Origin of the sequence: Shewanella oncorhynchi, from assembly GCF_030848765.1 — a bacterium.
Taxonomy (GTDB): Bacteria; Pseudomonadota; Gammaproteobacteria; order Enterobacterales; family Shewanellaceae; genus Shewanella; species Shewanella oncorhynchi.
The window spans coordinates 1,730,140-1,845,482 of the sequence record NZ_CP132914.1 but is presented as its reverse complement, the minus strand read 5'-3'; the positions used below and the strand labels follow the sequence as shown (position 1 = coordinate 1,845,482).

Below are 115,343 nucleotides of genomic sequence, written 5' to 3'. Positions count from 1 at the left end.
TTGCAGTGCGGCTTTGATCCTAGGATAGGTGCCGCAGCGGCAGAGATTACCCGACATGGCAGAGTTGATTTGTTCTGCAGAAGGTTTCGGATGCTGCGCCACTAACGCCGCAGCCGACATCAGTTGTCCCGCTTGGCAATAGCCGCACTGGGGCACGTTATGTTCGGCCCAAGCATTTTTAAGCTTTTGATTATCTAGCCCTTCAATTGTTGTCAAACGTTTTCCCTGTGCCTGCCCCAAACTGGTTAAACAGGCGCGTACGGGTTGGCCGTCTAAATGCACAGTGCAAGCACCGCATAACCCGGCACCACAACCATATTTAGTGCCAGTGAGCCCTAAAATATCCCGTAACGCCCACAGGATTGGCATCTTAGGATCGGCATCTAAGGTAAATGATTTACCGTTGATGAAAAGTGTTTGGGTGGAAGCGGCGGTACTGGCTTCCTTGATAACTGCAGTGGTTGATAATACTTCTGCCATAACTCACTCCTTAAGTGCCAACCACGACGCAAGATCGGCTTGGGTATCAATATCAATTGCGGCGCGGGGTAGTGTTATAGCGACTAACGCTCCCCGCTGTGCTTGTTGTTTTAGAATCGATTTCGCCCCGCGATCACCACTCAAGTGAGTGAACTGCGGTAATGTAGAGGCATTAAAAATAGCAGGTACGCCTAAATCATCCAAATAATGGGCGGCAACGTCTTTACCGGTTTCATACCATGTCAAAATCAGTTGTCGATAATCGTCTGCACTCAAGGCCACTTGGTCTGCCAATGTCAGCAACATGGCATCAAAGCCCTGCTCCTTGGCATAGCTTGCCGCCAAACTCACTGAGGATGCCAAGCCTGTTTGCCACTGTGGATTAACTAAAATATCAAAGGGTTGGCTGGAATGAAGCTCGACTAATAATGGCTGCAATATGTGCTGGTGAGCACCGAGTATGATTAACAAAGGCGTATGCTGGAGCGAATGAGTGTCTTGGCGATCCAAACCTAAATCTTGGCAACTAAGCTGCTGTAAACGCTCAACATGGGTGCTAATGATGGTTTGTTCGCGAATTTTCGTAGCGCTATGTGATGGTAGAAGTTGCGCTAACTTAACCCCATCAAAGCGCTTACTCTCACCCGCCGCAAGTACCACAATCAGCAGGCGCTTGGATGAAAGTGGCGTTTGCTCTGTCAACGTTAACGCTGCCGGCTTTGGTGCTGAAGACATTAGTACAGAAGGCTTTTGTACTGGCGGCAACATCATCAACGCATTATCTCATCGAGATGTTTTAAAGTCGCACCATGGAGCACACCGTGGCACTGGGCCAAAATACTTAACGCCACGGCACTCGGTAACTCACCGCCAAGGGCAAGCCCTGCGGGAGCAGAAAATACCCCAGAAAAAGATTCTGTACTCAGCCCCGCCATCCCAAGCACTTTATCCCGTCGATGGGCAGGACCAAGCAAGGCGATATAGGCTAGCGGATGCGCTTGAATGACCTTTAATGCCGCAGCATCTAAGCCCAAGTTATGGTTCATCACCACGGCACAATCCAATTGAGCGATATGATTCGAGGTTAATTCCCCCGCGGTCAGTTTCACTATATGGGCATGGGGGAAATCCGCCGCTCTGGCATAAGCGGTACGACCATCAAAAACAGTCACTAGCCAACCTAAAGTGTGGGCCATGGCGGCAACGGGCTTAGCATCGATACCACCGCCAAAGATCCCAAGATGGAATCTTGGTCTCAAGGGAATAATCAGTGATTCTCCCGCGTCTTGGGTGAAGACGCCCGTGCGAACAAAATCGCTGGCGGGGAACGGCGTCAACTCCTCAGAATAAAACGCAGCGTGATACTGGCGCGCATCCGTCCCCGCTTTGACTAAAGGCAATTGGTAAAAACCCGACCGACCGTGGCGAAATGCCTGCACTAGCTCAACTAAGCCAAGATCATGATTCTCTTTTAGCAGAGGGATCAACATGATATCTACTATGCCACCACAACCGAGTCGATAGCTGGCATCGGACTCATCGCTTGCATCATAGGTGACACACATGACTTGCTTAGTCTGCATGGCATTTTGAGCATGGCGACGTAAATCGGCTTCTAAACAGCCGCCACTTAACATACCCACACCTTGACCAAACTCATGGAACAACATCATGGCACCGGGTTTACGATAGGCCGAACCTTGAATTTGGGTGATCACCGCAAGTACCCAAGCGTCATCCGCCAGTGGTAGCCAATGCTCTAGTAAATCTTCGATTTGGTGATCCATCCGCAAGGACTCCATTGGGTTAGGGAGATTTAAAAAATTTAATGCGCTTATCGCTATAGAAACTATCACAGTTAATAACGCAGCTATCGACGTCTATTTGTCATCAAAACTTGACGCAAGTTTTATCAGCAAATAAAACCGCTTCGTCAAACGCTCGCATTAAACATATGGACAACCAAGTTAGCAAAGGCGTGTGCGTATTGAAAGGAGTAATAGATTTCAAAAAGTGTTGAAGCATAAAATATGTTCAGGGGAAGTTAAAGAGGAAGAATTGACGTCCATGTCTGAGTGGCGTTTGTTCGCAAATCAACCACATTTCATCTAAAACTGGTATTCGCCCGCCTTAGTGCGCAGTATCTGTGATTGGTTGTCTAGACTAATGGATGTCGATTCAATCTGTTCGATAATCTGTGATACTTCGCGGGAATTATCGCGGATCACCATCATGCTCGAAGCGATTTCTTTAGAAACCAAGGATTGTTCTTCGGTTGAAGCGGCAACCTGAGTATTGATCCCATGAATTGCTTCCGTACTATGGCGAATATCCTCAAATACTGCCACGATACGTTGCAGTTCTACCCCCGCCTTTTGCATTAGCGTCGCCGCTTGAGTCACTGATGTACCCACTTGATTGGTACGGCTTTGAAGGCTTGCGACAATATCATCGATTTCCTTGGTGGAATCTTGAGTGCGCTGGGCTAATGATCGAACCTCATCAGCTACCACAGCGAAGCCTCGTCCTTGCTCACCGGCCCGTGCGGCTTCAATCGCGGCATTCAGTGCCAGCAAATTCGTCTGCTCAGCAATCGCCTTAATCACACTCAACACATTGCTGACTTGGGTACTTTCGTTCACTAGATGCGACATAGAGTCTTGAGTATTCCTAAACTCAGTTTCTAATACCGACATGGCTTTCAACGCTTCAGATACCGTCTGTTTACCTACAGTGACATGCGTTTCATTTTCGGCGGCGCGGCTTTCAGCATTCGAGGTGCTCTCACTCACATGCACTAAGGTCGTGGTCATTTCTTCCATCGCACTGGCGCTGGCGTCCAGTTCTCTCGCCACCCGATTTGAGCTTTCACGCGAAATTTGAATTGATGCTTTAGTTTGCTTAGCTAAATCAGCCACCTCTTTTGCAATGCCATCCGTCGTCGATAATGAACTGGCAAGGGAAGAGATAAACAAGTTGATTTGATTAACGATTTCGCCAATTTCCCCCTGAGTCGTAACAGAGATCCGCCGCGCAAGATTTTTAGAACGCTGAATATCGAGCAATTCAACACAGGTCTGCACTAAGGGAGTCACAATCCTGCTTTTAACGATAATAAATCCGCCAACGGCGGCTAAAATCACGATAAATAACACCAGTTGGGACCAGTTTAATGCAGCATGCAGGGAGTCGAGTCGGTTATTCACATCACCATCGGTACGTTTATCCAATGCTGTAAAAAACTCATCAATCGGCTGCATGATCTTAGCTTTTTCTCTGTGGTATTGGTCGCTATGTAATAACTCCCTCGCCATGGTTAAGTTAGGCTCACCTTTGATCGTGTAAGTTTGGGTGTTGGGGTCCATAAAAATACCTTTAACGGCATTCATGGCTTTCACTTCGAGGGCGACTAACGCATCTGAGTTTTGCTGGGCTTGTTCAAGGTAACGGAATTCTTCATCAGAAAAACCGAGGGACTTCATTTGCGTGTTTATCGCAATGCTAGCACCGTCGGGTTTTGGCTTATCGCCATAGCTCAGCACCAAATCCCAGTAAATCTGGTGATATTTTTCAGGTCTAGACTTCTCACCATTACGGATAGCCAAAATATCCATATACATTTTTTCGTATTTTTCATCACCCGTAACAGCGTAAGTTCGAGCGAGACGCGTTAGGTCATCGGAACTTTGTCTTAACTCATCGGCGACTTGATAGGACTGATATCGGACGCTAGCCGCATCATTAAAGAGATCGATTTTAGACTTAACATTGAAGCTCAATACCGCAGAAATCACGGCACTCGCGACTATGGTCGAAAAGACCACGCTCATCATTGTTTTTGTTTTCATACTTACCCCAGTAGACGGAAGAACTGCTTTAAGTCTAGAAGGAAAAACAGAAAACATAAAAAAGGTTGGTTTATTAGCTGAAATAATCATTTGATTTGCGAGTGATTATCGCTCACAAATCAAGCAATGCTGAATGGCGTCTCAATTACAGTAAAAGTTGGTCCGCGACAAAGGGGTTATGCTCGCGCTCTTCGCCAAAAGTCGACATAGGACCATGCCCAGGAATGAATTCAACCTCGGCGCCTAAGGGCCACAGTTTTTCGGTGATCGAGTGAATTAAATCCTGATGATTTGATTGGGGGAAATCGGTGCGGCCGATAGAACTTCGAAACAAAATATCCCCCACCCACGCCAACTTAGATTGGGCAGAGAAAAGTGCAATGTGTCCCGGCGTATGCCCAGGGCAATGCAGCACAGATAAACTTTGCTCGCCCACTTTAACAATATCGCCATCCTGCAGATATTGATCCGGTTCAAAGGCATCGCAATGGGGAAAACCAAAATTTTGGCTTTGCTTAGGTAAGTTATCAATCCAGAATTTATCAGCAATATGCGGGCCAATAATCGGCACATTGGCGGCTTTCGCTAGGTTTTTTGCACCACCGACATGATCGATATGCCCATGGGTAAGGAGGATTTTTTCGAGGACGAGTCCAAGTTTCGCCACTTCGTTTTGGATCCTATCAATATTCCCACCGGGATCCACGACTGCCGCACGCTTAGTTTTTTCACACCAGATCAAGCTGCAATTTTGCTGAAAAGGTGTCACTGGAATAATCTGATACTTCATAGCTTCAATCTCGTGTTATCCATAAGCGATAGATTACGCTAAGAAACTCATCATGGCTCAAATTTGTATCCAAAAAATTGATCTTCACCAAAAGCTAATCAAATAATCCTAGCTTACGACATAAACTATTTTGTCTATACCCAAGTTAGCTGAAGATACGCGTTTCAGGTAGCCTAGGTTGCTGCATCTTCAGCTTATTTGGGTATACAATCTGCCAATCACAATAACATGATCCTCTGCCATTAAGGTTGTTTGATGAAACCCGATATTATTCTCGCCGGAGTGCTGGCGAAGAAACACACTTTTACCTTGCCCCTCAACTATCAAAATCCAATTGCAGAGCAAATCCAAGTGTTTGCCAGAGAACTCTGTAGCCCAGAAAACAAAGATAAAAAACTACCTTATATCGTATTTTTTCAAGGCGGCCCAGGATTTGCGGCCATGCGTCCCGCCAGCAACAGCGGCTGGATCCGCCGCGCATTAAAAGAATATCGAGTGTTATTACTCGATCAACGTGGTACAGGCTTATCAACACCGATTAATTACCAAAGCTTGCAACACTTAGATCCCGCAGCTCAAGCGGATTACCTAAGCCATTTCAGGGCTGACAATATCATTCGTGATGCCGAAACGATTCGTGCCCAGCTTTGTCCCGCCGATAAGTGGGCGATTCTCGGCCAAAGTTTTGGGGGATTTTGCGTGTTACATTATTTAAGCGCCGCCCCTCAAGGCGTCAGTGAAGCCTATATCACGGGTGGCATACCATCATTAACCCGTAGCAGCGACGACGTCTATCTTGCGACTTATCAACGCGTACTGGCGAAGAATAAACAATTTTTCCAACGCTTCCACGATGCTCAACATCTCGTCACTCGGTTAGCAAAACATTTACTTGAAAATGAAGTGTATTTGGCAACGGGTGAACGCCTCACGGTTGAAATGCTGCAGTTGCTGGGTATTAATATCGGAATGGAGCAAGGACCTGAATCGGTTTATTATTTGCTTGAGCAAGCCTTGATCAACACAGCTTCAGGGACAGTCGTTAACCCGTTATTTTTAAATCATTTCGGTCAAATGCTCGATTACAACACTAACCCGATTTTTGCCCTGTTGCATGAAGCCATCTACTGTCAACACTCGGCTTCACAATGGTCGGCACACAGGGTTAGACAGCAATTCCCCGCCTTTAACTATCAACAAGGTAAACCGTTTTTATTCACAGGTGAGATGATATACCCATGGATGTTTGACCAATTTAGTCACTTAGTGCCGCTTAAAGCCGCGGCAGAAATCCTTGCCCATAAATCAGATTGGCCAACACTTTACAATCTAGAGCAACTGGCACAAAACCGAGTCCCTGTTGCAGCAGCCATTTACAGTGAAGATATGTTTGTAGAGATGCAATACAGTTTAGAAACCACAAAACAAGTTGGCAGGCTAAAGTATTGGTTAACATCAGAATATGAGCACAACGGCATCCGCATGGATGGAGAACGCATACTGGATAAGCTCATCAGCTTAAACCGAGGCGACACCCTAAGATAAATATGAGCTTTAAGGGCTAATTAAGTTAATGCTGAGATTATATGCCTGCTCCTCATCAATTGAGTGATTTTGGCAAGCTTTAACGACCCATTTCCGTATGAGTAAACCGTTTTGGTTTACTCTTTTTTTGCCCAAATTCAGTGCTATGAAAGCGTTATAGCTTAAGGTCGAATATCCCCTACAACAGAATCACAACGCACTCGTGACGATTAAACCTCTGTAGCCATTTTGCGTGTTCGACTCCTTGCGCCAGCACTAGCCACTGACTTCTTCACACTGCTTTTAGCTGTACTTGCAGTGCCTGCCCGTTTTGCCGAGCTCGAGGCTTTGCGGTAAGGCGACTTACGATAACCGAATTTATTACTTGCCGTTTTACGATAACCTTGGCCTTGTAAACCATTAAGTGCGGTTGGCAGTTGGGCGCCTGCATTCTGGATAAGCGTGGATAAGGTGCCGAGCAGTGGTTGCATAAAGGCTTGATAAGAGGTTTCTTTATGGCAAATGCCATTCAGACTCGCTTCCCAAAGCGCTGTCATATCCGGCGTAGTCGCACTCGCGGGCAAGCTGTTAATCAATCCTTTCCCCACGTCTGTCGAGACAATAGATTTACCTAAGCGTTGTAAAAAACCGCGTTTGAACAGCAATTCGATAATACCTGCACGGGTGGCCTCTGTACCTAATCCATCGGTTTCTTTAAGAATTTTACGGATCTCAGGATCGGTCACATAACGGCTAATACCCGTCATAGCACCGAGTAAAGTGGCATCGTTAAAGGCCTTTGGTGGTTGAGTATTTTTCTCCAACAATTCGCCTAGAGTACAATGCAAAGCCTGTCCCAATTTCAAAGGCGGTAATTGGCCGATAAACTCGTCATTCTCCTCATCGTCCTTACCTACGCTTTCTTCCGTCGACTTGTTGCCACTCGCCTTACTGCCATTAGGCTCTTGGCGGGCAAAGAGTTGCTTCCAGCCGAGGGATTTATCCTGACGCGCCTTGGTATTAAATAAGCCCCCCTCGATTGTCACTTGCACTGTGGTTTCACTGTAACAATAAGCCGGATAAAACTGGGCTAAGTACTGGCGAGCAACATGAAGATATAACTGCCTCTCACGCTGACTCAAGCTAGATAAGTTAGCCGTCTTCTCTGTGGGGACGATTGCGTGATGGGCGTCCACTTTTTTATCATCCCATGCTTTAGATTTAAGACGGGGATCGGGTGCATCAGCACCTTGCAATAACTCAGCAGCACCGTCACTTATCGCCTTAAGAACCGAAGGCGCAAGGTTATGTTGCTCAACGGGTAAATAACGACTGTCGGAGCGTGGGTAAGTAATGAGTTTATGGCGTTCATACAAACTCTGGCAGGTATCGAGCACATCCTTAGCACTCATGCCAAACCGTTTCGCCGCATCAATTTGCAACGCGGATAAGCTGTAGGGCAATGGTGGATTCTGTTTCTTGTCCTTAGCCACTAATTGAGTGACTAAGGCGGGTTTATCACTGATGCGACTCACCACATTTTGCGCTAACCCTCTCGCTAACACTCGTCCTTCTTCATCCATATAGGGCTGACAAGCTTCGCTAGGTTGCCACTTGGCGCTGAAGGTTTCTTGCTTCTCGGTCGCCAAATGCGCTAGTACTTCATAAAAAGGTTTAGATTGAAAGTGAGCAATCTCTTCATCACGGCGCACCACTAGCCCAAGCAATGGCGTTTGTACTCGGCCGACGGATAACACGCCTTGATAACCGACCTTTTTACCTTGGATGGTGTACGCACGCGTCATATTCATGCCATAGAGCCAATCGGCTCGACTGCGGGCTAAGGCCGATGTGGATAAAGGAATAAACTCGCGATTACTGCGTAGCTGCGTTAGAGCCCGTTTTACAGCTTGTGGGTTTAAGTCACTGATCAGTAAACGCTGGGTTTGATGTAGCTTGTCCCCCGTCACGCCAAGATAGGCAATCACTTCATCCACGAGTAACTGCCCTTCACGGTCGGGATCGCCCGCATTAACCAAGGTGTTGGCTTGTTTGACTAATCGTTTAAGCACTGTAAGTTGGCTGCGGGTTGCGGCCTTAGGTTTTAGTTGCCACTTGTCTGGCACTATTGGCAAATGCTCGAATTTCCAAGACTTAAATTCGGGATTATAGGCATCAGGTTCTGCTTGCTCGAGCAAGTGACCAACACACCAAGACACACAATCGCCATTGGCGGCTTCGATAAATCCATCGCCTTTTTTATGGGGTTTAGGCAATACATCGGCAATGGCCCGCCCTAGGCTAGGTTTTTCTGCGATATAGAGAATCATACAAACACCAAGCACTGGATATAATTACAGTATAATTTAGCCCAAACGCCAGTTGAGTGCAAATTTCTGTAGTAAACCGAGCTTAAGTGTAAATTCAATTGCGAATGATTCTCAACAAGGCATAGGATACACTAAATGACTAAGGAGTGACTATGAAACAGTTTGCAATAAATGCGCGACAGGCTATGACAATAACTCCAGCATTAATATTAAGATTCAATCAGTTATTGATATTCCATAGCTTAATGTTACTCGCAATAAGCATGCTCACCAGTACCTGGCTGGGACAAATGAAAATCATCGATATGCCGTTAGCATGGGGATTCATTCTCGTCATTCCTATTGCTGTGAGTTTATCTCTATTACTCAGCCATCAAATCACGCGCCATAGCTTAAGCAGCTTATTCAGCGTGTGGATGCTACTTTGGGTAATGGGATAACTGACATTCATAATAAATCACTACCGTATTTCGAGTTAACTCGCCCCTCTGCTCTATTTATCCATGCTAAAACTCAATTTCAAAACACATTGGTTTCAAATATTTAACACTTTAACTATGAAGCTCCCTAAAAAATAGTTATGTTGAGTATCTTGGATATTTACAAAAAATGTCTTAATCAAAAGTGAATGTCCTAACTCAACATCTGTTGAATAACCGTAAACCTAAAAACTCTGCTAAAACAACACAATAAAGGAATCGGAGTCTATGAATGAGATTGTCAACGCGATCAATAGTGTAATTTGGAGCCCTGCACTTATTTTTCTTTGCCTAGGTGTCGGGCTCTATTTCTCCCTTCGCACTCGATTTTTACAGCTGCGCCATCTGCCAGAAATGATCCGCCTGATGTTTGATGGTAAGAGTACTGATGCGGGAGTGTCGTCTTTTCAAGCTCTCGCGATGACATTAGCGGGTCGAGTCGGTACAGGTAACATTGCAGGGGTCGCCACAGCAATCACCTTTGGTGGTCCTGGCGCTTTATTTTGGATGTGGATGGTTGCCTTTCTCGGTGCCAGCTCCGCTTTCGTTGAATCTACCTTAGGTCAAGTCTATAAAGAAAAAATCAATGGTGAGTATCGCGGTGGACCTGCTTTTTATATTGAAAAAGGCTTAGGCATGAAATGGTATGCATGGGTATTTGCAATTGCGACCATATTTGCTTGTGGGATCCTGCTGCCGGGCGTACAAGCTAACTCGATTGGTTCAAGTTTAAAAACTGCTTTCAACATAGATCCTAATGTGACTGCAGCCATACTGGCTATGCTTCTTGGTTTTATTATTTTTGGCGGTGTAAAACGTATCGCTCACTTTGCCAGTGCCGTCGTCCCCTTTATGGCACTGGGTTACATCATAGTGGCTTGTGTCATCATAGCGCTAAATATTGGCCAGCTACCGGGTATTTTATGGTTAATTATCAAAAGTGCCTTTGGCTTTGATGCGGGTTTTGGTGCCATTTTAGGCTTAGCCATCATGTGGGGGGTAAAGCGGGGTATTTACTCCAACGAAGCGGGTCAAGGTACAGCGCCACATGCCTCATCTGCAGCGGCGGTAAGCCATCCTGCCAAACAAGGGTTAGTTCAAGCTTTTTCTGTGTATATCGACACCTTATTCGTTTGCTCTGCAACAGGTTTCATGCTGCTCATTACAGGACTGTATAATGTTCAGGGCCCAGACGGTGCGGCGCTCTATACCGGCATTGCCGGAGTCGCTGCAGGACCTGGCTACGTACAAACGGCAATGGAAAGTATGATGCCAGGATTTGGCAATATCTTTGTGGCTATCGCACTGTTCTTCTTCGCCTTTACGACCATAGTGGCTTATTACTACATTGCCGAGACCAACATTGCCTATATTAACCGTAAAGTAAATCATCCTTGGTTCATGGTCGTTCTCAAAGTCGTGATCATTGGCTCAACCGTATACGGCACAGTTAAAACGGCTGATATGGCTTGGGGAATGGGTGACATTGGTGTCGGACTGATGGCATGGCTCAATATTATTGCCATTATTCTATTAAGGAAAACCGCATTCACTTGCCTTAAAGATTATGAATCACAGCAGGCACTTGGCATAGAGCCACTCTTCGACCCAGTAAAACTGGGTATTAAAAATGCGGATTACTGGGTTGAACGTAAGCACGCTGAAGAAAATGTAATGACTGAAACAGCGCAACGCATAAATACGTAGACGTTACCACTATGATCCGTTAAGCAAATATAAACCATTAAAAAGCCAGTGATTTCTCACTGGCTTTTTTTGTATCGTTTAGAACAAAAAGGACACAAACTTTACGATACTGAATTACCCACAATCCTTATGGGTGACAGACGTTATGCAGCTCTAAGTTAGTGCCGATATCTTTATTTCGATCGGCTTTGGCATCGTCATTTCGCAGTTGCGTCAAGTGATCTAAATACGCTTGGTCAACGTCGTTCGTGATGTAGTGACCATCAAATACGGACGTTTCGAAACGTTTAATCGCAGGATTCTCCATTCTTACCGCTTCAATCAAATCGGGTAAGTCTTGGAAAATAATGCCATCAGCACCAATTAACTTGGCGATTTCATCGGCATCACGACCATGGGCAATAAGCTCATTCGACGTTGGCATGTCAATACCGTACACGTTCGGGAAACGAATTTCTGGTGCGGCAGAGGCAAAGTAAACTTTCTTGGCACCGGCTTCACGGGCCATTTCGATGATTTGCTCTGAGGTCGTACCGCGAACGATAGAGTCGTCCACCAACAGGACATTTTTGCCTTTGAACTCAGTGTTAATCGCATTCAACTTACGACGCACTGACTTCTTGCGCTCCTGTTGACCAGGCATGATGAAGGTACGGCCAATATAACGGTTTTTCACAAAACCTTGGCGGTACGGTAAGTCCATGCAACGGGCAATCTCCAGCGCGATATCGCAAGAGGTTTCAGGAATAGGAATAACCACGTCGATATCGTGATCGTACCATTCCTTCTTAATCTTCTCGCCAAGCTTAGCGCCCATGTTGACGCGACTTGCATATACAGACACTTTGTCGATCGTCGAATCTGGACGGGCAAAATAAACAAATTCGAAGATACAAGGTGCATAGCTAGGCTCGGCTGCACATTGACGGGTATACAGCTGGCCGTCAATTGAAACATAAATCGCTTCACCCGGTGCAACATCACGCATCACTTCAAAGCCAACGGCATCGAGTGCCACACTTTCAGAAGCCACCATGTATTCAGTGCCAGTGGCAGTTTCGTGCTTACCTAATACCAAAGGACGAATACCAAATGGGTCACGGAACGCAACTAAGCCTTGACCAATAATCATGGCAACAACCGCGTAAGCGCCACGAGCTTGTTGGTGTACGTTAGCGACCGCATCGAACACTTCTTCCGACGTCAGAGTCAAACTCGTGGTTTTTTGCAGTTCGTCGGCGAGCAGGTTTAACAAGACTTCAGAATCCGAAGTGGTGTTCACGTGGCGACGTTTTTTGATCAGCCCTTCGGCTAATTCGACTGTGTTGGTTAAGTTACCGTTATGGGCTAATGAGATCCCAAATGGCGAGTTAACATAGAAAGGCTGCGCTTCAGATGCGCTTGAACTGCCCGCAGTTGGATAACGCACATGGCCAATACCCGCATTACCTTGTAGGCGTTGCATATGTTTGACTTCAAAAACGTCTTTAACCAAACCATTGGCTTTACGTAGTCTGAAAGCACCACGATCAATGGTCACAATACCTGCCGCATCCTGACCTCTGTGCTGCAACACTGTCAGTGCATCATAAATGGTCTGATTAACCGATGATTGGCCAACTATTCCGACGATACCACACATGGGTAAGCTTCCTCATTGTAAGATGTTCTATCACTTAGGATTATTTTATTTTCTTTCTTATAGTTTGGGTACAAAGCTGGAGGTATTTTCCAAATAGTCAAAAAACCATTGAATAACAACGCCAAATTCGGGCACTAGCACAGAATCTTTCCACCATTGGGAGTTGGGAGAGCCTGTAAAAGCATCCATGAAAAACAACAAGGCGCTAACAATAAGCGCGCCTCGAATAGCACCGAAGCACAAGCCCAAAAGCCTGTCAGTGCCAGATAATCCGGTTTTGACAACAAGTTGTCCGAGAATATAGTTAACTAAGGCACCGAGTACCAAAGTGGTAATAAAGAGGATGGCAATAGAAACGCCATTACGCAGCATCTCATCGTTCATTTGTGTTAAGTGAACGGCAAGATCTTGGTAAAATTGGCTGGCAACAAAGAAAGCCGCAAACCATACCACTAAGGACATGGCTTCTTTGGCAAATCCACGGATCAGACTGATGAGAGTCGATAATCCGATGACGAATATGATAGCGTAATCAATCCAAACCATTGAGATGGCTTTCCGACATGGGCTTTAAGACGGCGCGATTCTACCAGAGACTGAAACGATTCTCACCCCTAGTGAGGTAAATAAATCATTTTCAGTCTCGTGTGTTGTATCACCATTAAGATTCTAAGGGATTAAAAGGAACAATCCAGCCCTTGAGACGTGTAAGGTTTTCCACCTCAACTTGTACTTTCTTCAGCTTTGCCTCAGACACATCGGGTCCGACAAACACTTTAGTTAATACGCCATCTTTAGGGTTTTCAGGAATAGTGTACGCTTTAAAACCACTCTTACGTAGCTGTGCAACCAAAGCTTTAACATTCGTTGCGTTGTTAAAACTGCCAAGCTGCAAGGTAAAGCCACTTTTCAAGCTGTCACGGCTGACCACTTTAACGGCATCCTCTTTGGCTGCACTGGCTTTGGGCATTTCTGCTTTCGGCTTTTCAGCCTTAGCCACAGTGGTCGCTTTAGCGTCCGCTTTTTTAGCCGGCTCAGTTTTTACAGTGGCTTTAGGAGGCTCTTTTTTAGCTTCAGGTTTCGTTTCAGGCTTAGGCTCTGCTTTTTTAACATCAGGCTTAACGTCTTTCTTAACATCTTGCTTTGCGACTTCGATTACTGGCGCGGCGACAGACTTTTCATTGTCAGCATTAACTGGCATTTCAGCTAGGGCGACCTCAGTCCCATTCAGCGCGGCAGCATCCTCGGCCGACAAGACTTCAAACATATCATCGTCGGCTTTTTGCTGCTCAATCACGGTCGGGCGCAAAGGAATTTCGGAAAACTGCTCTTCTTGGCGATCTTTTTTACCATCCAAAATATCCGGCAAAAAAATTACCCCAAGCGCAACCAGCACCACAGTGCCGACTAAACGATTATGAAACTGGCTAGACAAAACTGACTTCCTGCATAAATTGAGACTTAAAACCTGCCACAGTGTAAAAGGAGCCAAACACAATTACCACATCATCTGGGTTAATTTGCGCTTTTAATGCAGACCAAGCCTCAGATATGTCCTCAAACTCAAATGCAGCAGCCTCAGTGGCTAATGTTTTGCGTAGCATGGCCGAACTCGCGCCACGCTCACCGTGCAGACTGACCAAATACCAAGTGTCAATCAGTGGGTTGATCACAGGCAACACACCTGCGATATCTTTATCCTTCAACATGCCGCAAAGGGCGAACACGCGCTTACCCACAACGATTGGCGCTAACTGTTGTACCAAAAAACGCGCCGCATGGGGATTATGGGCAACATCGAGTAACACTAACGGCTGCTCACTCACCCGCTCTAATCGACCCGTTAACCGAGCCGTGCTAATACCCTCAGCAATAATTGAAGGCGTGATATCCGGCCAGCCCTGTTCAATCACTGCCAATACAGTCGCCGCATTAGGTAATGGCAAAGTTGGTAACGCTAAATCGTGCAGTTTGAGCACTTGACCTTGAAAATCCCACAGATTGCCATGGGCTTGATAACTGAATTCGTTACCGACGCGATACAAGATGGCGCCAACCTCATTGGCGACATCATTGACAGTGTGTGGCAAGTTGGGTTCACCTACAATGGCAGGTTTACCACGGCGGAAAATGCCCGCCTTTTCACGGCCCACAAGCTCACGGGTATTACCGAGATAACTTTCATGGTCTAAATCGACCGACGTCAGTACGCTAATGTCGGCATCGATAATATTGGTAGCATCTAACCGTCCACCTAAACCGACTTCTAAGATAACCACATCAAGCTGAGCGGCTTTAAAGAGTATCAAGCCTGCAAGCGTAGCGTATTCAAAAAAGGTCAGAGAAATATCGCCGCGCGCGGCTTCAATTTGCTCAAATGCCGTAACAAAATCGCTATCACTGACATCGCTACCATTGATACGCACTCGCTCATTGTACTTCAGCATGTGTGGCGAACTGTATACGCCCACCGTCAAACCTGATAAGCGCAGAATATTTTCGAGCATGGCGCAGGTGGTGCCTTTGCCGTTCGTCCCCGCCACTGTCACTATCTTGGTTTGACCTAAATCCAAAAGACCAAGGGTTTGCGCGACCTTAGAGACACGGGTTAACCCCATATCGATTTCGGTTGGATGTATAGATAGCAAATAATCCAACCACTGTTCCAATGCTGCATTTGACGCTGGTACTGTAAGCATGTCCGTATATCCTCGTATTCGATTATCTCTCAAATAAGATCTTTTCAATCCAACATGAATAATGGCCCAAGGGCGAGCTTAGGTAATTGATATTGTTCTGGATAAGTCACATCAACTAAATAGAGTCCATGGGGTTTAGCCGTTGCTGCGGCTTGGTTTCTGTCTTTTAATGCGAGCAAATCGCCCATCCAAGTCAGTGGCTGATTACCTAGACCGATTTCTAACAATGAACCGACAATATTGCGCACCATGTGATGCAAGAAAGCATTCGCGGCGATATCAACAATCACATACATACCTTGGCGCGTGACATTAACGCAATGCACATTACGAAACGGTGTTTTCGACTGACACTGGACAGCGCGAAAGCTAGTAAAATCCTGCTCACCCAAGAGTGCCTGTGCCGCTTGGTGCATTTTGTCAGCATCGATATTGCCGTGATAATGGCTTACACCATGGCGTAAAATCCCAGGGCGAAAAGTGTGATTATAAATCACATAGCGGTAGCGTCTGGCGGTCGCCGAAAAGCGCGCATGGAAGCTGTCGTCGACTTCTTTGACCCAACGTACGGCAATATTGTCGGGCAAATTAGCATTCACCCCTAAGGTCCATGCGCCTTCATTACGAATGGCATTGGTTTCAAAATGAACCACTTGGCCAGTGGCATGCACGCCCGCATCGGTACGGCCAGCGCAGAAGACGCCGATAGGCTCATTGGCCACTATCGATAACGCCCGTTCTAATTGCCCTTGTACTGAATCGACTTCGGCCTGACGTTGCCAGCCAAAATAACCATTACCGTCATATTCAATACCTAATGCAATCCGCATCCACTTATCCTCACAATTGATTTAGCGGCGCATTTTATCACAGCAGCCCATAAAAAAAACGGCGCTAAAGGCGCCGTTAGATTGAAACACTCTCAATCGGGATTAACTAATCTCTTTGAGCAAACGTCCTGCTTCATCCTGCTGGCGCTCGTTACCGTCAATTTGCACTTCTTTGAGCAGGGCTTTCGCACTGTCGCTGTCGTCAATTTCGATATAAGCACGCGCTAAATCCAGCTTAGCGTTGACTGAGTTTTCTTCATCATCAACATCGATCATCGCGGCATCACCGATTAAGGCACCGACATCACTCATCTCAACGTCAACTTCCGAATACAAATCGGTATCTGCGCCCTCTTCATCGGCATCATTCAGCAACTTGTCGATGTCGATAAAACCGTTTTCATTTTGAAAACTGGTTAAATCATGGTCAGGAACAAACTTTTTCTGCGCTTTTCGTGACTCCTGGGCATCGAGTGCAGCCAAGGCTTCATCGACGGTAAGATTATGATCATCGACCAGAGAGAAACTGTCTTCCGACGTCAACACATCTTCATCGTCATAATCTGTATTGGCTGTAAAAGCGGCGAGCACATTATCGTCACTTAAGTCTAGCCCTTGCTCAAGGTCCAAATCATCCGCGTCTTCTTTGATATCAAGTTTAAAATCTTCACTAAAATCAATATCGTTACGCGTAGCCTTAATGGGCTTCTCTTGAGAAGCATAATCCAGCGCGGTGGCATCTTTGTTAGGCTCAACATCATTAGCCGTTACATCTGCTTGCGTTGCCGCAGGCTTAGCCTTAGGCGCAAAATCTAGCTCTGAGTCCCAATCGAGTACATGGGGATCTTTGCTCTTATTGGCTTTTAAATCATTAAAGAAAGAAGATTCTTTTTCTTTAACACTGGCCGCGGCTGCAGCAGCGGCCAAAGTGACTGCGACCGTCGCTAATACATCAGCGTCGTTATCGTCACTCAGTTCCTCGACTAATGTAAAAGTATCATCGGTGCCGTCGATAGAGTGAGCCGCACCAATGCCTTTAAGTAAATTATCTTCGTCAACTGAATTGTCTTCTGAATCGAGCTGCGCCGTTTCCATATCGAAGTCGAATTCATCTTCATCGGCATCCAATTGCTCCGGCACATCAAACTCAGCTAAGAGTGAATCTAAATCATCATCACCTGACGCTTCACCTTTTATGTCTTCCGGTAATGAAGCTTCTAATTCTGCGGCGATTTCTGCACTGATATCATCATCTTCTGCATCGACTTTGAGTTCAGGCTCAGCATCAAAACTCGCCAGTAGTGAATCAATATCATCGGATTCTTCTACGCCTAATTCATTAAGCTCATCGTCTAACTCAGCGGCAATTTCAGCACGAATATCGGGCTCGATTTCAGGTTCAACCGCTGGCGTCGGTTTATCAAAATCCGCTAACAGGGCATCAATGTCGTCAGTATCTTCTACGCCCAGTTCATTAAGCTCAGCGTCTAGCTCTGCGGCAATTTCAGCGCCGAGGTCGGGTTCAACTTCAGGTTCTGCTGGTTTATCGAAATCGGCTAACAGGGCATCAATGTCGTCGGTATCTTCTACACCCAGTTCATTAAGCTCAGTGTCTAATTCAGCGGCAATTTCAGCGCCGAGATCAGGTTCAACTTCAGGTTCTGCTGGTTTATCGAAATCGGCTAACAGGGCATCGATGTCATCGGTGTCTTCTACACCCAGTTCATTAAGCTCCGCATCTAGTTCAGCAGCAATTTCAGCGCCAAGATCAGGCTCGACTTCAGGTTCAGCGGCTGGCGTTGGTTTATCGAAATCAGCTAATAAGGCATCGATATCATCAACGTCTTCTCCGCTAAGTTCATCATCTAGCTCATCACCGAGTTCTGCGGCTATGGCAGCACTGAGATTTTCATCATCAGACGCAACAACGTCTGGTGCAGGCGCTTGTGCAATCTCAGTATCTTCTGCAGGAACACTAAACTCGGCAAGTAATGCATCAAGATCATCGTCATCCGCGATGGCTTCATCGGCAGGTTTAGTGTCTGCGACTTCAACATCATTCAGCTTAGAAGTAACATCATTACTGTCATCTTCTTGAGCTAAATCGCTCGCAAAGTTACGCTCTAATTCACTTAAATCCTCTTCGGCTTCGGTGCTGTCTTCAGAAGTGCTGTCGTCAGAACCTAGGCCCGCTAATAGTGCATCAAGATCGGCTTCCTCAAGAATATTGCCAGATTTAGGTTTCTCTTCAGGAATATCATCCTCCTGATCGCCCATCGCTTCTGCCCACAGATCATCAAGAGATTGCCCTTCGTCTTCAACCTCAGGTTCGGCAGAGATCCCCGGATCGACAAACATTTCAGAAGCCATATCCATCTGATCGTGGGAGTCAGTCAAATCTTGCTCAGGTTGTAAATCGACACTGCCCATATCAAGAAGACTATCGATGGAGTCCGCATGGTCAGAATCTAAATGTACCGCCATATCGTCTAAATCGTCATCATCCATATCCATGATGGCGGTACCCGCAATCCCAGCGGCACCGGCGGCCATAACCGCTTCTTGTGTCTGCATTTCACGACGTTCTTTATTGCGTTTACGGCGCAGGAACCAGAACACAGCAAGCAGTAAGAACAAGGCAGGGATCACAGCCGCGGCAATCAATAACGCAGGACTGTTAAGGATATTGCGCCACAAGTCATCGGGCTCAATCGGTGCCTCTGCCTCTACTTCAGCTTCAACAGCTATCGTCTCTGGCACTTGCGCAGCTTCAACTTCGGCTTTCAAGGCTTGGTTTTGTAGTTTGCTGGCTTGAAGTGTTTCTTCCAGCACAGCAATCCGTTGATTTAATTCTTCAACTTTAACTTTTAGCGCTTCAACATCTGAAGTGCGCACTGAGAGTTGATCTTGCGTGCGGGCTAATTCATCGGTTAATGACAGATTTTTGCTTTCTGCCGCTTCTAACCGCGCCGTCACATCTGAACTCAGCATCTTGGGCTTTTCTGGAACAGGTGTTTCAACAACCGCTTTAGGTGGTGTCACTTTCGTTTCAACAATCACCGCAGGAGCCGTGACTGGCGCTTTTGCTGTCGTCACCTTAGCTGGCGGTTTAGACGCTGCTTTCGCCGGAGCCCGAGATTGTCTATCACTTTGCTCTGCTCTGGCTATCGCCATACGATTGGGGATCGACAGCATGACTTCTTTGGACGGAATGAGCAGGATCATACCGCGTTCTAAACTGTTATAACTGGCAGAGTTAAACGCATGAGGGTTAGCATCGTATAAGGCGGCCATCACCTGATAGACGCTAACACTGGCATCAGGACGGACTTTTTGCGCTATGCTCCAAAAAGTGTCTTTCGATGTCGTTGGACCATATTGATGGTTAACTTGACGGATCTGTCCGTCTGGCCCCATGATTTTTAAGGGTTTTAATCTTGGTGTATCTGCAGCAACGGCGGGATCAATAAAATAAGCGGTAGAAGAAACAGCTAAAACAGTGGCCATTAGACCCACAAGATACGAAGTGCGAAATTTCATCAATCCTTCCCTTTGAAGCGCTATAAAGTTATCTCACTGATAACAGGCTTTAGGCAATTGTATTTATTGAGATTACTATAAACCAGAAATCCCCGCCCTGCTACTGTTCACAATTGTAAAACAAAAAAAGCCTGCTGACAGCAGGCTTTTCAATGGGCATCAAATGCAATCTAATGCTTAGTAATAATCTCTCACTAAGATCTCGGCAATTTGCACACTGTTCAAGGCTGCGCCTTTACGAATATTGTCTGACACAACCCACAAGTTAATCCCGTGAGAATGAGAAATATCCTTACGAATGCGACCCACATAAACCGGATCGGTTCCTGCGGCATCTGTCACTGCTGTTGGATAATCATCATCGGATTCAAACAATACCACTCCTTCGGCATTACGCAGTAAAGCTTTAACGTCTTCGGCATCAACAGGCTGACGAGTTTCGATATTAATGGCTTCAGAGTGACCATAAAACACAGGCACACGTACGGCAGTCGCATTCACTAAAATCTCATCGTCACCGAAAATCTTCTGGGTTTCCCAGACCATTTTCATTTCTTCTTTGGTATAGCCGTTATCCATAAATTTATCGATTTGTGGCAATACGTTAAAAGCAATTTGTTTTGGATAGACTTCAGCGTCGGCAGGTAAACCTTGCAGTAATTTAGTGCACTGATGCGCTAATTCTTCAATGGCTTTTTTACCTGTGCCCGATACTGACTGGTACGTTGCCACATTAATGCGGCTGATACCATAGGCATCATAAATTGGCTTAAGTGCCACCAGCATTTGAATGGTTGAGCAATTTGGGTTAGCAATGATATTGCGATTGCGGAAATCAGCGATAGCATGCGGATTCACTTCAGGTACAACCAAAGGAATATCGATGTCGTATCTAAAGTGAGAGGTGTTATCAATCACAACACAGCCTGCTTCAGCGGCAATCGGTGCCCATTTGGCGGAAACATCACCACCTGCAGAGAAGAAACCAATTTGAGCTTGGGTCCAATCGAAGGTTTCTACGTCGAGAATGGTAATTTGTTTGCCATGAAAGCTGACCGTTTCACCGGCGCTGCGGCTACTGGCTAAAGGGTACAAATTGGCAACCGGGAAATTACGCTCTTCGAGGATCTCTATCATAGTTTGACCCACTGCGCCCGATGCACCTAAAACGACAACATTAAATTCCTGTGACATAGCTACTGACCGACTCCTGAAAAACCTAAATTGGACAACCAATCTACCTCAGATTGACCGTCATAAGCCAGCGCCAATGCACTAAATTCGCGTCTATGTTGGTGATTTTTTCTCATAGTGTCGAAGCCATTCTCATTTAAGAATGTATTTCTGAACATCTTGTCATCATCGCGCAAATCATAGACAAAACGCGCAAGCTGTAATAACGCTTTTTCATTCGGCGCAGTCGCAAGTTCGACCGCCTTAATGTTAAAGCTTGGCAAGAGATCCAGCAGACTTTTATCGGCAGTAATATTAAGTAACTGACACAGCTTTTGATAGAGCATAAAAGTGCCGCGCGCCTTACCTTCTAAGCTGTAACCTGCAATATGCGGAGTGGCAAATTCAGCCAGTGGCACGAGTTCAGGCATCGGTGTTGGCTCACCTTCCCACACATCAAGTACAAGTTTGAGATCATCACGCTGGCGTTTAACTCTGATAAGTGCTTTGTTATCTATCACATCGCCACGACAGCAATTAACTAACCAAGTATTGGGTTTGAGCGCCTTTAAGCGCGCCTCATCGAATAAATGTTTGGTTTTATGCTCGCCCGTTCGCGTGATGGGCACATGTAAACTGATGATATCGGCCTGCGCCATGATGGTCTCTAAACTCACAAAACTGCGTGGATCGCCCTCTGCAGCTTTAATGGGATCGTTAAGCAGTACTTTAATACCGTAGGCTTGCAAGCATTTAGCTGTTGCAGTACCGGTATTGCCCGCGCCCACTATGCCGACGACCTTACCCTTAAGCGGCGAATCAAACCGCTGTGCTAACTCCAGCATAGCGATAAAAGCAAACTCCCCAACCGCAGTCGCATTGCAACCTGGTGCATTAGAGAAGGGGATATTACGCTCGGCAAGGTAGGCTAAATCCACATGATCTGTGCCTATAGTGGCACTGCCGACAAACTTCAGTTGATGATTGCCCGAGAGCAACTCGGCATTCACTTTGGTGACTGAGCGCACTAATAACACATCGGCACCGCGCACTTGCGCTGCGGTTAACGTGCGGCCATTAACAGGAATAATTTCCCCGAGATAGCCAAATAACGGTTCAACAAAGGGCATATTTTCATCGACTAAAATCTTCATGGGCACCTGATCTAAAAAAAGTGGAAATGGAAGGCATCAAGATGCTCGGTATTCTAACAAGACTAATGGGATAAATCCTTGTCGATGCAACAGGTTTACAAAAAACGCCCATAAAAAAGGGAAGCCTAAGCTTCCCTTCTATCGTGTTTGATAAACAAACTTATTTGAATTTGCGCATCACTAGCGTGGCGTTTGTACCACCAAAACCAAAGCTGTTACTCATGACTGTAGTCAGCTCAGCATCACGATACTCACGCACGATAGGCATATCTTTCGCCGCTTCGTCCAGATTTTCGATATTGATGCTTGGGGCAATAAAGCTGTTTTCCATCATGATTAAGCTGTAAATCGCTTCATGTACGCCTGCGGCGCCTAATGCATGACCTGTCATAGACTTAGTCGATGCAATCGGTGGGCACTTGTCTTTGAAAACTTCACGTAGCGCTTCTAATTCACGCACGTCACCCACTGGCGTTGAAGTGCCGTGAGTATTGATGTAATCGATTGGGGTATCGACATCCATCATCGCCATTTGCATACAACGCACAGCGCCTTCACCCGATGGCGCCACCATGTCATAACCGTCTGAAGACGCGCCATAACCAATCACTTCAGCGTAAATTTTTGCGCCGCGAGCCAGAGCATGCTCTAACTCTTCAACCACTAAAATACCGCCGCCGCCAGAGATAACAAAACCATCACGGTCTGCATCATAGGTACGAGAGGCTTTTTCTGGTGTGGCATTGTACTTAGTTGACAGTGCGCCCATAGCGTCGAAGCCCATGGTCAGCGTCCAATCCACTTCTTCAGCACCACCGGCAAACACCATGTCTTGCTTACCCATTTGGATAAGTTCAACGGCATGACCAATACAGTGGGCGCTAGTTGCACAGGCTGAACTGATAGAATAATTCATGCCTTTAATTTTAAATGGCGTTGCTAAACAAGCGCTGGCCGTGCTCGACATGATGCGAGGCACAATATACGGACCTACGCGTTTAACGCCTTTTTCACGCAATGTATCGGCAGATTGTACTTGGTTAGACGATGATGCGCCGCCTGTACCCACAATCAAACCTACGCGCGGATCTGAATACTGTTCTTCAGTTAAATTGGCATCGGCAACCGCTTCTTGCATAGCAATGTAGGCATAAGCTGCCGCATCACCCATAAAACGCAATGCCTTACGATCGATATGCTCAGCAGGGTTTAACTTGATGTCACCCCATACATGGCTACGTAATTGCATCTCTTCAAACTGAGCTGAATGCGTAATACCACTGCGGCCCGCTTTCAGTGACTCGGTCACTTCTTGCTTGTTATTACCGATACTTGAAACAACACCCATTCCGGTGATCACGACTCTTTTCATTTTATTGCTATCCATTGTGTACATGTCAGTACCTACTTTTCGCTGAGCCAATAGTATCTGTTTTGACTCAATTAAGTGGTCAGCTTTCCATAAAGGCGAGTAAAATAATGCCAATTATGAGACCGAGAGTAAATTTCTTTGACTGCAGAGCCCAATAAACCTTGCCAAATTAAGCGCGATTACCCGCAATTAATCAACCTTTATCCCGCAACAGCTCACACTGATGCACACTATCTCAGCAAGTTGAGCATTTATCAGCAGCGGGTATTTGAGGCTCATTCACAGCAAAAACTCTTAGTATTAGGGCAAATAGGTTTAGGCAACGGGCTTGAACTCTTATCTTGGTGGCGCACTCAGACAAATCCTAACCAACGATTACTCCTTAACGTATTCGAACCCAATCCGATTAATGCGTACGAACTTAAATTACTTTGGGATCAATCCGCCTGTTTAACCAAAGTGCCTGAACTTGAGCCACTTGCCCAACGCTTACTTCATACAGAGCCGACGGCTATTATAGGTTGCCAGAGATTAATTTTTGATGACGGTCGTACCACAATCGACCTGCACTTTGGTGATATTCAATCCCAGCTCAGTTCGCTCATCCATTCTCCGCTTCACCCCGTTCAGCACTGGCTGGTATTGCCCCATCTACAAAATGGGTTAAATCAGCAGATCCATTGGCAGATGGCAAAACTCAGTGACGATGGCGCCACTGTGGCAACTATTGGATTAAACGAATCAAGCGTATTAAGCGAAACACCTGTGAGCCATTTCCAAGCCTGTGGCTTTGAGGTGAGGGATTTTACCTGCGCTGAAATACAGACAAACCATCAGCCTGATGCCATTTTGTTACACGAGCGCCACGTCTTACGCCAGCAAGATGCTAAAGCCTATGCCTTTAATCCTATGGCTGCAATCTTACCCTCGGACGCGCCCAGCTCGATTGCCATCATAGGCGGCGGGTTAGCCTCGGCGCATTTGGCACTGTCTTTGGCGGAACGCGGCCAAAGCACGCAGATCTTTTGTAAAGATGCCAAGCTTGGCCAAGGCGCCTCGGGCAACCGCCAAGGAGCGATTTATCCGCTGCTGACACCGGAAAATGATGAATTAAGCCGCTTCTTCCAGCAGGCATTTTTATTTAGCCGCCGTAGAGTACAGGCGCTGACATCTGTCCCCGCCCCACATCAAACGCCGATTTCCCATGATTTTTGCGGGGTATTGCAAACTGCCCACGATGAACGCAGCCAATTACGACTCGATAAAATTATTCAAAGCCAGAACTGGCCAAGTGAAATAGCCTATCGAGTCGATGCGAAACTGGCCAATTCTCTTGCGAACATTAATATTGACAAATCAGGCTTTTTCTATCCGCTGGCTGGCTGGGTTTGTCCGTACGAATATGCCGAAGCCGCAATACAAAAAGCGCAGCAGCTTACCGAGGTCAAACTCCATTTGGAGACTGAGATCCTTGAAATTGAGCATCAAAGTGAAGGTTGGTATTTAATCACCGCTAAGCATCGCTTTGGCCCCTTTGCACAACTTGTGCTCGCCAATGGCGCAGCGCTCACGCAATTTGATGCCAGCAACAAATTACAAATTAGCCCTTTTCGCGGCCAAGTCAGCCATGTGCCCGCTCAGTTTCAATTGAGTCAACTCGCGACTGTGCTGTGCGCCAACGGTTATTTAACCCCGAGTCACCAAGGACTCCACTGTCTTGGCGCGAGTTACGTTAAAGAACCTAAGCATTTAGATTTTTGCCCGCAGGAGCAGCAAGAAAATCTCACCAAAATGCATGAAAGTTATCCTGACCAAGGCTGGCTTGATGATATCGACATGAGTGGCAACAATGCTCGCGTTGGCGTGCGTATGGTCACGCGGGATCATTTCCCTATGATGGGCTGCGCGCCCGATGTGCCTAAAATCCTTGAGGATTATGAGCAACATCAACTCACTAAAGAGAGTCGCCACTACTGGCAAACCACGCCAGCGCCGGTGCATCAAGGGCTGTATATTCTTGGTGGGTTAGGCTCACGGGGGTTAAGTTCTGGGCCACTGGCCGCCGAATGTCTCGCGGCGCAGCTTTGCGGCGAACCAATACCACTCGATAAAGCGACTCTGTGTAAACTCAACCCCAATCGCATGTGGCTGCGAAAATTGCTCAAGGGCAAAGCGCTCTAGACAATCAATCGCTAGAAAAATAACGTTTTTGAGCGCTATAAAAAAGGGATTAAGCCATGGCTTAATCCCTTTTTAAAAATATTATTTTTAAACCAATTAAGCTGCTGTGATGGCTATCGCGTTATCAATGCTGCTAGGTTCAAGGCTGCTAGACCCGACACTACTGGATTCAACATATCGAGGTTTTCGCGGCGCTCTGGGCCCTTTCACCCGAGTACGATTGTTGTTATCACGACTCTGACGGATGAGCGCATCGCCGCTTAAGTTCGAAGGTAGACCAGATGCTAGGCTCGATGTCAGGCTTGCAGCCTCACGGTGGGATTTAGCCAATCTGTCGTATAGCAACACATTGACCGAAGCCGCAAGATTCATACACCCGACCGTAGGCACATACACTACGGCATCGGCTTTATCGATAATCTCTTGGCCAATGGTGCCATCTTCAGGACCAAACACATAAAAGGCTTTTGCGGGATGAACAAAATCCGGCAGCGGCGTCGCGCCCACCACCAAATCGACACAGATAAGCTGAGTGTCCGCCGGAACCGCGGCTAACAATGAAGTGACGCCCGTGAGCGGAATGCGCTCGCCAGCATCTTTAGTATCGACATGGTATTGCACAGCACCCGAACGCGCGGCTAACTCGTAGCGCCTGCCAGTGTAAAATACGCCATCGACGCCATAACAACCCGATGCGCGCATAATGCCACCGACGTTAACGGGTGTTTTAGGATTCACTAAGCCGATAAATACCGCGCTGGCATCGATAGCTTGCTCACTGGCTAATTCAGCACTAGGCATTTCTACACTCGTTACTTCGGTATTAGTCACGTGCTCGTTGTCAGTCATCGACTGGGAGCTAGGCAACATCCAATTCGCCTATAATCTTTGCCTGCAGCTGTGCCCATGCCTGTTCAACCAAGGCATAATCGGCATCATTTAATTCTTGACGCGCGAGTGCTAGACAGTCGGTCATTTTTAGCATTAAAGCATCAAGATCCGTTTCACCCTGCGCTTCCAATTGGGACAACACTACGGCCACATGGCCCTGTAAATAGCCACAGGCAAACAAGGCATCGTCATCACCATGGCTAACAACGCTGGCGATCCACTGTTCTAATGCGTCTTCGTAATGCTCTAACATGGGTCTAACTCTCCATTAATACTGGATTGGCCGACACATCTGCTGCGACCAATAAATCTGGATTGGCCACCTGATACATGACGTAATCATGGTAGCCCGTCGTCACTTTATAATAGCCGCCAAGCTCGCTATCTAATTTAGGGTCGCCACTATCCACAATTAGTGGTCGTCCATCAAGTGCTTTTAGCTTAGTTTTTGTGGCAAGGATAATAATATTGTCTTTTCCGATGCGCCGAATGAGCTCGGGCGACAACTGTTGATTACCGCGCCCTAAGATATGGCCTTGGCCACCAATTAAGGTAATCACCAACTTAGTCGGCTTATCTTGGGTCAGTTCGAGTAATTTATTCGCGGTTAAGTCACTGCCAACAAGGTTTTTATTTTGAATGAGATCAACACCGAGCAGGGTATTAGCGAGTCCTAACTCTTCCATCACAAAGGCAACCGTACTGCCAGAGCCCATGATGTACAGTTCATCTTCCATTTGATTGATCACATCGGCGGCGATATCGGCCAGCACGAGTTCATCGACTTCCTTGCCGCCCATCTTCACCGCTTGCACATAACGCGGCTCGGCGGGCACTAAGAGCTCACCAAATCGTTTAGCGCGCACTGTGCCTTGGCGAAAAGCCACTTCGTCAATATCCATCACATCGGCGGACATCAAACTGACAAGTTCGCCATCGAGTAACATCTTGACCACCATGCCAGACGCATGGGGCGTAATACCGTAAACGCCGGAATGAATTTTCACCCCAGCAGGCACGCCGAGCACAGGGAGTTTGTCGTCGATAGTGGCTTGTTCAAATACAGAGTAAACATCGCGGGCCGTGCCATCACCACCAGCAAAAAGCAGTAAATCCAGCGGTTCATCCAGCAGCGCACGCACAACGGCCTGCGTATCCAGCGCCTGGGTTTTATCCGGAGTTTGATACACCACTCGCGTGGTAAAACCGAGTGTTTTAGCGGCGTCTTCACCCATGATGCCTGAAGCGGTAATGACTTCAATGTCATCACTATAATCACGGATAACCTCGAGGGCCTGCATCATACGCAAGGCGGCTTTGGGTTCAGCGCCTAAGGCGAGCGCTTCTTCGGCAACGCCATCGCTGCCCTTAAGACCAACACTGCCACCTAAGCCAGCCAACGGATTGACAACTAACCCTAAACGAAACCGAATCACCCTTTACCTCACTTAACGCAATCTTTTGATTTTTTTTATATTTTTATCTTAATGGATATGACTAGGCCGTATGGGCTGCAACACTCGGTTTATCCTTAGGGATAAAGAATACCGCCAGCATAGCGGCAAAGGCGCATACTGCGGCAAATACCCAAGACCAAACCGCCCCACTACCATCGCCCCAAATATAGCCGCAAATCCAAGTACCGAGCGCGCCGCCAACCCCAAAACTTAAACTGGCGTATAGGGCTTGACCTTGGCTTCTGTGACTCGCATCGAAATGTTTATGCACAAATTGAATCGATGCCGCATGGGTTAAGCCAAAGGTAAAGGCATGTAATAATTGGCTAAAACCAAGCCACAACACACTATCTACCCCAAAAGCAACCAATAACCAACGTAGACAAGTCATGCCGATGCTGACAATCAATAAGGTATTCACGCCATAGCGGCCGAGTAAACGCGGCGCGAACATAAACATCACGATCTCGGCCATAGCGCCAAGGGCGACAAATATGCCCGCCGAGGATTCGGAGTAACCTGCTTGCTTTAAATATAAGACGAAGAAGCCGTAGAAAGGTCCCGCGCTCATTTGCAGCAACATGGCCGAGACTAAGAACCAAATAATCGCCCGATTCCATTGCAATGGCGGCCGCACTTGACTGGTGTCACGCACTAAACGATTTGCAGGTAATGGCAACGCACTGGCTAACATGCCAATAAATAATGACAAACCAATATAAGGCAGCACTTCTGTGCCCCACTGACCAATGGCAAAGCCCGCACCGACAACAAGACAAATATAACCGACACTGCCCCAACTGCGAATTTGACCGTAGCGGCTGGCATTCTCGCCTAAGGTTTCTAAGGTGATCACCTCAAGCTGGGCGAGGATCGCATTCCAAAAGAAAGTATAGAGAGCCAAACTCAGCGCCATATACACAAAACCACCATGGTAGAAGAAACTCAAATACGCCAGCGCGGCGGCTCCCGCACCCATTTTGATCAGCTCGGTGCGCATCCCAGTACGGTCAGCCACTTTAGCCCACACATTCGGCGCAACAATGCGCGTCGCCATCAGGATGGCGAGTAAAAAGCCAATTTCTTGAGGATTAAAACCGCGATTTTCGAAGAATACCCCAAGATAAGGGACCATAGTGCCGAGAATAGAAAAGAAGAAAAAATAGCAGGCACAAAGCCAGCGCAATTGCCGGCTTGTGCTAGAAGAAGTTGACATTAACGCATTCCATTTATCTCATGCCACTCATTGTATCGTTATCGCATACCAGCTATTTCATGCGACTTATCGCATACCAAGCACTGGCGTATGACTACGCACATCCTGATTTTGCGCTCTGTGTCTTAGCAAGTGATCCATCAACACAATGGCAAGCATAGCTTCGGCAATCGGTACTGCGCGGATCCCAACACAGGGATCGTGACGACCTTTAGTGACAACTTCGGCCATTTCACCCTGCGCCGTCATACTTTGGCCCGGCACACTGATGCTTGATGTGGGTTTTAAGGCAATATGGGCAATGATCGGCTGACCCGACGAAATCCCACCGAGTACACCGCCCGCATGATTAGATTCAAAGCCTTGCGGCGACATTAAGTCACGCCCTTCGGAGCCCTTTTGCGTCACGACACCAAAACCATCACCAATCTCAACACCTTTGACGGCATTAATACCCATCAGCGCGTGGGCGATATCGGCATCGAGTCTATCAAATACTGGCTCACCTAAACCCACTGGCACACCTGTCGCGATAACGGAGATTTTCGCGCCAATCGAGTCACCGGATTTTTTCAGCTCACGCATGTATTCATCAAGCGCTTCCAGCTTGCTAGCATCGGGGAAGAAAAAGGCATTTTGCTCGATTTGGTCAAGATCAATGGTCTGCGCACAAATAGGACCCAGCTGCGACATATAGCCGTAGATCTCGATACCGTGAACTTGCTTTAAATACTTTTTCGCCACAGCACCCGCCGCAACCCGCATCGCAGTTTCACGGGCTGATGAGCGGCCACCACCGCGGTAGTCACGCATACCGTACTTTTGCTGGTAGGTATAATCGGCGTGCCCAGGGCGAAATAAATCTTTGATATTAGAGTAATCTTGACTGCGTTGATCGGTATTTTCAATCAAGAGTCCAATCGAGGTGCCCGTGGTTTTACCTTCGAAAACGCCGGATAAAATCCGCACTTCATCGGGCTCACGGCGGGCCGTGGTATATCGGGATGTCCCTGGGCGACGGCGGTCAAGATCATGCTGCATATCGGCTTCGGTTAATTCAAGCCCTGGTGGGCAACCATCAATAATGCAACCCAGTGCAACACCGTGACTCTCACCAAACGTCGTCACTACAAAATTTTGACCAATACTGTTTCCAGACATCCGCTTTGTACACCTTAGGTTATTTGTTCATCGCTCCGCGCCCAGCGAGTACTGGACAATTTATTTTCCCGCTGCAAGCCTAACTGGCAGCGGGAAAAGTCTCAACCTAATTTGCTATCTTAGGCTATTGCGCGTCGCGATAAATACCAAATACCGACTGATTTTCAACCAGTTGATCGCGGGTCAATACGAATACGCCATCGCCACCATTTTCAAAGTTAATCCAAGTGAATGGCACTTCTGGAAACTGCTCAATCAAATGCACCATAGAATTACCGACTTCGACTACGAGTAAACCCGTTGGCGTGAGGTATTGCGCGGCATTGGCGAGTATACGCTTGGTTAAATCTAACCCGTCGCGACCTGAGGCTAAACCAATGGCTGGCTCATGGTGATATTCATCAGGCATGTCGCCAATGTCTTCAGCATCCACATAAGGTGGGTTTGAAACAATCAAATCATACTGAGGCCCTTCTGGGATGGCCGAAAACAGATCCGATTGCATCGGGAAAACTCTGTCCATCACACCTAAGGTTTCGATATTGATTTGCGCCACATCTAAGGCATCTTCGCTGATATCCAGCGCATCGACTTCGGCGTCTTCAAATTCATAGGCACAGGCAATCGCGATACAAGCGCTGCCAGTACATAAATCTAAAATACGTGTGACTGGCTTGTTATATAACCAAGGGCTAAAACGGTTAGCGATCATTTCGGCAATCGGTGAACGAGGCACTAACACGCGCTCATCGACGTAAAACTCAAGCCCAGCAAAACGCGCCTTGTTGGTCAAGTAAGGCACAGGTAAGCGCTCTCTCACTCGACGAATGATCAACTCGACAATTTTATGCTTTTCACTGCTGGTCAAGTTACTTAAAATCACTTGCTGACCGATTTCTTCGGGTAAGTGTAAAGCATGGAAAACTAAGGCGATGGCTTCATCCCACGCGTTGTCAGTACCATGACCATAATACACATTGGCATCGTTAAAACGGCTTACAGCCCAACGTAACATATCGCCAATAGTGCGTAATTCTGTCACAGCTTCATCTACAAAGATCTTATCCAAAACGTGCTCCCGCTAGTTTGTTCGCCAAACATTGTAACTGAACTCTATTCAGAAACCATAGGATTCAATAGAATACCCGCCATGAATAAAGACGATGACAAAGAAGGCTTAGCGATGTTTTCCGCGCTTATCGATGGGATAAAGCCCATCACTCAAGATAAGCGGCACTTTCGCACGCCGTTAAAAACCAAACAGGAAATAGAGCTCAAAGAGCAGCAACTGCATGCTAACAGTTATTTCTCAGATACTTATCAGCCACTACTGCCTGTACAAGGGCCGATGCGTTGGTTAGAAGAAGGTGTTGACAGTTTAGAACTCAAACGCCTCAGACGTGGGGATTACCAGCCAGATTTACTGCTGGATTTACACGGCTATCGCCAATCAGAAGCCAAACTTGAGTTAGCGGCACTGATCCAAGCCTGCGTTAAACAGCAAAGCCTGTGCTGCTGCATTATGCATGGTTACGGCAGTGGCATATTGAAACAACAAGTTCCCATGTGGTTAGTGCAGCATCCTATGGTGAAAGCTTTCCATCAGGCCCCTAAAGAATGGGGCGGCGATGCGGCGTTATTAGTGCTGATTGATATTGGTGAGCAGCCGCATAGACGTTAGCTCGCTATCGGCTTAGGCCTTAACATTTACTATTTAGCGAAAAAAACGGCCCATTTAATGTGGGCCGTTTGTTTTGTAAAAGAGATATAAACCTAGATTAGCTAATACTATGCGGGGCGTGCTGCCACACAATCGACGCTTGCTCGGCATGTTTATCAATGAGCGTAATGCCTGACGTCGCGAATAATGGCGGCTCAACGCCAGCCACTAACTCACTGACTAAGTAACCCAGTAACGGCATGTGAGCAATCACGAGTACTTTATCCGCCTTGTATAACTCAGCATAAGCCACAACCAAGGCGGCTACATTGGCGGGATCGCCAGAAGGCACAAGATCATCGGCGACTAACCACTTACGCGGCTCAGGAAAATGCTGACTCAGTTCCTGCCACGTTTGCTGTGCTCGTAAGTAAGGACTAACTAAAACAAGATCGAAATCAGCCACACTGCGAGCTAGCCAGTTGCTCATCAACACAGTATGGTGCCTTCCAACATCGGTCAGTGTTCTGTCTCTATCAGACTGAGCATTAAATCCGGCGTCACCATGTCTCATCAAAAATAGCTGCATATTCTCTCGCGACTCAAACTTGTTTTTATTTTATCCCAATTGTAGCCCTAAAATCCGTTTCAACAAACCTCACAAGACTTAATCTTTAGTCGATAAACACAAGAGATATTTGCTAAAAACCATTAAGACTATCAATATATAACAAGCTATCGTTACCGGAGTGTCTCTTTGCAAGCCTCTCAGTCCATATATAAAAGTCCAAATGATCACCGCCAGTATCGTTATCTTGTATTAGATAATGCGCTCAGGGTGTTATTGGTTGAAGATCAAGATGCTAGCCAAGCTGCCGCATCTATGGCTGTTGGCGTGGGTCATTTTGATGATCCCGCAGATAGACCCGGCATGGCGCACTTTTTAGAGCATATGCTCTTTCTAGGTACTGAGAAATTCCCAGACTCAGGCGAGTATCACGCCTTTATCAACCAACATGGCGGCAGCAATAACGCTTGGACGGGCACAGAGCACACTAACTTCTTTTTCACCATCAATGAAGAAGTGTTTGCCGACTCCTTAGACAGATTCAGCCAATTTTTTATCGCCCCCAAATTTGATTTAGATTTAGTCGATAGAGAACGCCAAGCTATTGAATCTGAATTTAGTTTAAAACTAAAAGATGATATCCGTCGAACCTATCAAGTACTCAAAGAGACAGTCAACCCACTGCATCCATTTTCGAAATTTTCCGTGGGTAACTTAGTCACCTTAGGCGGAGAACAAGCACAGGTACGTAGTGAATTACTCGATTTCTATCAAAGCCATTACAGCGCCAACTTAATGACCTTGTGTTTAGTCGCTCCGCTTTCCCTTGATGAATTACAAGATTTAGCCTGTCACTATTTTAGTGGGATCCGAAACTTGAACTTAGTGAAAAACTATCCTCAAGTACCACTATTTTCAGAAAAAGAACTGTTGAGGCAAATCGATATTGTGCCGCTTAAGGAGCAAAAACGCTTAAGCATCAGTTTTAATTTCCCAGGAATTGATCACTACTACAAACGTAAGCCTTTGACTTATATCAGCCATATTTTAGGCAATGAGAGTCATGGCAGTCTGTTGTCGTATCTGAAAGAACAAGGATTAGTGAACAACTTGTCTGCGGGCGGCGGTGTAAATGGTTATAACTTCAAGGATTACAGTATCGGTTTACAGTTAACCGATAAAGGGCTAGGCAATCTCGATGAAATTATCAGCTGCTGTTTTGAGTATATTGAACTTATCAAAACCCAAGGCTTAGATGAATGGCGTTATTTGGAGCGTGCAAACCTGCTCAAAATGGCGTTTCGTTATCAAGAGCAAGTTAAATCACTCGATTTAGCCAGCCATCTCAGTATCAATATGCATCACTATGAAGTCGAAGACTTGGTCTTTGGCGATTATCGGATGGATGGGCTGGATATCCCTGAAACCATTGAGCTACTTGAGCTCATGGTGCCACAGAATATGCGCCTGCAGCTTATCGCCCAATCGGTTAAAACGGATCGTAAAGCAAACTGGTATCACACGCCGTACAAAGTCCGCCCAATTGCGCCACAGTCCCTAGCTCGTTGGCAAGTGAACAATATTCGCCCTGAATTACAACTACCGGCTGCAAATCCTTTTATTGTCGCCGACTCGATTGCCCGTCCGGATAAGAGCGATGTTGACGTGCCAGTGATAGTTGCTGAATCAACTGGATACCGCATTTGGCATAAGAAAGATGATGAGTTTAATGTGCCAAAAGGTCACATGTATTTATCGCTAGATTCAGAGCAGGCAAGTAAAACGCCAAGGCATGCCGCCCTCACCCGCTTATATGTTGAAATGCTACTCGATTATCTCACCGAGCCAACCTATCAGGCCGAAGTTGCTGGATTAAGCTATAACATTTATCCGCATCAAGGCGGAATTACACTGCATTTATCGGGCTTTACCGGCAATCAAGAAACGTTATTAGCGCTATTAATCCATAAAGCCAGAGAGCGCAATTTTACCGAAGAGCGCTTTGCCCTCATAAAATCTCAGCTTTTGCGCAGTTGGCAGAATCAAACACAAGCTAAACCGATTTCACAATTATTTACTAGCCTAACTGTTACACTGCAAAAAAGCAGTTATGAACCAGCACGTATGGCTCAAATGTTGGAAGATATTAGCCTAGAAGATTTACATAACCATGTACGCGCCTTCTACGAAAAGATCTATCTTGAAGGGTTAGTCTATGGGGATTGGTTAGTCTCCGAAGCTCAAGCTCTCGGCAAACGTTTAGAGCACATTTTATCCTTAGTTTCGACGCCGAGCGCCGAGTCCACCAGAGAATTAGTGAATTTAACAGGCCAAGGCACGTTACTGAGGGAACTCGCGATAGATCATCAAGATAGCGCAATTATTGTGTATTACCAATCTGCCGTGGCAACACCCGAAAAAATGGCGCTATTTAGTTTACTGAATCACACTATGTCGTCCACCTTCTTCCATGAGCTGCGTACTGAAAAACAGTTGGGCTATATGGTAGGCACAGGTTACCTGCCGCTCAATCGTCATCCTGGACTTATTTTCTATATTCAGTCACCCACAACTGGGCCACTGCATTTATTAGAGGCCATCGACGAGTTTATTGCCGACTTTAATTATGCAGTGATGCAAATCACCAACGAAGAATGGGAAAGCACAAAGGTAGGTCTGATTAATCAAATCATGGAGCACGACGCGAACCTCAAAACTCGCAGTCAACGTTATTGGGTCAGTGTCGGCAATAGAGATTATCAATTTAACCAAAGAGAACTCGTCGTAGACGAAATCACTAAGCTCACCCGCACTGATTTACTCAAATTCATGATGCGTAAAATGCGTACTAAGCACAGCGATCGCTTAGTGTTATTTAGCACAGGTGAACAACACAGAACACAAGCGGCGTTACAGTCAGAAAAAATGATCACAGATCTCAAAACGTTTAAGCAAACGGCAGAGAAGTTTAATTTCTAAACAAAAAACACTTTTGCTCACACATTTGTGAGCAAAGTTAGGTAAACAAACAGAACCGCTACAAATCAGTCCAACTATAGTCGTATCTTTCAGTGTTGGGCGTAATCCTGATGTAAAACATGGCTAGCCCATGTTCTACCACTTCAGCACCGAACAATTTTACTGCATCTACATGCTGTTAAAAGGATTTTCTGCAGACTCTACTTTGACAAACCGCTCACTTTCTGGAAAAGTGATGTAACACAATTGTTTCATGGCATCCTCGGATAATAAGAACAAACACTATGCCTAAAGCACTCTTTAAAATCGTCTTGCTCGCTTTTTTTAGCTTGCATGCATTCGAAGACGTAAACGCATCTCCCTTTTCTGATAAATCTCCTATTATTCTCCAATCACAATCTTTTGGTGTCCCAGAAGGACTTTCCCAAAGTACTGTTACGTCTATCGTTCAAGACAATGATGGTTATATATGGATAGGAACATTTAATGGATTAAATCGATTTGATGGGAAAAACTTTAAGCATTTTTATGCTAATGATACCAGAACAGGCCTTCCCAGCTCTTTTATTAGAAGTTTACTTATTGATGATAAAGGCATTTTATATGTTGGAACAGATAGTGGCTTAGTCGTATATGATAAACTTCAAGAATCCTTTTCTCAGTATGGACTGTCGGTAAAAAGCTCTCCTGTTTGGAGCCTCAACTCAAGTGATAAGAGTTTAATTGTTGGAACTAACAAAGCAATTATAGATATAAATAACAAAGAAAAAACATACGAACTTTCAAATAAAGGCCTAAGTGAAATCAAAAAAACGATAAAAGTAGGCGACGATTATTACATAAGAGATTATGCAGGTACGTTATTTAAGTTCACCCAGAATGAATTAAAAGAGATAGCTAAAAAAACAATTGATTTCGAGCAAGAAGATCACTCAACACTACTCATATCATTAAGTGATGGACTATATAAGTATAAGGACAATAAAATAGTAAAAATTGATCCACGAGTATTTTCTCAACTCACGAAACACAAAAACACTATTTATGGTATCACTAATAAAAATATAGTTAATATTTCTAAAAATAGCATTGTAGGACTTCTAGCCACAGATAGCACAGATAAAACATCTTCATTTTTTGCAACAGAAGATATGTTTATACTTGGCAGTATTGATCAAGGTGTTATTTTTATAAAAAAAGTAAAAAATTTAGTACAACAAACTAATTTAATAAAAGATAACACTTGGCATCTTACAAAAAATCCACAGGGTTTTCTAGTATCATCTGAATCTGAAATGATAGAACTTTTTGACGAAAACTTTAATTTAATCGAAAGTTTCGACACTCAAAGCCAAGGATATAAATACGCTATATTGAATGATGACGGGCTCTATTTTGGCACTAGCACTGGGCTATTTCTGAAGACTGCTGGAACTGTAAAGTTGATTAGTGAAAAATCATTATCATCACTATCTAGTAATAAAGACAACTCGTTAATAGCTGCTGGAACATCAGATGGAAAGGTATTGATTATCAGTAAAGGAGAAGTAATCCGTAGTGTTGATACTAAAAAAAATGAGCCTATTTTTGACATTGAATTAGAGTCGACAGATGTTATCTATACTGCTGGTCAGGGAGGCCTTAAAGAATATAAAAATGGGCTATTAAAAAATTTAAGTGAAGAAATAACATACAGCATAGTAAAAGATGATCATGGAATTTATTTTGGAACATCTACATCATTAATGTTCTACAATAAAAATAACAATAAAACTTCTGAAGTATTTTCTAACAAAAAAGAAATTTACTCCATAGTTAATAGCAATAACTTTTTGACTGCTGCATCATTAAGCGAAGTGATTATATATGAAAAGAAAAATGAGAAATCATACACTTTAAAAACGTCAAATGGAAGTCAGTATGAATATAACTCGCCGAGTGGAATAGATGTTAATGGTTATGTTTTACTTGCAGGTATCAATGGAGTTAGCTTGGTATCTCCTATTAATGTAGTAAACTACATTAATAATAGAAAAATAAACAAAACGGAAATATCAGAGTTCTTAGTCTTTAATATCATACAAGAAAATGAAAGTAACTTTGTTAACAAAAAAAATCCAACTAAAAACGAAATAACCTTAAAGTATTCAGATTATCCATTCTCATTTAATTTTATATCTCCTATGTCAGACGACTCATCTACCAACTACCATTATAGGATGTATGGCCTTTCTGATACATGGATATCAGCAAATGGAACGAACTCTGCTACATATACAAACTTATCACCTGGAAAATATACTTTTCAAGTTTATGCCGTTGATTCACTTTCCGGTGAAAAATCTGTAACAAAAGAGCTTGATGTCATTATAACGCCTCCTTGGTGGTCATCATTTCAAGCAAAATCGATATATGTAGTAATTACAATATTTATTTCATTTATAATAGTAAAAGCCATTTTACGTCGTAGAGAAACGCAAAGACAAATTGTCCTCAGCGAAGAAAGATTAAAACTTTCCCTTTGGGGAAGTGGTGATGAAATGTGGGACTGGGACATAGAAACTGGCAATATTTTTCGCTCCAATATCTGGGGAGCTCTTGAATTTCCCCGTGATGGGCATCGTTCTGGAAAATCGGATGAAGAGAGTAATATACATCCTATGGATCAAGAACGTGTCCGTGAAGCGCTTAATAAGCATTTTTATGGTGAAACAGATCATTTTGAAGCCGCATATAGGGTAAAAGGCAAAGACGACAATTGGGTATGGATCTTAGACCGTGCCAAAATTGTAGAGAGGGATGACAAAGATAATGCCCTGCGAATGACTGGAACGATTAAAAATATTAGTCAGTTTAAACAAAAGGAAGAACAACTAAAACTCTTTGAAAAAGCAATTGAAAACATTTCGGAAGGTATGTTTATCCTCGACAACGAATACCGTTTTGTCGAAGTCAACGAAGCTTGCTGTAAAATTTCATTGCGTAACCGAACTGATTTTATTGGCAACTTACTCACATTTGATTTATATCCAGAAACCTTCTCCACCCAAATTAGAACTATGTTAAAACAGCAAGGTCGCTGGGCAAATGAAGTCGAAGCCGCCAGAGGAGATAACAGTCACTTCCATATGGAACTCACTATCGATGCTATCTATGATGAGTTAGGCGAATTATCACACTATGTTGGTGTTTTTTCTGATATATCAAGACGTAAGCAGCAAGAAGAAGAACTTAGAAAATTAACCAATAACGATCTCTTAACCGGACTACCTAATCGCTCCAACTTACAAGTGACCTTAAATAACCTAGTGAATCGAGAAATAGCTCATGCGCTTATGGTGCTTGATCTTGATAATTTTAAACGTATTAATGATTCCCTAGGCCATCAAATTGGGGATACTTTATTAAAGCTCGTTGCTACCCGCATTAAGTCCTTACTTCCTAAAAATACCAGTATTTATCGTCTAGGCGGAGATGAATTCGCCATTGTATTAGACAAGGGTTCAGATATAAGCGCCAGTGCAGCAATAGCTAACCGTATTATTGAAGGGCTAAAACCTGCATTTGACGTTAGCAATGAACAGCTAGTCCTAGGATTAAGTATTGGTATAGTGCTGTTCCCAGAAGATGAACAAAGCGAGCAAGCATTACTGAGAAAGGCTGACATTGCTATGTACCATGCTAAGTCTGCGGGAGGTAATTGCTACCAGTTTTATTCTGAGTCCTTGAACCAACATGCAATTAGGCAATTAGAAATAGAAAATCTTATCCGTGAAGGCTTAAAAGATGATCTATTTGAAGTTTATTATCAACCTAAGGTTGATCTTAAAAGCGGTAAAATTGCAGGTATGGAGGCTTTAGTCAGATTAAATCATCCAATACATGGTTTAATTCCCCCCAATGACTTTATTCCACTTGCTGAAGAAAACGGTTTGATTGTTGAAATTGGTGAAATTGTCTTACGCAAGGCCTGTTTCGCAGCGCAGAAATGGCGTGAACAAGGCATATTCAGCGGCAGAGTCGCCGTCAATTTATCGTCACGTCAATTTGCACTGCCTGATATTCAACAGCGAATAGAGTCAATATTAAGACTCACTAAACTCCCGGCATGTCATCTTGAATTAGAAATAACTGAGGGAACCGTCATTAAACAGCCGGAAACGGCGATTATCGTCATGCAGCAATTGGCTAAAATGGGCGTCAGTTTAGCACTCGATGATTTCGGCACAGGGTACTCGTCCCTTTCATACTTAAAACGCTTTCCTATTCATACTTTAAAAATTGACAAAGCCTTTGTTGACGATATAGATAAATCTGATCGCGATCTCAAAATGGTCGATTCTATTATCACCATCGCCCATAACATGGGGCTTTCTGTTGTGGGTGAAGGGGTAGAACAAACAGCACAATTGAACATTTTACGGGCACTAAACTGTGAAGAAATTCAAGGCTATATTTTTAGTAAGGCCATAAAGGAGACCGAATTTACCCTGCTACTCCAAGAAGACATGGCAAAGCCAAACACTAGGAGTAACATTACTTAATCATTTACTCTCAATTTTATTTGGATTTACAACATTGGCACAACAAGTGCAATAGCACTATCAGTGTCAATAATAAATCAATATCAACTACCCTGAGAGAATTAGAATGATTAAAGGAATCCTAGTAACAGTTACTCTATTATCTTCAATTGGCTTTGTAGCAAATTCTGCAGCACTTGAAGCGACTTCCAATTCTGGGCAAACATCGCTTGAAGCTACTGGTCATCCTGCGGTCAAATTCAAACAACTCGAAGTTGCTGGCCATCCTGCTGTGAAGTTCAAATCACTTGAGGTCGCTGGTCATCCTGCAGTCAAATTCAAACCATTCGAAGTTGCAGGTCATCCAGCTGTGAAGTTCAAATCACTTGAAGTTGCTGGCCATCCTGCTGTGAAGTTCAAATCACTTGAGGTTGCTGGTCATCCTGCTGTGAAGTTCAAATCACTTGAGGTTGCTGGTCATCCTGCAGTGAAATTCAAATCACTTGAAGTTGCAGGTCATCCATGCGTGAAGTTCATTAACTCTGAAGTTGCATAACATTAATCAGGTTAAGGAGAGTGACTATGTTAAATTCTATCAAAAAAGCACTCGGTTTATCCAAGCCAGCACGTAAAAAAGTTAAGTTGCCTGAAGGCTTGAATCACCTTGAAGTGATTTCAGCAAAAGGTTGGTGGAACTAATTTAAGTTCTGTAGCCATGAGTCTAACTCATGTACAGTGATAGTTAATTAAGTTAGCGCAGCTTAGAAACAATAAAGGGAGCATTGACTCCCTTTAGTTTTAAGTGAATATAAAAGTACTAAATAGTCATGTAGTCATGTAGTCATGTAGTCATGGAAATTACCTAACAAATTAATAAATTAGCTATTTAATATCCCTTCCTCACTACAACGGATTTTCCTCAAGGCTAAATGACTATGTGTCGTAAAGAGTGGATAAGCCAGAGGCCCGAGCACAAAACCCAGCAGCACCCAATGCTTAACAGTAAAACCTGCGGTAAATGCAGCTAAGCCGAAGTACCAAGCCGAGATTAATGCGATAAAGATAACCAGCAAAACCACAAACCACCTCTTTAAAAACAACTAAATAAATCATAAAGGTAGAGAAATTAATTCCTCATTAAAATGCGGATGCTACTCGCGTAGTCTTGGTGATTGATGCACATGTTAAATACGTCATTTTAACGGCAGGATAAAAAGTTTTCCGCACTATGCATAAACGAGCAACACTCATTCATCGCTACGCTCTCAGTACAGAACACGTAACACCGAACTCTCGATAAAGGGCTCGGGTTATACAAGATCCACATCCCCAACATGAACATTTTTTAGGCAAAAACATGCCTTATGGCAATAAAAAAGCGGCAACAACCTGCCGCTTTTTTGTTCAATTTTGATTAACTAAGACCTAGATTAACTTTGACTTAGATTCACTGAAACTTAGAAAAAGTGCGCGTTTTCTTGAGCCATGGTTTTTAAGCGCTCACAAGGTTCGAATCTGTTACCGAATTGACTTTGATAACCTTCAAGGATCTTCACTAAGTTCGCGGCGCCTAAAGTGTCAATATAATGGAATGGGCCACCGAGGAATGGCGGGAAGCCAATACCGAAAATAGCGCCAATATCACCGTCTCTTGGCGAGGCAATAATACCATCATCTAAACAACGCACCGCTTCATTGAGCATTTGTACGACACAACGCTCAGCAACCACTTTTACATCTTTATTGGTGCTAGGCTTAATGCCTAACACGCCATAAACACTCTCATCGACAGCTTTAGCTTTCTTGCTCGATGCGCCGTATTGATAGAAACCTTTGCCATTTTTGCGGCCTTTACGATCGTCACCTAAAAGCTTGTCGAATGCGGCTGGCGCTTTAAAACGTTCACCCAATTCTTTTTCGAGGATTGGTGAAATTTTTGCGCCCACGTCGATACCCACTTCGTCGAGTAAAGTAATAGGTCCCACAGGGAAGCCAAATTTCACTAAGGCTTTATCCAAATGCTCAACACTTTGGCCTTCGAGTAGTAATTGCGCGGCCTCGTTCATGTAGAGCGCAAGAATACGGTTCACGTAGAAACCCGCGCCATCCTGTACCACTATCGGTGTTTTACCTTGCTTACGGGCAAATGCGACAGTAGTCGCAATGGTTTCTGGCGACGTTTTAGCGTGAGCAATCACTTCCACCAGCGGCATTTTCTCTACTGGCGAGAAATAATGCAGACCAATCACATTTTCAGGACGCGTCGCCGCCTCGGCGATTTGGCTAATCGGCAAAGATGAGGTGTTTGACGCAAAAATCGTGTGCTCACCACACTCACGCTCAATGTCTTTCACCATTTGATGCTTAAGCGCTAAGTCTTCAAATACCGCTTCCACAACGATGTCGGCATCTTTAACGCCTTTATACTCAGTGGTTGTCGTCATCAACGCCATTAAGTTGTCACGGGCAGCAGGCGTCATATGGCGGCGCTTTACCCCTTTATCCAACAACTTATAAGCGTAGGCTAATGCATTGCTTAAACCTTTTTCACTGATGTCTTTGACGCGAACGGGGATTTTAGCCTTAGTGGTCGTCACAGAGGCGATGCCGCCGCCCATTAAACCACCACCTAAGATCACCGCTTTCTTCACTTTACGCGGCGTTGCACCCTCTGCGCCAGTTTCTTTCTTCATTTCAGTGGTGGCGAAAAAAATACTGCGCAGCGCTTCAGATTCTTTTGATACCACTAATTCGGCAAAGTGACTCGCTTCGACTTCTAGCCCTTTTTGCATCCCCTTCGCAATCCCTTGACGCACGCAGTCAATGATCTTGGCTGGTGCAGGATAATTACCTTGGGTTTTCTTTTCGACTTGTTTAGTCGCTTGATCGAAAATAATGTTACGGCCAAAGCTCGTGCCTTCAAGCACTTGATTAACGAGTGACTTTTTAACAGGTTTCGGTGCACGTTTACCAGCAAGCGCCATCTCAACTGCGGTTTGCAGCAAAATGGTCTGCGGTACAACATCATTAACTAAGCCCATTTTCAAGGCTTGTTTAGGACGGATTTGTTTACCGGTCAACATCATGTCTAAGGCGGTGGTAATGCCGACTAAACGAGGCAAACGTTGAGTCCCACCGCCGCCAGGTAATAAGCCAAGTTGAACTTCCGGTACGCCGAGCATGGTTTTACCATCGTCGCTACATACCCTTTGATGACAAGCCAAGGCTAACTCTAAGCCACCACCTAAACAGGCACCATGGATTGCCGCAACCACAGGAATTTTTAACGCTTCTAACTCATTAAAAACCACATGTCCTTGCTGGGATAAGGCTTTGGCATCGCCCGCCGTTTTACAGGCATCGAGCATAGAAATATCCGCGCCTGCGACGAAAGAGTCTTTTTTGCCAGAGATCAGCACAAGTCCACGAATATGAGGATCGCTTTTAATCTCAGCAAGGATCTCACTGATTTCAGGGCCAAACTGTGCTTTTAGGGTGTTCATGGTTTCGCCAGGAACATCCATAGTCAAAATGGCAATACCGTCGTCGCGGCGGGTCAAATTAAAGGTCTTTTCCATGCCAATTACTCCACTTCCACTATCATAGCCACGCCCAAACCACCGGCCGCACAGGCCGTCGTTAAGCCAGTTCCACCACCACGGCGCTTAAGCTCACGACACACTTGGGTGATTAAACGGGTTCCCGTTGCCGCAAAAGGATGACCATAAGCGAGCGAGCCACCGAGCACGTTAAACTTGCTCATGTCGATTTCGCCAATCGCGCGGTTGCGGCCGAGTTTTTCTTCGGCAAATTTTTTCGAAGCAAACATCTGCATATTCGCTAATGTCTGTGCCGCAAAGGCTTCGTGCATTTCAATCAGGGTAAGATCTTCTAATTCCATTCCGGCACGTTTTAACGCCAGTGGCGTCGCGTAGGATGGCCCCATCAGCATATCTTGCCACACATCAATGGCGCTAAAGGCGTAACTCTTAATGTAACCAATAGGTTGATAACCTAAGGCTTTGGCTCGACCTTCACTCATCAGGATAATCGCTGAGGCACCGTCAGTCAGTGGCGTACTATTGGCCGCCGTCACAGTACCATGTTGTTTGTCGAATGCAGGACGCAACTTAGCATATGACTCCAATACTGAGTTTTCGCGGATATTGTTATCACGATCGATAAACTGCTTATACGGCGGTATATGCGCGACCATAACTTCGTCACGCAAATGGCCGGAAGCCCAAGTTTCACTCGCTAAGGTATGTGAGCGATGTGCTAAGGCATCTTGATCGGCACGGCTAATATTGTAGGTTTTTGCCATCTGCTCGGCGGTTTGTCCCATAGACAAGCCCGTTGAGTACTCTGCCACCGCAGGCGGCACAGGTAATAAATCCTTTAAACCTAAACGGCGGAAAATTTGTAACTTTTGCCCAAAGCTACGGGCTTTATTCAGATCGACTAACGCATGGGCTAATTTTTTCGATACACCGATAGGCAATACAGAGGAAGAGTCGGCGCCGCCCGCAATACCGATTTCGATATTACCCGTCATGATAGATTCAGCCACGTTTACGGCAGATTGAAAGCTAGTTGCACAGGCGCGAGTGACACTATAGGCATCGGTCGACACATTCATGCCAGTACCGAGTACGATTTCACGGGCAATGTTAGGTGCAGCGGGCATTTGCACCACTTGTCCATATACTAATTGCTCAATCAGCTTAGGATCGAGTTCTGAGCGCGCCAATAATTCATTGACCACCATTTTGCCCATATCGAGCGCCGATACGCCGTGGAATGCCGTGGCTTGCTTTGCAAAGGGCGTTCTTAAACCCGCTACAATGGCGATACGTTCACCCTTGGCGTTCGTAACCTGTTGTCTATCACTCATTTGTCACCCTCTTTATGTGCGCAATCGCTGAGAGATTTCAGGCGGCGCTATCGATTTCCGTGTTTGACCCATTGTTTTACGGCGAAAAACGCCCAATAACAGGTCTGACCATTAAAGTGTGATCTGATTCTAACTTCTTGTCAGCAAGTTTTAAACACCTGTTTGTTTTTTTAACACTAGCCAAACCCTAAGGGAATTCTTTACCATAGCTGTTGTCTATAGCCCACACACGTATTTTCAACATAATAAAACGAGTAGCATCATGCCTTTGAGTCGCTTCCACGCATTACGCACTTACCTAAATAAGGTTGTTTTAGGGCAGCCAGTATTGACCGAAAATCTGCTCATTGCCTTAATTGCCAATGGCCACTTATTAGTTGAAGGACCACCGGGGCTGGCCAAGACCCGTGCAGTGAAAGCCTTATGTGACGGGGTTGAGGGCGATTTCCACCGCATTCAATTTACCCCAGATCTACTGCCCGCCGACTTAACCGGTACAGATATCTATCGCTCGCAAACTGGCACCTTCGAATTTGAAGCCGGACCGATTTTCCACAATTTAATCTTGGCGGACGAAATTAACCGTGCCCCAGCCAAAGTTCAGTCAGCCTTATTAGAAGCCATGGCCGAAGGCCAAGTCACAGTTGGTAAGCACAGCTATAAGCTACCGCCGCTGTTTTTAGTGATGGCCACCCAAAATCCATTAGAGAACGAAGGCACGTATCCGCTGCCCGAAGCACAGCTTGACCGTTTTCTGATGCACTTAAACCTTGATTACCCAAGCGGTGAGACTGAAATCGAAATTCTGCGTCAATCCCGCAAAGAAGCGCTGACCCACGAATTGCCAACCACTGAGCCGATTGCACAAGCAGATGTGTTTGCCGCCCGTGACGAAGCCATGGAAATCTATCTTGCCGAGCCGCTCGAAAAGTACATAGTCGAAATCGTGATGGCGACCCGTGAGCCTTTACGTTACAGCGAAGACTTAGCTAAGTGGCTTGAGTACGGCGTCAGCCCGCGCGCAACTATTTCATTAGAACGCTGTGCCCGCGCCCGCGCTTGGCTGCACGAGCGGGACTTTGTTTCACCGGAAGACATTCAAGCTGTTGCGCCAAATGTATTACGCCATAGACTCCTACTTAGCTACCAAGCACAGGCCGAAGGTGTCAGCCGCGATCACGTGATCAACCACATCTTAAGTCAAGTTGCAGTACCTTAACGGTGAAGATAAAGGTGAAATAAGATGAGTGACACAGCGCGACTCTCAGCCTCGGTCGATGGCTTGCCGCTTTTTGCCGATGGCTTGCATTTAACCGAGCAAGAGCTGCTGGCGTGCCAAAATATCGCCCGAGCTATGCCTGAGCGTTACAGCCGTGCTCGCGCTAATTTAGCGGGCCATCGCAGCAGCTTAATCAAAGGCCGCGGGATGGAGTTTGCCGAAGTGCGCCACTATCAACAGGGCGACGATGTGCGCACCATTGATTGGCGCGTTACCGCTCGCACGGGCAAAACCCATACGAAGTTATTTGTCGAAGAACGTGAGCGCCCTATTTTATTGTTAATCGACTTGAGCCAAAGCCTCTATTTTGGTTCGAGTTTATTGCTGCAATCGGTGCAAGCAGGACACCTTGCGGCCACCTTAGGTTGGAATGCGATTAACCATGGCGATCGGCTCGGCGCCTTGATCGCATGCGAGTCTGAGCATTTAGAGCTCAAACCCCGCAGCCGTCGTCAGGGCATATTGCAATTGATCTCAGGCCTGCGCCGTGTGCACGAAAATCAGCTCAATCATGTTGGCACTGGCCAGCGCGATCCTGACCATATCCTGCGTGCCTGTCAGCGATTACAACGTATCGCCAAACCCGGCTCCTTAGTTTGGATAGTGACAGATGGCAGCCATTTTAGTCCCCAATGTATCGCGCCTCTCACCGAGCTTAAGCGTCATTGCGATGTGGGTGCCTATCTTATTACCGATCCACTGCGTCAAGGCACACTGCCGTTACCGCACAACTTTAATTTGCCGGTACGGGATGGGGATGAGGACTTAGTGCTTACCCGCCACAGTTATCAGGCTTGGCTCGACATTCAGTTGCGTCAACAAAACAACTTTATCGCCATGATGCAGCAACTGCGCGTACGTACCCAGCTCATAGATGCGGGTGCTCCCCTAGCCCATCAATTGGAATTATTGCGTTAACTATGGATCCAGCAACAGTGAATTCAGAAATAGCAAATCCACAGGCAACAGTACCTATGCCTTCTACGGCGTCAAACCCAGCCCTTGCACAACTGCAGGATATTATTCATCCCGATCCGATCGGCGCTTGGCCTTGGGCAATCGGTTATTGGCTGGTTTTAGCACTTGTGATTGCCCTCATCACACTCTTAGTTATCTGGCTAAGAAAACGCGCCCGTGACTTAGCGCCAAAAAAAGCCGCTAAACAGTTACTCAATCAGCTCGATAGACAAGCGACTTCCTATGCCTCTGACGTCAACAGCCTATTAAAGCGCACCGCCATGACTTACCTCAGCAGAGAAGCAATAGCCTCCTTAGATGGCGAAGCTTGGGCGGCTTGGTTAGACAGCTATTTACCCGAGCATAAACGCCAACATATCGGCCCTTTGCTAGCCAAACGCCATCAGGCTACGCCATTGACCTTAGCTGAAGCCAATGAATTGCATCAACTCACACAGGCTTGGTTGGCATCGAAAGCAAAACTGAGTGCGCCTGAGCCGACTCTTGTTTTAGCTAAGGGCTACGTTCAAGCTAGTGGCGACGCTCAAGCTAAAAGCCAAGCGCCAATCCAGCCAGCTGACACCAAACAACCGGAGGCACAATGTTAACCATTGCCTGGCCTTGGCTATTGATATTACTGCCTTTACCTTTGATTTTTTGGCGCCAACACACAGTACAAGTGGATGGTGGCCGGCTGCAATTACCCGGAATAAGCCAAACAGGTAAACAAAGCTTAGCGGCCAACACGCGCCAGAGCCGCAAACGCTACTGGCTGATGTGGTGCCTGTTAGTGCTCGCTATTGCTCGTCCTCAATGGCTTGGTGAACCTATCGAACTGCCAAGCCAAGGCCGTGATTTGATGATGGCGGTGGATTTATCCGGCAGTATGCAGATTGAAGACATGGTAGTGAATGGCAAAACCGTCGACCGTTTTACCTTGATCCAACACGTGGTCAGTGACTTTATCGAGCGCCGCAAAGGCGACCGTATCGGTTTAATTCTCTTCGCCGATCACGCCTATTTACAGGCACCGCTCACCCAAGATAGACGTTCAGTGGCGCAATTTTTAAAAGAAGCACAAATTGGCTTAGTCGGTAAGCAAACCGCCATAGGTGAAGCTATCGCTCTAGCGGTAAAACGCTTCGATAAAATGGACGAGAGTAATAGAGTGTTGATTTTATTGACCGACGGCTCTAACAACGCTGGCAATATCGAACCAGAGCAAGCAGCGCAAATTGCCGCTAATCGTAAAGTTACTATTTATACGGTTGGTGTGGGCGCAGATGTAATGGAGCGCCGTACACTCTTTGGCCGCGAGCGGGTTAATCCTTCGATGGATCTGGATGAAAACCAACTTAAGCATATCGCCGACGTCACCCACGGCCGTTATTTTCGCGCCCGTAACAGCCAAGAGTTAGACCAGATTTACCAAGAAATCGATAAACTCGAACCCGTGAGTCGCGATCAATTAAGCTATCGTCCGCAGGCAGATCTGTTCTACTGGCCGCTGGCACTGGCATTACTGACGAGTCTGTGGATTGCCTTAGGTCAATTGCCACTCTTTGCAGCACGCCGCATTAAACCCTCTGTCGCAACCACTTCACAGGGGAACATCAAATAATGAGCCTACATTTTATTCGTCCCGAATGGCTACTCGCCCTAGTGCCGCTAGCCTTAGCCTTGTTGAGTTTATGGTGGCAACACGAGAGCCACAGCGCTTGGAATCGTTATATTGCGCCGCACTTAGCCAAGATATTGGTCACCCAAGGCAATAAGAAATCCCGCCGTCCGTTGCATTTATTAGCCTTAACTTGGTTGATTGCGACCTTGGCACTCGCCGGACCTGCCGTGAATAAACAATCCTTACCTGTGTTTGCCGCAGAGCAAGGCCGCGTACTGGTGATGGACATGTCCGTATCTATGTTCGCCACCGATCTTGCGCCGAATCGGTTAACCCAAGCCAAATTTAGGGCAACGGATCTCCTGCGTAATCTTAAAGAAGGTGAAACAGGTTTAGTCGCCTTTGCAGGCGATGCCTTTACTATCAGCCCATTAACCCGTGATACCGGCACATTACTCAATTTACTGCCGACGTTAAGTCCTGAGATTATGCCCGTTCGTGGTTCAAACTTAGCGGCAGGCTTGACCCAAGCCAAAACGCTACTGGCTCAGGGTGGCCATATTCGCGGTGATATTATCCTGATGACAGATGGCATCACAACAGCCCAGTTTGATGAGGCTAACTCGGCATTAAATGGCACGCAATATCGCCTCGCCGTCGTCACTTTTGGCACCAGCCAAGGCGCGCCAATCCGTCTACCCGATGGACAATTACAACGCGACAGCAGCAACGAAGTCGTTGTGGCCAGCACTGATTTCGCTCTGCTGCAAAAACTGGCCGCGAATAACAAAGGCGTTCTGATCCAGAATCGCACCGACGGTAATGATCTCGCCCAATTACAGCAATGGTTAAGCGATGCTGGCGATGCGAAAGCCACAGATCTTGATGGTGAAACTTGGCAGGATCTCGGTCCTTACCTCGCCTTATTATTACTGCTACCCGCCCTTTTCAGCTTTAGACAAGGAATCGTGGCCAGTGTTGGATTTGTCACTCTTGCTGGCAGCTTACTGCTCGCGGCTGCGCCTCAGCCTGCCCATGCCAGTATGTGGGACAATGCCTGGGACAATGTGTGGAAAACCACAGATCAACAAGCGATGCAGGCCTATCAATCCCAAGATTACGCAAACGCCGCTAAGCAGTTTGAGTCGCCCCAATGGCGAGGCAGCGCCCAATACAAAGCCGGTGATTACCAGCAAGCACTAAAAACCTTCGAGCAAGATAGCTCAGCCCAAGGCCTCTACAATCAAGGCAATGCATTGATGCAACTCGGTAAACCCGATAAGGCCAAGGAGCGCTATCAAGCCGCACTTAGAAAACAAGCCGATTTCCCTGCGGCGAAGGCCAACCTTGAACTGGCTGAAAAGTTATTGCAAGAACAGCAACAACAGCAAGGTAAAAACGAGCAACAGGATAAGAACCAAGATCAACAAGGCGATCAGCAGTCTGGCGACCAACAATCCGGTGACCAAAAATCGCAGGATAAACAGCAATCTGACCAAGATAGCGCTCAGAAAGATAAGCAAGATCAAGCGGGACAAAAGTCTCAGGATCAACAGGACGATGCCGACGCGGATCAAAGCCCTGAACAGCAAAAAACGGATGATCAACAGTCTGAGCAAGATAAGCAAAATGGCAATGCTCAGGACAAGCAGAATGAAGCTCAGCAGGAAAATGAGCCTGTAGACAATTCACCTGCAGACAATGAAGCTAAGATGCAAGCGCAGGCTAAAGCCGATGCTGAAGAGCAAAAGTCAGCTGAGCAAGAAAAGCAAAGCGTTGCCGCCAAAGAAGCTCCTGAGCAAAATGCGCAAGATAAACAAGAGGCTGCTATGAGTGAATCGGTAGAGGCACCGCCAACCAATAGCGAGCCACTGCCCGCAGAAATGCAGCGAGCACTGAGGGGCGTGAGTGAAGACCCGCAAGTGTTACTGCGCAACAAGATGCAGTTGGAATATCAAAAACGCCGTCAAAATGGCCAAATATCAAAGGATAACGAACAGTGGTGACGAGACAATTTTTTATCCTGCTACTCCTTGCCATCGGAGTGGCCCATCCCGCCTTTGCACTTAGCAAAATTGAGGCCTCGGTCGATCGCAACCCTGTGATGGAGGGCGAATACTTTGTGCTCAACATCAGTGTCGATGACGAAGTCGACACCGGAAAGCTTGACACATCCGCACTACTGAAAGATTTTATTGTCGGCCGTACTAGCGTGAGTCGCAGCACGCAAATCATGAACTTCGATGCGGTCAAAGAAACCCGCTGGCAAGTACTGCTCGCGCCAAAACAACAAGGCCAGTTAACCATTCCAGCCTTTAGTATTGACGGCGTCAGCTCATCGCCTATTCCACTCAAAGTGGTCGAAACTGGTAGCCAGCCCGCGCAAATGAACAATCTGTTCATTGACGCCAAAGTCTCGACCGACGAAGCCTATGTTGGGCAGCTCATTACCTACAAGGTGAAGCTCTATCTGGCGGTGGAATTACAAAGGGGCGTATTGAGTGCACCAGTGATCGAAGGCGCACAGATCAAACAAATCGGTGAAGATAGGGATGGTTCAGAGATAGTCGATGGCCGACGTTACCGCGTGATTGAACGCACCTATGGCATCATTCCCGATTTGCCCGGCCAAGTGAATATTAAAGGTGCAACCTTTGCTGGCGATGTGCTGGTAGAATCCCAACGCCGCGGCGGCATGTTTGGCTTTAATGAAAGCCGCCCAATGCAAGCAGGCGCGCCCTCACTGACAGTTCAAGTGAATCCCGCACCAACAAGCTTCCAAGGCCAATGGCTGGTTGCCGATTTAGTAGCGCTAAAAGAAAACTTCCCTGAGGATATTAAAAAGTTTACCGTCGGTAGCCCTATCACCCGCACTATTACACTGTTGGCTTCCAATGCCGATGAAAATAGTCTGCCTGATATAGTGCAAACTCTGCCCGATGAACTCAAGTCATACCCAGAAAAACCCCAGCGGCAGACCTTTGTGCGCGATGCACAAATTGTTTCGCAGTACAGTATTACTTCGGCAATCGTTCCCAGCAAAGCGGGCACCTTTACCTTGCCCGAAATCAAAGTGCCTTGGTGGAATCCGCGCCTTAAACGTCAAGAAACTGCAACGCTGCCCGCACGTACCATAATCGTTGAAGGTGGTGCTGTCAGTGATACGCCAGCTCAACCAACATGGGAAACCAACTCCGCGGCCGATAAGGGCTGGTCTTGGCTAACCACTGTTTTTGCTGCGCTATGGCTGGTCACTCTAGTCGCTTGGATTATCACCTTAGTCGCTTGGCGCCGCGCCTTAAAAAATCAAACGGCCGCCCCAATTGCAGTAAACTCTTCAATCAGTTCAGCACAATCAGTGACTGCCTCCGGCTTGAAAGGATTAGAGCAAGCCTGCGCCAGTGGCGATGTAAGCCGAATTATGTTGCAATTGCAGCGATCTTTCAGTGAGTTACAGCAAACGCCTATGACATTAGATAAGATTGCTGAGCAGTCACCGCAACTGGCAGCAGCGATACAGCAACTGCAAATCAAAGCCTACAGTGCGAAGGCCGATAAGAGCCACCATACTGACAGTGCTAATACGAGCAGTGCGAATTCTAACAATACAAATAGCCACTTAAGCGCCGAATGTACCGCCTTACTTAACGCGGTTAAGGCCTGTGAGCATAAACATTCAAACCCAAAATCAGCGCCATTAAGCCCACTGAATCCTAAATAAATGATGGGGTTAATGACAAAGAAGCGAGTGCTACCATGCTAAATATTCCGCCAAAAAGCCCAAAGATAAAAAATGTTTGCTAACTGGCGCAAGAAATCCGTCGAGCCCGCGGTCTCTTCTGACATGCTAAGCAAACAACGACGATACAACAGCCTAGTCAAGGCGCTACATGCAGACATTTTCCGCTACGCCTATTGGTTATGCGGCGATAAGCACGTGGCTGAAGACATTACCCAAGAAACCTTCTTGCGGGCGTGGCGCTCTTTGGATTCCCTCAAGGATGATAAAGCGGCGAAAGCTTGGCTGATCACGATTCTTAGGCGTGAAAATGCGCGGCGTTTCGAGCGTAAACAGTTCGATTATTCCGACGTTGAGCAAGATACCTTAGAGGACAATATCTCCAATAGCAGTGAAGAGCAGACCGAGCAATATCTGATCCGTCGACAAATTGGCAAGCTGGATATCGAATACCGTGAACCACTCTTACTCCAGCTCATTGGTGGCTTTAGCGGCGATGAAATCGCCGAGCTGATGGAGCTCAATCGCAACACCGTAATGACGCGTTTATTTCGGGCGAGGAGCCAATTGAAAGAATTACTTGAGAAGAATGATGTGAGAGGTCAATCCAATGGATGAGCTTAAATTTAGACGTCAAGCTTATGAAGATCCTCATAATCAAGATGCTGACTTTCTGGCGCAGATCAATGCCAAGCCAGAAAACCAAGCCCTAATCAATGAGCTTAAAAACCTTGATGCCAAACTGAGCAACGCATTGAAAGTAGATGTGGCTGAGGATCTCGCCGACAAACTCATTTTGCGTCAGCAGTTACAACAGCACCATAAACAGCGCCGGCAAACGTTTTTTTTAGTGGCCATGGCAGCCTCGGTTGCGTTTGTGGTAGGGATCAGCTTCAGCCTATTACGCTTAGGGCCTATTGATTTGGCTGAACATGCACTGGCCCATGTCTACCATGAAGATATTGCCTTGCATGTCGATCAAAATGTCAATTTTAGTCAAGTCAATGCCCAGCTTGCGTCGATAAAAGACTTTGGCAATGCCAAATTTACCCAACAACCGGGCAAAGTGTATTACACCTCTTATTGCGATTTTCAAGGGGTAAAAAGCCTGCACTTAGTACTTCAGGGCGAACAAAGTAAGGTGACACTCTTTATCGTGCCACTCGAGAAACGTATGGTGTTGGATAAAACCTTCGCCGACGGTAAATATCAAGGGATGGGCTTTGAAACGCCCGATGCATTTATTTTGCTCATAGGTGAGGATCAAGCTGACCTTAGCTATATAAAAGACGAAATCAAGAATATATTTATTTAAGCTATTGTTATAATTTGCATTTAAAAATCAATCTCCGATATTTTCATGTTATCGGAGGTTAGATTTCAATCACACTTACATCTGCTAATGGGCGCACGTTCAAACATCTGGTAGCATGCTTGCCACTTTTAATAATAAAAAGATGGGAAAAGGCAAGATGACGATTGAAACCCCGATTTTAATCACATTTGTTGGTTACTTAGTATTGATGATGGGCATAGGTTTTTGGGCTTACCGTGCTACCGATACTGTTGATGATTATATTTTAGGTGGCCGCAAAATGGGCCCCGCAGTGACCGCACTCAGCGTGGGTGCATCTGACATGTCAGGTTGGCTGTTACTGGGGTTACCCGGCGCAGTTTACTTAAGCGGCTTAGGTGCAGCCTGGATTGGCGTAGGATTAATTATTGGTGCTTGGCTAAACTGGTTATTTGTTGCCAAGCGACTGCGCATTTATACCCAACTCGCCGATAACGCCCTCACTTTACCGGATTTTTTCGAGAAACGTTTCCACGATACCCAAGGCTATCTCAAGCTCGTTTCCGCAATCACTATTCTGGTGTTTTTTACTTTCTATGCCTCCTCTGGCATGGTCGGTGGCGCGATTTTGTTTGAGAAGGTCTTTGGGCTTGATTACACCGCAGCCCTCGTGATTGGCTCGGCCATCATAGTCGGTTACACCTTTATTGGCGGTTTCTTTGCCGTGTGTTGGACTGACTTTTTCCAAGGCAGTTTAATGCTCATCGCCCTATTGATTGTCCCTTTCGCCGTTTTCGCTCACCCCGAAAGCCATGCAGGTATTGAAACGATCGATCCCGCGATGTTGGCATTGGTCAATGACAAAACCACTGCCATCGGCATGTTATCTTTGCTCGCATGGGGCCTAGGTTATTTTGGTCAGCCACATATTTTGTCGCGTTTTATGGCGATAGGCAGTGCCGATGCCCTGCCCTTGTCACGCCGTATTGCCATGAGCTGGATGGTGTTATCTCTCATTGGCGCATTAGCCACAGGTATCGCAGGCTCGCTCTATTTCGCCAAAGAGCCATTAGCCAATTCTGAAACAGTGTTTATCCATTTAGCTCAAGCGGCGTTTAACCCATGGATTGGTGGGCTATTAATCGCCGCTATTTTATCGGCAATCATGAGTACTATCGACTCACAGCTCTTAGTCTGCTCAAGTGTCATCACCGAAGATTTCTACCGTAAATGGTTGCGCCCAAAGGCCGATGATCGCGAGCTAATGATGGTAGGTCGTTTAGGCGTACTCGCTATCGCTGTGATTGCAGGTGTGATTGCCCTCAATCCTGAAAGTAGCGTGCTCAGCCTAGTAAGTTATGCTTGGGCTGGCTTTGGTGCGGCCTTTGGTCCCGTAGTCTTGTTATCCCTGTTTTGGAAGCAATATAGCCGTAATGGCGCTATCGCCACTATTATTGTCGGTGCATTAACCGTGGTGATTTGGAAGCAACTCACTGGTGGCATTTTTGAAGTATATGAAATCCTTCCTGGATTTATATTCGCGACTATTGCGGGTATTTTAGTCAGTAAATTCTCTGCTCCAAGTGAAAAAGTAACGATAGAGTTCGAACAATTTAAGTCTGCACTCTAATCTAGATATGCTTCCATATGTTTAAAAGCGCACAAGTGTGCGCTTTTTACATTTTGTATCCTTTTAAATACCCTACACACCATTACAAACCGTTAACTTTAATTGAAACCCATAGCAGCACCCAAAGCCCTTCATATCAAGCATCTGGCCAGACCATTCAAGCATACTAAAGTATCACTCTTGTTTTAAAGACTTTTAATTAACTGAAAATTAACATTTTTCACTTCTGGTCGGACTTGTTGAGGGTACATTGAATCCATAAGATGCCGGAGACTAATAAATGGATTTAAATACTTTCGGCGGACTAGGACCGAATAAAAATCCAATACTTATAAAAAATAGAGAGAATAATAATGAAAACATTCAACAAGACACTCATTGCCGTTTCTGTCGCATTAGCAAGCACACAAACCTTAGCCGCAGGCTTCCAATTGAACAGCCAATCTGCAACAGGTATTGGCCGTGCATTCTCAGGTGATGCTGTTATCGCCGATAATGCCTCTGTTTTATCTCGTAACCCAGCAGCTATGGCTTTATTTGATGAGAAAGCCCTCTCATTCGGCGTAACCTATGCCGATATCAGCGTTACTGTTAAAGACGTTGAAAAAGCTGGCACGCCAATTAGCTTTGGTAGCGAACACGATGCTGCCGACAGTAAAGTGATCCCAAACTTTTACTACATTCAACCGCTAAACGATCAATGGGCTTTTGGTCTAGCCGCATTCAGTAACTTTGGTACAGGCACAGATACCACCGCATTAGCAAATAATGCCGTCACAATCCCAGGCATGGGTACAGTACCTGCGCCAGTGGATTTACTCGGTAATACCGAAGTCGTCACCATGAACTTCAATGCGAGCTTATCCTATCGTTTCAACGATCAATTTAGCGTCGGTGCAGGTCTCGATTTAATCTATGGTCAAGGTAAACTGAGCCGAGAAGGTAACTTACCTATCGGTCCTAACAGCGCTATGGTTAATGCTAATCTAGTCGATGTTGATGCTGATGGTTTTGCCGTAGGCGGAATTATTGGTGCTGTGTATGAGTTCAATAAAGACAACCGCATTGGTGCCAGCTACCGCCTGAGCCCAGATTTCAAAGCGACTGGAGATATCAACACTCTGAATACTCAATTAGGTAAAGTGGTTTCCTTTGATGAAATCAATATCCCATTACCAGATATTTTCCAAGTTGCGGGTTTCCATCAGTTAACAGAGAAGTTTGCTATTCACTACACTGCCCAGTTATCAACTTGGGGTGACTTTGATCAGATCACATTGACTGATGGCACTGTAGGTGGCACACCAGTCGTTAGCAGCGCGCCATTAAAACAATACGTATGGGATGACTCGTGGTTATTCAGCGTAGGTGGTACTTATACGATTAATGATAAGTGGACTGCCCGTGCAGGTTACATGCATGACCAAGGAGTTGTGAATGATATCAGCTCAATTTCAATCCCTGATTCGAACCGTAATTGGTTTACTGCAGGTTTAAGCTATAACCTGAGCACTCATTCAACTGTGGATATGGGTCTTGCCTTCGTTCGCGGTGAAGATACTGAAGTATTAGAACACAGCGCAATCATTGGCGACGTGATTGCCCATACTCGCTCTGATGCTGTGTACTACTCAGTTCAATACAGCTACCAGTTCTAAGCTAAACGCTTAACCCCAAAAGCCGCATTTTTTGCGGCTTTTTTGTATCTTAAGCATTTATTGCCTAAAGTTAATTCATACTCCTGTAAACGCAGCTACGGCTATGGCTAAAGTCATTGGACTCGGTGGAATTTTCTTTAAAAGTGTCGATCCCGTTGCCTTGGCAACTTGGTACAAAACCCATCTTCAAGTCCCCATTGAAAACTGGGGCGGCGCCGCGTTTTATCACACAGATAAATCAACTCTTGGCTACCATGTTTGGACCCCTTTCGCCCATAGCACGGACTATTTCGCCCCCTCAGATAAAGGGTTTATGTTCAACTTTGTCGTTGACGATCTAGAGCAAGCCCTAGTACAAGTAGAGCAAGGTGGCGGTCAACCGATTGGTGGTATTGAAAATTCAGAATTTGGCCGCTTTGGCTGGTTTATTGACCCTGATGGCAATAAAGTCGAATTATGGCAGCCAAGCGCCATCCCTCCTGAAAAATAAATGCTTTAAACAGATATTTCCAAACTCATATCTCAACATAATCTCCCCTGCCTTAAGCGGCATCTATTCCGAATAAACCCAGTGCATGACTGAGGTTTATTCGGTATCGTAGACTGAGTTCATCTAATCAAGAGATTCTTTTTATGGAAAAAAGTAACATCCTTCCTGCCCTGCTGTTAGGTGGTTTCCTTTGCGCTGGGCTTGTTTATGTAGGCCAGACAGCAAGCTCAGCACTATTGCAAATGAAAGCCATGGAACGCACTGTCACGGTAAAGGGCTTAGCGGAAAAAGAAGTCAAAGCCAATGTGGCAATTTGGCCAATCAATTTCACTGAGGTCGATAACAATCTGCCTAAACTCTATGAGACGGTTCAGCAAAAAACCGATCGTGTTGTAGCGTTTTTAAAGGAACAAGGCTTTAGCGACAGCGAAATTACTGTCTCTTTGCCTTCAATTGAAGATCGCCAAGCCCAAGGTTATGTCGATCCCAACGTCAGATACCGTTACTCGGCAAAAGTGAACCTATCGGTTTATACCCCACAGATTGATCTCATGCTGAACACTCGTAAACAAATGATTAACTTAGTAAAAGAAGGCATAGCGATCGCCAGCCAAGATTATGATAATCGCACTGAGTTTCTGTTTACCGATCTCAACTCAGTCAAACCTGTCATGGTGCAAGAAGCCACTCAAAATGCCCGCGAAGTGGCTGAAAAATTTGCTAAGGATTCGGATTCTCGCCTCGGAAAAATTAAAAGTGCGAGTCAAGGCCAGTTCACTATTTCTGACCGCGACAGCAGCACGCCTTACATTAAACAAATTCGCATCGTTTCCACACTAACCTATTATTTAAATGACTAAATTTTAGGCTTAATTTGAAGCTCTGAAGCACGAGGAATAAGGCGCTATAGGCCTTATTCCTCATTCCTAAATTAGGTAAAAACACTACATTAAATTTTTCTAATAAATATTGATTGCCTATTGAAAACAACTCCATTAGAATTTTCTCATAAATTACATCTGGGGTGATATAAGTTATGACATCAATTTCTCGTGCTTTTTTCTTACTGCTTGCACTTTCCAGTACTCAAGCTCAGGCTGCCTCAGTCGAAACCATCGAAGTCTTAAATAAACCCTATCCGAATTGGGTCACCTTAGACGCCACCATTGAAGCAGTAAAAGCAGCGACGGTATCGGCGCAAACCTCTGGCCGTATTGTCAAACTCAACTACGATGTTAACGATGTCGTCCCCGAAGGAGCCGCCCTACTGGAAATTACCAGTAAAGAGCAAGGCGCTGAACTGGCAAGCTTTGAGGCTGATCTAGCCAAAGCGAAGGCTTTAAATGTCGAAGCTCAGGCACAATACAAACGTTATAAAGAGCTATTTCCCCAAGGCGCGATTTCTAAGGGCGCGATGGATGAAGCCACCGCCAATGCTAAAGCAACAGAACAAGCCGTCAGTGCAGCACAAGCCCGTGTCATCAAAGCCAACGAATCCCTAAAATACACTGTCGTTTCAGCGCCTTTTAGTGGCATAGTCACTGAGCGTTTTGTCGAACTTGGCGAAACAGTAAGCCCAGGACAAGCACTACTTTCAGGGTTTTCCGCGAGTCAAATGCGCGCCATTACCCAAGTGCCACAGCGTTATATTAACCAACTTAAAAATTCCCCCAAATTTCTCGTCCGTTTAAGTGATGGGCGCGAGTTCACCTCAACTGACCTCACGATTTTCAGTTTCGCCGATCCCGTCAGCCACAGTTATCAAGTGCGAATTAATCTGCCAGAAAATGAAGCCAATCTTCAACCCGGTACTTGGGCAAAAGCTTCCTTTAAAAATGGCGATCGGGAAAAAATCCAACTGCCCGCCTCTGCACTGCTCACAATGAACGAACTGAGCAGTGTTTACCTTAAACAAGGCGAAGCCTTTGTGCTGACCCAAGTCCGTGTCACTGAGCCCTTAGATGGCGAGGTAGAAGTGCTTGCGGGCCTTAAGTCGGGTGACAAGGTGGCCGTTGATGCCTACCAAGTGTTGCTCAGCAAGAAGCAATAAATTCCCTAGCGACTTAAGCTTTGTCGAGGTTGTTTTATGAAACATGCTCCAGTACCACAAACCACACTTGGGATTTCCGGACGAATTGCCGCTGCCTTTCAAAATAGCGCCATCACGCCGCTATTAGCACTTCTCGGGCTCTTACTTGGCTTATTCGCCATTTTGGTGACACCAAAAGAAGAAGAGCCACAAATTGATGTCACCTTTGCCGATGTGTTTATCCCTTTTCCCGGCGCGACACCCACGGAAGTTGAAAACTTAGTCACCCTGCCAGCGGAACAAGTGATCTCCGAAATCAAAGGCATAGATACTCTGTACTCGTTCTCCCAACCCGATGGCGCGCTGATCATCGTCATCTTTAAGGTCGGTGTTGCGCGCAATGATGCCATCGTCAGCCTATACAACCAGATTTATTCCAACATGGATAAATTACCAAGGGGCGCTGGCGTGGGTGAACCGCTAATTAAACCCCGCGGCATCGATGATGTGCCCATTGTCAGTTTGACCTTATGGTCAAAGGACAGGCAAGTGTCTGCTGAGCAGCTAACCCATGTCGCCCTTGGATTAGAAACTGAAATTAAGCGTATTCCCGGCACTCGCGAAATCGATACCGTTGGCCAGCACGATATGGTGGCCAACATACGTATCGATCCCGCCAAGATGAACAGCTTTAATCTGACCTACGATAAGTTAAGACAAAGCCTGAATGACAATAATATGGTCTCTATGCCTGCATCCTTAGTGCAAGGCAATCAAGAGATTAAAGTTCAGGCTGGGCAGTTTTTACAATCCATCGACGATCTCAAGCAATTAGTCGTCAGTGTCTATCAAGATAAACAAGGCAAGACTATTCCGATTTATTTGGCGGATATTGCCGAAATCAGCTTAAAAAGTGATATCCCTAAACAGAGCGTTTGGCACGCAGATAAAACCGACATTTATCCCGCCGTCACAATCGCAATTGGTAAACAAGCAGGCCAAAATGCCGTCGACATCGCCGACAGTGTGATTGAGCGGATTGCTAAGGTCGACAATGTGTTGATCCCGGCAAATGTCGAAGTCACAGTGTCACGTAACTATGGCGAAACCGCGGCGGATAAATCTAACACCCTTATTTTAAAACTGATTTTTGCCACCAGCGCCGTAGTCGTACTGGTCTTTTTAACCATGGGCGCACGCGAATCCTTAGTCGTAGGTGTGGCCATTATTATCACGCTGGCGATCACCCTTTTCGCCTCTTGGGCGTGGGGATTTACCTTAAACCGCGTGTCCTTGTTCGCCTTGATTTTCTCCATCGGTATCTTGGTCGACGATGCCATAGTCGTAGTAGAAAACATCCACCGGCATATGGCGCTCGGCAAAAAGTCCTTTAGTGAGCTTATTCCTGTGGCGGTCGATGAAGTCGGTGGCCCGACGATTCTGGCGACATTTACAGTTATAGCAGCCTTGCTACCTATGGCTTTTGTATCGGGCTTAATGGGGCCTTACATGAGCCCAATCCCCATCAACGCCAGTATGGGCATGTTAATTTCCCTCGTTGTGGCATTTGTGGTCACTCCTTGGCTCAGTCGTAAACTGCTGAAACATAATGACCAACACGATACTGCCCAAGCCTCGCACGAGGATGAAGCTGAAACTAAGATGGTGCGCCTCTTTACTCACTTAATTGGTCCTTTCCTGCTGGGTAAAAATGCCCGTAAGGCAAGAGTGGGACTGGCTGCCGGCGTATTTGTGTTAATCGGCATCGCCGTCGCGCTCCCTGTCGGTCAGCTCGTGGTGCTTAAAATGCTGCCCTTCGATAATAAGTCCGAGTTTCAAGTGATGGTGGACATGCCAGAAGGCACTCCCGTAGAGCAAACACAAAGAGTATTGCAGGATTTGAGTCGCTACCTAACAACCGTCCCTGAAGTCAAGCATCTGCAATTGTATGCGGGCACTAACGCGCCAATGAACTTTAATGGCTTAGTGCGCCACTATTTCCTGCGTCACAGCCAAGAGCTTGGCGACATCCAAGTGAACCTAGTGGATAAGAAACACCGCAAGCGCGACAGCCACAGCATAGCGGTATCAGTGCGAGACGAACTGCAGCAAATTGGCGAGCAATATCAAGCCAATATCAAAGTGGTTGAAGTGCCACCAGGGCCGCCAGTGTGGTCGCCGCTGGTTGCAGAAGTGTATGGCCCAAGTCCCGCTATTCGCGAGCAAGCCGCATATGAGATGCAGGCGCTGTTCCATGAAACCAAAGACGTGGTCGATATCGATATTTTCTTGCCCGCCGCCCAGCAAAAATGGCAAGTGATGATCGACCGCAGTAAAGCCAGCCTGATGGCCGTACCCTACAGCAATATTGTCGACTTGATTGCCACCTCCGTTGGCGGCAAAGATGTGAGTTATTTACATCAAGCCCAGCAAAAACAACCGATACCGATCCGCCTGCAATTAAACGAAGGTGCGAAAGTCGATTTAGAGCAAGTGCTGAATATGAAGTTACTGAGCCAAACGGGGCAATCTGTGCCTGTGTCTGAGCTAGTTACCATCAAACGCGGCAAAATCGATGCACCGATTATCCATAAGAATATGATCCCTATGATCATGGTCGTCGCCGATATGTCGGGGCCACTGGACAGCCCACTCTACGGCATGTTCGACATGGCGGGTAAAATTGATGGCGCCGATGGCTTAGGGTTTGATCAACATTATATTCACCAACCCACAGGGCTAGACTCGGTCGCCGTGTTGTGGGATGGCGAGTGGAAAATCACCTACGAAACCTTTAGAGACATGGGCATCGCCTATGCGGTCGGCATGATCGCCATTTATCTCTTGGTAGTGGCACAGTTTAGATCGTATCTCGTGCCGCTCATCATCATGGCACCAATTCCACTGACTGTGATTGGCGTAATGCCTGGACATGCCCTGCTCGGTGCCCAATTCACGGCAACGTCCATGATAGGCATGATAGCGCTGGCGGGGATTATTGTGCGTAACTCGATATTATTGGTCGATTTTATTAATCAAGAAACCGCATCCGGCGTGCCCTTTGAGCGGGCAGTGATCCACTCTGGTGCCGTGCGAGCTAAACCTATCATGCTGACTGCATTTGCAGCCATGATAGGGGCATTGTTTATTCTTGATGATCCGATTTTCAATGGCTTAGCGATCAGTCTGATCTTTGGTATTTTTATCTCGACCATACTGACCTTAGTTGTCATCCCTGTGCTGTACTACACGGCCATGAAAAACCGTATGAATACTGTTCAGATACAAACACAAACACAAAACTAACCACAACAAAGGCCATCACCAAGATGGCTTCAAGGAGTAAGGTATGTCATTAGAACGCAGTATTATGGCTTTTGCCGGATTGATGGTGTTACTGTCACTGGTGTTAACCGCCTATGTGCACCACAACTTTCTGTGGTTAACCGCATTTGTTGGCGCTAACCTATTCCAAAGTGCTTTTACCGGTTTTTGCCCTGCCGCCATGGTTTTACGCAAATTGGGTGTAAAATCAGAGGCTGAAATTGCTAAACAAAGCTAAGCCACATAAAGTCACTACTTAAGAGTTAAGATAAGAGTTAAGAGTTAGGTGAGCAAGTACACGCTTGGCTAATACAAGCGTGCCAAAAAGCCGTCAAGGAGAGATAAAGTGACCCACAACCTCGTAACCCGTGGCCAAAGCCTAATGCGCTTAGCCCTATTAAGCTTGCAATCACTGGTACTCATGCCACTGCTGCTAATGCCCATGATAGCCAGCGCCGCCGACCAAGATCCTGCAATCGCATGGGATAAAATTGCCGCAGGCGCTATGGTGCTCGATGTTAGAACGCCTGAAGAATTTGCCGAAGGTCATTTAGCGAATGCGGTCAATATTCCCTTTGAGCAAGTGACAGAGGAGTTTGCTAAGCGTGGCATCGCCAAAGATGCTCCCGTCGTCTTGTATTGCCGCAGCGGCCGTCGTAGCAGTATTGCGACCGAAGCCTTAGTCGCTGCCGGATACACCCAAACCTATAATGGTGGCGGTTACTCCACCTTAGTTGAGGCGCAAAAAACACCCGCTAAGTAATTTACTACCATCAAATTGGCTCTAGTGTGGGGAAGTAAGGATAAATCACTTAAATACTGTCACCTAACTCTAGTCATTCAAGGTTTAACAGCTAAAAGCGCCCTAGGGCGCTTTTTTATTGTCTAAATAGAATATCGAAATTAAGCAGAGGTAAATAAGTAAGCACCTACCCACAATCATTTTTGAAGAGACACATAATCCATCCTAAAAATGAGTGGCAGATTTAAAAACACAAAAAGATGTCGTTAACCTGCAGTTGGCACAAAAATAAATCACCTTAAGGTTGCAGCACTGGCGTATTGACACCGCTGCAACCTATTGTAAGCAGGGGAAGTGAACCTCAACGCTCTACATTCTTGCAAAAGGATGAGAGAAAAGACGCATTAGCCCCCCGAAGTATTACCGGGCTCTTGAACTTCAAACGGGTCTTTAACAAGATCTTGATGAGGTTTAACGGCCTTGGTACCAGGCAATAGTTCAAAACTAGGAGTAAATCTAACCAAAGAACTCCGCAGCAAATCAAACGGCTTGCGGTCACCTTCAAGCTTAGCTTTACCTTCCTTAATCAACTGGTCAAATGTTGCTTTCCCCCCCATAACGGTTTCTAGGTCTACACGGTTGACTCTAATAGTCAGATCCGGATTCTTAGCCAACTGTCCCTTGATGTTCGTCAGTGTTGAATTGCTTAGCTCAACGATAAACATCTCACCATTATCAGGCGTGATCAGATTAATGACTGCCTTGACTCCCTCCACTTTGGTGCTATCCATGCTGATACCCATAAAATTCAACCAAAGCTCGGTGGTCATACCGCGAATGGTATCCGGACCGCTAGATTTGGGTGGTACACCACTTGGCAGACCATGGCGCAGTTCATAGGCTGCAGCCAGGAAGCTGTTACGCACGCTCGGGCTTTCCTTCTGATAGCCTATCTGCTCATAGACATCTGCCAACAAGTCTTTGGCAGAAACATTCTCAGGTTCGGCATAGACTAATTTATTGAGGATCTCAACAGCTTCGAAATACTTGCCCTGATCCTGCAGTTGCTTACCCTTAGTCATTATCTTCTTAGCGCCACCCATCATCTCGACATAAAGCGGTGCTGATTCTCTGGGTGAAAGCGGCATCAGAGTCGCGGGGTTTGCATCCCAGTAACCAAGGTACCTGTTCATCACAGCACGGCTGTTATGCTCGATAGAACCGTGGTAGCTATGGGCCGCCCACTGTACTTGCAGGCTCTTAGGTTGTTTATAGACGTTGTGGATTTCGTTTATCGTCACACCTTTGTTCGCATGGTGCAGTACGTTGTTGTTAAGGTGACCATAAGCATCACGCTGGGTGCGCATTATTTCCTGTATGCGTCCGTTACCCCAACGTGGCCAACTATGTGCAGCGAACATGTATTCGGCCTCAATACCGTAACGATACAGTGCCACATTGATGTGCTTGGACCAAGCCAGTGCATCACGCACTAATGCGCCACGCAGGGTGTAAATATTGTGTATGGTACCGGTGATGTTCTCTGCAGCCCAAAACGCTTTTAGCTGCGGGAACCAAGTATTCATTTCAGCAGGCGCTTCGGTGCCAGGAGTACTTTGGAACTCCATAATGACCCCATCGACGGTCAGCGTCTCGAAGTCTTTTTCTATATAGCGTGACGGTTGAATTAGACCTGTATTACCCGAAGCGGTATTTTTCCCAATTGATTGATCAACATGACCAAACGGGCTACGTGGAAGTAGCACGCCGTATTGAAAGAATGAACGGCGGATCATTGCATTGCCTGCGTAAACGTTCTCGGAAACAGCATGTTCCATAAAGCCACTCGGCGCGATCACTTGCACCTTGCCACTCTTGACATCAGCCTCGTCAATTACACCGCGTACACCACCGTAATGGTCCAGATGTGAGTGCGAATAGATCACCGCGACTACTGGCCGAGGACCGAGTTTTTCGTTGATTAACTTCAACGCTGCTGCGGCAGTTTCCTTCGCTGTCAGCGGATCAAACACGATCCAACCCGTGTCGCCCTTGATAAAACTGATGTTGGCAAGATCGAAACCACGGACCTGATAAATCTTGCCCGGAACCACCTCATAAAGGCCATAAGCCATGTTCAAGATGGCCTGGCGTTGCAACGAAGGGTGGATGCTATCGAAATCCTTACCCTGCAGTAGGTATTCGTAACTACCCATATCCCAAGCCACGTTGCCAGCCTCGGCCATAATTTGCTTATAGGATGGCGCGACAATGAAGCCCTTCTTGGCTTCCTCGAAATCACGCTTATCTTCAAAAGGCAGGGTCTTGCGTAGGCCATTCTGCAGTTCGACCGTAAACGTCGACGGCATTTTACCTTTGGGATCGAAATGCTTACCTTCCATGGCACCAGGGTCTACCAGCACGCCTCCGCCACCTGCTGCTAAAGTGTCACCGCAGATAAAGAGCGTTCCGACCAAAAACAGGCTAAACACATTTTTATGTCGCATATGATTTCCTTTCAAGTTTGAAGAGTAAAATAGCAAGCAGACATCTTGTAAAGTACTCATACGCGTTTATCCCATGAGACCTATGCAGTCTTTAAGGCCAGTAAAAATGCGTATTTTTAACTACATATTAGTTATCAGCTTCCTAAAATATAACATCCGACAAAACGCGCATGTGCGGGTTCCAAACCTATTGTTTCAAGCTGTAAAACATAAGTTATTTGTCATAAATGTTAATCGAATGTAAGGATGGCACAGGTGCACTAGTATTTTTATTTTTTCCTTTGAAACTTGATCAAAGTCATTAATTTAGCGCAAATAAACAGTATAAAAAATCGGATATCATGAATATAAAAAACCCGTTTCTACACCTAATTCAAGAATAAATGCGTATGCAGGATTAGAGATTAGAACTGAAAAAACTACCTGCATTGGATCAAAAAAATTATTAACGTTCACCACGAGTATCATCCTGAAACGATGGAAACTGAAGTGGCCATACAATACTTAACCTTCCTTATCCATAAATAAAATATGGCTCTCAATACGCAAAAAGTTGTGCTCAACACATTAATCTATTTGTATGGATAATAAACTCACCTGATTACAAATAATTTCCAGTTTCGGGTAATGTGAGACCCAGGCTTTAGCTGCAACTAAAGCTTTCCTTGTCGTAGTTCGATTGAACGCTGGCTCCTCTATTGAGAGACCGATAACAAGAAAGAACGCGACAAAGGACTCCAAGCAAAATACTCGAATAGTCTACTGGGTCTCGAACCCGCATTTGCAAGCAAGAGTTAGCTTATTATGAAAACAACTTCTAATCAAAACATTAACGTAGGTGTTGATACTGGCAAGTTTCAACTCGACATTTATATCCGCCCTCTCAATATCTATTTCACTGTATCGAACGATGAAAAAGGGATTAAAGAGGCCGTCAAAACTATTAAAAAATACACTCCTGAGCGCATCGTTATCGAAGCGACAGGTCGTCTTGAAATGCCCTTCATTATGGCCTGCGCTGAGGCAAACTTACCTTTTGTCATCGCAAACCCTGTTCACATAAAACGCTTTGCTGGTGCCATTGGTCAACGGGCAAAAACTGACAAGCTTGATGCGCAACTTATAGCGCATTACAGCGAAGCGATTAAGCCGACCTTATCAACTTTAAAACCTGATTTAATGCGTGCTATGAGTGATTTAGTCGCAAGACGAAATCAACTATTGGTGATGCAGACTATGGAAAAAAACCGCCTTCAAATATTGCCAAAAGAACTTGAAATGACCATTAAACCTATTTTAACGGCGTTCAAAAATCAGATTGAAAAGATTGAAATAAAAATCGTTAAACTCATTGAGTCAAACCCTGATTATCAAGCGAAAAATATACTGCTTCAGAGTATGAAAGGTATCGGTAAAATCGCCGCAGCTTCCATCATCAGTAACTTACCAGAATTGGGTTATATCAGTAACAAGGAAGCAAGCGCATTGGTCGGTGTGGCACCGATGAATAAAGAAAGCGGGCGCTTTAAAGGCATGCGAAAAATACAAGGAGGAAGGCATCAAGTGAGAACGGTTTTATATATGGCAATGATGTCAGCCATACAATCTAACCCGGTTTTTAAGAGCACCTATCAGCGATTAGTTGCCACAGGGAAACCTAAAAAAGTGGCTATCATTGCCTGTATTAGGAAGATGGTGGTGACGTTAAATTCGATGTTGAGAGACGGTGCCCTATGGGAAGCGCCAAAAGCGATAAATTAGTTATTGACGCCATAGTCTCTTGTTACGGAATCATCTGTATCATAAGCTTGGAAATTTAATTTTTTTGCTATGCCACTAAGCAGTGATATTCATCCACCGTTTTATCACTTTCAGAAGTCTTATAACGATTAAATGAACTTATTAGCCATAACAAACAAATAATAGAGCAGTGCTATAACGGACGATTGTGGATCTCAAAATACCTAAGATTACCTATGCAAAATATTGATATTCAAAAATACTTAGTAACACGGTACATAAAGCCCAAATAGCTAAACGTCTTACCAACGTACTTTAAAGTACAATGTTGCAATCCAGTTATTTCAAACTGACCGAGATATTAGCCGTCGTCAATCCATTGGCAACTGCCACCCTATTGACAGTCTTTTGCAACAATTTCGCATAATCAATCACTTGAGAAAATCTTATCATTATGATGAAAACTTAAAGTTTGTTTTTGTTATTTTTAATTACAAAAAAATATATATATAAATTTCAATGCATTGCTAACAGCAAAATCAATCAAAAACCCGTATATGAAGTCGTAAATTCGCATTCACTTATTCACGTTTATCACATAAAAAAACAAATATTTTAATAGAATTTGGTTACAACTCGTTACAATTTGAATTTATATGCACTATAAATGCCTATTAAATCTAAATACTTACCAACCGCCATGCTGTTAACAAATCATTTACAAATACTGTGGTCGCAGATAAATTCACTAACCGAGTAGCATCTGAGTCGTAGTTATTCTTATGAAACATAAAATAATAATGATTAACACTAAATTGACCATGGAAGAAGAACATGACAATCAACAGAACCACTAAAATAGCGTTAAGCCTTTCAAGCTTAGCTATTGCGATCTCAGCCGGTGTACAAGCAGCACCACAAGCCCCAGGTTTTGCCGCAGCATTACAAGCACAAACCTCCCCACTGCCAAAGCGTTACATTGTGAAGTTTAAAAACACTGATGCCGCGGCCATCATGTCAGCCAATAGTGTGCAATCAACGAGTGATCTGCAGTCACTCAATGACGCGACAACAGATACGCTACCAACCACAATGAATTATCAGCCACAAATGGCTGAAATCAGTGCCCAACATACCGCATTAAATAAAGTACAAGCGAAGGAAATGAAGCGTATCGGCCGCAGTAACAGTTACTCGGTGAAACTCGATGCCAAAGGGATCAATGCCTTAAAAACTCGTGCTGATGTGGAATATGTCGAAGAAGATATGCCACGCCGCTTTCTAAGTGAAAGTACGCCTTGGGGCCAAACTTTTGTGGGAGCAACCCAGCTAAGCGACAGCCAAGCGGGCAACCGCACTATTTGTATTATCGACTCAGGCTACGACCGTAGTCACAGCGACTTAGGTGGCAATAATGTCACAGGGACCAATAACTCAGGCACGGGTAACTGGTTTGAGCCGGGCAATAATAACGCCCACGGTACCCACGTTGCGGGGACGATTGCGGCGATTGCCAACAATGATGGCGTGATCGGCGTTATGCCAAATCAAAATGCCAATATTCATGTGATCAAAGTGTTTAATGAATCTGGCTGGGGCTACTCTTCATCCTTAGTCGCTGCCGTAGACACTTGTGTCACCAACGGCGCCAATGTTGTCACTATGAGTTTAGGTGGTTCAGGTTCTAGCACCACTGAGCGTAACGCTCTGGCTGCCCACTATAATAATGGTGTTCTCCTGATTGCTGCTGCGGGTAACGATGGGAATAGCACTCACAGCTACCCAGCATCCTACGATGGCGTCATGTCTGTCGCCTCTGTGGATAACCATAAAGACCACTCAGCATTCTCCCAATACACTAACCAAGTGGAAATATCAGGCCCTGGTGAAGCCGTTCTATCGACTGTTACCCGTGGCGAAGGCCGTTTAGCCTATATCACTATCGGCAGTCAGTCTTACTTTGACTCAGGTGTCGTGCCGCACAATCGCCTGATATCCTCTGGTGGCAGCTATGTCCCCGCACCATTTAACGGTACCAGCACTGCAACTTTGGCAGAATGTACCGTTAGCGGCACAAGCTTCAACTGCGGCAACATGACCAATAAGATTTGTTTAGTGGAACGTGTTGGTAATCAAGGCACTAGCTACCCTGAAATTAACGCAGCTAAAGCCTGTAAGAATGCGGGTGCCAGTGCGACGATTGTTTACAGTAACGCGGCATTACCCGGCTTACAAAACCCCTTCCTTGTCGATGCTAACAACGAAATCAATATGGTTTCTGTATCTGTTGATCGTGCAACAGGTTTAGCATTGCGCAATCAACTGGGCGCCACAGTCACTGTCAGCAACCAAGGCAATAAAGATTACGAGTACTACAACGGTACATCAATGGCGACACCGCATGTGTCAGGTGTTGCGACCTTAGTGTGGAGCTACCACCCAGAATGTAGTGCGGCGCAAGTCCGTAACGCATTGAAAATGACCGCCGAAGATCTTGGTACTGCGGGTCGTGACAACTACTATGGCTATGGTTTAGTTAATGCAGTTGCAGCAAAAGCCTTCCTAGACGCATCTTGTACTGGTCCAACGGGTCCTGTCGATCCAACCGAACCGGGCGATAGTGTTCTCGTGAACGGTGTGGCGAAAACAGGTTTAGCAGGCGCAACAGGTGAAGAATTACATTTTTCATTTGAAGTTCCAGCAGGTGCAACTAACCTAGGCTTTGTGATGAACGGTGGCACAGGTGATGCGGACTTGTATGTGCAATATGGCGCGGCGCCAACCACCACTAATTACGATTGCCGTCCGTATAAAAGTGGCAATAGTGAGTCTTGTCCAATCACCAACGTACAATCAGGCACTTACTATGCCATGGTAAAAGGCGATTCGGCTTTCACTGGTGTGTCGTTAACGGCGAACTACACAGCGTCTAATGGCGGCGGTACGCCAACGAGCTATACCAATACTGATAACTATAATATTCCTGATAACAAAGCGGCGGGGATCACTAGCCCAATCACGGTTACTCGCACAGGTGATTCAGGTACTGTGACTGCAGTCGTGAACATAGTCCACCCTTACATTGGTGACTTAAAAGTGCAGCTGATCAGCCCTTCAGGAAAAACGGTCACCCTGCATAACAACACAGGTCTTGGTGCAGACAATATCAACAAGAGCTATACCGCAGATATGACAGGTGCGAATTCGAACGGCGTATGGAAGTTAAAAGCCGTAGACAGTGGCCGTGGTGATGTTGGTTATATCGATAGCTGGGAACTGAGCTTCAAATAAATCAAAATCGATACTCTTACTGATACTTAAAAGTGATAAACGGAAAGAGCCTGCAATTGCAGGCTCTTTTTTTACAAAACATGTTATTCAATATCTTTGAGAATTTCAGGCTCAATCAACACGCTGGTTTCATTATCCGATAACCAAATTTGGCCTTCACTAATCGAAACTTGCAATGCCATATTACGCCCAACAAACGCTTCCATCGCCGTGACGGATTCTTCGGCAATATTCCACACTTTTAAATTCTGATAACGCTCTAACGCTTGCTGATTCTGTTTCCACCAAATCGGTACACTGCGACCACCATAGGTAAAGAGCTGTACGACTTTGGCACGGCCGCTGGCCTTTCGAAGCCATTTTTCATCGGCCTGACCAAACTCAACCCACAGCTCAATTTCACCGGATAGGGTTTTGTCCCATAGCTCTGGCTCGTCATCGACGCACAGACCTTTACTAAAACTTAAGGTTTCGCTGGCATTCACAATAAACGCGAGTAAACGCACCATCATGCGGCCATCGGTTTCAGAAGGATGCTGGGCAAGCGTCAATTGATGGTCTTGGTAATAATTCCGATCCATATCGGCAATCTGTAAATTGACTTTAAACACGGTCGCCTTGAGGGCCATAGTCATCCTAAATGCAGAGTGAAATCCTGAAACAGCGAAATCCTAAAATAAGGCTGCCGAGTCTACCTGAGACTCGGCATTAGCTCAAACGAACAATAGAATACGCCCATGAAATCGAACAAAACGTGCAATCGAACAGAAGGTTAAATCGAACCCAAGGCTGAATCGGTAAGAAATTAAATCGCACCGGGTCGCAGATGTTTAGCCATGGGGAAATGGGCTTTCAACAAGCTGATTTTTTGCGTATCCGCTACCAGTAGCATGCGCGTACCCAGCTCATACTGTTGACTCAACTCACTGAAAGCGGGTAAAAAACCGCGATCTGCGTCGCGGCGAACAAGTTCAGCGAGTTCAACGCTTAAATCACCTTGGCTGTATATACAATCGAGGCGCTGCAATAGCGGCATGGCGGCGAGCGGCAGTAAGTCCACAGAGGTTGTATCATCCAACAAAAGGATTTCGCCGCGGCTGACTAAGTTATTAAACGCATTATGGTAATGCTCAGTGGTACGACTATCGAAACGGTCGCCATTGGTATCGAAAAAACGCTCCCAAAATAAGCGGCGTTTCGAGGTTGAATCGAGTTTATCTTGTACTTCGACGCGTCTATCAGCGACAAAATCGAATAACGGTTTGAGTGACTGCGGTAGGCTAGATTCTAAACGCGAGCGAATCGTGCGTGCAAATACCGGTGCAGCGCCCGCAGTGCTGATCGCGACCACTAAACGACCTCTATCCACAATAGAAGGAGTGATAAAGCGGCAAAAGGCGGGATTATCAACAGCATTAACCCAGATACCACGCGCAGTAGCTAAGGTCGCTAGCTCGGCATTAAGACTGTCGTTTGCCGTAGCTAAATACACTAAATCATAATTTTGAATGTCGGCATGGACGACTTCACGCTGGGATAACAAAATGCGGCCAGCATCTGCATAACGTTGTACTTCAGGGTTCACCTCTGGCGCTACCACGTGGATATTGGCTTCAGTACGTGTCAGCAGTGCTAACTTACGGCTCGCCACATCGCCCGCGCCCACCAGTAGAACATTCAAATTAACCGTATCGACAAACAAGGGAAAATATTGCATTAGATGAGATCCTGAACGCTTAGTCCTGCACCACTGGCAGTTGACGCTGTACCCAGCCCTTATAGCCACCAATCATAGAGGCAACGTGGGTGTAACCCATAAGTTGCAGATTATGGGCAGCCAAGGCGGAGCGCGCACCACCCGCGCAGTAGAGTAATATGAATGTATTTTTATCGGGGAAACGCGCTTCGATATCACGCTCTAAAATACCCCGGCTTAAATGTTTCGCTTGGGGTAAATGATCTTGCAGCCACTCACGATCCTCACGCACATCAACAAGGTGCCAGCGGTCATCAGCCTGATAAGCTTCGATTGTCACTTCGGTGATATTAGGCAGAATAGCGTCAACAAGGGCGGAAAATGCATTGGGATGCTGCATCACTAACTCCTAGATAAGATATTGAATGACATGATGAATGTCAGCTTATCAGCAAAGTGTAATCTTCTCATCCTGCAGACGCAATCTTTCAGCCTCACCGCAAAGCTGAGAAGGTTACCAGTGAAAGGCTAGTTGTGGCTTTCGCTGCGCTCTGAGCTACATTGCCAGCAAAGCTCAAAACTGCCTTCATTAGTCTCATGGCATTGCACACACTGCCATTGCGGACTTTCAACATCCAACGCATTCAATTGAACTTGTGCCGACGCGTATTGGGACTCACCTACCCATAACTCGACGTTTTGCATCCCAGTAGGGAGTTCACCAATACCGCCTAATAACGCTTCACCTCTGAGTTCAACATGAATGCCACAGGCCTCCAATAAACCTTTCCATGTATGGGCCTGCAATAAATTACCACCAGCAACTAACACTTTACGTTCTTCCATGCGACATCCTACGGCTACAACTCTCTAGAATATGGGTTGCCGACATCCTACTGCTAAATAGCCGAGGCTGTCGAGCGCTGATTTTTACATCAGTTGTTAAATAAATTAACATTCACTTTTTACAGCATAACTGACTATAACTTTGTGAGTTTGCTAGCAGAATGTCAGATACGCCTCAAAATTGATGCAAAAAAAAGCCACCTCGTCGGTGGCTTTTTAACTCTAAATTAACCTTTAAGGCATCATAGGAGGTTGGTCTGCGCCTTCTTTCTCAATCTCAACTGGCATCATGTGTTCACGATTGATACCCAGTTTAACGGCCAAGAAGCTCGCCACATAGATAGAGGAATAAGTACCCACAAAAATCCCCAACAGCAATGCAGTCGCAAAGCCATGGATCATAGTGCCGCCCTTAAGGAACAAGGCAACAACAGTCACCAAAGTCGTGCCCGTTGTAATAATGGTACGGCTCATAGTTTGAGTGATTGAAATGTTAACTATTTCTTCAGGATCGCTCTTACGCAGCTTAAGGAAGTTCTCACGGATACGGTCAAATACCACAATAGTATCGTTAAGTGAGTAACCCACCACCGTCAACAAGCCCGCCAATACGGTCAAGTCAAATTCCAATTGAAATAACGAAAACACCCCTAAGGTCACGATGACATCGTGCGCCAGTGCCGCTACAGAACCAAACGCTAAGCGCCATTCGAAACGAAACGACACATAGATCATGATACAAATCAGCGCAACTAATACCGCCAATGCACCTTGCTCTGCCAGTTCTTTGCCCACTTGTGGGCCAACAAACTCAACACGCTTCTGCTGCACTTGTGGGTCAACTTTCTGCGCGGCTTCCATGACAGACTTAACCTGCACATCGCTCTTAACGCCTTCTTTCACCTGTAAACGTACAAGTACGTCACGGCTAGAACCGAAGTTTTGCACGATCGCACCTTCGGAATCTGGCGTCGTCAGTTGCACACGCAGCGCATTCAAATCAACCGGCTGAGTAAACTCCATTTCAACAACAGTACCGCCAGTGAAATCAAGACCCCAGTTAATACCGTTAGTCGCGAGTGATACCAGCGAGCCCAGCACTAACACTGCCGACATAACGCTAATAGGCAGTGCATGGCGGAGGAAGTTTACTGTATGTTTTAAGGATAAAACTTCAATCATTGTCACTTCCCCTTAGATAGACAGAGTCTTCACGCGCTTACCACCCCAAATCGCGTTAACGATTGAGCGAGTACCCACGATGGCGGTAAACATAGAAGTCGCAATACCTATCATTAAGGTCACAGCGAAGCCTTTAATCGCACCAGTACCTACGGCAAACAAAATGAGCGCAGTGATGAAGGTGGTGATGTTCGCATCGGCGATAGTTGAGAAAGCATTACCATAACCTTCATGGATTGCCTGCTGTACGCTACGTCCCGCACGAAGCTCTTCACGAATACGCTCATAAATCAGCACGTTGCCGTCAACCGCCATACCGACCGTCAACACCATACCGGCAATACCGGGTAGGGTTAACACAGCGCCAGGGATCATAGACATAACGCCTACAACCATGACTAAGTTTGCGGTTAAAGCCAGGTTAGCAATAAGCCCAAAGCTACGGTAGTAAACCAACATAAAGAGTAAGACAACTGCCATACCCCATACCATAGCTTGTACACCGCTTTGAATGTTTTCAGCACCTAAGCTTGGACCAATGGTACGTTCTTCAACAATTGATACAGGAGCAATCAAGGCTCCCGCACGCAGTAATAGCGCAAGGTTTTGTGCTTCACCATGACTTAAGCCAGTGATCACAAAGTTACGGCCTAAACGGGCTTGAATGGTCGCGACAGAAATCACTTCTTGGATTTTCTGCATCTTAACACTGCCATCGGCATTGCGATCACCACTGTCTTTATATTCGATGAACAAAGTCGCCATAGGCTTGCCTATGTTGTCTTTGGTCACGTCAGAGAAAATGGTACCGCCTTTAGCGTCGAGGTTGATACTGACCTGAGGACGACTGTACTGGTCAAAGCTAGGTTGTGCACCAGTGATATGGTCACCCGTCAACATCACTTCTTTCTTCAATATCACAGTGCCACCTTCGCGGCGCTGATACACTTCAGAACCCGCAGGTACACGGCCTGATTGCGCAGCATTCGGATCGGCTTTGTCATCCACCATGTGGAATTCAATTGATGCGGTTGCACCTAAGATTTCCTTAGCGCGAGCCGTATCTTGCACACCTGGCAGCTCAACGATAATGCGCTCGGCGCCTTGACGTTGTACTACAGGCTCAGCCACACCTAACTCGTTAACACGGTTACGAATGGTAGTAATGTTTTGTTGCAGTGCTTCTTCTTTAATCTGCTTTAGATAAGCTTCACTCATCACAGCTTGCAGCGCGAAATCTTCGCCACGGCTAGCGTCGGTGAACACCATATCTTTATTGCGAGTCTTAAGAAAACGCTCGGCAGTCGCTAAGTTTTCAGCATCACGGAACTTGATTTCAATTCCAGTGGCATTAACACGAATACCAGCATAACGAATGGTTTCTTCACGTAATTGTGAACGGAAATCAGCGACTTTAGCTTCTTCCATCTTACGAATCGCTTCGCCCATGTCCACTTCCATGAGGAAATGCACACCACCGCGAAGGTCAAGACCGAGCTTCATTGGGCTGCCGCCCATGGACTCGAGCCACTTAGGCGTCGCAGGCGCTAAGTTAAGTGCCACAGTAAACTTGTCACCTAAGCTGTCAGCAATCAGTTCTTTCGCCAGTAGCTGTTGATCCGCATTTTGCAAACGGACCAACAACTGACCTTTTTCAAGCTCAGAGCGCTTTACCGCAATGCTCTTACTGGCTAACAGCTCGTTCACACTGGCTTGGGTAGATGCTGTTACTTCAGCACCTCGAGTCGCCACCACTTGCACCGCATGATCTTCACCAAAAAGGTTAGGTACGGCATAGAAACAACCTATGGCGATGACGAGCATCACCATAATGTTTTTCCACATTGGGTATTTATTTAACACGCCTGAGCCCTCTTGGCTTACAACGACTGGATAGAGCCCTTAGGCAATACAGCTGCAATATAGTCTTTTTTGATCGTGATTTGTGTTGTGTCGTTCAAGCTCAGTAACACGTAATCGCTTTCGTCGCTGATTTTTGCAATCTTGCCTAAAATCCCACCACTGGTTAACACTTCATCGCCTTTGCCTAATGAAGACATCAGATTTTTGTGCTCTTTAACGCGTTTTGATTGCGGACGGAAAATCATGAAATAGAAAATCAGGCCGAAAATTGCCAGCATGAAAATCAGTTCCATCGTGCCGCCACCTTGTGGTGCGCCGGCAGCGCTTGCATATGCATTTGAAATAAACATAGTTTTTCTCTTCTTATTAGCAAAAAATCAATCGACTAACTCTGGTACTTCGCGACCTTGACTGGTATAGAAGTCCGCCACAAAGGCGTCTAATGTACCCGTCTCAATCGCACCGCGCAAACCTTCCATTAACATTTGATAGTATCTCAAGTTGTGAATGGTGTTTAAACGCGCACCCAGAATCTCATTACAACGATCTAAGTGGTAAAGATACGCCCGTGAATAATTTTTACAGGTATAACAATCACACTTAGTATCAAGTGGTGACGTGTCATCTCTATGACGCGCATTGCGTATTTTGATCACACCTTCACTCGTAAACAGATGACCGTTGCGGGCATTACGGGTTGGCATCACACAGTCAAACATGTCAACACCACGACGTACACCTTCAACTAAATCTTCTGGTTTACCGACCCCCATCAGATAGCGAGGTTTGTCTGCAGGAATTTGCGGGCAAATATGCTCAAGAATACGATGCATATCTGCTTTAGGCTCACCGACGGCCAAACCACCGACGGCATAACCGTCGAAACCAATATCGACTAAGCCTTTTAAGCTTTCGTCGCGTAAATCTTCATACACACCGCCCTGAATAATACCGAAGAGTGAGTTAGGGTTCTCTAAACGGTCAAATTCATCACGCGAACGTCTCGCCCAACGCAAAGACATCTGCATTGACTTGCGCGCTTCATCTTCAGTGGCAGGATACGGGGTACATTCGTCAAAAATCATCACCACATCACTGCCCAATGCATCTTGAATTTGCATTGATTTTTCAGGATCTAAGAAGATTTTCTCACCATTTATAGGCGAACGGAAATGCACACCTTCTTCGGTGATCTTACGGATATCGCCAAGACTAAACACTTGGAAACCGCCCGAGTCCGTTAAAATAGGACGCTGCCAGTTCATAAAGTCATGCAAGTCACCGTGCTTACGCATGATTTCTTCGCCTGGGCGCAACCATAAATGGAAAGTGTTACCGAGCAAAATATCCGCGCCAGTGGCACGGACTTCTTCCGGTGTCATGCCTTTCACTGTGCCGTAGGTTCCTACCGGCATAAAAGCGGGGGTTTCTACTGTGCCACGATCAAAAATTAACCGACCACGGCGCGCACGCCCGTCGGTAGTGTCTAATTCAAATTTCATAATTCACCTCGCCAGATAAACAGTCTGACTACATTTTTAATGGCTAATGCCATTTTGATTAACAATAGAGATGGGGACAGCGTTAAAAGGTTCAATCTTTTAACGAAAAAAATTGCCGCACCATCTCACTTTGGGCGGCTATTTTAAAACAAAATCTTGGTCTAGTGGGCTTTTTTCGTCACAAACATCGCATCGCCATAGCTAAAGAAGCGATATTTTTGCGTGATGGCATGTTGATACGCCGCCATAACATGATCAAAACCGGCAAAAGCACTCACTAACATGATCAAAGTTGATTCAGGTAGATGAAAATTTGTCACCATAGCATCGACCACTTGGAATTCATAACCTGGGTAAATAAAGATATCGGTATCGCCGCTAAAAGCTTTGAGCTCGCCAAGGCTTGCGCGTGCCGCACTTTCTAAAGAGCGCACTGACGTCGTCCCTACGGCCACCACACGTTTACCCGCAGCTTTGGTTTGCGCGATTAAATCAACCACATCCTGCGGCACATTCGCCCACTCGGAATGCATCTTGTGTTCAAGAATGGTATCGACACGCACTGGCTGAAATGTTCCCGCGCCCACATGCAAGGTCACAAACGCGACATTCACGCCCTTGGCTTTTAATGCATCGAGCATGGCATCGTCAAAATGCAAACCCGCCGTTGGCGCGGCAACTGCACCAGGGTTTTGGTTATACACAGTTTGATAGCGCTCTTTGTCGGCATCTTCATCGGGTCTATCGATATAAGGAGGCAAAGGCATGTGCCCTACTGCTTCAAGCACTTCTAAGATGGTTAACTCGGATAACAACTCAAGTTCAAACAAGGTATCGTGACGGGCGACCATCTTCATCTGATAGCCACCGTCGAGATGGATTAACGAATCCACTTTAGGGGATTTAGAGCTGCGAACATGGGCGAGGATACGCTTATCATCGAGCATACGCTCAACTAAAATTTCTAACTTGCCACCACTGGCCTTTTGACCAAACATGCGCGCGGGGATCACTCGGGTATTGTTGAACACCATTAAATCGCCAGGATTAATCATCCCCAGCAGATCGGTAAACTGTTTGTCGCCTAACGCGCCAGAGTTGCCGTCTAAGGTTAACAGACGGGATGCATTACGCTGCGCCATAGGATAACGAGCGATCAGCTCATCGGGGAGATCGAAAGAAAAGTCTGCAACGCGCATATTGGCCTCTAGATAGCTTAGAACGGCGGCTAGTCTATGGTTAGAGGCCAATAAGATCAAGATTACTTATTGCCAGTGTCCACTTCTTGCTCGGGTTCCACTGGATTGATGCCATCTTGGGGCAGGTCATCGGCATCGAATTTTAGCCGCGAGCGACTAAAGTCATCCATGCTGAAACGGTGTTGTTCAAAGGGGATTTCTATTAGCACTTTTTTGCGCTTCTGCTGCTCGTCTTTACCAAGCATTTTGGTGAACCAGTTCCACATCATCCATGATCCTAAAAAAGGTTATTGATTTTATTTCACTTTTCCCATATCGATTATTATATCAACGTTTAAGTCAGCCATAATTATTCACGGCGAATCAAATGTCATTATCAATAAAAAGTGAAAAAATACTGCATTTTTAGCTTCGGCGCTTTCCTAAGCGCGCTTGTGCATGATACCGTAAACCGACGTGGTTAACCAAGCACAAATAATGAACTTTCTTACACACTTACATCTCGCCGACATCAGTAAAACCCACCTTGCTGCCAACGTAGCAGGTAACTATATTCAAGCGCCAATTGCGCAAGCCCCAATGGAGTTACGCCAAGCCTTATGGCTAAACCAAGAGATTAATACCCTTTGCGCCAGCCATGAATTGACGATTGAATTAATGGAAGCTTTCCCTGCGCCCTTAAGAAGCATAGCAGCAGAACTCATGGCGGTGAGTTTCGATCACTATTTAGCTTACTATTGGGAAGAATATCACCACCAACCCTTGGATGAATTCAGCAGCAAGGCCTATGACGCGCTAGATTCTTTCGCCACGCAAGGCGTTGATCCATACCATCCAGAGGCATTATTTACACTCTTGCCCACAATGCGCAGCGCCGATTGGCTAGGCAGCTACACCACCGAAAAAGGATTACAACAAGCCTTAGCACAAGTAGCCAAACAGCATCCGCAAGCCGCACTGTTTAAAGATACCCATAAAGTCGTCAATAAAATGCAGATAGAAATCGAAACCGCGTTCCGCACTTTTTATCCGCAGCTGATGGCTTATACCCGTATTTGGAGCCGTAAGACGCCTGCAGAATATTTGCCCTCCCCCCTCTAAGAATAAGCAAGCATGAGATTATGCTGTGTGCCTGCGTAAATTTTGCTAGTATGGCCGCGCAAAAATGAGGACAAGATGCAGATATTTGATTACCAGCCCCCAGCAGTTCCTTGGCTAGACATACGCTATAAAGATAGAGATCTGATTATCATCAATAAACCTTCGGGATTATTATCTAATCCGGGTCGAGCGGCTCACACCTTTGATTGCGCGTTAACCCGCTTACAAGCCCTTTATCCAGAAACAATTTTAGTGCATAGGCTCGACTGCGCGACCTCGGGCATTATGGTGTTCGCCCGTAATAAAAAAGCGGAGTCGCATTTAAAAACACAGTTTCAAGATAGACAGAGTAAGAAAGTCTATATTGCCGAAGTGATGGGACATGTGCTGCAAGATCAGGGGATTATTGACCTCGCGATAGTGCCAGACACTGAACATCCGCCCTATCAAAAAACGCTACAGGAGGGAGAGACTGGCGGCAAAAGCGCCCTCACTCACTACCGTGTATTAGAGCGCCGAGAAAACAGCACCTTAGTCGAGCTTTTGCCAGAAACAGGCCGCACCCATCAATTGCGTGTGCATATGCTTGCCCTAGGCCATGCGATTTTGGGTGATGAGTTTTACGGTGATGCCGAGGTTATCAAGGCCAAACCGCGTTTATGTTTACATGCACAAAGCTTAAGTTTGACCCATCCTTATTCGGGTAAACCGCTGTTTTTTAGCAGTAAACATCCATTTACTGAATAACTTAAGCCACTCGCTACAATTCCATAAAAGCAAAAGGTCGCGACTTAGCTCTTAACTATCGTGCGACCTTAGTTATTTACAGATTTGACTGTCGTCGTTTAAGCGACGCGTATACCTTGACCAAAATCGACATCAGCCGCTAATTTTTCCGCTTGGAAATAACAGCCCTGCTCATTACAAAATTGTAATTGCTGCGACGATGTAACGATAAAAAATTCACCAAAGAAATTGCCGCCAACATCCTCTAGCTTATGGCCCTCAGGAGTTTGCGTCATATAGACTTCATCTAAACTATGGCAGCCATCGCTAAACCAAGTTTCTAAAAAATATTTATCATCTTCTTTATAGAGGGTAATTTTATCACCCAATAAAGGACGCCCATCTAACCAACGACCTATAATTTCACGATTTTGCATATCTGTCTCCCGCCAATGAAGGCGACGGCGTTTTTCAATCCCAGACATCCTGATATCCTTATGCAATACCCAATCACCTAAAGTGAATGTCAGTTGTGGTAGTACATTAAGCATAGAACCCATTTAACTCTTCACTCCCCACAGCAGCAAATTACTTCAAATCGCCCGTCAAATGTAATTTTTTGGTTAATTTAAATTTGCTAAATATTTAAAATATAAAAGATAAATACCTTTGACTAATTAATCGGCAGTGTAGCTCAATCTAAAAATAAAAACGCGATCTTTATCACTATTTACTTATCGCTAAAGTAAAGGCAGCTAAAAGACTTATCTTCCTAGATGAATGAGTTTGTTACATCTTTTATTGCCAATTTTAATAGGGTTTCTGATATAACCCATAAGTGAATTACCGCACAAATAAGACCAAGTGATATTTCAATATCCCTACAAAACAAAAATAAAGCAGGAAGCGCTATGCATAACATTCATCGTCGTCACTTTCTTAAAGCAGCGGGCGCAGCTACCGCCGGACTCGTCACAGCCAATATTGCCCTCAACGCCTACGCCAGTAGTGTCGCCCCTAAACCGCAAACGGGTAAATCCGTTATCGGACTCATAGCACCCAAGATGGACGTGGTTCGAGTTGGCTTTATCGGTGTTGGCGAGCGTGGCTTTAGCCATGTCGAGCAATTCTGTCATTTAGAAGGCGTTGAACTTAAAGCTATTTGTGATACTCACCTAGCGGTGCTGGACAGAGCCGTGGATCATATCGTTAAACAGAATCGGCCAAAACCGGCAGTCTATACTGGTAATGACCTGAGCTATCGCGATCTCTTAAGCCGCGATGATATTGATATTGTGATCATTTCTACTCCATGGGAATGGCACGCACCTATGGCGATAGAGACGATGGAAAGCGGTAAACATGCCTTTGTCGAAGTACCGTTAGCACTCACAGTAGAGGAATGCTGGCAAATTGTAGATACCGCCGAACGCACTCAGAAAAACTGCATGATGATGGAAAACGTCAACTACGGCCGTGAAGAACTTATGGTTCTCAACATGGTACGCCAAGGTGTGTTTGGTGAGTTGCTCCACGGTGAAGCCGCTTATATCCACGAGCTACGCTGGCAGATGAAGGAAATCGACCATAAGACGGGCTCATGGCGAACTTATTGGCATACCAAGCGCAACGGTAACTTGTACCCGACCCACGGTTTAGGGCCAGTTTCCCAGTATATGAACATCAACCGCGGTGATAGATTTGATTATCTAACCTCGATGAGTTCCCCAGCCCTTGGCCGTGCGCTCTATGCTAAACGTGAATTCCCCGCCGATCATGAGCGTAATCAGCTCAAGTACATCAATGGCGATATCAATACCAGCCTGATTAAAACAGTTAAGGGCCGGACCATCATGGTGCAGCATGACACGACGAGCCCAAGACCTTACAGTCGCCACAATTTAATCCAAGGGACAAATGGCGTGTTTGCGGGTTTCCCGAATCGTATCGCCGTCGAAAATGGTGGCTTTGGTCAAAGTTACCACGAGTGGGATATGGACATGCAAAAGTGGTATGACAAATATGATCACCCTCTGTGGCAACGCATAGGCAAAGAAGCTGAGATTAACGGCGGCCACGGCGGCATGGATTTTGTGATGTTATGGCGCATGATTTATTGCCTGCGCAATGGCGAGGCCTTAGATCAGGATGTGTACGATGCAGCGTCTTGGTCGGTGGTGAATATCTTAAGTGAACATTCAGTCAATGACCGCAGTAACTCAGTCACCTTCCCAGATTTTACCCGCGGCGCGTGGCAAACGGCCAAACCCTTAGGGATTGTAGGCGCATAAGTAGCAGCTTTCGCCAAACTCACAACTTTGCCCTGCCCACCATAAGGATAAGTGCCTCGGCCTTATCCTTTTTCTTAAATGAAGCCTAGAGATGCCCGCACCATCAATAGCAAGCAATTAGGGATAAGCAATTAGGGGCAAAAAACTCATGATAAGAAACCAACTATAAACGCTAATAGTAGCCAATTTCTTTGATTTTCAAAGAAAAATCACCACTCTGCTGGGCACCAATCACTAACCCTAGACTACAGACTTGGCTTAAATCTATTGCCACTCGGGAAATCGGTTTACCCCGACATTGGGGCAAGAAGTCACTGAAGGGAATTTCTATCCGCTGCCAATTCAAGACTCTAGCGCCACTCACACCAAACGTTTGATGGCTTGGCGCGGGCATAGGCGCTTGATAAACCGTGCTTTGGGGTGTGTCGACGTCCTTTAAATTCACTTTATAATCTTTAGGTCGGTCGCCATCGAGTTCGACATAGATCCCAGTAAATCCACTGACATCTATAGGGCTAAACTCACAACGCACTGAAGCAAACCCGCCGCCATTTGCCAGCGACACATGGCCGCTAAACTCACCATAGCCTAAAGGTGACACCGTCATCTTACTGCGAGACAAACCGCCCATCACAGTGTCATTTATTCCATACCAGGGCTTTGCGGCATCTAGCACTCTAAAATCAAAAAAGATCATAACGACTCCCATAAAAAAAGCAGCCACCTAAGTGACTGCTTCCATAATACTTTTCAATACGAATAACAGCACTCGTTAACTCAGTTTAGCTTTATTCTCAGCGGCTTCACAAGCAGCAGCGGTAAAGATAACGTCAGTTGAGCTGTTCAATGCGGTTTCGGCAGCATCTTGAACCACACCAATAATAAAGCCGACAGCGACTACTTGCATGGCGACATCATTAGAAATACCAAACAAGCTACAAGCCAGTGGGATCAACAGTAATGAACCACCCGCCACACCCGAGGCGCCGCAAGCCGAAATAGCGGCTACAACGCTCAATAACAATGCGGTGAGTAAATCGACTTGAATGCCCAAGGTATGCGCCGCAGCTAAGGTCAATACCGTAATAGTGATCGCCGCGCCGCCCATATTGATGGTGGCACCTAAGGGAATAGAGACTGAGTAAGTGTCTTCATGCAGATTTAATTTTTCACACAGCGCCATATTCACCGGAATATTCGCCGCACTCGAGCGGGTAAAAAATGCCGTCACGCCACTTTCACGCAGACAACGAAATACCAACGGATAGGGATTACGTTTAATCTTCACGTAAACAATTAAAGGATTAACGATTAAGGCAATAATGGCCATCGCACCTAATAATACTGCCAATAACTGCGCGTAACCCGCAATTGCGGCAAAACCGGTTTCAGCAAACGTCGCAGCAACTAAACCAAAAATACCAATAGGTGCTAAACGAATAATGAAATGCACCATTTGCGAAATGCCGTGGCTCATGTCGGCAAATACTTGCTTAGTCGAATCGCTAGCATGATGTAAGGCTAAACCTAAACCCACACCCCAAGCAAGAATACCAATATAGTTGCCCGTCATTAACGCATTCACTGGATTATCAACCAGTTTAAATAATAAGGTATGGATCACTTCACCAATACCTTGTGGAGGACTTGTACCTTCCACACCAGCAACCAAAACTAAAGTCGTGGGGAAAATAGAGCTTAAAATCACAGCAGTTAACGCCGCGGCAAAGGTCCCCAATAAATACAGGATCACAATTGGGCGCATATTGGTTTGCGTATTTTTCTTTTGATTGGCAATCGATGATGCTACTAAGATAAATACCAGTATTGGAGCAATCGCTTTTAATGCTCCAACAAATAAACTGCCTAAGAAGGCGATATCTTTTGCGCTATCGGGTGAAAAACTCGCTAACACCACACCAGCGATAATCCCTAATAAGATTTGTAACACGAGACTGCCATTAGCCAACTTAGCTAATAATGATGATTCTTGTTTCATGGTTTAACCTGTCGTTATTATATTTCGGTTGAGATCCCCAACGCGCACCTTCGGAAATGAGGCCAATAAGGTTTTTATAGGATGTGACTAGACTTGTCTAGTTTTGCGGGGAAATAAGCTAACTAAATTACCCTTGTCCCGCAAAAAGCATACAAAAAACTAACAAGCGCCTTATTGGCGCTGCTTCATGGCTAAATCGGCACCACGCAACATGGCATCAATCAACTCGTGGGCATCGAACTTAGTCAGCGCTTCATTTGCCCCCACTTGGTGGGCCTGACTCACGCTTATTTCGCTGGATAAAGACGTGTGTAAAATGATGTAGGCCTTGGCAGTCAGTGGATTATCACGCACCTCAAATGCCAGTTCGTAACCATCTAGTCCCGGCATCTCAATATCACTCACCAGAATATCTATGGGATGATGCTCTAGTGCCGCTTGTTCCATCATGACTAAGGCTTCTTTACCGTCGGCGGTCACTCGATAAGGGATGTTGATCATATCAAGGGCGTCGGATAACTGCTTACGTGCCACCTTAGAATCATCCACTAACAGGATATTCATGGGTTTGAGTTTCTCACGCTGCACATCGGTCAAGATTGCCCGATTTGCCTGTGGGTTATTCGGGAAAATTTTCGACAGCAATAACTCAACATCGAGCAATTGTACTAACTGGTCCTCAAAACGAGTCACGCCAGTCAAGTAGGCATTCTTACCCAAATTGGCAGAAGGCGCCTCAATATCACGCCAATTACATTCAATAATCTTATCGATACCACGCACTAAAAAGCCAATGATCATCCGCTGACAGTCAGTGATGATGATGTAGCATTTTTCGCGCTCTTCAGGGGCTATCGGCCGATAACCAATCGCAGCCGCCATATCGATGATAGGAATCGTATGGCCACGAATAGTTGAAGCGCCAAGAATCGTCGGATGAGATTGGGGAATTTTGCTTAGCTGTGTGTACGGCACCAGCTCACGCACTTTCAACGTGCCTAAGGCAAACACTTGAGTCTGTGATAACCGAAACAGTAGTAATCCCTGTGACTGACTTGCCTTACTTTTCATAATTAGATAAATAACTCACTAAAAACAACCTTCGGATAGCTTAACCTTAACACAGTAAAATTTTGATGACTAAGGTCAAACGAATGAAACTATTATTACCTATTTATTAATAGGTTCGACGCCAATCGCCGACAAATGCTTAGTCTTGTAATGCATACAAGACATCAAAGGCAAATTGATCCCAACCTTCGGCAGTAAAAGCAATATCGCGAATATTACGAACTTGGCTCACCGCATGTAATGGCGCTGCACCATTGACCATCAAGTAATAGGCCATGATAAGACTGGTGCGATCCTTGCCAGAGCGACAATGGATCACGACAGGCAGCTCATCGGCTTCACATTGCTGAATAAAGGCGAGTGCCTTGGGCAACTGAGCGACACAAATCGCCACATCCCCCTCTTGGGGCGGCACATTGCGCGAAAAGGGAATACATTCGTAACGTAAATCAAGCTGCTTAAACGCACTCGGCTCGCAGCCCTCGCCCCCATTGACCGACAGAATGGCACCAATGCCAGCCTCTTTGAGCGCTTGTAAATCCCAAGGATCTTTATTAGGGCCACTGCGCCCTGCGACTTTACCTTCAACTAACCAGAATAAGTGTTGCATAAACCTTACCTACGACAAGTGAGATGACAAGGAACGCCAGAGATAAGCTAAGAATAGCTTGTTTCCAACGACTTAAGATTTTTTACCCCAAAATTCAGCATTGGCAGGCGGTAACTGTTTACGTTTTTTTTTACCCATACCTTCAGGCTTGGCGACAGGTTTAGCTTGTTCTAACAGTTCGGCTGGCATTTCATCATCGGCTTCAAAACCGACAATTTGCTCACGCACTAACTTAAGTTTGTTCTTTTTCTCTATCACGCCAAAGTGGTGATAATCCTCATGGGAAATCAAGGTCACGGCTAAGCCTGCTTCACCGGCGCGGCCACTACGGCCAATACGATGCATATAATCTGCAGGGCTCCTTGGTAAATCAAAGTTGATCACCACAGGCAGTTTATCGATATCGATACCACGGGCGGCAATATCGGTCGCAATTAACACACTGATCTCGCCATTTTTAAAGCCATCGAGCACCCGCATACGCGCACCTTGGGCTTTATCGCCATGGAATACTTCGGCAGTGATCCCACGTTTAGACAGCTTTTGCGCTAAGTGATTACAGGTATTTTTGGCACTCACGAAGATCAACGCCTGTGACCACTGATGTTCTTTAATCAGATGCGCCAATAATGCGGTTTTCATCGGACGATTAACTGTAATCACCCGTTGATGAATCGTGCTTTCTTGCTCACTTTGCAATTGATATTCAAGTGGATTATTAAGCAGTTTTGCCGTTAACTCACGGACTTCTTCAGGGAATGTCGCAGAGAATAATAAGGTTTGTTTCTTGACGGGCAAAGCGTCGAGCACTTGAGCTAATTCTTCAGTAAAACCAAGGCTTAACATGCGGTCAGCTTCATCGAGCACTAAGGCGCTGACACGATTGAGTTTGATGGCATTACTGGACAACAGATCTAACAAACGACCCGGCGTTGCTACGAGGACGTCGGCGCCAGAGCGTAGACTCTGCATTTGCGCATTCACCGACACACCGCCAAACGCAGCGACAATTTTTAGCTTGCCATTAAGATGTGAGGCATAGGATAAAAAGCTGTCGGCGACTTGTTGTGCTAATTCACGGGTTGGGACTAAGACCAAACAACGAACATAAACGCCGGTCTTATCATCAGTTTTTGCTTCAACAAGTTGTTGCAACAGCGGCACGGCAAAGGCTGCCGTTTTACCCGAGCCCGTATTAGCACCGGCTAACACATCGCGCCCCGCAAGCACAGCGGGGATCGTCGCCGCCTGTACTGGTGTGGGCGAAACATACGCTAATTCGGTTAATCGATTTAGCAAGGGTGCAATAATGCCGAGTTGGGCAAAGCTTGCCGCAGAGGAAGAAGCCTGAGTCATAGAAAGTTTAACTGCTCACCAATATCTTAATAGGCGGCTATTCTAGCTTAAATATCGAGGCAATGCTTGGCAGTTTCCAGCGTTAATAACTGCTGTTTCATCGCAAGCCCATAGGCGTAACCCGTTAACTTGCCATTTTTGCCTATCACTCTATGGCAAGGCACGATAATCGCAATGGGATTGGCGCCATTAGCCGCGCCCACGGCGCGCACCGCCTTAGGCCGACCAATTTGCTCGGCAATCTGCCCATAGCTGCAGCTCTGACCATAATCTACATTGAGCAAAGCTTGCCAAACTTCACGCTGAAATTCAGTGCCTTTAGGTGCGAGCTTTACATTAAATTCAATTAGTTCACCTGCAAAATAACGCGCGAGCTGCACTTGAGTTTCACTAATATGTGCCTTAGCTTGATTGAGGGCATCCTCACTCACCTTAGCAAGCGCAATCTCAGTGCGATCCGAGCCGACAACCGTTAAATGACTCAGCCCATAGGCATTGGCATTTAACTGCAATATTCCGGCAGGACTCATAAAAGTATCTACGGCACAAGGCTGATACGCAGCAATACTCGGCGCTTGGCTCAATTGACGAATCGCATGTTTCATAATTTATCTCTCTATTTATGTCTTCAACTTAGATCGTTTTAGTCGCTATTGATGCCAAAGCTGAAAGGTTAAATAACTGCCCCAAGGCGCGATGTCTTGACTCAGCTGCTGACACAGTTTCGGGTAGTTAAGCGCACCCACAGCGGCTTCATCCAGCCTATGGGTCTTGCCATACAAGGCCAGCAAATGCTTTTTAACAATCAAATCGGTATGCAAAAACACATTGGGATCGCCCAAACCGCGGAGCTTAGCATACGCGATTGTCCAAGGACCTATGCCCTTAACGCTGAGCCAATCATCGACACTCGCCTCAGGATGATCGCAGATAAACGCCGCGAGCGCATTGAGCGCCAATTTACGAGCGCCGGGCATTTTTAGCTCTGTTAGACTCGCCTCACGAATGGCCTCGGGTGTAGGAAATAAACGATACTCGCAACCATTGAGACTAAAGCGCTCGCCATAGGCTTCAACCAATTGATTAAGTAGCTTAGTCGCCTGTACTACCGTCACTTGCTGGCCTAAAATCGCACGGCAGGCCGCCTCAAATAAGGAGCCTGCACCGGGAATCCGTAATCCCGAAAACGGTGTTAATCCTAAACTTGGTAGCGCACTTAAGCCTTGTTCAATCAGCAGCATATCCGCATCGAGATCTAAAATGCGTCGCACTTCAGTGACCAGCAATTGCAGCTCATCGACAGGAGAGTCTTCGGTCAACATTATCGCGAGTTTGAAGCGATTTAGCTTAGGCTCATGGATAATGTGCACTGTGCCGCGCATCTTACCTAGGGCAAAACAACGACCATATTCGAACCCATTATCGCCAGCTTTGGCCTCATCTACCACGGTCGCCTCATCACCAACGACATCGCTCGCTTGTGGATGACTCATCTGCGGTGTGAACCATTCCATCCCTGTTACCGCACGTAATCGATAAAACGCCAGCTGTGACGCCCAATCCAATGGTGGCCGATAATACTGATACAAGGTTAATCCATAGTGCGGCACAAATTCACCCATAGTATCAATCTCACTTAATCCTGTTAGTGGCTCAATCATGGACTCCTTTGCCGCTTTGGTTAATGCACTCTTTCTTAACTGCGTCGGCGTCAATTGCAAGGTTTGCTTAAACGCCTCATTGAAACGGCGAATACTGTTAAAACCCGCCGCCATCGCGACTTGAGTGATAGGTAATTGGGTTTGGTGCAATAATTGTTTAGCAAACAGTAACTGCCGATATAAGGCATATTGTTTTGGCGAAGTGCCAAAACCTTCGGTAAAGAGCTTATTGAGATAACGACTGCTGATCCCTAATCGGTCAGCCAATTGTGTTACTGTCGAGGCTGGCTCTCCCGATGATTTTCCCGCTAAGGCGCCCGCTTCGATTAAGCTAATGGCCCTCGCTAACGTTGTGCCAGTCCCCTTCCAAGGATTCGATCCCGGCGCACTGTCGGGCCGACAACGTAAACATGGGCGTAATCCCGCCTGCGCGGCTTTAATGGCCGAATCAAAATAACGCACATTTTGCTCTTTTGGCGCGACGGCGGGACACACAGTTCGGCAATAAATGCCCGTCGTTAAGACGCCCACAAAAAACTTACCATCAAACCGCGGATCGCGGCTCATCCTCGCCTCACGGCAAATGGACGCAGAAAGTTGCCCCGAATAGGACTCCAGCGAATGCACCGAATCTATTTCATCACGCTTAATCGCACTCTCAGACACTCTATCTGCACCCATTTTTCATCACGCCCGACAATATTCGCTCACAATTAATTTCTTGTTCATTACTTTACGTAAAACTAGCATGTAGCACTAGCGGAAAACGGAACTCAATCATTTCAATGCTTTTAGGGCATGAAATCCTATATGCTAGAGCCGACTATTTTTTATCTCACCATAGAGTTAATTCATGTTTAAACGATTTGAATCCTGGGTTGAAGCCCTACCCGATGATGAACCCACTAAACCACCCACAGGGGTTTATGCTTTTTGTCGCCACTATACTAAGGGCTACGAACTGCCGCTGATCTTAATGTCAGTGCTGACCGCCATGCTGGCCATGCTTGAAGTGTCACTGTTCGGATTCATGGGCCAATTAGTAGATTGGCTGGTGAAAAAAAATCCCGAAACCTTATTCCAAGACGAAGGGACGACCTTAATGCTGATGGGAGGTATGGTGATAATTGTGATGCCAATATTGGTATTACTGCATGCGCTTATCATGCATCAAACCTTGCTCGGCAATTATCCTATGTCGATCCGCTGGCTTGCACACCGTTATTTGCTAAAACAAAGTGTATCGTTTTATCAAGATGATTTTGCTGGCAGAATCGCCACCAAAGTCATGCAAACCTCCCTAGCCGTGCGCGAAACTGTGATGAAATTACTCGATGTATTGGTATACATTCTCGTGTATTTCACTTCTATGTTAGTGATGATCGCCAGCGCAGATCTGCGCTTAGTCATACCTATGCTCATCTGGCTTGCACTGTATGTTGGGCTGCAATGGTACTTTGTACCTAGGCTGAAAAGTGTCTCTACCGAACAAGCCGATGCGCGCTCGACCATGACAGGCCGTATTGTCGACAGTTATACCAACATCACCACAGTGAAACTATTTGCCCACACGCAAAAAGAAGCCGAATACGCCAAATCCAGTATGCGGATATTCTTAGACACGGTTTATCGCCAGATGCGCTTAGTAACGGGCATCAGTGTCAGCGTGCAAATTATCAACTATGTACTCGCATTCAGCATTGCCGCTGTATCGATAGCTCTGTGGACTGATAATGCAATCACGGTAGGCGCCATCGCCATTGCGGTCAGTTTAGCACTGCGCTTAAACGGCATGTCACAGTGGATCATGTGGGAAATCAGTTCATTATTTGAAAATATCGGCACTGTCACCGATGGGATGAACACCTTATCGAAAACAACGATCATCCAAGATGAGCCAAACGCCAGGCCGTTGGTCGTCAATCATGGCAAGATTGATTTCAACCAAGTGTGTTTCCATTACGGTGAGCAGACTGGCGTGATTGAAGATCTGAATTTGAATATTAAAGCAGGTGAAAAAGTTGGCTTAGTGGGGCGTTCTGGCGCAGGTAAATCGACCCTAGTGAATCTACTAATGCGATTCTACGATGTTGAAAAAGGTCAGATTAATATCGATGATCAAGACATCAAGATGGTTATGCAAGATTCACTGCGTTCGCAAATTGGCATGGTGACCCAAGATACCTCCCTCTTGCACCGCACCATTCGCGAGAATATTCTTTACGGCAATCCCAGTGCCAGTGAAGAGCAACTTGATCGCGCGATTAAACAAGCTCAAGCCTATGACTTTATTCAGGAACTCAGTGATCCTAACGGTAATCATGGCTTAGATGCCCAAGTGGGTGAACGCGGCGTAAAACTCTCTGGTGGCCAAAGACAGCGTATCGCCATCGCGCGGGTTTTATTGAAAAATGCGCCCATTTTACTGCTTGATGAAGCCACATCTGCACTAGATTCCGAAGTCGAAGCTGCTATTCAAGAAAGTTTGTATGAATTAATGCAAGGCAAGACAGTGATCGCGATTGCCCATCGACTTTCGACTATTGCCGCGATGGACAGGTTAATTGTATTAGATCAAGGCCGAGTCGTTGAGCAAGGCACGCACCATGAACTCATCGCCGCAGGCGGTATTTATGCTCAATTATGGGCGCACCAAACCGGTGGATTCTTAGGTGTAGACTAAGCCAAAGGTGAGATGACGAAAGGCGACACTCAGCAGTGAGTGTCGCCTTTTTTATCTCAAATAAGTTTCCACCTAATTCTGCCCTCTTCCCACATAGCTTCACTCTTACACTCGCCCGCATATTCACCGCAACGATACACTATTCAGCTATTACAATAGCTACCGTAAGAACGGTTCACTTCAAATTGCGCTCGTTTAGCGATTGGAAGCATGAGATAAATCGCGATTAACGATTCAACTTATCAGTATTGAAAGTGGCAGCATTCAAAGTGCCAACACACTGAACAATCCGAAAGGTGAGTTTGAGCCATGGATTAGCGCAAAGTTAAGCAGGAAAACGCTTCAATAATCTTTGTCACACGATTAAACAGAATGACTTCACCACAGGAAGTAAGCCTCTCGAAGCATTATTTATCTTAATGTGGATGGTTTGAATTATTGGGTAAATTCGGCAAATAACTCGGGGCGTATGACTCGTAAATGAATCGGGGAGATCTCAATTTAATACTCAAAATTTAGACACAAAAAAACCACCTTGAGGTGGTTTATTGTCTTTAATCAAAGTTTCGATAAACCTTGATTAAAATTGGTATCCCCTAGGGGATTCGAACCCCTGTTACCGCCGTGAAAGGGCGGTGTCCTAGGCCTCTAGACGAAGGGGACCCGGACTTATGATTTAACTCGTAACCGAGCTTTGTAACACATTCACTTCAGTAGGCTAGGAAGCAAATGCCTTGTTCTTACCAAACAACTCGTTAGTTATTTGCTAGGAACCACTCTCTATAAAATATAGATGGTATCCCCTAGGGGATTCGAACCCCTGTTACCGCCGTGAAAGGGCGGTGTCCTAGGCCTCTAGACGAAGGGGACCCGGACTTATGTTTTAACTCGTAACCGAGCTTTGTAACACATTCACTTCAGTAGGCTAGGAAGCAAATGCCTTGTTCTTACCAAACAACTCGTTAGTTATTTGCTAGGAACCACTCTCTATAAAATATAGATGGTATCCCCTAGGGGATTCGAACCCCTGTTACCGCCGTGAAAGGGCGGTGTCCTAGGCCTCTAGACGAAGGGGACCCGGACTTATGATTTAACTCGTAACCGAGCTTTGTAACACATTCACTTCAGTAGGCTAGGAAGCAAATTCCTTGTTCTTACCAAACAACACGTTAGTTATTTGCTAGGAACCCAAATGTGGTATCCCCTAGGGGATTCGAACCCCTGTTACCGCCGTGAAAGGGCGGTGTCCTAGGCCTCTAGACGAAGGGGACCCGGACTTATGATTTAACTCGTAACCGAGTTTTGTAACACATTCACTTCAGTAGGCTAGGAAGCAAATGCCTTGTTCTTACCAAACAACTCGTTAGTTATTTGCTGGAACCACTCTCTATAAAATATAGATGGTATCCCCTAGGGGATTCGAACCCCTGTTACCGCCGTGAAAGGGCGGTGTCCTAGGCCTCTAGACGAAGGGGACCCGGACATATTAATTTGAACATTTCCTTCTTATATAAAGAAAAAGGTTCCCGTTTAACATCTACGGTGTCCTAGGCACTCTCTTCTAAAAGAACGAAGGGGACCCGGACTTATGATTTAACTCGTAACCGAGCTTTGTAACACATTTGCTTTAATAGGCTAGGAAGCAAATGCCTTGTTCTTACCAAACAACACGTTAGTTATTTGCTAGGAACCCAAATGTGGTATCCCCTAGGGGATTCGAACCCCTGTTACCGCCGTGAAAGGGCGGTGTCCTAGGCCTCTAGACGAAGGGGACCCGGACATATTAATTTGAACTTAACGTTCCCGTTTAACATCTACGTTCTCATAGGCACTATTCTAAGTAGCGAAGTGTGCCTTGGGTGTATTAATTTAAACTTTCGTTTCTGCTTAATAAGGCAGTAAATTGGTGGAGCTACACGGGATCGAACCGTGGACCTCTTGCATGCCATGCAAGCGCTCTCCCAGCTGAGCTATAGCCCCAAATTTTTGTCAACACAGCTAACTTTAGCAGTATATGTATCAGCAGAAATTTAGATTTTGTTCTTACCAAACAACACGTTAGTTATTTGCTAGGAACCAATATTTGGTATCCCCTAGGGGATTCGAACCCCTGTTACCGCCGTGAAAGGGCGGTGTCCTAGGCCTCTAGACGAAGGGGACCCCGGACATATTAATTTGAGCTTTTCGCTAGAAAAGATTCCCGTTTAACATCTACGGTAAGTAAGTTTGGTGGAGCTACACGGGATCGAACCGTGGACCTCTTGCATGCCATGCAAGCGCTCTCCCAGCTGAGCTATAACCCCAAACTTATCTAACTACATTTAAGTGCACTGCAAGCATTTGCTCGACTGTGTCTCAACTGCGTGGCGCATTCTATGCAGCGCACCTAAAAGTGTCAACTCGTTTTTTTAGGAATTTATTCTATCTGCTACAAATTCAATCGCTTTGGATATTCTTTGCTCAGAACGGCTTCTTCCAATTAAAAATAGTGTGATATCTAAGCCTGGAGACTGCCCAGCCCCTGTTACTGCAACACGTAAAGGCATACCGACCTTACCCATACCCACATCTAATTCAGTCGCAGTATCTTCAATTGCCTGATGAATAGCTTCAGCTGTCCACTCAGTTAATGCCGATAATTTCTGTTGCACCAGTTGCAATGGCTCTAACGCAACACCGCGTAAATGCTTTTTCGCCTGTGCTTCATCAAACTCAGCAAAATCTTCATAGAAATAGCGGCTAGATGCAGCTAACTCTTTTAGAGTCTTAGCGCGCTCAGCTAATGCAGTGACCACTTCAGCTAATGCTGGGCCATTTGACAGATCAATTTTTTGATCGTCCATGTGCCATTGTAAGTGTGTTGCCACATATTCTGGATCTAGGCTCTTTATATAGTGTTGGTTCAACCACACCAGTTTATCGGTATTAAAAGCAGAAGCGGCTTTGTTGATGTCACTCAACTTAAAGAATTGCTTCATTTCTTCTAATGAGAAAATCTCTTGGTCGCCATGTGACCAACCTAAACGCACTAAATAGTTCAGCAGTGCTTCTGGTAAATAGCCATCGTCACGGTACTGCATTACGCTAACAGCGCCATGGCGCTTAGACAACTTAGCGCCGTCATCACCTAGAATCATAGATACGTGTGCATATTCTGGGATCGGCGCCCCTAATGCTTTAAGAATGTTGATTTGACGCGGGGTATTGTTGATATGATCTTCACCACGCACCACACAAGTGATCCCCATATCCCAATCATCAACCACCACACAGAAGTTATAGGTTGGTACGCCGTCGGTACGGGCGATGATCAAGTCATCTAATGCATCGTTAGAAAATTCAATCCGACCACGAACATGGTCATCAAATACCACTGAACCACCGATTGGATTTTTAAAACGCACCACAAATGGTTCATCAGTCTCGCGAGCGGGTAAGTCGCGACAGCAACCATCATACTTTTGTGCTTCACCGTTAGCGGCCTGTGATTCTCTTAAGGCATCGATTCGCTCACGTGAACAGTAACATTTATACGCTGTGCCCTTTTCTAACATTTGAGCAATGATTTCGTTATAACGGTCAAAACGCTTAGTTTGGTAATATGGGCCCTCGTCCCATGTCAAACCTAGCCAGTTCATGCCTTCTAAAATCGCATCGCAAGCGGCTTGAGTCGAACGCTCAATATCAGTGTCTTCAATACGTAATACAAACTCACCGTTATTGGCACGGGCTTGTAACCAAGAATAAAGTGCAGTACGGGCACCACCAACATGCAAGAAACCGGTAGGACTAGGGGCAAAACGCGTCTTAGTTGTCATAATGGGACACTAACCTATATAAAGTCGTCTAGATAAAGACAATCACGATAAAAAAAGTGGGCTTATTCTAACAGTCAAAGCAGGCGCTGCAAATGGGACAAGCTTCACAGTATCACTTATCTGGTTAAATCGTGTCGCGAATCCCTCCCTTTTATAGGGAAGCCAATATAAAGCGATATATAAAGGTGGCACTATTGCTATCACCACCATTGATGAATGCTAACACTTGAGAAGATTTTTCAGGCTTTATATTCCAACCCCTAAATCTCTACACCTATATTCCTTCGACTATAAATATCTGCGCCATCGAACACGCGCATCTATACACTATCAATGCACTCATGCTGTTAGTGCGCTAATTTTTATAAATCACTCACTTCCTCAGCACTTTTACCACAAAAAAGTCAGGTGAATGGGATGAGTTCAACTCGTATTTAATCGCGAGCGTCCAAATTACGTACCATTGACTGGCGAATTAAATAACACTTTGATCGGCGGCGTGATTAGCATTAAGCCAATATGGACAAAAATAGCGCGACCAATGCTTTTTTCACTAAAAAGCGTTGACACTAGATCGAACCTCCCTATAATACGGCTCCACACAGCGAGGTCGATTAGCTCAGCTGGGAGAGCACCTCCCTTACAAGGAGGGGGTCACTGGTTCGAGCCCAGTATCGACCACCATATTTTCTACAAAGAAATTATGGCATACAAAACGTTATATCCCAGGTCGCTTAGCTCAGCTGGGAGAGCACCTCCCTTACAAGGAGGGGGTCACTGGTTCGAGCCCAGTAGCGACCACCATATAACTTGATGTATTAATGTGTAAAAGTCATTCCCAGGTCGCTTAGCTCAGCTGGGAGAGCACCTCCCTTACAAGGAGGGGGTCACTGGTTCGAGCCCAGTAGCGACCACCATTCTTTAGTGAAGAATGACTTAAAAATTGTGTAGTTTAAGAATGCCCAGGTCGCTTAGCTCAGCTGGGAGAGCACCTCCCTTACAAGGAGGGGGTCACTGGTTCGAGCCCAGTAGCGACCACCACATTCTGCAATACACATGTTATATCCCAGGTCGCTTAGCTCAGCTGGGAGAGCACCTCCCTTACAAGGAGGGGGTCACTGGTTCGAGCCCAGTAGCGACCACCATATTCTGCAACACACATGTTATATCCCAGGTCGCTTAGCTCAGCTGGGAGAGCACCTCCCTTACAAGGAGGGGGTCACTGGTTCGAGCCCAGTAGCGACCACCATAAATCTCCCACAATAAACTTTACCCACGCGCTTACTCAACTATGCTTGATCTCAATCAGCGAGTGATAAGTTATGCTATTCGGCATTTTATATTTCGTTAAATACTAAGCACTATCGACACTCAGCCTGATTTCATTCTGCTTTAGCATTTTTGGAGATCAACATTATGGCCAGCGTCAGTCAATCCGCTTCTCTTGCCAATATCGCCACTTATTTAAAGCATACCCACGCCTGCGATGAGCAAACGGCTCTAAAAGAAGCGCGGGAAGTCATGCATAATCTCGTCAGCATGCGCCAAAAAGGCTTTATTACCGGTTGGTACTTTGATGAACAAGGCCATTTAGCCTTGTTACCTAGCGATGCTATCCTTAAACGTATTCTTTTAGAGGATGACTAACAGCATCAAATGAATTGTGTCTTGTTTGACTACGATAGCTATCGACTTAACCTCCCTAGACTTCACATCTCACCTACACTTCTTCTCCTAAAGCAGCTCACCACAATATTTGTCGTTATATCGCATACTTTTACGGCTTTTTTTGATCTGAAAATAACTAAGTTTGTTTAATTTTTCTGCAACTATAAAAACCGTCAATTTGGGGTGGATCTTCTCTATGGGTGGGTTTCCACCCAAACACAAAATCACTGTGAGCGAGATCTCACCCACCAAACTAAAAGTGTGACAAACATCAAATGAACTACACTTTAGTAACCAAACACTTACAGAAGCTAGTGTAAGTTGGCGTGGTATTTGCCTTTAGTAAGACAGACCTCAGGGAAATCAAGGCTGTATTCCTACTCAAACTTGGTAACAAACTAACCAAGACTGAGGACAAATCCTAACAACAGAAAAAGGAACTCAAGATGATATTGAATCAACAAACTGGATTGACCCGTCCACTCAAAACCTTAGTCAAAATGCTCGCTGTTGCCTCCGTATTTGCGACCAGTTTTAACGTATTTGCAGAACCGATTGAAATTAAGTTTTCACACGTAGTGGCAGAAAACACACCTAAAGGCCAAATGGCACTTAAATTTAAAGAACTCGTTGAACAACGTTTACCAGGTGAATACAAAGTCAGTGTATTTCCTAGCTCACAGTTATTTGGGGATAACAACGAACTAGCGGCACTGCTGTTAAACGACGTACAATTTGTCGCGCCTTCACTCTCAAAGTTTGAGCGTTACACTAAACGTCTACAAATATTCGATTTACCTTTCCTATTCAATGATATGGATGCCGTGAACCGTTTCCAACAAGGTGAAGCTGGTCAAACATTACTGAACTCCATGAGCCGTAAAGGGATTGTCGGTCTGGGTTATTTACACAATGGTATGAAACAGTTCTCATCTAACACACCACTTAAAAATCCTGCTGATGCAAAAGGCTTGAAATTCCGCGTTATGGCATCTGATGTTCTAGCAGCCCAGTTTGATGCTGTTGGTGCAATCCCTGTGAAAAAACCTTTCTCTGAAGTATTTACCCTACTTCAAACCCGCGCTATCGATGGTCAAGAAAACACTTGGTCAAATACTTATTCACAAAAGTTCTATGAAGTGCAAAGCCAAATCACTGAAAGTAATCACGGTGTTCTCGACTATATGGTCGTGACCTCTGACACTTTCTGGAAAGGTCTACCTGCTGACAAACGTAAGATCATCAAAGAAGCTTTAGACGAATCTATCGCATTAGGTAACAAGATTGCCGCTGAAAAAGACAATGAAGACAAACAGTTAATCCTTGATTCTAAACGTTCACAGTTAGTAACTCTGTCTCCTGCTGAACGTCAAAAATGGGTTGAGGTAATGAAACCTGTTTGGGCTAAGTTTGAAGATCAAATCGGTAAAGATGTGATTGATGCTGCTGTTGCTGCAAATAAATAATAATGATGATAGCCGCTTAAGCTCAACCGAGCTTAGGCGGCCATTTCAGCGAGGGGATTATGGCTGTGATATCGCGAATATTTGGTTATATTGAAGAAGGTGTGCTCAATTTATTGATCACTCTGATGACGCTGTTAGTGTTTTCAGAAGTCGTCGCCCGCTTCTTCTTCAACACGGGTTTTCTTTGGATCCAAGAACTTACATTAACCTTTTGCGGTTGGTTTGTGTTATTTGGTATGTCCTATGGGGTTAAAGTCGGTGCCCATATTGGTGTCGATGCGTTTGTTAAAAATTTAGCGCCAAAGGCTAAAAAGATAGTATCTCTTATTACTGCCTTTGTTTGTATCGTCTACTGCGGACTCTTTTTAAAAGGCAGTTGGGATTACTTAAGCCAGATGTATCAAATCGGTTTGCCTATGGAAGACATTCATTTCCCACAATTTATATTAAAAAGCCTTGATCCAGATTTTGCTTGGAACACTTTAAAAATAGATATTGAAGATGGCGCAATACCGATTTGGTTATCTCAAAGTATTTTAATCATTGGCTTTTTTATGTTGACTTGGCGTTTCGTCGAACTCTTTATCGCCATTCTGCGTGACCAAGTCTCAGGCTTCCAATTTGCCGATGAAGCGAAAGAAAGTATGCATTTAATCGATGAGAGCGCTAAAAACGCTAAAGTAGATCCAGTCTCTGACCAAAAGGAGGCTAAATAATGGCTATTGCAACCCTATTTACCGCCCTATTCGTATGTATGTTTCTCGGTATGCCTATCGCTATTGCATTAGGTTTTTCCAGCATGCTGACGATTTTATTGTTCTCGAATGATTCCTTAGCCTCAGTTGCACTCAAGCTGTATGAGTCTTCATCAGAGCATTACACTTTACTCGCTATCCCCTTCTTTATTCTGTCATCCGCCTTCCTATCAACGGGTGGTGTTGCTAGACGGATTATCGATTTTGCCATGGACAGTATTGGACATGTCCGTGGTGGATTAGCGATGGCATCCGTTATGGCGTGTATGCTGTTTGCTGCGGTTTCTGGATCATCTCCTGCGACTGTTGCGGCAATTGGTTCTATCGTCATAGTCGGCATGGTAAAAGCAGGTTATCCCGAAAAATTTGCTGCAGGCGTGATCACGACCTCTGGCACTCTCGGGATTTTGATCCCACCTTCAATCGTCATGTTAGTGTATGCCGCAGCAACGGAAGTATCGGCTGCAAAAATGTTTATGGCAGGCTTAATCCCAGGTTTAATGATGGGATTTATATTGATGATCGTCATTTATATCGTTGCCCGCTTTAAAAACTTGCCCTCACGTCCTTTTCCTGGCGTTAAACAACTGGGGATTTCAAGTGCCAAGGCAATGGGTGGATTAGCACTCATCTTTATCGTATTAGGCTCTATCTATGGTGGCGTTGCGAGCCCAACCGAAGCATCAGCTGTGGCTTGTGTATATGCTTACCTTATTGCAGTATTTGGCTACCGTGATATCGGGCCATTAAAAGACGTGGCATGGCGTAATCAAGGTGAAAACTTAGCCAAAGCAACTGCGCGTAACTTAGGCCATATGTTCTTAGGACTGATTAAAACGCCTATCGACAAAGACATACGTCATGTTGTGCGCGATGGTGCCAAGGTCAGTATCATGCTGCTGTTTATCATAGCTAACGCTATGCTATTTGCGCATGTATTAACCACAGAACGTATCCCTCACATTATTGCTGAGTATATTGTTAGCATGGGTTTACCCGCCTGGGGATTCCTGATCATCGTTAACTTACTGTTGCTTGCTGCCGGTAACTTTATGGAGCCATCGGCGATTGTACTCATTATGGCGCCAATTCTGTTCCCTATTGCAACGCAATTAGGCATAGATCCTATCCACTTAGGTATCATAATGGTCGTGAACATGGAGATCGGTATGCTAACGCCGCCGGTGGGACTCAATCTCTTTGTCACCGCTGGGATCACGGGACGCAGTATTGGTTGGGTGATTCAGTCGGTTCTACCTTGGTTACTCGTGATGCTAGCCTTCTTAGCCCTGATTACTTACGTACCACAGATTTCACTCTTCTTACCTGAATGGTTGGATTCGATGCGTGGATATTAGTCTGCAATTCAAGGTTGTGAGATTACCCCTTGATTACAGATAGATTTTAAGCGAGCCTAGTCAGGCTCGCTTTGTTTTATTATGCGCAGTATCAGTTATTGATCCCGTTGCTTTATCAGGATAACCACCATGTTGCCCATGACGCCTAAGGCCAAGAAACGCCTCTTTCTGACCGTTGTGTTACTTGCAGGCCTATTTGCAACCCTCAAACTGACCTACTGGGTGCATTTGCATCAAGGTAAAATCGAGATCCAAAAGCAATCGGAGAAACAACTAAAGGAATTAGTCAGTTTTCTCGATGGTGCACTATCGCGCTACGAAAGTATTCCCCACGTGCTCTCGACTAACCCAATGCTCGCCAATGTCCTGAACGACCAGCAGAATCCTGATAAAGTCCAAGAGCTTAATTTATATCTCGAAGAAATTCAGCATGTCACCGAAGCATCCGATATCTATCTGATCGATGCCTTAGGTATCGCCATTGCCGCCAGTAACTGGCAACAAAGTTTTTCCTTTATTGGCAAGGACTACTCCTTTAGACCCTATTACACAGATGCTATCTCGGGCAATCTAGGCCGTTATTACGCAGTGGGTACCAGCTCAGATAAGCGCGGATTTTATTTCTCTTACCCTATTTATCAACAAGGTGGTAAAGGCATACTTGGGGCCATCATAGTCAAAGTTAATATTGCCGACATAGAGCAACAAAGTACCAGTATCGCGATTGCGGGTCAGTATCAGTTCCTTATCAGTGATCCTGAGGATATCGTCTTTATTTCCAGTATCGATGAATGGCGGTTAAAGTCACTAACCCCGCTTACCCAAGCCAAGCAATATGCCCTTAATGCCTCAAAACGCTATGCAGAACGTCCCATAGGAGAGTTGTTGATGAAGCCGCCCTATGAAAGTGGTAGTCAAGCTATGCTTTACCAACTGCAAACGGGTACAGACCATGAACAATACATGGACATCCACCAATCAATGGCTAAAGCAGGCTGGCGAGTACACATCTTAGCGCCAATCAAACCTTTACTGACCTCTTTGCCCGCACTGATGTTACTGTCAGCCAGTATTTATCTTTTGCTGGCACTCAGCATCCTATTTAACGCCGAGCGCCGTCGCAATCTACACCGAATGCAACTAGCGCAAAGCCTATTAGAACAGCGAGTTGAAGAACGCACTCAGGACTTACAGCAGGCCAACAATCAACTCAAAGATACTCAAGATGAGCTGATCCAAGCGGCAAAACTGACAGTGATAGGCAGTTTATCCGCCAGTATTAACCATGAACTCAATCAACCACTCGCGGCACTTCGAAGCTATGCCCAAAATACCCAAACTTTTCTCGCCCGTGATATGCAAGATAAGGCACTGGATAATATCAAGATTATTATTGAACTTACCGACAGATTAGCCGATATTGTTGGGCAATTTAAAAGCTTCACCCGCAAGAGCCAAGGCGCTGATAGCGCAACCGATATTGGCCGCTGTATCAAGCAAGCCCTGACCATAGTTCAACCTGCAATTGATAAACAGGGTGTTGAACTCGATGTACAATTACCCAACGGCAACTATCAGGTTTGGGGCGATAAGGTTAGATTACAACAAGTGTTTGTCAACATTATGAGCAACGCCATTGTCGCTATGCAACAATCAGTTAAACGCCAATTGGTTATCCGCGTGACCAGTGAAGATAAGTTTTGCATCAGCATCCAAGATTCGGGCCCTGGTGTGCGTGAAAGCCAAATGGAGAAAATCTTCGAACCCTACTTTACCACCAACGAACGGCACGGATTGGGGCTAGGCTTATCAATTTCACAACGTATTATCGAATCCATGCAAGGCCAAATTAACGTTGCCAATGCCGAAGAGGGTGGCGCTATTTTCCAGATAATTTTACCTATTTACTTGCTCGAGGAACGTTAGTTTTATGAGTGTGCCCAATTCAATTCAAGATTATTCTGTTCTCATCATCGACGATGAGCCGCACATAGGCACAGTTCTCGTTCAACTATTTGAACTGGAGGGCATTAAGGCGCTCGCCACCACAGAACCCAAAGGTATCGCTAAGTTGCTGCATAAAGATTGGGCGGGAATGGTGATATCGGATGTCAACATGCCACAATTAGACGGCATCAGCTTAATGCAACAAATCCGTCTGCAAGATCCCGATCTCCCCGTTGTCCTACTCACTGGTTTTGGTGATATTGCCATGGCAGTCAATGCCTTAAAACAAGGCGCCTACGACTTTCTCGAAAAACCCTTTAATAACGAACATATACTCGATGTGGTTAAACGCGCCTTAGAAAAACGCAGTCTAACCTTAGAGAACCGCAAGCTTAAAAAGGATCTCGAAAGCCAAAGCGTACCGGGCCCTCGTATTTTGGGCAACAGTGTCGGCATCAACCGTATGCGCCACATCATAACCCAAGTGATAGATACGCCTGCGGATGTGTTAATTGAAGGCGAAACCGGTACAGGTAAAGAACTTGTTGCCCGCTATTTACACGACCACAGCAGCCGCAGCCAAGCCAACTTTGTCGCCATCAACTGTGGTGCAATCCCCGAAAACTTAATTGAAAGTGAACTCTTTGGCGCCGAAGCGGGGGCCTTTACTGGCGTCGATAAGATGCGCATTGGCAAATTTGAATATGCCAATGGTGGCACGTTATTTTTAGATGAAATTGAGAGTACGCCACTGTCGCTGCAAGTAAAACTGCTGCGGGTACTTGAAGACCGTAAGGTTGAACGCTTAGGGTCAAACAAAAGCATCAGCCTTGATATACGGGTAATCGCCGCCACTAAAGTAGATTTAAAGAGCTTGTGTGACACCGGGGAATTTCGCCAAGACTTGTTGTATCGCTTAAATCTGGTGACTGTGCCCATCCCTCCCCTGAGAGATCGCCGTGAAGATATTCCGTTACTCTTTTTACACTTTGCCCGCGTCGCATCGGCACGCTATCACAAAGCGCTTATTGCCTTAAATGCGGAGCAAAACGCGATACTGACTTCCCACGACTGGCCAGGCAATGTGCGTGAGTTACGTAATCTCGCCGAACGCTTTGTGCTGCTGGGCGGAGAAGCCGCCTTTGCTGGCACGTTAGGCAATACTCCAAGCCTGCACTCGAGTATGTCCCTGCTACAAAGGGTAGAGTTTTTTGAACGGGTACTGATTGAAGAAGCACTTAGCCACAACAAGGGCAGTATTAAGCAGACCATGGAGCAGCTAGAACTGCCCCGAAAAACCCTCTACGACAAAATGCGTAAATACGATTTAGACCGCAAACAGTACATTAATTCCGATGACTAAAAGGCATATTTAAGCTTTAGACCAACGCCCGTTTGACATGAGTTTGATGGTAATGCAAACGGGTGATAGCTAAGGCGATCAAGGCTAATAAGGTTAACGACCCCATCACCACACCTCGCCACTGCGCCTCATGCCAAAACATCATCAAATAAGGGCCGCCAATCGCAGCACCTAAGTAATAACAACATAAATAGAGTGACGTCGCCTTAGCTCGATCACGACTGGCCCGCATTGCAACAAAGGAATTACAGCAACTGTGGGTAAGGAAGAACCCACAGGCGGTCATTAAAAAACCTAAGCTAATGGTTAAGGTCGTATCAAACAGGGTCAGTAAACTGCCGAGTAACATCACGCACCAAGACCATTGATACAACTTATGTTGACCAAATTTGGCGAGCCACTTTGCAGTAAAATACGAAGCGACAGTCCCGCTGGAATAACACAGAAAAATCAAGGTGGCTTGGAAACGACTCCATTCATAGGGTGGAGCCATCAAATGCAGTTGAATAAAGCTAAATTGATTCACCATCATCATAAAGGTCAAGCCACCAATCGCGTAGACCAAACGCATTTGCGCATCGGTGAGATGATGACTAAAGCCATGAAGATCTTGCGCTAAACGGACGCGTTTTGATAAGGAAGGCTCAGTGTTACTGGGGGACATCGACTGCGCATCGGCAAGTGAAGGCAGCAAATAGTTCACTAAAGCCACCCCCGCTAACGTCACTAGAAACAGCAACCACATAGATTCTTGCCAAGATAAAAACTGCGACATTAAACCACCGAGCAGACGTCCAACAATCCCGCCAATACTGTTCGCCATGATATAAATGCCTGCGGCTTTCAGCATAGTGCTTGGTGATAATTGCTCCTTAAAGTACGCCATGGCAATCGCAGGTACGGCAGCGAGTAATACACCTTGTAGCAATCGCACTAGCACTAACCCATTAAAATCCGGTGCCCAAATTAATAGTAAGTTAGACAATGCCAATAACCACAAGCTGACAATAATTGGAGTGTGTCGACCGATACGATCTGACAGTACCGCATACAAGAGCAATGAAAAGGCTAAGGAAAAACTGGTCACCGACAGGATCAAGGTTGCTTTAGAGCCTGATACCGCAAAATGTTCCGCAATCAGCGGCAACATGCCTTGCATTAAATACAAGTTGATATAGACCACCACTGAAGCGACGCAGAGCGCCCACATCAATCGGGTGTCACGCTGTTTATTGTCAATCATAGTATCTAATACGGCTTGCACGGGAGCCTCAACTAAGTAGCACTCATAGGATAGACAAAGGTTATCACTGGGCATAACATAACAATAATAGATAATATCTATCGTAATCATTGATTTTTGTTATAGAAATAGCGCACCAAAAGTACACTTCTTGCCACTAATAAAATAGTACGAGCCCGATTAATGGATATTCGCCAACTCAAACATTTAGATGCCCTTGCCAATACCGGCAGCTTTACCGCCGCAGCCAAGAAACTGAATATGGCTCAGCCCGCGTTAAGCCAAAGTATCAAGCGCTTAGAGGTCGCACTCGGCGTCACCTTAGTCAATCGTACGAGCAACAAGAATGATAAACTGCTCACACTCACGGCCGAAGGTATAGTCCTGCATCAACACGCCACTTTGATCCTAAAACAAGTTAAGCAGGCCGAAGCGCAAATCCGCGCCATGGCCAATCTCACCTCGGGAGAGGTCCGCATTGCCGTGCCGGGCATGCTGGGTTCTTTCTATCTCCCCTCGCGCTTAATGGCTTTTCGGCATAAGTACCCCGAGTTGAAACTATCACTGTTTGAAGGCGGGACGCGGGATGCACTGCGCATGTTGCAACAGGAAGAAGTGGATATTGCGATCATTACCGCCCAAGACCTACAGCCCGAATTTGATAGTCAGCTGTTGATCCGTGAGCAAATGGTGATCGCCATGGGTGCCGAACACCCTTTAGCGGAACATAGCGCTGTGAGTCTACATGACTTTTTCGACCATGAATTAGTGATGTTCAAAACAGGTTATTTCCACCGTGAGTGGATACTCTCTCAAGCCAAAGAATTAGGCAAAAAGCCCAATATTGCCTTCGAGACCAATTTGATTAATCTGATTAAACAGATTGTTTCCCAAGGATTTGGGATCACCAGTGTACTTGAGATGGCGATAAGCTCAAAAGATGACATTTTAGCCAAACCCTTCGATCCACCGGTATTTTTAAACCTCCATATTGCATGGAAAAAGCAGCGCCCCGTCAGCCAAGCAGACCGCGCCTTTGTCGATTTTTTAATGTCAAATCGCTAACACAAACCAGCAAATGCAAAAAGGGCTGATATCAATATCAGCCCTCCTCTCTTACCATTAAACCTTCCGATTTTACTCTGAGGGTTTAGCCTTGTTTACGACGACCAAAAGCAAAAGGTAGCAACAACAAGCTTAACCAACTTAAGGCACCACCATCATCTTTCTTGGCTGGTGTTTCAGTCACAGATACAGACACAACACTTGAATCTTTATTACCGTGGTTATCAGACACTGTCAGTTGGAATGAAACAGTCTGAGCAGAGCCACTCACGTTTGGTGCGACGAGATTAAGCTTGGCCGCATTAGCGTCAAAGTTAAAGCTGGTGCCTCCTAACTGAGTCCATTTGTAGGTCAAAGGATCATTGTTGGCATCCGACGACTTACTCGCATCGATGAACAAAGGTTTACCTTCTTGGACAGTGGCAGGAGCTTCAATCACAGCTACTGGCGCCACTTCTGGAACATCAAATTGATACTCCTGCTTCAAGATTTCAGCCGAGTCGTTATTCACTTTGTTGGTCAATGCCACTATGTTGCCTTGACTCGCCTTACGTGGCACTAAGTCAAAGGTGACATCTAATGCCGCAGCAGCAGAGGCCATTTCGATAGTCCAAGTGATCTTATTGCCCACTTGCGCACCTTGATGGCTAATATTAGCCACTTCATGACCTTCAGGTAATAACGCCTCTAGGGTGTAAACACGGGTTTCTTGCGTTTTGTTCGCTTCAATACGTGTCTTCATCACTTTAGCGGTGCCAGGTGTTAATTCACCAGAAACAGTACTGCCTAGAGGAGGTAATACGTCATCACTAACGCGCTCAAATACGACCGGAATTTTAACAGGTGCGACTTTGTCATCAGTGGTGGTCAGCGTCAGCATAGCTATGCCAGCATCTCCCACTAGCATCGCTTGTTTCCATGCTAAGTTGACATTGAAATCTTTATGATCACCCGTAAGATTTGCAGTTAAGTTATCACCCGCTTCATCATATAAGGTTACTTGTTTCAAACTAAAGGCATCATCCGCATCGGCTGCAGATGCCTGATAGTTTTGTACAACGACAATATACTCACCCTTCACTGGGTTCTTAATGGATACACTTTCCTTTGAACCGCCAAACGCAGAAGATGCCGCGATAGAAAGCTTGCTACCGTCTTTCTTATCGAGTATCACAAACATGTCTAAGTCAGGAGAGGTTGTATTACCGATTGATGCATTGAAATATAAAGCTTTATCTTCAACATTAAAGCTAAATACTTTTACGCCATCGGCCAAATCATCAAATGCACTATCGGTATTTGAATCCTGTTTCACACTTGATTCATAAGTAGCGCTTAATTTAAGTGCAGTCACTGTCGCCGCAACACCCGGTAGATCAATCGCTTTCAAGTGCGCCAAATTACGTTCATCTGCATCACGTGAGGCTGAAACATTAACCAAAGCAGGTAAATCGCGTTTAGCTATCTTAGCTACGATCGGCATATTAGCCGTTGGGAAAGTATCGGACGTTAATACTAAGTTACCAAAGCCCCAACTTGCACCGACGTCAGTCACATCCGCAGTCACTGTAATCGTTTGGCTTTCACCTTTTTTGAGATTAAAGCTTTCTGGCGTCACAGTTAACGCGAATTTATCCGTTGCGGAAACGCCTTTTGCAGTCCAGCTACCATCAGCCGTTGCAGTAACAATACGTGTCCAAGTACAAGTATCAATACAACGTGAATCAGCCATGCTTGGAATGTTTAGCTTACGTGGATCACCACCTGTCGAAGGATTAGCAATCTCGTAGTTTAAGGCACTTTCATCCATCACTAAGCCCGTTTTTGCCGCTAAATCAACACGAATACGACCGGCTCCTACGTCAAACGGATCAGCAACGGTTTTACCATCGGCTTTTTTCATGGCTTGGGCTGTCGTTGACGTCATCATTAGCGCAGAACGAATGTTGTCTGGCGTCCAATCCTTATGCAGCGATTTAAGTAACGCACCAGCACCGGCAACGTGAGGACTCGCCATTGAAGTACCTGACATCAAAGTGAAATCAGCAGGATCTGTACCTGTTTCATCATGGCCAAACTGTTGGTCGGAATAAGCTGCGTAGATGTCACTGCCCGGTGCAGCGACATAGGGTACGAGTACATCGTTAGTCAGATTAGGTCCAATCAATGAACTGGTAGATAAAACATCCGCTTCTTTACTGGCAACTTTAGGGGTTGGAGACAGCGTGATTTCAAGAGCAGGATTTGCCGCCATAGCAGCAATCAATTCTAAGCCATCAATATCACCAATAAATACCGCTGGAATATTCAATTTATCCAGCCCCGACATAGTCAGACGCGCATTATTTTCACCATCTCTATTGAAAACAATCACACCCTTAGCGCCAGCTTCCATTGCTGCGGCCACTTTGATATCGAATGAACAAACACCGCGTCTTAAAACGGCGATCTTGTCTTTAAAGGCATCGGCAGGGAACGGTTTACAGGCTTCAAAATTGGTCGCATCAATTGCGCCAGCATAAAGGGGCACACCTTTGAGCACTTCAGTTTGAACCGGACCAGAACCAGCAGTGTAATGATAGTTTTTACCATTAAATTCCACGGCGCGTACTATGTCACGGTTATGAGTCGAGTTAGCGACCGAAGTATACCAAGGTGCATTTTTAGGCGTAGAGTAAGGTGTTTGATTAATCGCAGGGCTCGTGCTTGTCGCGGCACGAGTGTTACCCGCAGCCACTGCAGCAAAAATCCCTGCATTACGCGCGGCTAAAAAGCCTTGTTCCGTCGCACTATTCCACGGGTTTCCACCGCCACTGATAGAAAAGTTAAGCACATCGACGCCATCTTTAATCGCATCATCTAAGGCTTTTAAAATCGGTGCGGTCGGGCAGCCAGAATAAGTGTCGCCCGCATTACCCGGATTACAAATTTGATAAGCTATGATGTTTGCATGTGGTGCAACACCTGAGATTTGTTTAAATTCAAGGCCTGTCGCAATGCCATCGCTTTCTAACTTACCTGTTTCACCTTGCACATAAGGCACATTCACTAGGATGTTACCTGCTGCGGTACTCGCAACGTGAGTACCATGCCCACCGTAATCCTCACCATTTTTAGCTGGAGGGGTGTCACCAAACACTTTTGCATCGTCGTAGTTATTTGTTATCTCAGAGTAACTGCGAACTCCAATCAACTTGTCATTACACATGCTCGCGAAATCAGTTCTACAATCACCAATATAGATGCCTTGACCTAATGGGTTTGTGTGGTCATAGCCATCTTGGCCAACATCAGCGAAAGAAGCATGATCTGAGTTAATACCTGAGTCGATAATACCGACTATCACGCCTTCCCCCATGGCTTTCGTGCCCGTCGCGCTGCCATCCCATACATTAGGAGAACCGATAAGCGCTTGACTGACGTCGGTTTCCATTTGCTCCATGCGCTCGCGCTCAACAAACGCAACCTCAGGTAACTCAGCCATTTTCTTCGCTTGAGCTTGAGTCATGCGAACCGCCATACCGTTTAACGCATACTGATATGTCGTTAATGGTTGCAGATTGGTGCCAATAGCCGCACTCGCGTTAGCTAAAAATCGGTTCTGTTTTACTTTCAAATAACTAACATAACTTTTGACTTCAGCTTTAGAAGCATCAAGTTTACCGTTCACAGCAACTTTTGAAGTACCGTTTACCTGCACTCTTTGTGAACTAGTCGCTTTTAATCCTGGAATAGTTCCTTGGTAATTAGCAACCGAACTATCGCGTAAACGGACGATATAAGTATATTCACCCTCACCTAAATCTGCTTCAGGTACAAACTTAACCTCAGCTCCGGCAGCGTTACCGCGTAATGAAATGACTTGTAATTCACTTGGAATATCTAACTGCAAGGTTTCACCCGTAGGTGATAATACGGTTTGTGCATTTGCCGCCGACGATAACAGTGCCATAGACACTGCTAATGCTATTTTAGTTTTCATTGTGACTTCCCTAATTCTTATAAGTTGTATGATTTATAAAACTCAGGTTTGGGTGGCATGAAAACGCTGCGGCAACCAAAAACATCACCCGTAACTGACATTTTTTATGAATAACCATTCAATTTACTGTGATGATGATCACTGAGTTTTATCGCGATAATTTGTAACACGTGATGATACAAATTAAAACAGTAAGTTAACAGAACGTAATTCAGTAAATGATGAACAACCTCATACCTTGTTAAAATAAATCCATATAACCTTTATCAGACTGTTTTATGTCCCAACGATAAGTCGTAGTATAAAAATCGATAAAAACAAATAATAAAAATTAAATCATACAGTTAAACTTAACCTTTAAGTGTCAGCTCAAAAATACTCTTAGGTTAAACAGAATGAATACCCGTAAATAAATATTCTTTTTTATAAATATCATTAGTTACAAAATAAACGCAAAAGATCTTTTGCGAAACAATAAACAACAAAAACCACAGCATTAATTTAACAAAAAATATACATATTGTATTTGTATGATATTTTACAAAATGATGCCCCTTATAAAAATTAACTAACTTATGCATTAATATTCTTAATCCTGTATAGAGCAAGTTAATACTTAATCTCACATTTACAGCATAGTAAGCGGATTATTGACCACAAAAAAGCCCTTTCAATATAGAATTGAAAGGGCTAAATCTTCATCAATATAAAAACAATATTATTGCAGTTGTGGCCAGTGGTTAATTCGCCATCACCGCCTTCATTAACACTTCTGTCGTGAACTTATCATTATTGATAACTGGGAACCTGTCATAGGTTTGGAAGATCACTTGGTCTTGAAACTTAATCATCGCCACTACGCCATATTGGATACTTTTATCGATCGATTTAGCGGGCAATGTAAATTTAAATGGCACAGGTGCTCTGGCGATATTGAAGGTTTTTTGTGCGACGATGACACCTGGAGTATTCAAATCAATAATGGCAATAATGATTTGGCAGCCTTGAGGTAATGGGATCTTCTCTAGATAGCCAGCTGCGCCATTGATGATAATCGGTTGATCAGGTGTTACAGTCACGCAGCCATTGAGCAAGACAGCCATGAGAGAGAACAATATAAACGATTTTATTTTCAGATACATACTAACGTCCTTTTACCATGCGTATCAGGCCTTCTTGGGTAGAAGAAGCCACTAAATCGCCTTGTTGATTGAAAAACTGCCCTCTGACGTAACCTCTGCCACCGCTAGCATTAGGGCTATCGATACTGTAAAGCAACCACTCTCCCATATTAATCGGGCGATGGAACCACATCGCATGGTCGATCGTCGCCATTCGGACCCCAGGACTTAAGAAGGATACACCGTGGGGCTGAGCTGCCGTGACTAAAAAGTTAAAGTCTGAGGCATAGGCGAGTAAATATTCATGGATATGGGCATCATTTGGCATAGGACCATTAGCCCTCATCCAAACATAGCGGTACGGCTCGGTTTCTTTAGGCGCAAAAGGGTGCAGTGGATTGACCAATCGCATCTCAATTGGCGCATCGGCCATAAACTTTTCAAGTATGCTCGGCGGTACTTTATCCCGCATCGTCAGCGCCAATTCCTGCTGATTCAACAAACCTTCAGGTCCGGGTACTTGCGGCATAGCGGCTTGATGACTAAAACCTTCCTCAGGTTCTTGGAAGGAGCAGGTCATATGAAAAATCGGCCGACCTTTTTGAATAGCACTAACCCGACGAGCGCTAAAACTACCGCCATCACGCATATTTTCTACTTCATAAACAATCGGCAACTTCTCGTCACCTGCACGTAAAAAGTAGGAGTGTAATGAATGGATCTTACGCTCAGCAGCTACTGTCTGTTTTGCGGCGCTCAGTGCTTGGCCCATCACTTGACCACCAAACACATGCCCAAAACCCAGATCTTGGCTTTGACCACGAAAGAGGCCAATTTCAATTTGCTCAAGGGAAAGTAATGATAAAAGATCGTCTAATACCTGACTCATGGGATCCTACTGCGTAATTAGCAATTAATCTTAAAGGGTAACTCAGTTAGCCTTAAGCTGACCAGTCTTCTATCGATTATTCACAATCAAATCATCACTCCAACGGTGAGGAATTAAACCAGGCACGCTGGATTATCTATGTTGTTATTGTGGTTAGCATCTACGGCCATTTACTGCATTTAAATCGCTATAGATGCAGGCTTAGTTCAAATACAAGCATGATGAATCAATCGATTTTAATGTGATGTTCTAGCGCACTTAACTTAGACCAAGACAAAACTTTATCCTCTCCACAGGAGTGCAAAGTCACGGGGAAGGATTGGTGTAACTGTGGCCACTGCTGCGAGAGGTTATCTGGCGTAAAAAGACCTTCATTAAAATACATAGGCTGAAACTCGACAAACATGCCGTGGCTAACACTGCCCGCTCCGGCGAGTAGATGTTGACCATTTGGCGCCTGTTCACTCACCAAGAAAGCCGTAGTCGCCGTTAATGATTCAAAGGAAAATAGCGGCTGAATCGCACTCGCTAAATGTTTGGCCGTCATCGCAGTTACAGCCTGAGGGCATAAACTATTGACTCGAATATTATGAATTTCACCTTCTAATGATAAGCTATTCACCATGCCAACCAGCGCCATCTTGCTCGCACTAAAACCAACTTGATGCAAGTCACCGAACAAGGCCGAGGCTCCCGTTGTCATCATTATCCGGCCAAAATGCTGTTGTTGCATATAGGGCCAAACAGCTTGAGTGAGATAAAAGCTGCCATTGAGATCGACATCCAATTGCCGTTGCCACTGCTCAAGTTTAATGTGCTCAAATGGACAAGCACCATAAACGCCCGCGTTATTAATCAAGATATCAATGCGATGCCAGCGTAGGATCACCTCTTCGATCATGCTGTTTACTTCATTTCGCTGACTCACATCAAGCACAAAATAAATGCAATCTCCACCGAGTTTAATAATGCTGCAATAGGTCTGCATTAATTCTAAGTTGGCTTGGCTCGTCCGAGCGCCGTCGGTGGAAATTGACTCATAGGACGATAACAGCTGGTCGACGAGTATCACTTTTGCCCCCCGTTCAGCCAACATGATGGCATACGCTCGACCTAACCCAGCCGCAGCCCCAGTGACTAATGCCACCTTATTGTCAAAACGCATCCAAATATGTCCTTATCGGCATTGTTGTAGCGGCAAAAAATAACGAGCATAGGGTAACAACCACCTATGCTATCTACTAAACAGAGTATTTAGCGTTACGCCTATGTCATGGACAGCACAAAGCCTCCATCAACATTAACTATGGAAACACAGACTTTTTTGATTTTCTTTGAACTTAACGACAAATCTCATCCTGCACCAGTGAACATATGTGCGCCAATTCAAACTCTGTTAAATGCGTTTATTAGATAGTGCTCACTTTCGTGTTAAATCTTGTTATGCTATGCGCTAATTGAGCCCTTGCTCGGTACCATTTCC

87 protein-coding genes and 15 tRNA genes (1 of these 102 running past the window's edge) are annotated in these 115,343 nt (G+C 45.6%); 43 read left to right on the top strand and 59 right to left on the bottom strand.

Annotated elements, in window-relative coordinates; genetic code table 11:
* The 5 genes from RA178_RS08355 to RA178_RS08335 form a co-directional block, all read right to left on the bottom strand.
* On the bottom strand, window positions 1–480 hold the 5' portion of the coding sequence (locus tag RA178_RS08355; RefSeq protein WP_263196659.1) for a (2Fe-2S)-binding protein. Its footprint begins 24 nt before the window's first position; the window shows 480 of its 504 coding nt (coding positions 1–480); the start codon lies at window positions 478–480; its stop codon lies beyond the left edge, outside the window.
* A gap of 3 nt (window positions 481–483) precedes the next feature.
* Entirely contained in the window at window positions 484–1,251 is a 768-nt protein-coding gene (locus RA178_RS08350; protein ID WP_371135016.1) for a nucleotidyltransferase family protein, read from the bottom strand.
* Window positions 1,251–2,267 (bottom strand): XdhC family protein, encoded by a 1,017-nt coding sequence (locus tag RA178_RS08345; protein ID WP_306685114.1) that lies wholly within the window; start codon window positions 2,265–2,267, stop codon window positions 1,251–1,253. The genes RA178_RS08350 and RA178_RS08345 overlap by 1 nt, the downstream gene beginning before the upstream one ends.
* Before the next feature lie 321 nt (window positions 2,268–2,588).
* Window positions 2,589–4,328, bottom strand: a complete 1,740-nt coding sequence (locus tag RA178_RS08340; RefSeq protein WP_028761018.1) for a methyl-accepting chemotaxis protein — start codon at window positions 4,326–4,328, stop codon at window positions 2,589–2,591.
* Window positions 4,329–4,473: 145 nt separating this feature from the next.
* Window positions 4,474–5,118 (bottom strand): MBL fold metallo-hydrolase, encoded by a 645-nt coding sequence (locus tag RA178_RS08335; protein WP_306685113.1) that lies wholly within the window; start codon window positions 5,116–5,118, stop codon window positions 4,474–4,476.
* A 255-nt stretch (window positions 5,119–5,373) separates the two neighbouring features.
* Here RA178_RS08335 and RA178_RS08330 point away from each other — a divergent pair, with 255 nt between their 5' ends.
* The gene (locus tag RA178_RS08330; RefSeq protein WP_028761020.1) at window positions 5,374–6,663 is read left to right on the top strand and encodes an alpha/beta fold hydrolase; all 1,290 of its coding nucleotides are present in this window, start codon (window positions 5,374–5,376) and stop codon (window positions 6,661–6,663) included.
* Window positions 6,664–6,872: 209 nt separating this feature from the next.
* On the opposite strand, the gene RA178_RS08325 is transcribed toward RA178_RS08330, so the two are convergent.
* Window positions 6,873–8,972, bottom strand: coding sequence for a DNA topoisomerase III (locus RA178_RS08325; protein ID WP_306685112.1), 2,100 nt, complete (start codon window positions 8,970–8,972; stop codon window positions 6,873–6,875).
* A gap of 152 nt (window positions 8,973–9,124) precedes the next feature.
* Here RA178_RS08325 and RA178_RS08320 point away from each other — a divergent pair, with 152 nt between their 5' ends.
* Together RA178_RS08320 and RA178_RS08315 are read left to right on the top strand one after the other, a co-directional pair.
* Window positions 9,125–9,412, top strand: a complete 288-nt coding sequence (locus tag RA178_RS08320; protein WP_306685111.1) for a hypothetical protein — start codon at window positions 9,125–9,127, stop codon at window positions 9,410–9,412.
* 267 nt (window positions 9,413–9,679) lie between these two features.
* Window positions 9,680–11,158 carry an alanine/glycine:cation symporter family protein gene (locus tag RA178_RS08315; protein WP_105252099.1) on the top strand — a complete coding sequence of 493 codons (1,479 nt, stop codon included), beginning with the start codon at window positions 9,680–9,682 and terminating at the stop codon, window positions 11,156–11,158.
* Between the two features lie 127 nt (window positions 11,159–11,285).
* Here the strand turns inward: RA178_RS08315 and purF are convergent, their stop codons facing one another.
* The 9 genes from purF to fabB all read right to left on the bottom strand — a co-directional run bounded on the left by purF (window position 11,286) and on the right by fabB (window position 23,568).
* On the bottom strand, window positions 11,286–12,800 hold the full coding sequence (gene purF, locus RA178_RS08310) for an amidophosphoribosyltransferase (RefSeq protein WP_028761029.1): 1,515 nt from the start codon (window positions 12,798–12,800) through the stop codon (window positions 11,286–11,288).
* A gap of 57 nt (window positions 12,801–12,857) precedes the next feature.
* Window positions 12,858–13,346 (bottom strand): CvpA family protein, encoded by a 489-nt coding sequence (locus tag RA178_RS08305; RefSeq protein ID WP_028761030.1) that lies wholly within the window; start codon window positions 13,344–13,346, stop codon window positions 12,858–12,860.
* A gap of 115 nt (window positions 13,347–13,461) precedes the next feature.
* Entirely contained in the window at window positions 13,462–14,235 is a 774-nt protein-coding gene (locus RA178_RS08300) for an SPOR domain-containing protein (protein WP_306685110.1), read from the bottom strand.
* Window positions 14,228–15,499 (bottom strand): bifunctional tetrahydrofolate synthase/dihydrofolate synthase, encoded by a 1,272-nt coding sequence (gene folC, locus RA178_RS08295; RefSeq protein ID WP_306685109.1) that lies wholly within the window; start codon window positions 15,497–15,499, stop codon window positions 14,228–14,230. The genes RA178_RS08300 and folC overlap by 8 nt, the downstream gene beginning before the upstream one ends.
* A gap of 44 nt (window positions 15,500–15,543) precedes the next feature.
* Window positions 15,544–16,329 (bottom strand): tRNA pseudouridine(38-40) synthase TruA, encoded by a 786-nt coding sequence (gene truA / locus RA178_RS08290; protein WP_028761033.1) that lies wholly within the window; start codon window positions 16,327–16,329, stop codon window positions 15,544–15,546.
* A gap of 102 nt (window positions 16,330–16,431) precedes the next feature.
* Window positions 16,432–19,869 carry a FimV/HubP family polar landmark protein gene (locus RA178_RS08285; RefSeq protein ID WP_306685107.1) on the bottom strand — a complete coding sequence of 1,146 codons (3,438 nt, stop codon included), beginning with the start codon at window positions 19,867–19,869 and terminating at the stop codon, window positions 16,432–16,434.
* A gap of 177 nt (window positions 19,870–20,046) precedes the next feature.
* On the bottom strand, window positions 20,047–21,063 hold the full coding sequence (locus tag RA178_RS08280; protein WP_131523510.1) for an aspartate-semialdehyde dehydrogenase: 1,017 nt from the start codon (window positions 21,061–21,063) through the stop codon (window positions 20,047–20,049).
* A gap of 2 nt (window positions 21,064–21,065) precedes the next feature.
* Window positions 21,066–22,196, bottom strand: coding sequence for a 4-phosphoerythronate dehydrogenase (locus tag RA178_RS08275; RefSeq protein WP_306685106.1), 1,131 nt, complete (start codon window positions 22,194–22,196; stop codon window positions 21,066–21,068).
* Window positions 22,197–22,356: 160 nt separating this feature from the next.
* Complete coding sequence (fabB, locus tag RA178_RS08270) at window positions 22,357–23,568, bottom strand: beta-ketoacyl-ACP synthase I (RefSeq protein ID WP_168824238.1); 1,212 nt, start codon at window positions 23,566–23,568, stop codon at window positions 22,357–22,359.
* A 138-nt stretch (window positions 23,569–23,706) separates the two neighbouring features.
* Between fabB and mnmC1 the strand changes: the two genes are divergently transcribed.
* Window positions 23,707–25,749: an FAD-dependent 5-carboxymethylaminomethyl-2-thiouridine(34) oxidoreductase MnmC1 gene (gene mnmC1 / locus RA178_RS08265; RefSeq protein WP_306685105.1), complete on the top strand. Its 2,043-nt coding sequence runs from the start codon at window positions 23,707–23,709 to the stop codon at window positions 25,747–25,749.
* A gap of 96 nt (window positions 25,750–25,845) precedes the next feature.
* Here the strand turns inward: mnmC1 and RA178_RS08260 are convergent, their stop codons facing one another.
* The 6 genes from RA178_RS08260 to prmB form a co-directional block, all read right to left on the bottom strand.
* On the bottom strand, window positions 25,846–26,619 hold the full coding sequence (locus RA178_RS08260; protein WP_306685104.1) for an RNA methyltransferase: 774 nt from the start codon (window positions 26,617–26,619) through the stop codon (window positions 25,846–25,848).
* Window positions 26,609–26,893: a YfcL family protein gene (locus tag RA178_RS08255; protein WP_011788898.1), complete on the bottom strand. Its 285-nt coding sequence runs from the start codon at window positions 26,891–26,893 to the stop codon at window positions 26,609–26,611. Before RA178_RS08255 ends, RA178_RS08260 begins: the two co-directional genes overlap by 11 nt.
* Before the next feature lie 4 nt (window positions 26,894–26,897).
* Complete coding sequence (locus RA178_RS08250; protein ID WP_287481134.1) at window positions 26,898–28,076, bottom strand: ATP-NAD kinase family protein; 1,179 nt, start codon at window positions 28,074–28,076, stop codon at window positions 26,898–26,900.
* A 61-nt stretch (window positions 28,077–28,137) separates the two neighbouring features.
* The gene (locus RA178_RS08245) at window positions 28,138–29,313 is read right to left on the bottom strand and encodes an MFS transporter (RefSeq protein ID WP_263236889.1); all 1,176 of its coding nucleotides are present in this window, start codon (window positions 29,311–29,313) and stop codon (window positions 28,138–28,140) included.
* A gap of 66 nt (window positions 29,314–29,379) precedes the next feature.
* Window positions 29,380–30,474, bottom strand: a complete 1,095-nt coding sequence (aroC, locus tag RA178_RS08240) for a chorismate synthase (RefSeq protein ID WP_028761043.1) — start codon at window positions 30,472–30,474, stop codon at window positions 29,380–29,382.
* 124 nt (window positions 30,475–30,598) lie between these two features.
* Window positions 30,599–31,543, bottom strand: coding sequence for a 50S ribosomal protein L3 N(5)-glutamine methyltransferase (prmB, locus tag RA178_RS08235; RefSeq protein WP_011788895.1), 945 nt, complete (start codon window positions 31,541–31,543; stop codon window positions 30,599–30,601).
* Window positions 31,544–31,624: 81 nt separating this feature from the next.
* Here prmB and smrB point away from each other — a divergent pair, with 81 nt between their 5' ends.
* A complete protein-coding gene (smrB, locus tag RA178_RS08230; RefSeq protein ID WP_173496396.1) occupies window positions 31,625–32,155 on the top strand; it encodes an endonuclease SmrB in 531 nt (176 codons plus the stop codon).
* A gap of 97 nt (window positions 32,156–32,252) precedes the next feature.
* Here the strand turns inward: smrB and sixA are convergent, their stop codons facing one another.
* Window positions 32,253–32,723: a phosphohistidine phosphatase SixA gene (sixA, locus tag RA178_RS08225; RefSeq protein WP_028761045.1), complete on the bottom strand. Its 471-nt coding sequence runs from the start codon at window positions 32,721–32,723 to the stop codon at window positions 32,253–32,255.
* A 168-nt stretch (window positions 32,724–32,891) separates the two neighbouring features.
* Here sixA and RA178_RS08220 point away from each other — a divergent pair, with 168 nt between their 5' ends.
* The 3 genes from RA178_RS08220 (at window position 32,892) to RA178_RS08210 (ending at window position 40,760) form a co-directional block, all read left to right on the top strand.
* Entirely contained in the window at window positions 32,892–35,681 is a 2,790-nt protein-coding gene (locus tag RA178_RS08220; RefSeq protein ID WP_306685103.1) for an insulinase family protein, read from the top strand.
* 284 nt (window positions 35,682–35,965) lie between these two features.
* Window positions 35,966–40,225 carry an EAL domain-containing protein gene (locus RA178_RS08215; protein ID WP_306685102.1) on the top strand — a complete coding sequence of 1,420 codons (4,260 nt, stop codon included), beginning with the start codon at window positions 35,966–35,968 and terminating at the stop codon, window positions 40,223–40,225.
* Between the two features lie 106 nt (window positions 40,226–40,331).
* On the top strand, window positions 40,332–40,760 hold the full coding sequence (locus RA178_RS08210) for a hypothetical protein (protein WP_306685101.1): 429 nt from the start codon (window positions 40,332–40,334) through the stop codon (window positions 40,758–40,760).
* 322 nt (window positions 40,761–41,082) lie between these two features.
* On the opposite strand, the gene RA178_RS08205 is transcribed toward RA178_RS08210, so the two are convergent.
* The 3 genes from RA178_RS08205 to fadI all read right to left on the bottom strand — a co-directional run bounded on the left by RA178_RS08205 (window position 41,083) and on the right by fadI (window position 45,098).
* A complete protein-coding gene (locus RA178_RS08205) occupies window positions 41,083–41,283 on the bottom strand; it encodes a hypothetical protein (RefSeq protein ID WP_306685100.1) in 201 nt (66 codons plus the stop codon).
* Between the two features lie 378 nt (window positions 41,284–41,661).
* Complete coding sequence (gene fadJ, locus RA178_RS08200; RefSeq protein WP_306685099.1) at window positions 41,662–43,782, bottom strand: fatty acid oxidation complex subunit alpha FadJ; 2,121 nt, start codon at window positions 43,780–43,782, stop codon at window positions 41,662–41,664.
* Between the two features lie 5 nt (window positions 43,783–43,787).
* A complete protein-coding gene (fadI, locus tag RA178_RS08195; protein WP_014610833.1) occupies window positions 43,788–45,098 on the bottom strand; it encodes an acetyl-CoA C-acyltransferase FadI in 1,311 nt (436 codons plus the stop codon).
* A gap of 262 nt (window positions 45,099–45,360) precedes the next feature.
* Between fadI and RA178_RS08190 the strand changes: the two genes are divergently transcribed.
* From RA178_RS08190 to RA178_RS08115, 16 genes are all read left to right on the top strand, one after another.
* On the top strand, window positions 45,361–46,317 hold the full coding sequence (locus RA178_RS08190) for an AAA family ATPase (RefSeq protein ID WP_028761051.1): 957 nt from the start codon (window positions 45,361–45,363) through the stop codon (window positions 46,315–46,317).
* A gap of 24 nt (window positions 46,318–46,341) precedes the next feature.
* Window positions 46,342–47,295 (top strand): DUF58 domain-containing protein, encoded by a 954-nt coding sequence (locus tag RA178_RS08185; protein WP_286993272.1) that lies wholly within the window; start codon window positions 46,342–46,344, stop codon window positions 47,293–47,295.
* 2 nt (window positions 47,296–47,297) lie between these two features.
* On the top strand, window positions 47,298–47,942 hold the full coding sequence (locus RA178_RS08180) for a DUF4381 domain-containing protein (protein ID WP_263190933.1): 645 nt from the start codon (window positions 47,298–47,300) through the stop codon (window positions 47,940–47,942).
* A complete protein-coding gene (locus RA178_RS08175) occupies window positions 47,936–48,955 on the top strand; it encodes a vWA domain-containing protein (protein WP_263190934.1) in 1,020 nt (339 codons plus the stop codon). The genes RA178_RS08180 and RA178_RS08175 overlap by 7 nt, the downstream gene beginning before the upstream one ends.
* Window positions 48,955–50,961: a VWA domain-containing protein gene (locus RA178_RS08170; RefSeq protein ID WP_306685097.1), complete on the top strand. Its 2,007-nt coding sequence runs from the start codon at window positions 48,955–48,957 to the stop codon at window positions 50,959–50,961. Before RA178_RS08175 ends, RA178_RS08170 begins: the two co-directional genes overlap by 1 nt.
* Entirely contained in the window at window positions 50,955–52,676 is a 1,722-nt protein-coding gene (locus RA178_RS08165; RefSeq protein ID WP_173496403.1) for a BatD family protein, read from the top strand. Before RA178_RS08170 ends, RA178_RS08165 begins: the two co-directional genes overlap by 7 nt.
* 72 nt (window positions 52,677–52,748) lie before the next feature.
* A complete protein-coding gene (locus tag RA178_RS08160; RefSeq protein ID WP_006085483.1) occupies window positions 52,749–53,312 on the top strand; it encodes a sigma-70 family RNA polymerase sigma factor in 564 nt (187 codons plus the stop codon).
* Entirely contained in the window at window positions 53,305–54,009 is a 705-nt protein-coding gene (locus RA178_RS08155) for a DUF3379 domain-containing protein (protein ID WP_131525286.1), read from the top strand. Before RA178_RS08160 ends, RA178_RS08155 begins: the two co-directional genes overlap by 8 nt.
* Window positions 54,010–54,166: 157 nt before the next feature.
* On the top strand, window positions 54,167–55,618 hold the full coding sequence (gene putP, locus RA178_RS08150) for a sodium/proline symporter PutP (RefSeq protein ID WP_028761059.1): 1,452 nt from the start codon (window positions 54,167–54,169) through the stop codon (window positions 55,616–55,618).
* A gap of 353 nt (window positions 55,619–55,971) precedes the next feature.
* Entirely contained in the window at window positions 55,972–57,276 is a 1,305-nt protein-coding gene (locus RA178_RS08145; protein ID WP_168824270.1) for an OmpP1/FadL family transporter, read from the top strand.
* Between the two features lie 103 nt (window positions 57,277–57,379).
* Complete coding sequence (locus RA178_RS08140) at window positions 57,380–57,766, top strand: VOC family protein (protein ID WP_131525289.1); 387 nt, start codon at window positions 57,380–57,382, stop codon at window positions 57,764–57,766.
* 143 nt (window positions 57,767–57,909) lie between these two features.
* Window positions 57,910–58,626 carry an SIMPL domain-containing protein gene (locus tag RA178_RS08135; protein ID WP_113940700.1) on the top strand — a complete coding sequence of 239 codons (717 nt, stop codon included), beginning with the start codon at window positions 57,910–57,912 and terminating at the stop codon, window positions 58,624–58,626.
* A gap of 176 nt (window positions 58,627–58,802) precedes the next feature.
* Entirely contained in the window at window positions 58,803–59,816 is a 1,014-nt protein-coding gene (locus RA178_RS08130; RefSeq protein ID WP_263184868.1) for an efflux RND transporter periplasmic adaptor subunit, read from the top strand.
* 36 nt (window positions 59,817–59,852) lie between these two features.
* Window positions 59,853–63,101 carry an efflux RND transporter permease subunit gene (locus tag RA178_RS08125; RefSeq protein WP_306685096.1) on the top strand — a complete coding sequence of 1,083 codons (3,249 nt, stop codon included), beginning with the start codon at window positions 59,853–59,855 and terminating at the stop codon, window positions 63,099–63,101.
* Between the two features lie 43 nt (window positions 63,102–63,144).
* The gene (locus tag RA178_RS08120) at window positions 63,145–63,357 is read left to right on the top strand and encodes a YgaP family membrane protein (RefSeq protein ID WP_105252075.1); all 213 of its coding nucleotides are present in this window, start codon (window positions 63,145–63,147) and stop codon (window positions 63,355–63,357) included.
* 108 nt (window positions 63,358–63,465) lie between these two features.
* Entirely contained in the window at window positions 63,466–63,882 is a 417-nt protein-coding gene (locus tag RA178_RS08115; RefSeq protein ID WP_198572759.1) for a rhodanese-like domain-containing protein, read from the top strand.
* Between the two features lie 383 nt (window positions 63,883–64,265).
* On the opposite strand, the gene RA178_RS08110 is transcribed toward RA178_RS08115, so the two are convergent.
* Window positions 64,266–66,428 carry an alkyl/aryl-sulfatase gene (locus RA178_RS08110; RefSeq protein WP_263139154.1) on the bottom strand — a complete coding sequence of 721 codons (2,163 nt, stop codon included), beginning with the start codon at window positions 66,426–66,428 and terminating at the stop codon, window positions 64,266–64,268.
* A gap of 744 nt (window positions 66,429–67,172) precedes the next feature.
* On the opposite strand from RA178_RS08110, the gene RA178_RS08105 reads away from it, so the two are divergent.
* Together RA178_RS08105 and RA178_RS08100 are read left to right on the top strand one after the other, a co-directional pair.
* Window positions 67,173–68,129 (top strand): IS110 family RNA-guided transposase, encoded by a 957-nt coding sequence (locus RA178_RS08105; RefSeq protein ID WP_306684556.1) that lies wholly within the window; start codon window positions 67,173–67,175, stop codon window positions 68,127–68,129.
* A gap of 813 nt (window positions 68,130–68,942) precedes the next feature.
* Window positions 68,943–71,399 (top strand): S8 family serine peptidase, encoded by a 2,457-nt coding sequence (locus RA178_RS08100; protein WP_306685095.1) that lies wholly within the window; start codon window positions 68,943–68,945, stop codon window positions 71,397–71,399.
* 83 nt (window positions 71,400–71,482) lie between these two features.
* On the opposite strand, the gene RA178_RS08095 is transcribed toward RA178_RS08100, so the two are convergent.
* The 10 genes from RA178_RS08095 to RA178_RS08050 form a co-directional block, all read right to left on the bottom strand.
* Window positions 71,483–72,028: a YaeQ family protein gene (locus RA178_RS08095; RefSeq protein ID WP_028761068.1), complete on the bottom strand. Its 546-nt coding sequence runs from the start codon at window positions 72,026–72,028 to the stop codon at window positions 71,483–71,485.
* Between the two features lie 176 nt (window positions 72,029–72,204).
* A complete protein-coding gene (locus RA178_RS08090; protein ID WP_306685094.1) occupies window positions 72,205–73,116 on the bottom strand; it encodes a precorrin-2 dehydrogenase/sirohydrochlorin ferrochelatase family protein in 912 nt (303 codons plus the stop codon).
* A 19-nt stretch (window positions 73,117–73,135) separates the two neighbouring features.
* The gene (locus RA178_RS08085; RefSeq protein WP_263222652.1) at window positions 73,136–73,495 is read right to left on the bottom strand and encodes a rhodanese-like domain-containing protein; all 360 of its coding nucleotides are present in this window, start codon (window positions 73,493–73,495) and stop codon (window positions 73,136–73,138) included.
* Between the two features lie 128 nt (window positions 73,496–73,623).
* Entirely contained in the window at window positions 73,624–73,941 is a 318-nt protein-coding gene (locus RA178_RS08080) for a putative signal transducing protein (RefSeq protein WP_028761071.1), read from the bottom strand.
* A 234-nt stretch (window positions 73,942–74,175) separates the two neighbouring features.
* Entirely contained in the window at window positions 74,176–75,123 is a 948-nt protein-coding gene (secF, locus tag RA178_RS08075; protein WP_113941669.1) for a protein translocase subunit SecF, read from the bottom strand.
* Window positions 75,124–75,135: 12 nt separating this feature from the next.
* Entirely contained in the window at window positions 75,136–76,986 is a 1,851-nt protein-coding gene (gene secD, locus RA178_RS08070; protein ID WP_173496405.1) for a protein translocase subunit SecD, read from the bottom strand.
* A 17-nt stretch (window positions 76,987–77,003) separates the two neighbouring features.
* The gene (yajC, locus tag RA178_RS08065) at window positions 77,004–77,336 is read right to left on the bottom strand and encodes a preprotein translocase subunit YajC (RefSeq protein WP_007649452.1); all 333 of its coding nucleotides are present in this window, start codon (window positions 77,334–77,336) and stop codon (window positions 77,004–77,006) included.
* 27 nt (window positions 77,337–77,363) lie between these two features.
* Window positions 77,364–78,488 (bottom strand): tRNA guanosine(34) transglycosylase Tgt, encoded by a 1,125-nt coding sequence (gene tgt, locus RA178_RS08060; RefSeq protein ID WP_006082277.1) that lies wholly within the window; start codon window positions 78,486–78,488, stop codon window positions 77,364–77,366.
* A gap of 161 nt (window positions 78,489–78,649) precedes the next feature.
* Complete coding sequence (gene queA, locus RA178_RS08055; RefSeq protein WP_198572755.1) at window positions 78,650–79,687, bottom strand: tRNA preQ1(34) S-adenosylmethionine ribosyltransferase-isomerase QueA; 1,038 nt, start codon at window positions 79,685–79,687, stop codon at window positions 78,650–78,652.
* Between the two features lie 62 nt (window positions 79,688–79,749).
* A complete protein-coding gene (locus RA178_RS08050; protein WP_306685093.1) occupies window positions 79,750–79,956 on the bottom strand; it encodes a hypothetical protein in 207 nt (68 codons plus the stop codon).
* A gap of 208 nt (window positions 79,957–80,164) precedes the next feature.
* Here RA178_RS08050 and RA178_RS08045 point away from each other — a divergent pair, with 208 nt between their 5' ends.
* Window positions 80,165–80,788 (top strand): acyl carrier protein phosphodiesterase, encoded by a 624-nt coding sequence (locus RA178_RS08045; protein WP_306685092.1) that lies wholly within the window; start codon window positions 80,165–80,167, stop codon window positions 80,786–80,788.
* Window positions 80,789–80,863: 75 nt separating this feature from the next.
* Window positions 80,864–81,535 (top strand): RluA family pseudouridine synthase, encoded by a 672-nt coding sequence (locus RA178_RS08040; RefSeq protein ID WP_306685091.1) that lies wholly within the window; start codon window positions 80,864–80,866, stop codon window positions 81,533–81,535.
* A gap of 98 nt (window positions 81,536–81,633) precedes the next feature.
* On the opposite strand, the gene RA178_RS08035 is transcribed toward RA178_RS08040, so the two are convergent.
* Entirely contained in the window at window positions 81,634–82,074 is a 441-nt protein-coding gene (locus RA178_RS08035) for a hypothetical protein (RefSeq protein WP_131523165.1), read from the bottom strand.
* Window positions 82,075–82,425: 351 nt separating this feature from the next.
* On the opposite strand from RA178_RS08035, the gene RA178_RS08030 reads away from it, so the two are divergent.
* On the top strand, window positions 82,426–83,805 hold the full coding sequence (locus RA178_RS08030; RefSeq protein ID WP_306685090.1) for a Gfo/Idh/MocA family oxidoreductase: 1,380 nt from the start codon (window positions 82,426–82,428) through the stop codon (window positions 83,803–83,805).
* A 172-nt stretch (window positions 83,806–83,977) separates the two neighbouring features.
* On the opposite strand, the gene RA178_RS08025 is transcribed toward RA178_RS08030, so the two are convergent.
* The 7 genes from RA178_RS08025 to RA178_RS07995 form a co-directional block, all read right to left on the bottom strand.
* Window positions 83,978–84,502: a CIA30 family protein gene (locus tag RA178_RS08025; RefSeq protein WP_306685089.1), complete on the bottom strand. Its 525-nt coding sequence runs from the start codon at window positions 84,500–84,502 to the stop codon at window positions 83,978–83,980.
* 75 nt (window positions 84,503–84,577) lie between these two features.
* Window positions 84,578–85,804 (bottom strand): serine/threonine transporter SstT, encoded by a 1,227-nt coding sequence (sstT, locus tag RA178_RS08020; RefSeq protein ID WP_113941009.1) that lies wholly within the window; start codon window positions 85,802–85,804, stop codon window positions 84,578–84,580.
* A gap of 171 nt (window positions 85,805–85,975) precedes the next feature.
* Entirely contained in the window at window positions 85,976–86,875 is a 900-nt protein-coding gene (locus RA178_RS08015) for a chemotaxis protein CheV (protein ID WP_028761082.1), read from the bottom strand.
* A gap of 139 nt (window positions 86,876–87,014) precedes the next feature.
* Window positions 87,015–87,485: a phosphatase domain-containing protein gene (locus tag RA178_RS08010; protein WP_306685088.1), complete on the bottom strand. Its 471-nt coding sequence runs from the start codon at window positions 87,483–87,485 to the stop codon at window positions 87,015–87,017.
* Window positions 87,486–87,557: 72 nt separating this feature from the next.
* Entirely contained in the window at window positions 87,558–88,841 is a 1,284-nt protein-coding gene (locus tag RA178_RS08005; RefSeq protein WP_263265704.1) for a DEAD/DEAH box helicase, read from the bottom strand.
* 47 nt (window positions 88,842–88,888) lie between these two features.
* A complete protein-coding gene (locus RA178_RS08000; protein WP_263265703.1) occupies window positions 88,889–89,446 on the bottom strand; it encodes a methylated-DNA--[protein]-cysteine S-methyltransferase in 558 nt (185 codons plus the stop codon).
* A 45-nt stretch (window positions 89,447–89,491) separates the two neighbouring features.
* Window positions 89,492–91,183 (bottom strand): DNA-3-methyladenine glycosylase 2 family protein, encoded by a 1,692-nt coding sequence (locus RA178_RS07995; RefSeq protein ID WP_306685087.1) that lies wholly within the window; start codon window positions 91,181–91,183, stop codon window positions 89,492–89,494.
* 172 nt (window positions 91,184–91,355) lie between these two features.
* On the opposite strand from RA178_RS07995, the gene RA178_RS07990 reads away from it, so the two are divergent.
* The gene (locus tag RA178_RS07990; protein WP_306685086.1) at window positions 91,356–93,185 is read left to right on the top strand and encodes an ABC transporter ATP-binding protein; all 1,830 of its coding nucleotides are present in this window, start codon (window positions 91,356–91,358) and stop codon (window positions 93,183–93,185) included.
* Between the two features lie 587 nt (window positions 93,186–93,772).
* Here RA178_RS07990 and RA178_RS07985 read toward each other — a convergent pair.
* The 10 genes from RA178_RS07985 to gltX form a co-directional block, all read right to left on the bottom strand.
* Window positions 93,773–93,848 (bottom strand) — tRNA-Glu (locus tag RA178_RS07985).
* Between the two features lie 131 nt (window positions 93,849–93,979).
* Window positions 93,980–94,055 (bottom strand) — tRNA-Glu (locus RA178_RS07980).
* 131 nt (window positions 94,056–94,186) lie between these two features.
* Window positions 94,187–94,262: transfer RNA gene (locus tag RA178_RS07975), tRNA-Glu, on the bottom strand.
* Between the two features lie 118 nt (window positions 94,263–94,380).
* Window positions 94,381–94,456: transfer RNA gene (locus RA178_RS07970), tRNA-Glu, on the bottom strand.
* Window positions 94,457–94,586: 130 nt separating this feature from the next.
* A tRNA-Glu gene (locus RA178_RS07965) sits at window positions 94,587–94,662 on the bottom strand.
* A gap of 221 nt (window positions 94,663–94,883) precedes the next feature.
* Window positions 94,884–94,959: transfer RNA gene (locus RA178_RS07960), tRNA-Glu, on the bottom strand.
* A 130-nt stretch (window positions 94,960–95,089) separates the two neighbouring features.
* Window positions 95,090–95,165 (bottom strand) — tRNA-Ala (locus RA178_RS07955).
* A gap of 104 nt (window positions 95,166–95,269) precedes the next feature.
* Window positions 95,270–95,345 (bottom strand) — tRNA-Glu (locus tag RA178_RS07950).
* 67 nt (window positions 95,346–95,412) lie between these two features.
* Window positions 95,413–95,488: transfer RNA gene (locus RA178_RS07945), tRNA-Ala, on the bottom strand.
* A 105-nt stretch (window positions 95,489–95,593) separates the two neighbouring features.
* Window positions 95,594–97,003 carry a glutamate--tRNA ligase gene (gene gltX / locus RA178_RS07940; RefSeq protein WP_105252064.1) on the bottom strand — a complete coding sequence of 470 codons (1,410 nt, stop codon included), beginning with the start codon at window positions 97,001–97,003 and terminating at the stop codon, window positions 95,594–95,596.
* Window positions 97,004–97,611: 608 nt separating this feature from the next.
* On the opposite strand from gltX, the gene RA178_RS07935 reads away from it, so the two are divergent.
* The 12 genes from RA178_RS07935 (at window position 97,612) to RA178_RS07880 (ending at window position 105,560) form a co-directional block, all read left to right on the top strand.
* Window positions 97,612–97,687 (top strand) — tRNA-Val (locus tag RA178_RS07935).
* A gap of 44 nt (window positions 97,688–97,731) precedes the next feature.
* A tRNA-Val gene (locus tag RA178_RS07930) sits at window positions 97,732–97,807 on the top strand.
* A gap of 37 nt (window positions 97,808–97,844) precedes the next feature.
* Window positions 97,845–97,920: transfer RNA gene (locus tag RA178_RS07925), tRNA-Val, on the top strand.
* Window positions 97,921–97,968: 48 nt separating this feature from the next.
* Window positions 97,969–98,044: transfer RNA gene (locus tag RA178_RS07920), tRNA-Val, on the top strand.
* Window positions 98,045–98,072: 28 nt separating this feature from the next.
* Window positions 98,073–98,148: transfer RNA gene (locus RA178_RS07915), tRNA-Val, on the top strand.
* A gap of 28 nt (window positions 98,149–98,176) precedes the next feature.
* Window positions 98,177–98,252: transfer RNA gene (locus tag RA178_RS07910), tRNA-Val, on the top strand.
* A gap of 167 nt (window positions 98,253–98,419) precedes the next feature.
* Window positions 98,420–98,650 (top strand): hypothetical protein, encoded by a 231-nt coding sequence (locus RA178_RS07905; RefSeq protein ID WP_105252063.1) that lies wholly within the window; start codon window positions 98,420–98,422, stop codon window positions 98,648–98,650.
* Window positions 98,651–99,117: 467 nt separating this feature from the next.
* Window positions 99,118–100,137 carry a TRAP transporter substrate-binding protein gene (locus RA178_RS07900; protein ID WP_113941003.1) on the top strand — a complete coding sequence of 340 codons (1,020 nt, stop codon included), beginning with the start codon at window positions 99,118–99,120 and terminating at the stop codon, window positions 100,135–100,137.
* Between the two features lie 59 nt (window positions 100,138–100,196).
* Complete coding sequence (locus tag RA178_RS07895) at window positions 100,197–100,853, top strand: TRAP transporter small permease (protein WP_173497702.1); 657 nt, start codon at window positions 100,197–100,199, stop codon at window positions 100,851–100,853.
* Window positions 100,853–102,250, top strand: a complete 1,398-nt coding sequence (locus RA178_RS07890) for a TRAP transporter large permease (protein WP_028761090.1) — start codon at window positions 100,853–100,855, stop codon at window positions 102,248–102,250. Before RA178_RS07895 ends, RA178_RS07890 begins: the two co-directional genes overlap by 1 nt.
* A gap of 129 nt (window positions 102,251–102,379) precedes the next feature.
* Entirely contained in the window at window positions 102,380–104,176 is a 1,797-nt protein-coding gene (locus RA178_RS07885; protein ID WP_028761091.1) for a sensor histidine kinase, read from the top strand.
* Window positions 104,177–104,180: 4 nt separating this feature from the next.
* Window positions 104,181–105,560, top strand: a complete 1,380-nt coding sequence (locus RA178_RS07880; protein WP_173497699.1) for a sigma-54-dependent transcriptional regulator — start codon at window positions 104,181–104,183, stop codon at window positions 105,558–105,560.
* 16 nt (window positions 105,561–105,576) lie between these two features.
* Here the strand turns inward: RA178_RS07880 and RA178_RS07875 are convergent, their stop codons facing one another.
* Window positions 105,577–106,824, bottom strand: coding sequence for an MFS transporter (locus RA178_RS07875; protein ID WP_306685085.1), 1,248 nt, complete (start codon window positions 106,822–106,824; stop codon window positions 105,577–105,579).
* Window positions 106,825–106,986: 162 nt separating this feature from the next.
* Here RA178_RS07875 and RA178_RS07870 point away from each other — a divergent pair, with 162 nt between their 5' ends.
* Window positions 106,987–107,868: a LysR family transcriptional regulator gene (locus RA178_RS07870; protein WP_028761094.1), complete on the top strand. Its 882-nt coding sequence runs from the start codon at window positions 106,987–106,989 to the stop codon at window positions 107,866–107,868.
* An 85-nt stretch (window positions 107,869–107,953) separates the two neighbouring features.
* On the opposite strand, the gene RA178_RS07865 is transcribed toward RA178_RS07870, so the two are convergent.
* From RA178_RS07865 to RA178_RS07850, 4 genes are all read right to left on the bottom strand, one after another.
* Entirely contained in the window at window positions 107,954–111,850 is a 3,897-nt protein-coding gene (locus tag RA178_RS07865) for a S8 family serine peptidase (RefSeq protein ID WP_306685084.1), read from the bottom strand.
* 740 nt (window positions 111,851–112,590) lie between these two features.
* Window positions 112,591–112,992, bottom strand: a complete 402-nt coding sequence (locus RA178_RS07860; protein ID WP_028761096.1) for a YbaY family lipoprotein — start codon at window positions 112,990–112,992, stop codon at window positions 112,591–112,593.
* A gap of 1 nt (window position 112,993) precedes the next feature.
* Window positions 112,994–113,860, bottom strand: a complete 867-nt coding sequence (gene tesB, locus RA178_RS07855) for an acyl-CoA thioesterase II (protein WP_306685083.1) — start codon at window positions 113,858–113,860, stop codon at window positions 112,994–112,996.
* 226 nt (window positions 113,861–114,086) lie between these two features.
* A complete protein-coding gene (locus RA178_RS07850) occupies window positions 114,087–115,025 on the bottom strand; it encodes an SDR family NAD(P)-dependent oxidoreductase (RefSeq protein ID WP_306685082.1) in 939 nt (312 codons plus the stop codon).
* Window positions 115,026–115,343 lie beyond the last annotated feature (318 nt).

Bases quoted from the DNA above. Each gene is read 5' to 3' on its own strand.
- RA178_RS07885 (WP_028761091.1), top strand. From the start codon at position 102,380: ATGTTGCCCATGACGCCTAAGGCCAAGAAACGCCTCTTTCTGACCGTT.
- RA178_RS08160 (WP_006085483.1), top strand. From the start codon at position 52,749: ATGTTTGCTAACTGGCGCAAGAAATCCGTCGAGCCCGCGGTCTCTTCT.
- RA178_RS08125 (WP_306685096.1), top strand. From the start codon at position 59,853: ATGAAACATGCTCCAGTACCACAAACCACACTTGGGATTTCCGGACGA.
- RA178_RS08280 (WP_131523510.1), bottom strand. From the start codon at position 21,063: ATGTCACAGGAATTTAATGTTGTCGTTTTAGGTGCATCGGGCGCAGTG.
- RA178_RS08180 (WP_263190933.1), top strand. From the start codon at position 47,298: ATGGATCCAGCAACAGTGAATTCAGAAATAGCAAATCCACAGGCAACA.
- RA178_RS08135 (WP_113940700.1), top strand. From the start codon at position 57,910: ATGGAAAAAAGTAACATCCTTCCTGCCCTGCTGTTAGGTGGTTTCCTT.
- RA178_RS08080 (WP_028761071.1), bottom strand. From the start codon at position 73,941: ATGGAAGAACGTAAAGTGTTAGTTGCTGGTGGTAATTTATTGCAGGCC.
- gltX (WP_105252064.1), bottom strand. From the start codon at position 97,003: ATGACAACTAAGACGCGTTTTGCCCCTAGTCCTACCGGTTTCTTGCAT.
- RA178_RS07890 (WP_028761090.1), top strand. From the start codon at position 100,853: ATGGCTATTGCAACCCTATTTACCGCCCTATTCGTATGTATGTTTCTC.
- RA178_RS07870 (WP_028761094.1), top strand. From the start codon at position 106,987: ATGGATATTCGCCAACTCAAACATTTAGATGCCCTTGCCAATACCGGC.
- RA178_RS08120 (WP_105252075.1), top strand. From the start codon at position 63,145: ATGTCATTAGAACGCAGTATTATGGCTTTTGCCGGATTGATGGTGTTA.
- RA178_RS08025 (WP_306685089.1), bottom strand. From the start codon at position 84,502: ATGATCTTTTTTGATTTTAGAGTGCTAGATGCCGCAAAGCCCTGGTAT.
- RA178_RS08345 (WP_306685114.1), bottom strand. From the start codon at position 2,267: ATGGATCACCAAATCGAAGATTTACTAGAGCATTGGCTACCACTGGCG.
- RA178_RS08255 (WP_011788898.1), bottom strand. From the start codon at position 26,893: ATGTTAGAGCATTACGAAGACGCATTAGAACAGTGGATCGCCAGCGTT.
- RA178_RS08340 (WP_028761018.1), bottom strand. From the start codon at position 4,328: ATGAAAACAAAAACAATGATGAGCGTGGTCTTTTCGACCATAGTCGCG.
- RA178_RS08315 (WP_105252099.1), top strand. From the start codon at position 9,680: ATGAATGAGATTGTCAACGCGATCAATAGTGTAATTTGGAGCCCTGCA.
- tesB (WP_306685083.1), bottom strand. From the start codon at position 113,860: ATGAGTCAGGTATTAGACGATCTTTTATCATTACTTTCCCTTGAGCAA.
- RA178_RS07900 (WP_113941003.1), top strand. From the start codon at position 99,118: ATGATATTGAATCAACAAACTGGATTGACCCGTCCACTCAAAACCTTA.
- RA178_RS08260 (WP_306685104.1), bottom strand. From the start codon at position 26,619: ATGTTGCCTAGCTCCCAGTCGATGACTGACAACGAGCACGTGACTAAT.
- RA178_RS08110 (WP_263139154.1), bottom strand. From the start codon at position 66,428: ATGAGTACTTTACAAGATGTCTGCTTGCTATTTTACTCTTCAAACTTG.
- RA178_RS08155 (WP_131525286.1), top strand. From the start codon at position 53,305: ATGGATGAGCTTAAATTTAGACGTCAAGCTTATGAAGATCCTCATAAT.
- RA178_RS08285 (WP_306685107.1), bottom strand. From the start codon at position 19,869: ATGAAATTTCGCACTTCGTATCTTGTGGGTCTAATGGCCACTGTTTTA.
- RA178_RS08035 (WP_131523165.1), bottom strand. From the start codon at position 82,074: ATGGGTTCTATGCTTAATGTACTACCACAACTGACATTCACTTTAGGT.
- RA178_RS08305 (WP_028761030.1), bottom strand. From the start codon at position 13,346: ATGGTTTGGATTGATTACGCTATCATATTCGTCATCGGATTATCGACT.
- RA178_RS08000 (WP_263265703.1), bottom strand. From the start codon at position 89,446: ATGAAACATGCGATTCGTCAATTGAGCCAAGCGCCGAGTATTGCTGCG.
- tgt (WP_006082277.1), bottom strand. From the start codon at position 78,488: ATGAAATTTGAATTAGACACTACCGACGGGCGTGCGCGCCGTGGTCGG.
- folC (WP_306685109.1), bottom strand. From the start codon at position 15,499: ATGCTTACAGTACCAGCGTCAAATGCAGCATTGGAACAGTGGTTGGAT.
- RA178_RS08330 (WP_028761020.1), top strand. From the start codon at position 5,374: ATGAAACCCGATATTATTCTCGCCGGAGTGCTGGCGAAGAAACACACT.
- RA178_RS08040 (WP_306685091.1), top strand. From the start codon at position 80,864: ATGCAGATATTTGATTACCAGCCCCCAGCAGTTCCTTGGCTAGACATA.
- smrB (WP_173496396.1), top strand. From the start codon at position 31,625: ATGAATAAAGACGATGACAAAGAAGGCTTAGCGATGTTTTCCGCGCTT.
- RA178_RS08175 (WP_263190934.1), top strand. From the start codon at position 47,936: ATGTTAACCATTGCCTGGCCTTGGCTATTGATATTACTGCCTTTACCT.
- RA178_RS08130 (WP_263184868.1), top strand. From the start codon at position 58,803: ATGACATCAATTTCTCGTGCTTTTTTCTTACTGCTTGCACTTTCCAGT.
- queA (WP_198572755.1), bottom strand. From the start codon at position 79,687: ATGCGCGTTGCAGACTTTTCTTTCGATCTCCCCGATGAGCTGATCGCT.
- RA178_RS08030 (WP_306685090.1), top strand. From the start codon at position 82,426: ATGCATAACATTCATCGTCGTCACTTTCTTAAAGCAGCGGGCGCAGCT.
- purF (WP_028761029.1), bottom strand. From the start codon at position 12,800: ATGTGTGGTATCGTCGGAATAGTTGGCCAATCATCGGTTAATCAGACC.
- RA178_RS07860 (WP_028761096.1), bottom strand. From the start codon at position 112,992: ATGTATCTGAAAATAAAATCGTTTATATTGTTCTCTCTCATGGCTGTC.
- RA178_RS08095 (WP_028761068.1), bottom strand. From the start codon at position 72,028: ATGGCCCTCAAGGCGACCGTGTTTAAAGTCAATTTACAGATTGCCGAT.
- putP (WP_028761059.1), top strand. From the start codon at position 54,167: ATGACGATTGAAACCCCGATTTTAATCACATTTGTTGGTTACTTAGTA.
- RA178_RS08215 (WP_306685102.1), top strand. From the start codon at position 35,966: ATGCCTAAAGCACTCTTTAAAATCGTCTTGCTCGCTTTTTTTAGCTTG.
- sstT (WP_113941009.1), bottom strand. From the start codon at position 85,804: ATGAAACAAGAATCATCATTATTAGCTAAGTTGGCTAATGGCAGTCTC.
- RA178_RS08170 (WP_306685097.1), top strand. From the start codon at position 48,955: ATGAGCCTACATTTTATTCGTCCCGAATGGCTACTCGCCCTAGTGCCG.
- RA178_RS08090 (WP_306685094.1), bottom strand. From the start codon at position 73,116: ATGCAATATTTTCCCTTGTTTGTCGATACGGTTAATTTGAATGTTCTA.
- RA178_RS08245 (WP_263236889.1), bottom strand. From the start codon at position 29,313: ATGTCAACTTCTTCTAGCACAAGCCGGCAATTGCGCTGGCTTTGTGCC.
- aroC (WP_028761043.1), bottom strand. From the start codon at position 30,474: ATGTCTGGAAACAGTATTGGTCAAAATTTTGTAGTGACGACGTTTGGT.
- RA178_RS07850 (WP_306685082.1), bottom strand. From the start codon at position 115,025: ATGCGTTTTGACAATAAGGTGGCATTAGTCACTGGGGCTGCGGCTGGG.
- RA178_RS07995 (WP_306685087.1), bottom strand. From the start codon at position 91,183: ATGGGTGCAGATAGAGTGTCTGAGAGTGCGATTAAGCGTGATGAAATA.
- RA178_RS08185 (WP_286993272.1), top strand. From the start codon at position 46,342: ATGAGTGACACAGCGCGACTCTCAGCCTCGGTCGATGGCTTGCCGCTT.
- RA178_RS08105 (WP_306684556.1), top strand. From the start codon at position 67,173: ATGAAAACAACTTCTAATCAAAACATTAACGTAGGTGTTGATACTGGC.
- RA178_RS08015 (WP_028761082.1), bottom strand. From the start codon at position 86,875: ATGAAAAGTAAGGCAAGTCAGTCACAGGGATTACTACTGTTTCGGTTA.
- RA178_RS08005 (WP_263265704.1), bottom strand. From the start codon at position 88,841: ATGACTCAGGCTTCTTCCTCTGCGGCAAGCTTTGCCCAACTCGGCATT.
- RA178_RS07895 (WP_173497702.1), top strand. From the start codon at position 100,197: ATGGCTGTGATATCGCGAATATTTGGTTATATTGAAGAAGGTGTGCTC.
- RA178_RS08050 (WP_306685093.1), bottom strand. From the start codon at position 79,956: ATGATGTGGAACTGGTTCACCAAAATGCTTGGTAAAGACGAGCAGCAG.
- fadI (WP_014610833.1), bottom strand. From the start codon at position 45,098: ATGAGTGATAGACAACAGGTTACGAACGCCAAGGGTGAACGTATCGCC.
- RA178_RS08145 (WP_168824270.1), top strand. From the start codon at position 55,972: ATGAAAACATTCAACAAGACACTCATTGCCGTTTCTGTCGCATTAGCA.
- RA178_RS08210 (WP_306685101.1), top strand. From the start codon at position 40,332: ATGATTAAAGGAATCCTAGTAACAGTTACTCTATTATCTTCAATTGGC.
- RA178_RS08190 (WP_028761051.1), top strand. From the start codon at position 45,361: ATGCCTTTGAGTCGCTTCCACGCATTACGCACTTACCTAAATAAGGTT.
- RA178_RS08085 (WP_263222652.1), bottom strand. From the start codon at position 73,495: ATGCAGCATCCCAATGCATTTTCCGCCCTTGTTGACGCTATTCTGCCT.
- RA178_RS07880 (WP_173497699.1), top strand. From the start codon at position 104,181: ATGAGTGTGCCCAATTCAATTCAAGATTATTCTGTTCTCATCATCGAC.
- RA178_RS07865 (WP_306685084.1), bottom strand. From the start codon at position 111,850: ATGAAAACTAAAATAGCATTAGCAGTGTCTATGGCACTGTTATCGTCG.
- truA (WP_028761033.1), bottom strand. From the start codon at position 16,329: ATGCGGATTGCATTAGGTATTGAATATGACGGTAATGGTTATTTTGGC.
- RA178_RS08325 (WP_306685112.1), bottom strand. From the start codon at position 8,972: ATGATTCTCTATATCGCAGAAAAACCTAGCCTAGGGCGGGCCATTGCC.
- RA178_RS08100 (WP_306685095.1), top strand. From the start codon at position 68,943: ATGACAATCAACAGAACCACTAAAATAGCGTTAAGCCTTTCAAGCTTA.
- RA178_RS08320 (WP_306685111.1), top strand. From the start codon at position 9,125: ATGAAACAGTTTGCAATAAATGCGCGACAGGCTATGACAATAACTCCA.
- RA178_RS08045 (WP_306685092.1), top strand. From the start codon at position 80,165: ATGAACTTTCTTACACACTTACATCTCGCCGACATCAGTAAAACCCAC.
- fabB (WP_168824238.1), bottom strand. From the start codon at position 23,568: ATGAAAAGAGTCGTGATCACCGGAATGGGTGTTGTTTCAAGTATCGGT.
- sixA (WP_028761045.1), bottom strand. From the start codon at position 32,723: ATGCAGCTATTTTTGATGAGACATGGTGACGCCGGATTTAATGCTCAG.
- RA178_RS08335 (WP_306685113.1), bottom strand. From the start codon at position 5,118: ATGAAGTATCAGATTATTCCAGTGACACCTTTTCAGCAAAATTGCAGC.
- RA178_RS08350 (WP_371135016.1), bottom strand. From the start codon at position 1,251: ATGATGTTGCCGCCAGTACAAAAGCCTTCTGTACTAATGTCTTCAGCA.
- RA178_RS07990 (WP_306685086.1), top strand. From the start codon at position 91,356: ATGTTTAAACGATTTGAATCCTGGGTTGAAGCCCTACCCGATGATGAA.
- fadJ (WP_306685099.1), bottom strand. From the start codon at position 43,782: ATGGAAAAGACCTTTAATTTGACCCGCCGCGACGACGGTATTGCCATT.
- RA178_RS08140 (WP_131525289.1), top strand. From the start codon at position 57,380: ATGGCTAAAGTCATTGGACTCGGTGGAATTTTCTTTAAAAGTGTCGAT.
- RA178_RS08010 (WP_306685088.1), bottom strand. From the start codon at position 87,485: ATGCAACACTTATTCTGGTTAGTTGAAGGTAAAGTCGCAGGGCGCAGT.
- RA178_RS08275 (WP_306685106.1), bottom strand. From the start codon at position 22,196: ATGAAGATTTTAGTCGATGAAAATATGCCCTTTGTTGAACCGTTATTT.
- RA178_RS07905 (WP_105252063.1), top strand. From the start codon at position 98,420: ATGGCCAGCGTCAGTCAATCCGCTTCTCTTGCCAATATCGCCACTTAT.
- secF (WP_113941669.1), bottom strand. From the start codon at position 75,123: ATGATTGAAGTTTTATCCTTAAAACATACAGTAAACTTCCTCCGCCAT.
- yajC (WP_007649452.1), bottom strand. From the start codon at position 77,336: ATGTTTATTTCAAATGCATATGCAAGCGCTGCCGGCGCACCACAAGGT.